A 113768-nucleotide genomic window follows, 5' to 3' on the forward strand; every position below is an offset into this window, starting at 1 on the left:
AGCGGCTTTTTCGCGACAGGAAATTGTTGCTTGCTATCAGCAACTTACCCCGAAGGAGCGAGAACTGGCGAATCTGGTTGCAAAGGGGTTGATAAATCGGGAAATCGCCGATGCCATGAATATTGCCGTTCGCACGGTTGAAGTGCATCGGGCGCGGGTGATGGAAAAAATGCGGGCCGGAAGCCTCGCCGAGCTGGTAAATCGACTTCAGCGGATCCAGTAAAATTTTGACATTTATTTGATTTTCATTGGATTTTGTCTAATTTGCCAGAGTGATATATGCTGTGGGTTTGAGTTAATGACGAGCGGGTGAATATGGGAAATCAAACCAAAGACGACGAGCTGTACCGCGAGATGTGCAGAGTAGTCGGTAAAGTAGTGCTGGAAATGCGCGATCTGGGGCAAGAGCCTAAGCATATCGTCATTGCTGGCGTACTGAGAACAACCCTCGCCAATCAGCGTGTGAAGCGCAGTGAGTTAGAAAAACAGGCCATGGAGACGGTGATTAAAGCGTTGGCCGGTTAATCCATAAAAGAGGGCGGTAGAATTATTCTGCCGTCCTCTTATTTTATTCTTCGTTATCTTCCAATAAATATAATTTAGTTCGGTCACTAAAATTACGCATTGCGCTATATATTTGATTGCATATCGAGTGGTATATAACACAATATTTGTGATTGCACTCCCAAATATTTTCATGCATATGAAATGTTATTTCAATCTCGCTTAATGATAATAAATATCACTCCACATTAATTATTTTCCTTCCGATTTTTAATTGATAACGATCAAGGTTACAGGGGGGGAATAACCACATTATTTATCTGCCTAACCCTAAAGGATTATACCCGAGTTTAGGGTATGGATTGATTCAGTTTAACCACCGTCATCTGTGCGATCAGGTTAGGGCAAAAATTCACGTGTTGTTGGCAACATTTATGGCCGATTTGACCTGATCTGCATTCATTAAAATTAGCCTGGATCTGTTGCTACTACAGCGTTTGCGAAGAGGATGCGAAATAAATGAACCAGGTTGATCGTCCATTTTTAGATTGTGGTTTAACGCGGCTTGAGTTTCTGCGTATATCAGGGAAGGGTCTGGCAGGATTAACGATTGCCCCCGCTCTGCTATCCCTTTTTGGTTGCAAGCAGGAAGATATCGATAGCGGCACCGTCGGACTTATCAATACGCCGAAAGGGGTGCTGGTGACTCAACGAGCCCGCTGTACTGGCTGCCACCGCTGTGAAATTTCCTGTACTAATTATAACGATGGCGCTGTTGGCACCTTCTTTTCCCGCATCAAAATTCATCGTAACTACTTCTTTGGCGATGATGGCGTTGGGTCCGGTGGCGGGTTGTACGGCGATTTAAACTACACCGCAGACACCTGCCGTCAGTGTAAAGATCCCCAGTGCATGAAAGTCTGCCCGATTGGCGCAATTACCTGGAAACAGGAAGACGGTTGCATTGCCGTAGATCATAAACGCTGTATTGGCTGCAGTGCCTGTACCACGGCCTGCCCATGGATGATGGCGACCGTTAATACCGTAACGAAGAAATCCTCAAAATGTGTTTTATGCGGGGAATGCGCTAATGCTTGTCCGACAGGGGCATTAAAAATTATTGAGTGGAAAGATATTACTGTTTGATGGATAGCAGGGCTGCCTGATACGCGTCATTTAATGCCGAAAATTGCAGTTTTTGAATAAAAGAACTGCCTGAAAGGTGGCGAGTATATCTATCGGACCTTCTTGCAAAGGAAAACATGATGGCTAATGGTTGGACAGGTAATATTTTACGGGTCAATCTCACCACGGGTAATATCACCGTTGAAGATTCCAGTAAATTTAAGAAATTTGTCGGTGGGATGGGCTTTGGCTATAAAATTATGTACGACGAAGTCCAGCCAGGCACCAAACCTTTTGATGAAGGAAATAAGCTGGTTTTCGCGACCGGGCCGCTAACCGGTTCGGGCGCGCCCTGCAGTTCTCGCGTTAATATCACCTCATTATCGACATTTACCAAAGGCAATTTAGTGGTCGATGCCCATATGGGCGGTTTCTTTGCCGCACAAATGAAATTCGCGGGTTACGACGCCATTATTATCGAAGGGAAATCACCTTCTCCGGTCTGGATCAATATCAAAGACGATAAGGTCAGCATCGAAAAAGCGGACTTCATATGGGGTAAGGGTACGCGCGCAACCACTGAAGAAATATGCCGTATCACCAGCCCGGAAACGTGCGTTGCAGCCATTGGTCAGGCGGGTGAAAACCTCGTTCCGCTTTCCTGCATGATTAATAGCCGTAACCACAGCGGCGGAGCCGGCACTGGCGCAGTCATGGGGTCGAAAAACCTGAAGGCCATTGCGGTAGAAGGGACCCAGGGGGTCAATATTGCCGATCGCAAAGAGATGAAGCGGCTTAATGACTACATGATGACCGAGCTAATCGGCGCCAACAACAACCATGTTGTGCCGAGCACGCCGCAGGCCTGGGCTGAATACTCTTCACCTAATTCGCGCTGGACGGCTCGCAAAGGGTTGTTCTGGGGCGCTGCGGAAGGAGGGCCAATCGAAACGGGGGAAATTCCACCGGGAAACCAGAATACGGTCGGTTTTCGTACCCATAAATCCGTGTTTGATCTCGGCCCGGCCGCTGAGAAGTATACCGTCAAAATGAGTGGCTGCCATTCATGTCCAATTCGCTGTATGTCGCAACTCAATGTTCCCCGTGTGAAAGATTTTGGTGTGCCAAGTACCGGCGGGAATACCTGCGTGGCGAACTTTGTACATACCACTATTTTCCCGAATGGGCCGAAAGATTTCGACGATAAAGACGATGGGCGCGTCGTAGGAAACCTGGTTGGCCTGAACCTGTTTGACGATTATGGCATCTGGTGTAACTACGGGCAGTTGCACCGTGACTTTACTTACTGCTACTCCAAAGGCGTCTTTAAGCGAGTGTTACCTACGGCAGAGTATGCAGAGATCCGTTGGGATCAACTGGAAGCAGGCGATCCGAACTTTATCAAAGATTTCTACTATCGACTGGCGCATCGCGTGGGTGAACTCAGCCACCTGGCAGATGGTTCCTACGCGATTGCAGAACGCTGGAATCTGGGCGAAGAGTACTGGGGTTACGCGAAGAACAAACTATGGTCGCCGTTTGGTTTCCCTGTTCACCATGCGAACGAAGCCTCGGCGCAGGTGGGGGCGATCACCAACTGTATGTTCAACCGCGACTGTATGACGCATACCCATATCAACTTTATCGGCTCCGGTTTACCGCTGGCGCTACAGCGTGAAGTAGCGGGCGAACTGTTTGGTTCACAGGATGCCTACGATGAAACCAAAAACTATACCCCGATTAATGCCGCCAAAATCAAATACGCCAAATGGACGCTGCTGAAAGTCTGTCTGCACAATGCGGTTACGCTGTGTAACTGGGTCTGGCCAATGACGGTTTCGCCACTGAAGAGTCGAAACTATCGTGGAGACCTCGATCTGGAAGCGAAATTCTTCCAGGCCGTAACGGGGGATGAAACAACTCAGGCGAGTCTGGATTTGGCCGCGGAGCGCATTTTTACCCTGCACCGTGCTTATACAGTCAAGTTGATGCAAACCATGGATATGCGTAATGAGCACGACCTGATCTGCTCCTGGGTGTTTGATAAAGATCCGAAGATCCCAGTCTTTACCGAAGGGACCGACAAGATGGACCGGGAAGATATGCGTCAGTCGCTTACGATGTTCTATCAGGAAATGGGCTGGGACCCGGCGTTGGGCTGCCCAACTCGCGACACCCTTCACCGCCTCGGCCTTGAGGATGTGGCTGCCGACCTGGCTGCACACAATCTGTTGCCGGCGTAAGGAACGCAGATGACGTACGTGAGTAACGACCTGGCCGCTGCAGAGGATGTGCATGGTGATGACGTGGATAGCCAAAAGAGACAGTGGCTGCACGCGTTACACCAGCCTGTCGCACACCAGAGTTCGTCATTAATCCAGGAACCCACCAGTCCGGAGTCGATAGTGGCGGATTTTATCCGCCAGCATTCTGCTTCAGGTCAACTGGTGGCACGCAGCGTGTTTCTGTTGCCACCTTATTCGGTTCCTGAAAGTGACCTGGCTACCCTGCTGGACGCGATGTGTCAGCATGCATCCGACGCAGATATTCTCTGTATCCAGGGGTCAGAGGATACCTACTTCTACTCGACGCAAACCATGACGGCAAACTACGCCGAGATGTGTGTGCAGGTGGTGGAAAATGATATCTGCCGTGCCATTGCAGAAGCGGTACGTTTTGACTGCCAAACGTATCCTCGCCCCTATAAGGTCGCCATGCTGGCGCAACCGCCATACCACTTTGAACCTGAGCAGGTTACGGCGGCGCTCACGGCAATGGAAACGCATCCTGATTATGCAGACATACGTGCTGTGGAATCGTCGAATGCGGAACCTTATCTGTTTAGCGAGCGCTTTATGAGTTACGGCAAAGCGTATGGCCTGTGCGAATGGCTTGAGGTTGAGCAGTATCAGAACCCCTGAATTTTTCAGGTTGATGTCATGGAACGTGTGGACGATCACTGTCACAGCATTAGAGGATAACCCGATGTCCTTCACCCGACGAAAATTTGTCATTGGCATGGGGACGGTGATTTTTTTCACCGGCCCAGGCCAAAACCTGTTAGCGAGTACGAAGAGTACTAAAAACGTTCGTTATGTCATGATCCACGACGAATCATTGTGCAACGGATGTAATATTTGCGCCCGAGCGTGCAGGAAAACGAATCATGTTCCTGTTCAGGGGAGTCGTTTATCAATAGCCCATATCCCGGTAACGGATAACGATAACGAAACGCTGTATCACTATTTTCGTCAGTCCTGTCAGCATTGTGACGATGCCCCCTGCATTGAGGTGTGTCCGACCGGTGCTTCCTGGCGAGATGAAAACGGGATTGTGCGAGTCGATACCTCTCGTTGTATCGGCTGCAGTTACTGCATTGGCGCATGTCCGTATCAGGTACGCTATCTCAACCCACAAACCAAAGTGGCGGATAAATGCGACTTCTGCGCCGAATCACGTCTGGCGAAAGGTTTCCCGCCAATTTGCGTCAATTCTTGTCCAGAGCACGCGTTGATTTTTGGCCGTGAGGACAGCCCGGAAATTCAGACCTGGTTGCGGGAAAACAAGTACTACGAATATCAACTTGCAGGCGCCGGGAAGCCCCATCTGTATCGTCGGTTCGGTCAACATTTGATTAAAAAGGATAATGTATGAACGCGTCGCAGAATGCCGAACAGTTTCACGCACAGCTTGCGCAGTACGTCCCAATGTTTTCGCCGGATTACTGGCCTGTCTGGTTGGTTTTCGCCGGGTTAATGCTGGTGGGGATGTGGCTGGTGCTGGCACTCCACGCAATGTTGCGCTTTCGTTCAGCGAATAAAGCGTCTGCAGGACACGGAGAGAAGGTCTATTTATACTCGAAAGCTGTCCGTTTGTGGCACTGGTCGAATGCGCTATTATTTCTGTTGCTGCTGGCCAGCGGCCTGCTAAATCATTTCACTGCGGTCAGTGCCCCAGTGATGAAAAGCCTGCTGACTGTGCATGAGGTCTGTGGCTTTTTGCTGCTTGCCTGCTGGATTGGTTTTGTCCTGATTAACCTGATTGGGGGGAACGGGCATCACTATATTATTCAGCGTCAGGGCTGGATCGGCCGGGCGCAGAGGCAGACGCGATTTTACCTGTTTGGCATTATGCAGGGCGAAGCGCATCCATTCCCGGCATCAACGCGTTCGAAATTCAATCCGTTACAGCAGGCGGCGTATGTCGGAGTGATGTACGGTTTGCTGCCGCTACTGCTGATCTCCGGGTTGCTATCCCTGTACCCACAGGCTGTGGGCGATCTGTTCCCTGGCGTACGTTACTGGTTGCTGCAGGCGCACTTTGCGCTGGCTGTCGTGAGCGTGTTTTTCATTTTTGGACATCTTTATCTCTGCACCACAGGACGCACACCGGGCGAAACCTTTAAGTGCATGGTGGATGGCTATCACCGGCATTAAGAGATGATGATTACGCGTGGTGACTTACGGGCCTGGCGCGTCGGGCCCGTGATGTATCGCTGGTTTCTGCGTGCGTTTCCTGAAGGAGGCAGCTATGCGGAGGTGCACCGTGCACTCCAGCAGGAAGGGTATAGTGACTGGGCAGATAGCCTCGTGGAATACGGCTGGTCAAGATGGCAGGATGAAGAGAATTTTGTCCAGCAGGATATCTGTGCGATGGGTCGTGTTGTCTGTCCGCAGACGGCAGACGACAACGGTAAACAATTGGCGAGCGCGGCTGATGGCGACAGTCTCGGTAGCGCGGGCGATAACATTAAAATCGTCAGCGCCGGATACGCCGCGCAGATTGCCAGTGCAGGTTACAGCGCACGTATTGGCTGCGTGGGTTATAACGCTCATGTTGCCAGCTCCGGTGAGCGTGGCCGTATTGCCATCGCGGGAAACTCCACACGAGTCAGTAGTGTGGGCGGCGGTACACGAATGGCCAGCACGGGTATGCGGGTGCGCATCAGTTCGCTGGGTGACAGAAGTCGTATCGCCAGCAGCGGTGATTTAACCCAGATAGCCAGTTTTGGCGCAGAGTCGAAAATCGCCAACTGCGCGGACAACGTGCAGATCATGGCCAACGGAGAAAACACTGTTATTGCCAGTACTGGCGTGGTCGATTCAATAATTCTCGGCCCCGGCGGATGCGCGGCTCTTGCCTATCACGACGGTAAGAGAATGCGCTTTGCGGTGGCTATTGAGGGTGAAAATAACATTCGCGCAGGGGTGAAGTATCGGCTCAACGAAGACCATCAATTTGTGGCATGTTGAGCCGTGTTGCTATTTCAACGCGAACCGACGCTGAGTGATCTTCTCCAGGCTAAAGCACAGCAGGTAATAGACCAGTCCGGTAAAGACAAAAATAGCCGCCGGGTAAATTTGTACCCGGTTGTTAACCTGACCCGCAACCGTCGTGAGTTCAGGTACGTTGACGATAAATGCCAGCGACGTGTCCTTGAGTAGCCCGATAAAAATCCCCGTTAGCGAGGGCAGTACGTTGCGCAGAACCTGTGGCAACAGAATTAACCCGAGCGCCTGGAGCGGACGAAACCCCTGAACGATGGCCGCATCATACTGACCGCCTGGCAGCGCAGTGATACCCGCGTACACAGAATGCATCACCGAGGCGGCGGTAAACCAGGCCAATGCCAGCGTAACGGTTATGGCTCCCGGTAAATCACTGCCTGTGAGCATGGGCAACAGATACCACATCCAGAAAATCACGAAGATTAACGGAATACCACGAATAAACTCTGCCCAGATAAACAGCCCCTTACGTATCGCCCCAGGAAAACGCCAGGCACAGCAGGCGAGTGCGATCCCAGCGGGAAGCGCCAGTGCCGCTGCGCCAATCGCCATCAACAGCGTGAGCAGAACGCCCCCCGGTTGCCCCTCTGTGACCCGCCCCCACAGGAGGTAGTCCAGATTGTCGGTAATAACCGAAATATTAGCGATCATGCAGTAGGCTCCTGAAACGGAATATGCGTGTTTTACGCGCCAACGGTTTACCTGCTGCAGACACAGGACCAAGACGGGTTAACAACATCCCCAGTACAATGCCGGTCAGCAGGTAGAGTGCCGTGCCGACGGCAAAGGCTTCCAACGCATGGGCGTTATAGCTTTCAATTTGCCGTACCTGGTATGTCAGTTCTGCAAAGCCAATGCCGCTGGCCAATGAAGACAGCTTCATCAGATTAAGATATTGCCCCACGATCGGCTGCCAGGCATTTGCCAGCCCCTGAGGGAGCAGGATGTGACGAAACGTCGCCCATGACGAAAACCCCTGTGCTATGGCTGCCTCGCGCTGCCCGCCAGACACAGCCTGTAAACCGGAGGCGACCTCTTCGACCAGAAAGGCCGAGGTAAAGACACCCAGCCCCCATGCGGAGCAGAGAAACTCCGGCGTTAACCACCAGACATCCCCCGGCAGAATGGACCAGGAGTGTTCCGCATTAATGAAGGTAATCACGTCGCGAGGAAGGAGATTCCATGCAGCGAAGTACCAGAACATCAGTTGGACGAGTAAAGGAGTATTGCGAAAAACAGAGACCCACACGCTGACCATGGTGGTCGCAAAGCGCTGTCCTGTCAGGCGCAGGCTGAGCAGAAAGATGGCAAACACCGTGGCGAGTACCACGCCGGCTAGCGTGACCCAAAGTGTGGTCAGAAAACCGGAGATTATCCATTGCAGAGGTTGCCCGCTCAGCACCCCCTGCCAGTCCATTGCATGCATTATAACGATGACTCCTGGTGTAACGGGTCGAGCACTTTTTTCAGAAAACGTTGGGTCCTGGGGTGCTGAGGGCGAGTGAAAAACGCCTCAGGAGGTGCGACTTCGAGAATATCGCCGCCATCAATAAACACCACACGATCGGCAATCTCCCTGGCGAAATGCATTTCATGGGTCACGACAATCATGGTAATACCGCTATGAGCCAGACGCTTCATGACCTGCAACACTTCGCCAATCATTTCTGGATCCAGCGCGGAGGTGGGTTCATCAAACAGGATGATTTGCGGCGAGGAGGCCAGCGCGCGGGCGATAGCAACACGTTGTTGCTGCCCGCCGGAAAGTTGGGCGGCATACGCATCGGCTTTCTCAGCTAATCCTACCTGTTCCAGCAGTTCAAGTGCCCGTTGCTCAGCATCCGTTTTTTTCCAACCGTGAACATATTCCAGCGCCAACGTGATGTTCTGCTGTGCCGTCAGGTGGGTGTAGAGATTGAATTGCTGGAACACGAAACCAATCCGGCTGCGAAGCTGACGCAATGTGGGGCCGCGCAGCTGACCGATTGGTTTGTCATCAATAAAGATATCGCCGCCGCTCAGTGACTCCAGTTGGTTTATCAGGCGAATAAGCGTCGACTTTCCTGAGCCAGAAGGCCCGAGAATGGTGACGACTTCGCCCGGTTCAACCGACAGGCTGACGCCGTTAAGCACGGTATGATTGTCATAGTGTTTTATGACATTACGCAGTTCAACACGCGCCTGGCGCAGATGCGTAAAATCCGCAGCCGAAGCTGCGGGACGATGAAAAAGGCCTGAGAGCATATTACTTCGCTTCTATTTTGAAGGCGCGGGGCTGTGGATTTTTGGTTTGCGGACCAAACCAGACATCATAAATTTTGGCTGCCTGCCCGGTTGACTCGAGCTTTAATAGCTCGTCGTTCACGGCCTTCAACAGCGCAGGTTCACCTTTTTTCACACCCACACCAATTTCTTCTTTGCTCAACAGGTCGGGCAAAATTTTGAAATCTGCTTTATCCGGCGCACCGCCTAACAACCCTGCCAGAATGGTGCTGTCCTGGGTGATCGCCTGGACATTACCATTACGCAGGGCGGTTAATGCCAGCGGAATATCGTCATAGGCCAGCACACGTGATTGTGGAAAACGCTGATGCAACGCCTGCTCACCTGTCGTCCCTTTCACCGCACCGATACGGGCCTTACTGTAGTCATCAAGCTTATCCGGCGATTTTGCCGGAACGAGGAATTGCTGTCCGGTAACGAAGTAAGGGGCGGAAAAATCGATAACCTGTGCACGCTCAGGTGTAATCGTGATATCCGCTACGATTAAATCGGCCTTACCGGACTGCAATAACGGTATACGGTTAGCCGGATTGGTGGCGACCAGTTCCAGTTTAACGCCAAGTGATTTAGCCAGCGCTTCAGCGAAATCAACGTCGTAGCCGACAATTTTATGTGTTTTTGCATCAATAGAGCCGAACGGTGGATTGGCGTCAAAGGTGGCGATTTTTACCACGCCTGCGGCTTTGATATCGGCCAGTTGATCGGCCTGAGCGTATGACGCGGCAATGCCTGACGCCAGCAGGACACTGAGTGCCAGCCATGTTTTTTTTGTGCTGTGAATCGTCGTTGCCATCATTTTCTTTGAATCCCTGTTGTTTTGGTTTGTGCTTTTTACGCTCCCATAACTTGCGGCGGTGACCAAATAAGAAAAAATTCTTATCTATATACAAAATGGTATTAGTGAAAAAGGTGTTAATTGCGGGTGAAAATAATGAAAAACTGAAATGCAAAATAGCGCACAACGTTGGCAAAAATTCGCATTTCATTTTTTACGCATTCTGCGCTGGAATAAGTTGAGCCCAACAGACAGCGGAGGCGGAGAAGATGAACGGGGTTAAATATCTTTGGTTGCGTATAAAGAATCGACATCCACAGACTCCACAACATAGTGCGGAACGAAATCTTCAGCGTGTTGTGGAGTCTGTTCTTCCTGTCGCCAGCCTGTATGGGGTGGATATCGCCAACATTGATCCGGAGTGGTTCCGTGATAAAACAACACGCTGAACTTCGCCTGACGCGCGAAATGTACTGGAATGAAGTGTGCAAAATGAGCAGAAATACTACTGAATCTCAATTCTGATCTGTAACATACATCAAAACAGGTCTGGATTGGGAACAAGCATGCTGCGTGATAATTTTAACGATCTCTATTATCTCATTGTCGTTGCCCGTGAACGCAGTTTTACCCGCGCCGCAGCGAAGTTAGGGGTCTCGCAGTCAGCATTAAGCCATGCCATTCGTGGGCTTGAGGAGCGACTGGATGTCAGATTGCTGACCCGTACCACGCGAAGCGTCGCGCCAACTGAAGCCGGAGAACGGCTTATCAACAGTATCAGTCCGCGTTTCGATGACATTGAGTCGGAGCTACTGGCATTAACCGATATTCGCCAGCGCGTGGCGGGGAATATCCGTCTGACGCTCGGGGAACATGCGTTGCAATCGACCGTCTGGCCTGCACTACAGCCGTTTTTGCAGGCGTATCCTGATGTAAATGTGGAAATGACCATCGACAACAGCCTGACGGATATCGTGACGGGACGCTATGATGCCGGTATCAGGCTTGGCGAGCAGGTGGCCAAAGATATGGTTGCTGTCAGGATCGGTCCCGACTGGCGCATGGTTGTGGTGGGATCCCCCGCCTATTTTGCCCGCCATGGCAAACCGCAAACCCCGCATGATTTACAGAATCATAACTGTATCAATATGCGCATGCCGACCCTGGGCGGGCTGTATGCCTGGGAGTTTGCCAAAAATGGGCAGGATCTCCGCGTGCGGGTAGAAGGGCAGCTTATTTTTAACAATCTTCCACCGCGTATCAGTGCGGCGATTTCGGGCATGGGCCTGGCATTTGTACCGGAAGACACCGTCGAGCAGGCGGTAGCAGAGGGAGCGCTGGAAAAAGTGCTGGAAGACTGGTGTGAACCTTTTCCCGGTTATTACCTGTACTATCCCAGCCGTAGACAACATACCGCAGCCTTTGCACAGCTGATTGAGGCGTTGCGTTATACGGCGTGAAGCGCAGGCTGACTATAAAAAAACCGGCATTGAGCCGGTTCAGAAATTAGATTTTGCAGGCATCGCCGCAGTCGTTATCAGCAATCATTTCCTGCGCTTTTTTGTCCGCATCTTCCAGACGTTCAGCATTACGCTCTTGCGCTTCTTCCAGCCCATCAAAGACCAGATTATCGAGATCAATTTCCATCATTCACCTGCCAGGTTCAGCGTTTAACATCATTCCATTATATTGCAAAAATGTTGCTGAACAGCAGCGATTATTGCTACTAAGCACGTTCTTATACCAGGTCAGCGTATTTTTCCGGCAGCGTATCTCACAGATGGCGGTTCGCTTCCAGCAGCAGACGGTGCTGCTCAACGGCGTGCGCGTTTTCCCGTGCCCCGCGCGACATCAGCGTCCAGGCCTCCAACGCTGAAAACCTCTCGTCATTCGCTCGTTATGTTAATTAAATGTTATTAAATCGAATCGAGCCCTTGTTTATTCAGGAACGTGATGTGCGATTTGTTTTAACAAATATGCGACAAAATCACTATACATATAACTTAATATCTTTTATACATTAATTGTTCAACCCTGCGACTATTCCACAAAAGAGAAAGCAATATGGAACAGACTCCTGATAAGAAAAACGATAACTTTCAAAAAGATGGCAAAGAACAGTTCAACCGCTCGATCGGGCTTATTTCAAATTTTGCGTTGGGTTTTACCTACCTGTCACCGCTCACCGCTGTTTATTCGCTGTTCGCGTTGGCAGTGACGCTGGCGGGACCACCCGCGGTGTGGTGGATTTTAATCGTCGCGTGTGGGCAGTTGTTAGTCGCCCTGGTGTTTGGTGAGGTTGCGTCTCAATATCCGATCACCGGGGGGCTGTATCCCTGGGCGAGAAGGTTGTGGGGTAAGAAATATGCGTGGATCGCCGCCTGGATCTACCTGTGGGCGCTGGTGGTGACGATTACCTCGATCGCGGAATATACATCAACATTTGTTGAATCACTCTTTCATTATGGCCAGACACCCGCCACCATGCTGGTGACCTCCGTCTTGCTGCTGCTTTTGATGATGGCCGTCAATATGTCCGGGACCAGGAATCTGGCCAGGGTCGCCAAAATTGGTTTCTGGTGTGAAATCGTCAGCGTGATTGCGCTGGGTATTTACCTGCTGATTTTCCACCGTTCACAGCCTTTCTCCGTCATCTTTGATTCGATGGGGGTACTGGCACATGACGGAAGTTATTCCACCGCCTTTATGTCTGCCGCGCTGATGGGCCTGTTTATGTTCTTTGGCTTCGAGGCGTGCGGTAACGTTGCAGAGGAAGTGCAAAATCCAAGCAAAAAAATTCCGGTAGCCATGATTTTAAGTATCGTGTTTGGCGCGATCTCCGCCATTATCTCCGTCATGGGCTATCTGCTGGCGTCACCGAACCTGGTGAGTATCGTGAATGGCAAAACCGCCGATCCGATCCCGGCAATCCTCAATGAAGCGCTGGGGGAAACCGGTGCGACGGTCTTTATCGTTGTCGCTATTATCGCGATGCTGTCGTGCATTCTGTCTCTGCAAGCGGCGTTAAGTCGTCTTATCTTTTCTTTCTCCCGCGACAGAATGCTGCCGGGCAGCGAGTGGATGGCCAAAATTTCCAAAAATGGTGTCCCGGATAATGCCATGGTCGTCAGCTGCGTGTTGCCGGTTATCATTTGTGTCTGGGTCTATTTCCAGCCAGATAACTTATCGCGTATCACCGCATTTGCTGTGATCGGTATTTATATTTCATTCCAGATGGTGGTACTGGCCGCGCTGCGTCAACGTCTGAAAGGCTGGAAACCCGCCGGAGAGTGGACGATTGGTGGTTGGGGCGTGATTGTAAACGTGCTGGCATTAGCTTACGGCCTGTGTGGGATCTGGTTACTGGCGCAGCCAGCTGACAGCAGTGATTTCATCGACCGTTGGACAGTACTGTTTGGTCTGGCGATTGTGGTAGGTTCAGGATTGATCTACATGTTCCTTACCCGACCTTTTGGCCGCTCGGCTGCACCGGAAAACGATGCTATTGCCTATGCCACGAAGCTCAATATAGGGCAGGATAACTAAAACTAAGGGCCTTCGGGCCCTTAATTTCGAACGCTTTGCGCGCCGGATACAACGCTGGCATCCTTATCCGGTAACGCTCAGCCTTGAATGGACTATTTCTGGTAGTGATAAAGGATAAAGTAGTCGCTTTGATACACCACCGTGCTGTGGGCTGGTGACAATAATTCACCGACGCGAAAGCGCGGCCAACTGGAAAAGATGATCCGGTTTTCCAGATTGGTCAGAATGACATAATCAGGGTGAGGGCAGGAGAGCAGTTCGGCTTCTATCTGACTGACCAGCAGATCGACGGCGGCGACGCCGAGGAACTGATCATGATAGTAAACCGGAACCGCTGAGGTTAGGGTATAGGAGATGTTACAGATATAGTCGACATACGGGCCATGGATGTACGCTTCACCTGCCGGAGGCGAATGCTTAAACCACTCAAAGGTTCTGAAATCCAGTCGCTGTTGCGTCGCCTGATCCAAATCCAGATGTGCCTGACTCAATCCATTATCTTTCTTATACCACCATTCCAGCAGCCAATATTCTTTGGTGGTTTCTGTACTCTCAATATGGCTGGCGAAACCTGCGCCCGAACAGTAGTGATTGTTGTTCAGTGTGCTCTTGATGTGTTGCTGAACCGTTGATCTGACAGCGGGGTCGAGGACAACTTCGGCGGAGCCTTTTTGCACACCGGCAATGGCCTCGTGAATGCTCCTCGCCAGCGCAACGGTAGACTCTACGGTAGAGACGGTAATATCATCAATTTTACGGATTAATGCGCTTAAGGATGTCGAAGAGCTCATGGTCTGTCCTGCCTTCACTGATTGTCAGTTCGAGTTATATTTCAGCTTTTTTTCAATAAGGTAATAGGTAAACGTATCGATGATCTGCGTGGCGTACTGGACTGACCCGGTCTCGTTATGGGCGGCTAGCGCGTCGGCCAGCGCCGAATAAAGCGCGATAATTTCCGCATGAATATTGTCGGCGCGATAGAGTATTGCCACCAGTGATGCCCACTCGGCCTGGACCTGAAGCTCCTGGTTGGCCAGCCGTGCTGAATGAGAGCTGGCCGCAATTGCCAGCAAACAACGCATATCGGCCTGAGTCATCAGTTCCGGTGAGTCGGCTTTCCTCAGCACGTCTACAAACTCGCGAAATTTGGCAATATCCGCCGCGGTCATGCGTCTGGAGGCTAACCTGGCGCTGTGGCTGATAATGGCGCAATGCATTTCGCCTAAATCCGAAAGGTAATCGGTACTGATCGATTTAAACGGATGCAGGGCGCTATTTTTGCCATCAATATTCTCGCAAACGAAGCTCCCGCCATTACGGCCACGAACCGTATGGATAAGATTATTAGCCCGAAGCGTGTTGAGCGCTTCTCTGATAGTAATATGTGAGACACCCATCATCTTTGCCAAATCGGTTTCATTGGGCAGCTGTTCTTTTGGCTCCAGCAACCCGGTAATAATGGCATTTGACAGGCGCTGCACTATCTGGTCTGAACGACTGACCTGCCCGATAGGCGCAAATATGACCGCATGAGTAATCATAATCTTTTCTGCACTTAATTCCCTGAAACAACGACCATTTTTAACACATGCCCGCGGGGCACGAAAGGTCAGAATGGCCGCGTTATTTTACATGCCCACGCGCAACATCGCTGCACAGGCGGATGTGTGTCCCGATAGCGTCAAAGCGCACTGCACGCTGACGATGAAAAACCTTACCCTGAAAATGTAAAATTTAAGTTAAAAGTGCGAGGTTTATCATAGTGTCAATGTTGCGCATTTGAAAAATTTTTACAATATATATATTACATAAGCTTCTTTATGTATTAATTGGCGGGAGACAGGCATGAGAACCCTGAAGCATTTTATAAATGGGCAATATGTAGCGGGTAACACAGAAGACACGTTTGAGCTGGTGAGTCCGGTTGACGGTGAAACGTACGCGTTATCGCCTAATGCCGGTGCGACTGAGGTGGATCTTGCCTACTCGGCGGCCGCGGCGGCATTTAACATGTGGAAAAAATCGACACCAGCCCAGCGGCAAAAAGCACTGCTGCAACTGGCGGATGAGATAGAAAAAAATGTTGAACGACTGGTCAACGCGCAAAGCCAGGAAACCGGTCAATTGCGTCATTTTATCGAAAAAGAAGAGATTGCAGCCTCGTGCGATGCGATCCGTTTTTTTGCCGGCGCAGCGCGTTGTCTGGAAGGGAAGGCCGCCGGAGAATATTCCTCCGGGTTCACCTCAACGATTCGTCGTGAGCCGTTGGGCATTGTGGGACAAGTCACACCGTGGAACTACCCGTTTATGATGGCGGTGTGGAAGATTGCACCGGCGCTGGCCGCAGGCAATACGGTAGTTTTAAAACCGAGCGATACCACCCCGGTGAGTACGCTGCTCCTGGCTGAACTGGCGGCACCCTTATTTCCGCGCGGGGCGTTTAACGTTGTGTTGGGCAAGGCCAGTACTGGCTCACTGGTGGTTTCTAACCCGACGGCTTCATTGGTGTCGATTACCGGTTCGGTACGCGCTGGTCTGCAGGTTGCGGCATCAGCAGCAGCTAACCTGACAAAGGCCCATCTTGAACTGGGTGGCAAAGCACCCGCCGTCGTGTTTGCTGATGCAGATATGGACAAGGCGATTACTGCCATCACTACCGCAGGATTTTTCAATGGCGGACAGGATTGTACTGCCGCCACGCGCATCCTGGTGGAAGATTCTGTCTATGCGACGTTCCTGGAAAAACTGATCCAAAAAACGAAAAGTATCAAGTTTGGTCCTCCGAAGGATCAGGAGGCGTTATATGGCGCGCTGAATAGCAAAAACCAGCTTGAGCAGGTGAAGGGGTTTATTGAGCGTTTACCTGCACATGCGAAAATTGAAACCGGTGGTCATGCGGGGCCTGGGCCGGGTTTCTACTTTGAGCCAACGATAATTTCCGGCCTGCATCAACATGATGAAGCCATCCAACACGAAGTGTTTGGCCCGGTAATGACCATTCAGTCGTTTTCTGGTGATGAAGACGCGTTGCGCAAGGCGAATGATGTGGAATATGGCCTGGCCGCGAGCGTCTGGACCTGCAATCACAGTCGCGCTCAGCGTTTCAGTATTGATCTCGATTTCGGCACAGTATGGATTAACAGTCATATTCCTCTGTGCGCCGAAATGCCGCACGGTGGATTCAAAAAATCCGGCTACGGAAAAGATCTCTCCTCTTATTCGCTCGATGAGTATACCCGGGTGAAACATATCATGTGTGATATTTCCGAATAACAGGTAATACGATGAAAACATTAAAAATAGCCGCACTTTCATTGGTGATGTTCTCAGGATTCAGTCTGGCAGAAAGCTCACCGCTGAACACGGTTAAAGCATATATGGCAGCATGGAATGCGCATAATGCGCCGCTGGCTGCCCAGTACCTGGCGGACGATGCCGTTTATTACGATGCCGCCGCAGGAGAGCCGGTAACCGGCCGGAAAAAAGCTGAAAAAGACGTGATTGGTGCATTTATTAAGGCGGTCCCGGATCTGACCTGGAAAATGGTCGGTAAACCTGTCGCGGATGAAGATACTGTGGCATTTCGTTGGGAATTCTCGGGTAAAAATAGCGGCGAATGGGCGGGAAGTCCGCCGACAAATAATCCGATCAAATTTGAAGGTGTCAGCTATATTCATGTTAAGGCAGGAAAAATCACCTGGCAGGGTGATTATTATGACGCTAAAAAACTGGATGAAGAGCTGAAGCCAGTGAAGTAGTCGGCGGTATCCTCCTTGTATCTGCGAGGGGGAACCTCTCATTTGTAGTGTTTTTTAGGACAATGTGTCAGTGGCAAAAGGACAAAGTTAATGGCAATTACCCGACGTGATTTTCTCAACGGCGTGGCGGTGACTATCGCTGCGGGACTGACCCCTCTGGATCTGGTCAGAGCGGCAGGAAAGGGGCACGAATTTATTGATGGAAGTTATTATCCGCCTGCGTTAACGGGGCTACGCGGTAACCATCCGGGTTCGTTTGAAATGGCCCATGCGTTAGGCCGTGAACATAAGCACTTTGATTTAAGCGCTCTGCCCATCGAGGAAGAGTACGATCTGGTGATTGTGGGCGGCGGTATCAGCGGACTGGCCGCGGGTTGTTTCTGGCATGAACTGGTCGGGAAAAACAGCAAGGTGCTGATCCTCGATAACCATGATGATTTTGGTGGTCACGCCAAACGCAACGAATTCACCTCCGCAGGCAAAAAACTTATCGGATATGGCGGGAGTGAAGCCTTTCAGTCACCCGCGCATAATTTCAGCCCCGAAGTGAATAAGCTGATGGAAACCGTCGGCGTGAGCGTCACGCGGTTGAAAAAGAGTTTTGACGTTAATTTCTACCCCGACTGGCAGCTAAGTCGCGGCGTCTTCTTCGATAAAAAGAATTTTGGTGAGACGAAAATAGTCAGCGGCGATCCGGGGCGTGCGGTATCCGATGATATTCCGCCGGATCGGCTCAATGGCCGTAATATCGAAGACTTTATCAATGACTTCCCCTTGAGTGAGGAAGATCGTAAAGCCCTGATCGATCTGCATGTGCGTCCGGTTGATTATCTTCCTGGGATGACGGTTGATGAGAAAACGGAATGGCTGGATACCCACAGCTATAGTGAGTTTCTTTCCACCAGGGTTGGTTTAAGCAAAATGGCGCTGCTCTATTTCCAGCAGCGTTCCAACGATTTCTTTGCCATCGGTATTGAAGGCATTTCCGGTAGTGATGCTCGTGCGTGCGCATTGCCGGGAATGGAAGCGTTAGGGCTGCCGCCGCTGGACGGTGAATCGCTTGCCGACCTCGAAGAGCCATATGTCTATCATTTCCCGGATGGCAATGCGGGTCTGGCACGGTTGCTGGTCAGACACATGCTGCCGGACGCGCTGCCTGGCAATACCATGGAAGATTCTGTCCTCGCCAGACTGGATTATGAAAAGCTCGACTTGCCGGAAAACACCACGCGTTTACGCCTGAACAGCACGGTGATTAATGCGGCGAACGTGGAGGGTGGCGTTGCCGTCACCTGGCTACGCGATGGCAAAATGCATCGCGTGCGCGGTAAGAATGCCATCATGGCGGGCTATAACATGATGATCCCATATCTGGTACCGGAAACACCAGAGCAGCAGCAGGCCGATCTCAAACTAAACGTGAAGGCGCCGCTGGTGTACACCAATGTGGTGGTCAAAAACTGGCAAGCGTTTAAGCAACTGGGGGTTCATGAGTTTTATTCACCGGCCGCGCCTTACAGCCGAATCAAGCTCGACTATCCGGTCAGTATCGGCGGATATCAACACCCGGCCTCGCCGGACGAGCCAATGGTGATTCATATGGTCTATGTGCCCACGTATCCTGGCAGTAATCTGTCCGCGAGGGAGCAGTTCCGTTTGGGGCGTGCTTATCTGCTGGGGACCACGTTTGCCGCACATGAAGAGATGATCCGTTCTCAGTTGCAGGAAATGTTTGGCTCAACCGGTTTTGACAACCAACGGGATATTGCGGCCATTACCGTAAACCGCTGGGCGCATGGTTATGCGTATTACGCTAATTCACTGTTCGATGATATGGAAAAAATGCCGGAGATTATTGAGCGGGCGCGTAAACCTATCGGACGTATTGCCATCGCTAATTCTGATGCTGACTGGAGCGCTTATGCTCATGCTGCGATCGATCAGGCATGGCGCGCGGTTAATGAACTCAAGGATATGGGGTGATTTATGCGTAATGTAACCGTTCTAATCGCCTGCCTGTTTACCGCTTCTGTCTCTGCCGCTGAATCTAACGGTGAGTACATCGCGAGGATCTCTGACTGCGTGGCATGCCATACCGCGGAAGGCGGCGCGGCGATGGCAGGAGGCAAGAAGTTCCCCACGCCGGTTGGTGATATCTATTCGACGAATATTACCCCGGATAAGACGCACGGTATCGGCAACTATTCTTACGACGATTTTGAGAAGGCCGTGCGCCAGGGGATTGCCAAAGACGGTCATCCGCTGTACCCGGCGATGCCTTATCCTTCTTACTCGAAACTGTCCGACGCAGATGTTCAGGCGCTGTATAGCTACTTCATGCATGATGTTAAGCCGTCAGCAGAACCCAATAAAGAGAATGCTATTCCCTGGCTGATTTCGGCCCGCTGGCCGCTGCATATCTGGAATTGGTTGTTTACCGATGCGCCGACTGCCGCTGTTGAAGGCAACAAAGCGGATGATAAGGCAGCGCGGGTAAAACGGGGGGCTTATCTGGTTGAAGGTCCGGGTCACTGCGGGTCATGCCACACTCCGAGAGGGATGGCGATGAACGAAAAAGCCTATACCAATGCCGATGCTGAGTACCTGAGCGGGGCGATGATCGACGGCTGGTATGCGCCATCGCTGCGGGGAACCGGGATGTCTGAGCAGGCGTTAACGTCATTGCTGCTGACGGGGAAAAGCAAACATGCTGCGGTATCGGGATCGATGTCTGAAGTCGTCAGCCAGAGCACACAGTACCTGACGGACGAAGATGCCACGGCGATTGCGCAGTATCTGTTGAGCCTGAAAAGCACGAAGACGGAACCGACGCGTACGAAAGCCGCTACGGCCTCCTGGTCGAATTCCCCTGAAGCGGGTAAAGTGACCTACAACCGCTACTGCTCGACCTGTCATGGTCTGGAAGGGAAAGGGACCGATGATAATGCACCTTCGCTTATTCACAATCCGTTAGTGATGGTAGACGACCCAACTCCGTTGTTCAGGGTGATTGCCCACGGCGCAGAAACACCGACGACGCGGGGGAATGTCTCCTTTAAGATGCCAGCCTATGGCGGGTTGCTCAGCGACAGCGAAATGCGCGATGTGATCAATTACGTGCGTAAAAGCTGGGGTGAAGGTAATGGTGAGGTAAGTCAGGAAGATCTGTCCGGGATTAAAAAAGCCTCACATTAATCTGTGCAATGATGCCGGATGGCGCTGCGCTTATCCGGCCTACAAAAAGCGTAATTCGTAGGCCGGATAAGGTGCTTACTCGGTGTTTATCCTGATAATATCCGCCAGTCGGGTAAACGCCGCAGCCATCTCATGTTCTTCAATACTGGCAAAGCCCAGCAGCAGACCGCTGCGTTTTTCTTCTTTCACGTAGTACCGCGAAAGTGGGCGAACCAGAAGACCTTGTGCGTTGGCCTGTTGGGCAATTGCGCTATCATCAGTACCCGCAGGTAGCTGTAAAATCAGATGTAGTCCGGCGTTGCTGCTGTAAGGTCCCAGATAATCCTCACCAAGCTGGCTGATGATGAGCTCTACCAACGTATGGCGTCGGCGGCTATATAACTGGCGCATTTTACGGATGTGCGCCGCATAGTAACCCTCACGAATAAACTCAGCCAGCGCCGCCTGAATCAGGAGATGCCCACCACGATAGAGATCGTTATGTACCTTCATCAGTGGGGCGGCAAGCGGTTTGGGTATCACAACGTACCCGAGCCGCAGTGCCGGATAGAGGGTCTTGCTGAAGGTGCCGATATAGATAACCGGAGCATCTTCTTCCAGTCCCTGCAATGACGGGATGGGTTGGCCGGAAAAACGAAACTCGCTGTCGTAGTCATCTTCCACAATCCAGCTGTGCGTTTCACGTGCCTGATAGAGTAGCTGCCGTCGTCGACCAAGGCTCATTACCGGGCCAAGCGGATATTGATGTGACGGTGTCACAAAAATAAGTTTCGGCGCCGGTTCGACGCAAGCAGGCGCAAGCATGCCTTGTTCATCAACCGGGATGGCCGAAAAGTTGACGGCATTGATGCGCAGAATGTTTTTTATTCCCCAGTAACCGGGTTCTTCAATCCACGTATTATCACCAGGATTACACAACGAGCGGGTTACCAGATCCAACGCCTGGTGAATGCCCTCGGTAATCAATATTTGATCTGGCGTACAGCGCACGCCGCGTGCGGTGCGCAGATAGTCCGCCAGCGATTCTTTCAGTTCAATCAAACCACCAGTGGCATCGTAGGTGAGAAACTCCGGGCGTAGCCGCCTTGCCAGCCGATCCTGAATTTTTTTCAGTGTGCGATGCGGGAAAGAATGCACGTCCGGTACACCAGGAATAAAAGCTCCCCACTGGCGAGGGCTGGCGCTGGCATGCCCAAGCAGTTCAAGGCTACGGACGGACAAACTGGTGTGGTCTTCACGTGTCGCAGGTGAAACCGGAGGTTTATTAGGGGCCAGACCGAGATTGTCCAGCACGCTGTCGGTCACAAATGTACCGCTGCTGGTGCGCGCGGAGATATAGCCTTCGGCCTGCAACTGCTCGTAAACCCGCAGGACAGTATTCCGTGATAACGCCAGCTCACTCGCCAGGTCGCGTGAAGGTGGCATGCGGGTAGCGGGTTTCAGGCTCCCCTCAAGGATGCAGCTACAGATGGCGGCATACAGGCGACGATGCAGCTTCTCGTCAGTCTGCTGGCTAAATGCATGCTTGATCACATCTCCGGCAAGTGAACGCATTTGGATCCTTAAAATAAAACGATTTGGCTCTCGATTAAAGTACCAGATGGCGTCTAAATTTAAGGGTAATTCAACCAATTGTGTTTATGGACAAGGTGTAGAGAATGAACAATAAAAACCTGCAACAACGTCGTCTGGATGCCACACCACGTGGCGTGGGTGTGATGTGTGATTTTTATGCCCAGTCGGCTGAAAACAGCACGATTACCGATATTGAAGGCAATCAGTATATTGATTTCGCCGCCGGGATTGCCGTGCTGAACACCGGGCACCGCCATCCGCGTCTGGTGCAGGCCGTTGAGGCGCAACTGCAAGCCTTTACCCATACGGCTTATCAGATTGTTCCCTACGAAAGTTATGTATCGCTGGCGGAGAAAATCAACGCGGTGGCGCCAATTGACGGTAAGCGTAAAACGACATTCTTTACCACCGGGGCTGAGGCCGTGGAAAATGCGGTTAAAATTGCCCGCGCTCACACCGGTCGCCCTGGCGTTATCGCCTTTGGCGGTGGTTTCCATGGGCGGACATACATGACGATGGCGTTAACCGGCAAAGTGGCGCCATACAAAAAAGGCTTCGGTCCGTTCCCGGGGTCCGTTTACCATGCGCCATATCCTTCTGCGCTGCAGGGGGTTTCAACTGCAGACTCGATTAAAGCGATAGAACGTTTGTTTAAAGCGGATATCGATCCGAGCCAGGTCGCTGCGATTATCTTCGAACCCGTCCAGGGGGAAGGCGGCTTTGTTGTCGCTCCGGCGGAGTTTGTCGCGGCAATTCGCCGTATCTGCGATGAGCATGGCATCGTGATGATTGCCGATGAGGTGCAAAGTGGTTTTGCCCGTACCGGGGAGCTGTTTGCGATGGATCACTATGCTGATAAAGCAGACCTGATGACCATGGCAAAAAGCCTTGCGGGTGGGATGCCGTTGTCGGGTGTCGTAGGCAAAGCCGATATTATGGATGCGCCCGCGCCGGGTGGACTGGGGGGGACTTACGCCGGGAACCCGCTATCGATTGCGGCAGCTCATGCGGTACTGGATATTATCCGTGATGAAAAGCTGTGCCAGCGTGCGGCAGCGCTTGGCGAGCAACTGCGTGCTGTGCTGACCGATGCGCGTGCAGTATGTCCTGAACTTGCCGAAGTGCGGGGATTAGGCTCGATGATTGCCGCTGAATTCTGCGATGTGGCCACGGGTGAACCCAGCGCCACCGCCGCGCAGCGCGTGCAGAAAAAAGCGCTTGAGCAGGGGCTGCTGCTGTTAACCTGCGGCCAGTATGGCAACGTGATCCGCTTCCTTTACCCACTGACTATCCCGCAGGATCAGTTTGCAAAAGCGTTAGAGATAATCAAAACGTCGATGAAGTAATCTCGTTCAATTCAGATCGTGTGTAAAGCCGGCAGTAGTCATTACCGTCGGCTTTTTTGTTGTAACCATTTCGCCAATCCTCTCTCGTTATATATTTACATATATATCGATTAAGCCTATTCTATTCATCATACAAATATAATAAACGTGCCCCGCAAGAGAAGGCGCTTGTGTTATCGACCGCCAGTCTTTCTATCTAACGAATTGAATCAACAAATGTTAAATTGCAAAATCACCCCAATTGCCTCCGGGTTGCTGACTTTTTCTTGTCTTGCCGCCTCCCTGTCGGCCCATGCTGATGACACCATTACCGTTACTGCTTCCGCGCCTGCTCAATCTTCGTTTCCCGAGCAGGAGCCCGCGGCCGCTGAAAAAAAGGCGACGATCGGTAGCCTGGGGCAGCGAGAGTTAATTGATGTTCCGTGGTCGGTACAAACACTGTCGAAAAAAGTGATTGATCAGCAACAAATCAAAGATGTTAAGGATGTTTATCGCTACATACCGTCAGTTCAGGGAGAGGGGGTTCGACCACAAACCCGTGGCATGCAAGGGAGCGTGGTGCAAAACCATATGATTGATGGGCTGAATGCCGTTTCCACCACCGAATATCCGACAGAGCAGTTCCAGAATATAGACGTGCTGAGTGGTATCGCGGGTTCACTGTACGGGCCAGCCAACCCGGCGGGGATGTTTAATCTGGTCTCGAAACGCCCTCTGGATACGCTACTGCATCGGGTTACCGTAGGGCAAGGTACAGGGTCAGGAACGCTGGCATCAATGGATTTCAGCGGGCCTGTCGACGCGGGAGACAGAGTGAAGTACCGCCTCAACCTGATGAATGATGAAGGGCACAGTTACACCACCGATAGTCATGTTCGTCGGCAGTACGCGGGATTGGGCCTGGATTTTCAGCTGACCGATAAAACCGTGCTGGAGAGTAATTTCAGCTATTACCATTATTATGAAAAAGGCATGCCAGGCAGCTTTGCGCTGGCAAAAGGCGTGCAGTTTCCTTCGGCATTCGATCCGACGAACAGTAAATATGGTCAGTCATATGCAGGTCATGATGATGAAACGACCACTGCGGACATGCACATCAAGCATGATTTTGACGGTAACTGGATGCTGGATCTGGGGGCCTTACACCAGGTTGCTGACCGTGAATCGACGGCAGTAACCAACACCCTGACGGATAATCGGGGTCACTACACCACCACGACCTCGAATTCAGCGGCCAGTCGCTTTACGATCAACAGCTATTTAGCGAACCTGACCGGCAGCATTGATTCCGGCTGGTTGACGCAGGATATCGCGACCGGAATGCGCGGATTTGTATGGAAAAACTATAACCCGAGAAATGGGGGAACCTTTACGCTGGGGCATTCTTCACTTGATCAACATCCCGACTATCCGCGCCCGCCTTATCCTGACTTTACTAATCGCTATCATTCGGCGACCACTACGCAGCATGCATTTCTGTTAAGCGATACGCTGCATTTCACTCCGCAATGGAGTTTGTTGCTGTCTGGCAGCGAAAACTTGTTTACCGTCAGCAACTATAACAAATCCGGTCATGAAACCAGTCGCCAAAAGGATAACGGCATGAGCGGCTCCGCCAGCCTGATGTATAAACCGGTTGAGAACGTCACGCTGTACACCACCTGGGCTGACAGTTTGCAGCAGGGCGATACCGCACCTGCCGGGGCCAGCAATGCAGGACATGTGCTGGATCCGTACCGCAGCCATCAGGTGGAGGTGGGGGCAAAATATGCGCCCGTCAAAGATCTGCTGCTCACCGCGGCGCTATTTGAAGCAAAACGTCCCTTTGCTTATACCAACGACAACGGCGAATTTGCTCAGGACGGTACGCAGAAAAACCGTGGGCTGGAACTGATGGCTGATGGGCATATCACGGATAATTTACGGGTGTTAGGGGGAGCCGCCTGGTTGGACCCCATGCTGCACAACACTGCCGCCAGTAATGCAGATGGTAAGCAGGTTGTCGGCTTGCCACGCTTTACCTCGAATGTGCTGGCAGTCTATAGCATTGAACAGGTTCAGGGACTGGATGTGGATGCCAACGTGCATTACGTCGGACGTCGGGCTACCGATAACGCGAATGATACCTGGGTAGGCAGTTATACCACGGTGGATATTGGTAGCCGTTATGCCACCAGACTGTGGAACACACCCACGACTTTCCGGTTTGATATCACTAACCTGACCGACCGCCGCTACTGGACCAACATTGTCCCCGGCGCGTTGACGGGTTATACGGGGGCCGGGGCGGCCAGTGCGCAACTGGGCGCCCCACGTCAGGCGCAGATTTCCGTTCAGGTTGATTTTTAAGGATTGCTGATGAAAACGTGCCACACATGGTTGCTCTGTGTGTGGCTGGCGTTTCCCGCCCTGGCCACGCGTCAGGTTGTGGATGATGCCGGTCACACTGTAACCGTCCCCACACAAGTTCAACGTATTGCGGATAGCTGGTTTGCCCATCACTCGGTGTTGATGACGCTGGGGGCGGGACGTCAGATTGTCGCCACCGTCAACCATCCACAGAGCCAGCCGTGGATGTTCAAAATAAACCCATCGCTGAATCAGGCCTTACAAATTCACGGGACGTCATTCAATAGCGAGGCCCTGCTGGCTCTGCATACCGATGTTCTGTTTGTCGCAAAGGGCAAGGGGGATGCGCAGAGTTACAACCAGGCGGGTATCCCGACGCTGGAAATGGCATTTACTGATTATCCTTCGATGGAAAAGTCAGTCACGACCACGGCGGACGTGTTAGGCACGGATCAGGCTCGCGCCAGGGCGGTGGCATATAATCAATTTTTAACCCGCACTATTGCGGATGTTCGCGCGAAAACGGCGACATTAGCGGAAAATCAGCGCCCGCGGGTTCTGCACATTCAGTCGCTGAACCCACTGAAAGTCGACGGTAGAAACACGTTGATTGATACCTGGATTGCGCTCTCTGGTGGGCGGAACGTCGCCGGGGAAGTGGACGGTAACATGAAAGAAGTCTCACCCGAGCGGGTGCTGTATTGGCAGCCGGAGGTGATTATTCTCGGGGCGGGATGTGGCGATATTGCCAGTTCACCTTATGCAGCGTTGTTCAAAGAGCTTAACGCGGTGAAACAGGGCAAAGTCTGGCGCAATCCGGCGGGCGTCTTCCCCTGGGATCGCTATGGAACCGAAAGCGCGTTGCAGTTGCAGTGGGCCGCGTCAAAGCTGCATCCAGCACTGTTTGGCGGCCTGGATATGGTTAACGTAACCCGCGATTTTTACCGCCAGTTTTTTGATTATTCGCTTAGCGAGGCGCAGGCGAAGCGGATTTTAGCCGGGCTACCCCCACAGGGGTAAAGCGGGAAGCGCTGACGGGCAAATGCAGGCCAGTTCAGGGTTACACACTGTATTTGCCGTGACGAACCGCGTGGCGGTATACCGTGTCTGGCGATAATGGGTTGCCAGCTATCACGTTATATAATTTAATGCATATCGAATTTTTCCCAGTCCAGATGGTATCTATGTTAACTCTTCGCTCTTTTGTGCTGGTTTGCGCCAGCATGTTTTTTGCCTTTTCCGCACAGGCGGATCGCACTATCACCGATCAGCTTGGGCGTCAGGTTACAATCCCTGACCATGTCGATAAGGTGGTTGTGCTGCAACACCAGACGCTGAATATTCTGGTGCAACTGGATGCTGCGCAGGATATCGTCGGCGTGATGTCGAGCTGGAAAAAACAGCTTGGGCCTGAGTTTGCCCGGTTTATGCCGACAATAACTACGCTGCCTACGCCTGGCGATCTCACCAGCGTGAATATCGAAAGTTTGCTGGCGATTCATCCGCAGGTAGTGTTTGTCGCCAACTATGCGCCCGCTGAGATGATCCAGCAGATTCAGAATGCCGGTATCCCGGTGGTGGCTATCTCGTTACGTCAGGATATTGCCGGGCAACAGAATAAAATGAACCCGACAATGGCTGATGAAGAGCAGGTCTACAACGAAGGCTTAAAGCAGGGGATCCGCCTGATTGCGGATGTGGTAGGGCGTAAAACGCAGGCGGAAACGTTGATCAATTACGTCTTTACGGCGCGAGCAAAATTCAATGCGCCAGTTGCGGCCATACCGGAAGCGCAAAAGGTTCGCATTTATATGGCTAACCCTGACCTTATGACCTACGGTTCCGGGAAATACACCGGCCTGATGATGCAACATGCGGGTGGGTTAAATGTGGCGGCGGCCAGCGTGAAAGGCGCGCGTCAGGTGGCGCTTGAGCAGGTGCTGGCGTGGAACCCGCAGGTGATTTTTGTTCAGGACCGATATCCGCAGGTGGTCAAAGAGATCCAAAACGATCCTAACTGGCAGGGAATTGACGCGGTGAAAAATCATCGTGTCTGGCTGATGCCTGAATATGCCAAAGCCTGGGGTTATCCGATGCCGGAAGCATTGGCAATAGGTGAGTTGTGGATGGCCAAAAAACTTTACCCGGATGCCTATAAAAATGTCGATGTGGATGCGCAGGCGCAGGATTACTATCAACGTTTTTATCGTGTGAACTGGCAGTCAGATGCTGCTAAGTAAACGGGATTTCCCCTTGCAATCATTACTGATAGCAGGGGTGTTGGTGCTGGGGGTCAGTTCGCTGTGTCTTGGACAATATCCGCTGTCACTTCGTGAAGTGTTTTATCAACTCACCCATTTTGGCGATGCGCAGGGTATTGCCAGTCAGGTGATATGGACAGTCAGACTACCGCGTATTCTGATGGCGTTGCTGGCGGGGGGCGCGCTGGGATTGTGCGGCGCTACCTTGCAAGGGGTGTTTCACAACCCATTGGTCGACCCGCACATCATAGGCGTAACCTCGGGGGCGGCCTTCGGCGGGACGCTGGCGATTCTGCTGGGTCTTGAGCCGTGGCTGATGATGGGGTCAACCTTCTTCTTCGGTCTGGCAGCGCTCATTCTGGTATATGCCATTGCGGCCTTACAAGGGCTGGAAAATACGCTGGTGCTGATCTTATCTGGCATTATTTTAAGTGGTTTTTTTGCCGCGCTGGTGAGCCTGATTCAATACCAGGCCGATACGGAAGAAACCTTGCCGAACATCGTATTCTGGCTGCTGGGCAGTTTTGCCACGGCTAACTGGCATAAAGTCCTGCTGCTGGCGATCCCGGTATCCATTGCGGCGACGATGTTGTACCAGTTGCGCTGGCGGATAAATCTGTTATCGCTCAATGATAAAGATGCTAAAGCGCTGGGCGTGGCGGTGGTTCCGCTGCGGCGTAGCGTGCTGGTGTGCTGCGCGTTTTTAGTTGCCGCTCAGGTGGCGGTCAGTGGCAGCATTGCCTGGGTTGGGCTGGTTATTCCCCATCTTGCGCGGTTGCTGGTGGGGGTTGATCATCGTCGCTTGCTCCCGTGTGCTTTTTGGATGGGAGGTGGTTTTATGATTGCGGTTGATGATATCGCCCGCACTCTGATGCATGCGGAAATACCGCTTGGGATCATCACCGCGTTGCTCGGCGCACCGCTGTTTGCCTTCTTGCTCATTCGTACCAGTCGTCGGGGGAAACAATGACATCTATTGCGCTCAGCGTGAATCAGCTTAGCTATGGCTATCGCTCTCCACTGTTTGACCCCCTCACTTTTCAGTGTCAGAAAGGCCAGATCTGGGCGGTGCTTGGGCGAAACGGTCTGGGTAAGAGCACGCTGCTGGATACGCTCACGGGCACGCGACCCGCGCTGGGCGGGAGTATTGATGTTCATGGGGGGATAGGCATTGTGGCCCAGCATTGCCATCTGCCGTTTCCCTATACGGTGAGCGACGTGGTGTTGATGGGGCGGGCGCAGCACGTAAAATTGTTTGCTCAGCCCAGCCGCCAGGATCAACAACGGGCGGAGCAGGCGCTGGAACAGCTAAACATTGCGCATCTCGCCGCCACATCGTTTAGCTCACTTTCTGGCGGTCAGCAGCAACTGGTGATGATTGCCCGTGCTCTGGTTACAGAATGCCAGACGCTGTTGCTTGATGAGCCATGTTCAGCGCTGGATCTTGCCAATCAGCAGGTCGTGCTGCAGCTCATCAGCGATTTGGCACACCGGCAGGGGTGTAGCGTGCTTTTCTCGACGCACGATCCGTTGCACGCCTTACAGATTGCAACTCATACGCTGCTGTTGCTTCCTGAGGGAAAATGGCTGGCAGGGCCGACGGACGGCGTGGTGACAGAAGATAATCTGTTCCAGGCCTATGGCTTGCCATTGCGAAAATTCAGTGTGGAAAACTATCAGACACCGTTTATTGCGCCGCTGTTTGCTATCCACCGCTAACAGGCAAGAAACCGGCGGCGGTCAGCAACGCCTGACCGTCGTGGGCAAGCATAAATTTAACCAGTCTCATCACCTCTTCAGAAGCATCGAGCACCGCCAGTTGGTATTCACACAAGATGTTCTGTTCCGCAGGAATAGCAACGTAGCGAACATCGGACGGTGAACCGAGTGCTTTTGCATAATGTGCGTAACCAATAAACAGATCGGCCAACCCCTGGCGAAGAAGCCAACTGCTTGCCAATTCTCCTGGCGGGATGCTGAGCGTATCGCGGCCACCAACCAGTGGCAGGGCGCGTGCACGAAGCTGTCGTCCAAGTCCCGGTTCCAGTGCATCCATGTTATCGAAAAATGTCCAGGTATAATCACCGGAAGGGTCGCAGCCCGGTGTGGATGTGCCAATACGCAGCACCGGGTCGCGTAGTAAATCCAGCCATTCACCGCGCCGGTTGGTAACCAGGCCCAGTTGATTCCAGCACAGTGTATGCGTGGAAACGGCCCGGTGTGTGTCCAGTAGTCGTTGCGGATGTGCCCGATTTGCACTGGCGAACAGAGCACACGGTTCCCCGGCTTCAATACGCTCGCGCAGCAAACCTGCCGGGCCATAGCCAACGTTGACCTCAATGCCGCTAAGGCGGGTGAACTGATTGAGTAGTGGGGTAAATGCCAGTCGTAAACTTCCCGCAGCAAGGAGGGTGATTGAAGATGGCATGATATCTGATCTCTGGGCTATGGCAGTTATGCGAAGAAGATGAATGATACGCCCTGCACAAGGGACTTTGAAGGCATCTGATGATGCCATTTCGCTTACATCATTTGATGTTGTAGTCACTTTCAAAGGGTTATTTGATCCAGCGTGCGGTGGGATGCTGACGCTGTCTTTTTTTGTTCTATGCTTTGACCGTAATAAAAGATCCTGAACGGAAGAGAGCATACGTGCAGGGGGAAGACAAATGACAATCTTGTGTAAGACCTGCGGAACGTCCTATGACGATACGCATGGGGCTATAACGCATTGCAAAATCTGCGAAGATGAGCGCCAGTATGTTCCCGTTACCGGACAATCATGGTTCGATCCAGCCGCGCTTCACGCGACGCATACGAATAAATGGCTGCAGCATGAGCGTTCGCTACTGAGTATTCAGACCGTGCCACGGTTTGCCATTAACCAACGGACATTTTTGCTACGCACCCCGCAGGGGAATGTGCTCTGGGATTGTATTGCGAATCTGGACCCGGCCACGCAGACGCTCATCACCGCGCTGGGTGGGTTGAGTGCCATTGCCATTTCGCATCCTCACTACTACTCCACGATGCAGGATTGGGCGGCAGCATTCGATGCACCAATCTATCTGCATGCTGACGATCGCCAGTGGATTATGCGTGACAGTCCCTCTATTCGGCTATGGGAAAGCGATGTGCATAAAGTGCTTCCTACCGTGACGTTGTTACGCCTGGGCGGACATTTTGCGGGGGGGAGTATTATGCATATTGATGATGGGGAGGGGATAATCCTTGTGGGCGATATTTTGCAGGTCACTCCCGGTGCGGATGCTGTGTCGTTTATGTGGAGCTACCCCAATATGCTGCCATTGCCGGCAAGCGCGGTTATCCACATTATGCACGCGTTGCAGGATGTAAGATTCGACCGACTCTATGGCGCGTTTGAAGGTCAGGATATTAAATCCAACGCCAGACAGATTGTGGTGCGATCGGTGCAGAAGTATCTTGCTTGTCTGCGCAAAGAATAGAATGGGTTTCAGGAGAACGTTTGAGAATTTAGCACCAAATCAAAGGGATATGATTTGGTGCGTCCGAGTGGACTCGAACCACCGACCCCCACCATGTCAAGGTGGTGCTCTAACCAACTGAGCTACGGACGCAAATGGTGCGTTCAATTGGACTCGAACCAACGACCCCCACCATGTCAAGGTGGTGCTCTAACCAACTGAGCTATGAACGCAACGTTGTAGGTGACAACGGGGACGAATATTAGCGGCACAGACCGAATGAGGCAAGAGGGAATTAGCATTTTTCTGCATGTTTTCACTCGATTGCAGAGTAATTAAGCAAGTTGACTATATTTTGTTGATTTTGCAGCGTGTTTTTTATTCAGACAGCGAACTGGAGCATACCAGGGTCGGTTTGAATGACAGGGGCGCTCAGACTTTACGCGCTGTAAGGGTAGTAGTTTCTATTTTCTCTGGGGTAGTGAAAGGGGTAAAACGCCTGAGCGGCTTGCTGTCACGCCTATCGGGAAGCCCACACTGTAGTTGATGTGACAGGCTTCGCTGCGTACGCGACAGTGGATTGGACAGAAAACTGATTCAAGAGGCGATGAACTTTTGCGAAGAACAGAAATTCTCTGCGGTTCAGTTATGGACATTCCATAATTTATATTAACCAACCTGACGAGTGTTCCATTCGTCGCGCGTGATTTCCCAAAGTTCAGAATCCAGCAAACCGCTGACATACTCTTTCTTTTCCGTCTTGATAAGCCGCATGCCGCTACTGTCTGAAATACGTTTGGAACGGATATTGAGAGATGCTTTCGGCGCACGCAATACCGTCTTATTTAACGTATTAAACCAGTAATCCGTAGCGATATTACTGGCCTCACGCATAAAACCCTGACCCTGATATTCCGGATCTAACCAAAATCCACGGTTATTATCCTCAACGTCATAAAGGCAAATTAAACCTATGAGAGCGTCAGGGGCCTCACGGAGTCTGATAGTCCAGATCCACGCAATCCCTTTTTCCATATCAGGCAGGGCAACGTTATTGACGTAATTCTCCGCACCGTTATCAGGATAGGGCCAGGGTACTGAGGAAACCATATAGCGAACTATCTCCCAGCGTGGATAAAGCAACTGAATCTGCGAGGCATCTTCGGCTTCTAATGGTTTTAACAGCAAGCGTTCCGTATGGAGTTTTGGTATTTTCATATGCGCTTTTCCTACAAGAGTAAGATAAGAGAATCAATGTGGGGAGGATTTTGAAAAAATATTAATAACCAGAACCCCAGCACAAATAAGAAGCATGCCTGCGATCGCCGGAAAATCAAGTTTTTGCCCACTTACCAACCAGCTCAAAAGGCTGATTAATACGATTCCAGCACCTGACCAAATTGCGTACGCAATACCCGTTGGAATGGTCGACAGAGTCTGGGAGAGAAGATAAAAGGCTGTGCAGTAGCACACAATAGTTGCTACCGATGGCCATAGGCGTGTGAATCCGTCAGAGAACTTCATCAGGGTTGTACCTATGACCTCAGCTACAATAGCTCCTGCAAGGAAAATGTATGAATTCAAGATCTGATCCCATGTGACAATCTAAAGCAAATATCGTATCACAAAGGGTTGGGTGAGTTTGAACGCAGCCCAAACTACTTTTTCGTGTAGTGATTAATAATCACCACGATATTGATTATTTTACGGCGCTGACCGCATGAAGAATTACACTTGCCACGGCATCTGGCTGAGAAATATGTGGGGCATGACTGGTGTTCAGGGTAGTCACCGTCGCGTGAATTTTCTTCGCCATCGCTTTCTGTAAGTCAGTGTCGAGCATATGATCCTGTTCGCTGACAATATACCAGGAAGGTTTATTTTCCCATGCCGCGTCTTTCACTTTTTCGCCAAATACTGCGCCGTTAGTTGGGCCCTGAGTGGCGTAGATAAGTCTCGCTTGTTCCGCAGTAACATCCTGCGCCAGGTGCTGAGAAACGCCTTCAGAAGTGAGCTTCAGATAACCCGCATCATCAGCATCAATATGACTGAAACCTGAAGGTGTAGGATAATCTTTTGTTAAATCACCGACAGACTCTCCGGCCGATGGTGCAAAAGCGGCAACATAAACCAGTGCTTTGACGTTCTCATTTTTTGCACCTGTCTCTGTAATGACTGCACCACCATAGGAATGGCCGACCAGCACAACAGGACCTTTTACTCGTGCCAGTGCGCGACGTGTTGTGGCGGTATCTTCAGCAAAGGAGGTGAGTGGGTTTTGTACGGCAACAACATTAATCCCTTTAGCCTCAAGCAAAGGAATGACCTTATTCCAGGTTGAACCATCTGAAAATGCACCATGCACAAGCACAACCGTGGGTTTAGCAGCTTTAACATCAGCTGCAGATGCCAGCGCTGAACAGCTCATGGAGGCCGCCATCAGTAAGGAAAGAGAGAGATTTTTCATATCAAGAATGCCTTTGTTAGTGATCGGATACTCACGGTTAAGCGAGCTAAGTTGACTGGCAATGTACATTGAAAACGTAATGCGATAAATTTACGTAAATAACCATCACCTGGAACATTTTATTTCAAATGGATCGTTTAACCTGCATGCAGACATTCATTAGGGTGGTCGAGTCAGGCTCCATTTCTGCCGCAGCGGGTGAACTGGATCAGTCCTCTCAGCTGACGGGTAAGCAGTTACGCATGCTTGAGCAAAATCTTGGCATTCAACTGATCAACCGTACGACCCGGAGCCAGAGCCTGACGGACAGCGGCCGTCTCTTTTATGAAAGAGCGAAAAATATTCTGGCTGAAATGGAAGAAGCGGAAGCCGTGATTGCTGAAACCCGTGCGATCCCCCGTGGTAATCTCAGGATCAGCGCTCCCATTACCTTTGGCAGTCAGCTGCTGGCCTCAAAACTGCCGGAATATCTCAAACAAAATCCCGAAGTCTCGCTCGAACTCTGTTTGTCGAATCGCACTGTCGATCTGGTTGAAGAGCGCTTTGATGCCGTTTTTCGTACGGGAGAACTGGCGGACAGCCAGCTACTGGCAAGAGCGCTTGCTCCCTATCAGATGGTTATTTGTGCTGCACCGGCTTATCTTGAAGAGGCTGGAACGCCCTCTGTGCCGCAGGATTTGACGCGGCACCAGTGCCTGATCTTTACCCATACATCAATGCGGACGGAATGGAAATTTGAAGGCCCTGGCGGACAAGTCTCGGTACCTGTAACCGGCAGGTTTAAAACGGACAACAGCGAAGCCCTGCTTGCTGCCGCCCTCTCAGGGCTGGGAATCATTATGCAACCGCTTCCGCTGATGAGCGCGGACATCGCCGCCGGGCGGCTGGTGCGGGTTCTGCCCGATTATGAACTGCCCGGTCGGCCCGTCCATGTGCTTTATGCCCAGGACAGAAGAATGACTCCACGATTACGAAGTTTTATCGATTTCTGCATCACCCATTTTGGCTCTTAGATACCCGTGAAGACGGCTTACTTCGGATCGCCGAGAACCTTTTTCAACTCCTCGATATCCTCTTCAACCGCTGTTTTAAGACCGCGGCGTTCCAGCCAGTTTCTGCCCCATATGCTTAGATCCAGAACCAGTTTGTTCAGCTCCCGTCCTTCGTCACTCAACGAGTATTCAACCTTTGGTGGAACAACGGGATAAACCTGGCGAATAATCAGGCCATCCTCTTCAAGTTCACGCAGTTGCTTCGTCAGTAAACGCTGATTGATGCTGGTTAAAAACCGCTGGAGTTCGCTAAACCGAAGCGTACCGTCCTTAAATAAATGATAGAGGATCACCCCTTTCCATTTCCCACCCATGATATGCAGTGCTGCTTCCATTGAACAACCTGGCGCCGAATCGTAGTTACGTAATTTCTTCATAAAAACATCATGGTTACCTTTTGGTAAGTATGTGCATTTTTTTAGCGTATAAACGAATTATCATCGTATGGTACTTTTAGCGGGCTAAATATCAATCACTTTCTGGAGTAGAAATGTCAGCTTTGCTTTTTGAACCCATCACAATCAACGGCGTTGAATTCCGCAACCGTATTGCCATGTCCCCGATGTGCATGCACTCGGCATCTGACGACGGCAAGATTAATGACTTTCATGTTATCCACTACGGCGCGCGTGCCCTGGGCGGAGCAGGTCTTATCATGCTGGAAACGGCCTCTGTATTACCGAATGGTCCAATCGGTCCTGGAGACATCGGTATCTGGGATGATAGCCATATTGAAGGTTTGTCCCGCGTGACAGATGCCATTCACCGTTTTGGCGCGAAAGCCGGCGCACAGATTGGACATGCTGGTCGCCAACTGGGAATTGACCTGCCCTCTATCGCGCCGTCAGCTATTCCGTTCACACCTGAGTCCCGCGTACCACAGGCGATGAGTATTGAGCAAATTAACGAAGTCGTAGAGGCGTTCCGTCAAGGTGCTCGCCGTGCGCGTGAAGCCGGTTTTGACGTTATTGAAATCCACGGTGCCCACGGCTATCTGTTGAATCAGTTCCTGTCGCCGCTAGCGAACAAACGTACCGATGAATACGGTGGTAGCCACGAGAATCGTTACCGCATTGTGCGTGAAGTCATTGACGTCGTGCGCAGCGAGTGGAAAGGCCCATTGTTCCTGCGTATCTCTTCAACCGATTATGTTGAAGGCGGAAACCGTCCGGAAGACTTCTTGATCTACGGCAACTGGATGAAAGAACAAGGTATTGATCTGATTGACTGTTCAAGCGGCGGAATTGCGATGGTACAGGTAAACACTTACCCAAATTATCAGGTCCCTGCAGCCGAGCTACTACGAAGGGAGTTGGATATTAAAACCGGGGCTGTAGGTCTGATCGAAACAGGTCGTCAGGCAGAAGAAATTTTGCAGAATGGCCGGGCAGATATCATTCTTGTTGGCCGGGATATGCTGAAGGATCCGTTCTGGGCGCGTACTGCAGCAGACGATTTGAACGTTGTACTCCCCGTTCCTGCACAGTACACCCGCTATGGTTCTGGCTGGCAGCGTTCTCAGCCGCGACTGCCGGCAGCTGACCTGGCAAGCACTGTAGAGCAATAATAACAGCTACTTCATCAGCCCTGCACGGTTGTAATGCTGTATCTGTATCAATAGACCCTTTGTTGTAACCCTCATAGTTAAAAAAACGGAAGTGCTTTCCTATTGCCCCCTGCATGCTGACGCAGGGGGTTTTTATTGAGAACATCTGATTTTGTATTGCGGATGGTAAAAACCTTAAAAATCAAAGATAAAATTAATTTCATAAATATACTCATCAAATCATATCAACGTCCGCTCCTGGCTGTGAGTCAAAACACCGAAGCACAGTACTGTGACTCCTCAACGTTACCCCTGTGCTGATTTCTTACTCTGTGTTCGATCGGATGAAATAACAATGGCTATGCCAGCCAGAACGAGCAGTGTGCAAACCAGAATTCTCAAATCAGGCAATTCGCCAAGAAATAGCACTCCACCTACCGCAGCAATACAGGGCACGCTCAACTGCAGCGTGCTGGCGGTTGCTGAAGACATAGTGGCAACAAGTTGGTACCAAAGTACGTAAGCCACACCAGAAGCCAGTCCGCCGGAGAGCAGGGCAAGGATGACGCCGTTGGCGTCAGTATGCACGGGCTCCTGTCGTACCAAACTAAGGATGAAAATAACCGGAAGGCTCAGAATGAAATTTCCTGCAGTCGTCCCGGCAGGAGAAAGGATATTTTTCCCACGCACAGAGTAAGCTCCCCATGCCATGCCTGAAACAACCATCGTCAGGGCGGGTATCAAAGGGGGAGCGGTTGCGCCGGGGAGCAGCAGCATAATGATCCCCCCGATGGCAATAACGATCCCGGTGGCTTTGTATCCGCTAAGTGTTTCACCTTTTATTAATCCCCAGCCAATCATGCAGATCTGCACTGCGCCAAACAGCAGTAATGCGCCTGTTGCGGTATTGAGCTGCACATACGCGATTGAGAAAAATAATACATAGGCACACAGCAACAGGGCATCGATGATTTTCCAGCGTATTTCTTTCAGTTTACCCCGGGCTATATGCCAGAAAAACAGCATTACTGCACCACCGAGTAATCTCAGCATGCTGAACGTTTCAGGATCTGAATACCCATTCTTTAAGGCGATACGGCAGAGGATAGAATTGGCTGCAAATGCAGTTAGCACCAGGAGAACCAGCAACAGCTTTTTCATATCCATCCTTAATGTTGACGATCTGTTGCAGAGTATAGAGTGCGTACATCAGGACAGACATGCTAACGATGCTTTTGTTTATAATCCAACACGATAACGTTGCACAGGGGCTGGCGCTATCCCTAAATGATGCTCAGGAAAGTGAGAATGGAAAGAACTGATACACGGCCACCATAGCGGAGGTACTTAATATCACACTGATGATGAAGTAAGTTTTGAAGGGCTGCTTTTGTGTTTTATGGTGAAAGAGTTGTTGGCCGACAATGGCTCCAGCCCATCCGCCCACAGCGCCAAATACCAGCAACGTGGATTCCGGCACTCTGCGCCAGGCCTTACGCGCTGCCATTTTGTCCACGCCGTAAATCGCCAGCGTCAATATGTTGGCGAGCAGGCCCCATATCAGCAACGGATGTGGGGCAAAAAGGCTACTGACCGCAGCGCAGACCAGTAGCAAATAACAATAGCGATTGAGATTCATCTCATTAACCACAGCCGGAACGGAGAGGCGATTATCTTAACCCAGAACCGACACCGATAAATGGATATGTAGATTCCTGGAAGCCAGGGTTATCCAGATTTTGATACAGAAAATGTCGGGGTCGCATGTCCAGTCTATAAAATAGAACATTATGAAAAGTAATGATATTGTTCTACCAGCCACGCTCATAACGAGGTTTTATGAAAATCAGAAGGTTCAAGAATGGAGATGAGATTTCGTTACTCAGCGTTTTCTTATCTTCTGTACATACCCTCGCATCCCACTATTACACACATGAACAAATAGATGCCTGGGCCCCGTCAGATATCGACCCGGATCACTGGACTAATCGCATGAGGGCACTACGTCCCTTTGTTGTTGAAGTGGATGGTGAAATAGCTGGATATGCGGATGTTCAGCCAAATGGGTACATTGACCATTTCTATGTCTCGGGAGTCTACCCGAGACAGGGCGTAGGGACGCTACTGATGGACCGCATTCATGAAGAAGCCAGACAACGTGGAATGGGTGAACTTACTTCAAATGTCAGTAAGGCTGCGGAAGCGTTCTTTCTACGACACGGCTTTCATGTCGTGGAACGAGGTTTCCCTGTGTGTCGTGGCGTGACACTACAAAATGCACTGATGCGTAAATATTTGGCGAAACAGATGAAAAGAAAAAGAGTCGTGTCTGGATAGTTAAATCAGAGTGTCATCATCATTTCATGCCAGGCCATACCACCGTGGTCTGACTCTGACGGTTTCATATACTGGTAACCAAAATGAGCATACAGATCGACGTGGCGATCTTTACACAACAGGTGGATTGTTTTTTTGTTCATTGCTTTCATATGCGCCACGAATTCACGCATTAGCAACGACGAGTATCCTTTGCCCTGATAATCCGGGTGAACCACGACAGACATAATCACGGCATTAGGTGCATCCGGATCGTGTCCAACCAGTTCTTTAAATTCTTCATCAGACATCACGACTTCCCATGCGCAGCCTGCATTGATGAAACCAATAACGTCGCCGTTCAGCTCCATACACAGGAAACCTTCCGGATAGCGGTTAATACGGGTAGCTATTTTCTCACGCGTTGCGGCTTCATCCCCTTCGTAGGATGTGATTTCAATATCATAGCAACGATCGACATCGGCGGCAGTGGCCTGACGGAATACAGGGGTAGACATAGTTTTGCCTCTTCAGAATCATTTTGTTGGAAATATACTATCTTTTTTCAATCATGCTTTCGCTGCATTTTATGCAAAAATAAAATGTACAATATTCATTAATCACTATTTTCAAATTTCACCCGGAAAAAAGAACCATGGTGTCGACGTTGCGCAAGACCGATCTGAATTTATTGCTTATCTTCGATTCTCTTTATCGGCATGGGAGCGTAACGGAGGCCGCTAATGAAATGGCGCTAAGTCCGTCGGCGCTGAGTCATGCGCTCAATCGCTTACGTGCCTCACTGGATGATCCCTTATTTGTGCGCACTGGCGGACGCATGGTGCCAACGTCAAAAGCAGAGAGCATTGCCGCCAACGTTTCCGCCGCTCTGAACAGTCTCTCGACTTGCCTACATGAGCCTGAACACTTTGAGCCGGAAAAAAGCCGGGAGACGTTTACTTTTGCCGCCACGGACTACACGGCCGCTGTGATCCTGCCAGGCCTGATCGCGAGAGTTAACAGCCTCGCGCCGGGTATTACCATTAAGCTTATCTACTCACGCGATTTTAACGCCGATGAAGATCTGCTTTCGGGCAAAGTTGATTTTGCTCTTGGTTTTGAAGAAGAGCAGAAAAATCCCCGGCGCGGTATTGAGTCCATTACCTGCTTTACGGATGATTACGTGGTTGCGGTGCGACGTGGTCACCCTGAAATTTATGATTCCCTTACCCATGAGCGATATCTTAACGCCGGACACGTGGTGGTACGCCCATGGCTGGAATCCCGGGGGGCTATTGACCGTTATCTGGAAAGTCAGCAGGTACGCCGCCGAATTGTTGTTGAATTACCAAGTCTGATGATTGCCCCGCTCATTGTTTCAAATACTGATCTGGTCATCACGCTGCCCAAGCGGGGCATCTCATCTGTTTTTGATATGAAAAATCTTGTGGTGTTTACTCCTCCATTCCCAACACCCCAGTATATTCTGAAGGCTTATTACAGCCCACAGCTCAGTAACTCCCCTGGACATTTATGGATGAAAGAGCAAATTTTACAGCTTTGCGAGCCGCAAAACCCGATTACGTCAATGAATGCAGCCGATCAAACCCCTGACCCAGATCGGTGATCAGGTCATCCGGATCTTCCAGGCCAATCTGGAGCCGAAGGGGTTCTCCCTTCTTGTGCCAGGTTGTCGCAGTTCGATATTCCCGGCAGCCGAAAGGAATAATCAGGCTTTCAAAACCGCCCCAGGAATACCCCATTCCGAACAGCTGCATGTCATTTAGCATGCGTGTACGGGATCAAGCACCACAGAGAACAGCCCTGACGATCCCGTAGGGTCTCGCTTCCATATTTCATGTCCCGGACAATCCGGCATTGCGGGGTGGAGTACAGTTTTGACTTCAGGTTGTTCTGCAAGCCAGTGAGCAATTGCCAGTGCTTCCGCTTCTTTCAGCGAATATGCAACGTTCTTAAACCATGTAAGGCAAAGAAACAGTCTTCTGCACCCGGTAACATGGCAAGTATGCCCAAAATCATGCCCGTTGATGTTGGGCTTTAGATACTTTTTACATCAACGTAACCCGCTTCCAGATAGCAGATAAAACTGGGTCAGAAAGTTAATTTATCCCGCTTTTTTGCCCGCAACTCGTTAACAATACCTACAAACGCAAGACCGACGGGAACAAGGGCCCCCCACAGGACGGAGTTCCAGCCGTAGAGGCTGAGTAGAGCACCTGAAGAAAATGACCCTACAATCATAACCCCAAATACCACAAAATCGTTCAGGGACTGGATCTGGGTTTTCTCTTCTGGACGATGATATTCAATGATCTTCGCCGATGCGCCAGTGAAGCCAAAATTCCAGCCGAGACCCAGCAAAATCAGCGACAACCAGTAGTGAAAAATATCGGTTCCACCGAGTCCGGCGAGGACAGAGCATGCAGTGATAAGCAAACCCGCAGCAGCGATACGCATGGCTCCAAAGCGGTTAATTAATTTGCCAGTGAAGAAACCCGGACCGTACATGGCAATAACGTGCCACTGGATACCGAGATTGGACGCCTGTTGAGAGATGCCGTGCATGTGCATCGAGAGTGGTGCAGCCGTCATCAGGAAGTTCATCACCATATAGGTTACCGCACCGCTGAATACGGTTCTGGCAAACCCTGGCTGACGGGCAATTTCGCGTAAAGGCCGCCCACCCGTTTTTATCGCGCAGGTAGGTTCTGCGGTTTTTACGCCTTTAAGTATGAATGCCGAAATAACGGCCACGAGCGCCTGCGCGAGGAACGTGACGGCGAAGGTATGAGGCGGCCAGAGGTGCATCGTGCCTGAAACCAGCATCGGGCCAATCACGCCGGCAACCACGCCGCCTCCCATCACCAGCGACAGGGCCCGGGCGCGACGTTCTGGCGTGACGCCGTCGGTTGCCGCAAAACGAAAGCTGAGCGCAACGGCTGCATAGGCTCCGCCCATGAAGGCGGCAATGCAGAACAATATAAATGAGCCAATCACGACGGCCAGGGCGGCGGTCAGTCCAGTCAAGACACCCGCCCCGGTTCCGACCATAAATGCGCTTTTACGGCCATTTTTACGCGCTAATGAGCCTAACGGCAGGATACAGCCTGCCATCCCCAGAACAAACATGGTGATGGGAAGTGTAGCCAGCGAGCTGCCAGGAGCGAGGGCGTTACCCACAATTGCGCCAGTGGCATAAAAGACGACAGAGTTGGCACCCGCGAGGGCCTGCGCGGCCGACAGGCGAATGATATTATTTCTCTGGTCTGCAACGGGCAGGAAATGTTCTGCGGACATGTGATTAATTATCCTGATTCATGGTGAGCACTATCCTGTATCGCGCCAGACCTTGCTTAAGTCTGTTGAGCGCCTCATTTGCCCGTTCAAATGGCAACATCTCTGTGATGGGCAACGTCTGAAAGAGGTGGCTGAACTGCAGTGCGCGCTCGGTTTGCGCCGGTGTGCCGACGAAGGAGCCTGTCAAGGTGCGTTCAGCGCCGATCATCATACCCGGCGAGACCTGCAGCGGCTTTTGTCCTGTACCCAGCAAGATTGTTTTACCCTGGGGGGAGAGGGCGGACAAGAGGGCTGAAACCGTTTCTGAAGCCGGTGCAGTTGCCACGATAAAATCCACACCGCCGTCATTTTTCAGGCGTTCTGATGCATTTTCCTCAAGTGTATTGATGTAGTGATGCGCACCCAGCTTAAAGGCCGCGCGTTCTTTTTCGCTACCCCGTGCAATCACAGTCACCTCAAAACCCATTTTACGGGCGTACTGAACAGCCATGTGGCCAAGTCCACCCACTCCGAGAACAGCCACTCTGTCGCCCGCTCTTGCGCCTGAATTACGCAGTGCGTTGAAGGTAGCGGTACCGGCGCAAAGGATCGGGGCTGCATGCACGGAAGAGAGCGCGGAGGGAATTGCTATCAGCGCGGTATATCGCATGACAACGTACTCTGCGTAGCCGCCATCGCAGCTGAGGCCCGGCGTCAGTTGATTTTCACAGAGATGAAAAAGCCCTCTGCGGCAAGGTTTGCAGTGCTGACAATACCCACCCAGTCGGCCGACGCCTACGCGCTGACCGCATTGCCAGATATCGGGTACCCTGTTCCCCTTGCGGGCAATAAACCCGACGATTTCATGTCCCGGTATACGGCCGGGTTGGCCCTCCTGCGGCGCTCTTTCCGCGTCCCGGAGATCGGCACCGCATACTCCGCATGCTTCAATTTTGATAAGCACCTCATCCGAACCGGGAGCGCGTATCGGCCGCTTTGTCATTTCCAGCACCCCGGGGGCAACGATCTGCATCGCGCGGTATTTTTTATTCATAAATGGCACCGATATAATAGGGATTATCAGATGGCAAGGGCGAGATCTTTAGCCCTGGCTTCCTGAACAAAGACGGCCGTCATACAGGCATTAAACGCAGCGAGCATTAATTCCCGCGGATCAGGAGCCAGTCCCTCGCCACCCAGCGAAACCGGTTCATCGGAATCGATAACATGGTTTTGAAGTGCCAACGGAGCGGAACCACCGGAATACGGCTGGCAGAGCGTCCGGCGCGGTCTTCAGGCGTTACGGCCAGCCATCACACCGCCATCAATATCCCAGATAGCGCCGGTGACCCAGCCAGTTTTTTCAGAAAGCAGGAAAGCCACAGTTTCCGCGATGTCGACTGGCGTACCCACGCGTCCGATCGGATGGAAGCTGTCAAAGCTGTTCATCACATCTTTTACGTCGTCTTTCGGAATGAAGCCTTCGTAAATAGGAGTGTGAACAACGGCCGGAGAAACCGCATTCACGCGGATCCCTTTTTCACCCAGCTCAATGGCCAGGTTTTTAGTCAGCGCGTGCAGACCGGCTTTGGCCATCGAATAGGCTGAAGACGGCGTGGCACCAATCGCCTGCTGCGCCCACATGGAGCCGATATTCACGATGGAGCCTTTAATCCCGGCATCAACCATATTGCGCACCACGTCACGGGTAATAAAGAACGTTGCGCGGTTAATGCTCATATACATGTCATAGTCTGACGCTTCATGTTCGGTGAAGGGTTTTGGGAAAAACACGCCAGCCGCATTGACCAGCAGGCTGATATCTTTGTGTTCGGCATTAATGGTGTCTACCACATGCTGCATCCCTTCTTCTTTCATCAGGTCGGCAACGATGATAGAAACCTGACCATCCGCAGCCAGCGCCTGGCGGGCCTGCCCGGCTTTGTCCTGACGATTGCCAACAAGCACAACGCTGCCGCCGTTTTTCAGAACCAGCTTCGCCGTTTCGAAGCCCATACCGCTTGTACCACCGACCACTAACAGTTTTTTACCGGCAAAAGATGCGTTCATCGCTAACCTCTTTGAATTCATATGGTTGTTATTGATGAAAAGCCGTACTCCTCATCGTGTGAAATCAGAATGCCACCCGGACGCCTGATTGACGACTGAGAAGAAATTGCGACTCAGGAAAGAAAATCTTTCTCGCTGGCGTATACTGAGGAAAATAATGAATCAGGATTTCCACAATGCGATCGCTAAACCGACTTAAATGGCTGCACGCTTTTGAAGCCACCGCCAGGCACGGCAGCTTTACCGGCGCGGCACAGGAGCTTGGCGTTACGCCCGCTGCAGTAGGCCAACTGGTACGCTCGCTGGAAGACTGGGTCGGACACCCGCTTCTTCACCGCACCCGCTCCGGAAAAGAGCGGCTGACGCTGGTTGACGAAGCGCAGGAGGCGCTACAGGACATCACGCAGGGGCTGGACAAACTCGAAACCGGGTTAAACAAGCTTCGCGGCCGCAGCTCGCGTTCGGTGGTGGTGGTGACAGCATCGCAGGTGCTGATGATGAACTGGCTGATGGATCGCCTGAACCGGTTTTCGGAAACGCACGAAAATATCGATCTGCGGCTTAACGTCACGGAAAAACTGATGGATGTGTCACACGGCGAGGCGGACATCGGTATTCGCTGCGGACAGGGCGACTGGCCAGGCGTGCATAAAACCTGGCTGATGGATGAAGAAGCGGTGCTGGTCTGCAGTCCGCGCCTGGTGCCGCCCGGGAAAATGGCCTGCCGTGAATGGCTCGCCACGCAAAAACTCATTCACGATGACACGCCGCATCCTGGGGCGGATTTTCCGTCATGGGATGCTGTCCTGATGGCGGTCGGTGCACCCGAAGCGCTGGATAGCGGGCTGCATATTAACTCCACCTCAGCGGTCATCCTGTCGGCCCTGAGCGGCAGGGGCGTGGCCATCGTTCGTTACGCTTTGGTGAAGCAGCTTATCGAAACCGGTCAGTTGGTTCAACTGCACCCCGATCGCCGTTGGCCGCTCAAATGGTCCTATTATCTGGTCACCCCGCAACAAAAAGTTATGCGTGATGAAGTCAACGTTTTCCATGACTGGCTTCTTCAGGATGTCGTCTCAGACCGTTCATAAACTGCCCCCTCAGGCATTACGCTGCCCCGGCAATCACGTCGGGCGCGTAGTGCTTATACCACGACAATCCACGACATAGAATTTCTTTTCTGCTTCGCAAGATTATCTGATTTGTTGAAGCTGTCTGGCTTTCTGATAATCGCCCTCAACGAAAGGTAATACAGACCGGTTTTTTAAACGGGCGTATTACTTCAACCCTGAACGAAGGAGAGAACGATGGCTTATCTGCAAATCACCCTGAATATCAGTAATGAAAACCGTGCGGCAGCCGCTGAGGTATACCAGAAATACAAAACTCCGTTTCTGACCACCATTGAGGGTGCCACCTCTAAAGAGCTGCTTGTCCGCGACGAAGACGTCCAGGTGCTGCACGGTTTTACGACCGTTGCGCAGGCGCAGGCATACCTTAACAGCCTGCTGTTTACGCAGGATGTCGTTGCCGGATTAAAACCGTATTTAAACAGTGCGCCTGACGTGCGTATTTTCGACGTCATTTAATAACTTTTCTGAGACAAACAACAACCGGAGTTTTGAATGTTCTTAAACTGGAATGAATATCGCAGTGGCCTGCTCGCCACCATCGACAAATTTGCCAAACTGCAGCCTGAGTTTATGAAAGGCTTTCAGCAGATGGATAAAGGTGCGTCAGAAAACAAGCACCTCGATCCCAAAACCCATGAACTGATTGCGCTGGCCGTGGCCGTAACCACCCGCTGCGACGGTTGCCTGGCCGTTCATGTGGATGCTGCTGTTAAGTACGGTGCCACGCGCGAAGAGATCGCCGAAGCGCTGGCGGTTGCCATAAACCTGAATACCGGCGCCGCGCTGACGTATACCGCACGCGCACTGGATGTGTACGATAATCTGCCGAACAAATAGGCCTGCACACGGCTCCGCGTGGGGCCGTCTAATCACTGATTATGATGTTACTGAATTCTGATTTTTCGCAGCGCGTGATCATTACCCCGGATGATTATCAATGGATATTTTAACCCCAGCCCGGGGTTGAGCGCATGATGCTTGACCGGATTGGTCGCAAGCAGGTACGCGCAACCCTTTTCGTCAAGCTGCGCCAGATGTCTGCCGATGCACGCCAGTCGCTCAGGTTATATACGCAGAAGGCGACTAACTGGCATGGTCAGCCGCAAAGACAAGTCTTCGCTTTATTCTCTGGCACCTCAGAAACAGTGCTGCTTCAGAAGCTTGCCCCAGGCGCGCGGATTTTCTGTGTGGCCGCATGTTGGCGGAGCAGAGATCCGCGACGTATCCGAGCCAGATTCGGGTAAAACGGCGATTTTTGGTTTTACTGGCGTACTTGCAAAATCGAGATGAACTGTCAGCGATGCTGTTCTCAAAAGCCTTTGTCGGGAGCCGCTCGTACGCTTATTTGGGCAGGATGCGGTAGAGCCCGAAGCTGAGTATATAAAAGACTGGGCGGCCGATCCGTTTCTGCAACGGAATTTGATCTCCAGCAGGAAGTCAGTCACGTAATACCTGAGCAACTTTCCGCCAGGGGAGAATTGTCCGGTGAGATAACAGGTATTGCCAGTGAATGGTCGCCGCAGTTCCCGGGCTATCTGACAGGCGCAATTGACTCTGCATTAACGGGCGTTCAGCGCTGGCTACAACAGAAATAACCCGCGAAAATGGGGGGCTACCATCCGAGCAGGAGATGGGTTGTTGAAAACAGAGTATCCGGTTCGATAATGCGTCAGCTTTTAAAAAGAGCTGGCTTCTGAAGCGTCCGCTCCTGGCACAATGCGGACAAGCTGACTTAGCTGAAGGTCCGCTGAGAGCGAGAAGCGGACGTTTTGGTTGCAGTACATGTATCTTAATCACCCAAGGAGGGCGAATTGCCACTGGAAATATTTAATTTAGACATGGGGTTACTAGTTAGCTCGCCTGCAATAATAAGATCGCGTACTTCATATAATTTGCTACTGACTTTATGAAGATCAGATATGAATCTATCCAGAAATTCATTGGTCACCTCGAAATATTTATCTTTTTCGTCTACCCTGCGATGCAGAATTTGCTCACCCATTTCGTTTGTTATTGGATATGCATGTACAAAGTCAGATCGCTCAGTATTTAATTTCTCAAATAGTTTAGCTGCATCCAAACCTGTTCGGTAAGCGATACGACTTGATGGCTTTACCTTTCTTACGCTTGCACGGAAGGCATCCAGAATGTCACCGCCCATTTTTCCTTGAAGTGCAGTCCGGTCTAGTGTTTTATCCAAAAGCGAAGCTATTTCGGTCATGAAGCTAGCTATTGAGCCGAAGCCATACACAGCGATACCCAGCCTGTAGAGATAAAGATCGTTATCCGGTAAAGCGAGGAGGGTTTGTCGTTTAATTCTACTAAGTTCTTCCAGATTCATACTGAATCCTCATTTTCACAGGTGATGAAAAAAAGCAACAGCTTGCCAGTCTAACTCATTGGCCAATAATTAATACTTCTTGGTGTATGTCACGTCCGCTTCTGGCACAAAGCGAACATTCTAAAACAAGTTGATGGACGATGAGCATTGCTCATCGCAAGCATTCAGAGCCAGGCAGAAGGACACTGCGGCACAGTTCCCGTTTCGTTTAGCCGAGGTTTACTGCATACGACCTGTACAATCTACCTCACCACACACATTGGTCTGCCAGATATCGGCTCGGGATGGATCTCCGTTTCCACGCTGAATACGTTTCTCAGCAATCCAGGATTCATCACTGCTTTCGGTGTGCCTTGTGCCATCACATGTCCGTTGGCCATGACCACCAGATGATCGCAGTATCGGCTGGCCTGATTAAGGTCGTGCAGCACTGCGACTACCGTTTTCCCCTGGGCTCGGAGTGCGCCCATCAACCGCATCAGTTCCACCTGATGATTGATATCGAGATAGGTCGTTGGCTCATCGAGCAGGACCACGGACGTATCCTGCGCCAGGACCATCGCCAGAAATGCGCGCTGGCGCTGGCCGCCAGAAAGATCGGTTAACCGTCTGTCTGCAAGATGATGGATTTGGGTCTGGCTCATGGCGAGATTGACCCGCGCATTGTCTTGCGCACAAAGACGCCCCCAAAGTGGTAACCACGGGTTGCGGCCGTAGGAAACCAGCTCTCGGACGGTGATCCCCTCTGGCGTTAAATGATGCTGCGGCAGCAGCGCCAGCCGGCGGGCAAGCTGGCGCGATGAGAACGTATTGATGGGATTGTCGTCAAGAAATACGGTGCCGGACTGCGGCATTAACAGCCGTGAAAAACAGTTTAACAGCGTCGATTTCCCACAACCGTTAGGGCCAAGTAGCGCAGTAATCTTGCCCGTAGGCAGTGCGAGTGATACGCCGTCAAGCACCTTGTTTGTCCCGTAACAGACCGTCAGATTTTCAGTTCGTAATGTCATTTATCGCATTCTCACAAGCAGCCAGACAAACCACGGCGCACCGATAATGGCGGTCAGCACGCCAGCCGGAAGCTCCAGCGGGGGATGAATAATTCGCGCCAGCAGGTCGGCCGCCACCAGCAGCAATGCACCCGTCATGGCCGAAACGGGCAGCAGCCAGCGGTGACGCCCACCGGTAATGGTGCGCACCATATGCGGTACCACGAGTCCAATAAAGCTAATCGGGCCGCAGACGGCCACGCCGGTTGACGTCATGGCAACCGCCAGTAGTAAAGCCTGAAACCGTGTACGCGGCACCGACACCCCGAGCGTGGTGGCACGCGCATCGCCCAATGCCAGGAGGTCGAGATCGCGGCAAAAACCCAGGCTCAGCGGCAGAAATAACATCAGCAGCGGGGCGGCAATCTTCACAAAACTCCAGTCACGTCCCCATAAGCTGCCGGTCAGCCACATCAGGGCGCTGTTCACATCCTGCGGGCGCGAAAGCATCAGGTAATCCGTCAGGCTGGCCCAGCAGGCAGAAAGTGCGACACCCGTGAGCGCGAGCTTCATCGGCTGGCTGGTGTTCGCCAGCATTCTCAGCAGGATCAGGCCTGCCATGCCACCGACAAAGGCCAGCAGCGGCAGGGCAATCACCGGTAGTGACGGCAAGAGCAGCAGCGCGCCCACAGAGGCCAGGCTTGCGGCATGATTTACGCCGAGAATATCCGGCGATGCCAGAGGGTTACGCACGATCCCTTGTACCAGAACGCCTGCCACCGCGAGGGCTGCGCCGACCAGCAGCGCCAGCAGCAATCGCGGCAGGCGGTACGCCGTTAACACGTAATGATACTCGCGCCCGGTGTGCCAGTCGGTCAGCAGGGCGTGCCAGGGAACGGCGATCACCCCCATTTGCAGAGACAGAAGCGAAAATCCCGTCAATGCGAGGGCGATGAAAATGACTAACGCAATTTTCATCCACGCCTCCTGACCAGCCAGACAAAGCAGGGCGCACCAATCAGCGCCACTACTGCCCCGGCAGGCAATTCGCCAGGAAAAGCCAGCGCTCGGGCCAGAACATCAGCCAGCAGCAGCAGCGTAGCGCCCAAAAGCATGCTCATCGGTAAAACCTTGCGCTGATCGAATCCCACCCAGAAGCGAGCCAGATGCGGCATCAGCAGGCCGATAAACGCAACCGGGCCAGCCACGCTGACGCAGGCACCGACCAGAAGCAGCACCAGAATATTGATGATCAAACGTAGCTTTGGCAGATTCACCCCCAGCGTGCGGGCAGTGCTGTCACTGACGTTAAGCAGGTTCAGTTGATTAGCCAGCAGCAACACCACCGGCAGGGCAACCGCCACCATCGGGAAAAGCTGCCAGAACTCCTGCCAGCGTGCGTGGGATACGCCGCCCGCGAGCCAGTATAAAATGCCGTAAGCGTGATCTTCCGTCAGCAGCAGGGTGATGCGGGTCAGGGCCATGCAAAACGCCGAGAACGCGATGCCCGCGAGGATCAATTTGTTTCGGTCCTGGCTGTGGCGAAATCCGCCGCCAGCGGTCATCACCAGCAGCCAGCTTACGCCGCCGCCGCAGGCGGCGATAAAGGCGATGGAGTAACCTGCAACGGGCACGGGGCTGAGAGCGCTGGTCAGCGCCATCGCCAGCGCTGCGCCGCTGTTAATACCAAGCAGCGAAGGGGATGCCATTGAATTATGCGTCAGGGTCTGCAGCAGCGTTCCCGCGAGAGCCAGACTCGCGCCGATCAGAATGGCGACCAGGCTTCGCGGCAAACGAAGGTTTTGCACCAGCGCTTGTGCAAGCGTCGGCGTATGGCCCGGCAGCAGAGCGTGAATGGCGTCAACGCCAGAAACAGGAATGGCCGAGTAGCAAAACAGACTCAGCCAGAAGAGAGTGATAAGCGCGGCAAGGGGAAGACCCCACTGCAGCGCTGGATGTCTGAGAACCGTCATTTCACATCGGATAAAGGCTGGTGATGGAAGATTTTTACCGTGTCACTGGCAATGCGTTCGGCCGCGAAAATGCCGCGCATCCGCACCCAGGCGTTACTGTCGACCGACGCCGTCTGCTGTTTTTGTACCGCAGTTAACATCTGCCACAGCGGGTCCTGCTGCCAGCGTTTGACGATGCTCTCTTCGCGGTAGTGGGCGACCAGCAGCCATGCTGGATTGAGCGCCAGCAACTGCTCCAGGCCGATAGACGGCATAGACGCACCGGATATTGCCGCAGGCACCTTCAGCCCCAGAGAGGTCAGGACGCCCCCGGTCCAGGTCTCTTGCGTGTGCAGGTTGAACTGCTGCTCCCGGGACGTACCAAACAACACCAGCGTGCCTTTTGGCAACTGGCTTGCCCACGCTGACATCTGTTGTTGATGTTGCGCCAGACGTGACTGCATCTGCGCCTTTTTGCCCACTACTTTGCCGATGATGGCCGCAGATTGCAGATTTTCAGTGTAGGTTTCATTGCGGGACTTAAGCAGCAGCACCGGTGCGATTTGCTGCAAGGCGCTGTAGATACCCGCATGACGGCTGCTGTCGGCTATGATCAGATCCGGTTTCAGCGCGCTGATGGCTTCTAAGCTCGGCTGCGCGCGCGTACCGACAGACTGCCAGGGTTTAAGATGGGCGCGAACTTCTGGAAGAATACGCGTGGCATCGTTATCGTCGGCAATGCCGACCGGACTAACATCGACGGCTGCCAGTGCGTCCGCGAACGACAGTTCCAGCACCACGATCCGCTGTGGCGTTTTATCAAGCGTAAAGGTGCCATGTTCGTCAAGAACCGTGGCGGCAAAAGCGTTGCCGGTGAGCAGCAGAGCGGCGAATAGCGTGCGTAGTGATGTGAACATGTGAATGGCCTGTGTCGAGTGGCGCGTCGTTTACCCGGCCGACAAAAACAGCATGCAGGCCGGGTAAACGGGATTTAGAACTTCAACGACCCCTGCATATACAGCGTGCGCGGCTGGCCGGCGTAAATGCCTTTATTGTTGTCGTCGTAGGAGCGGGTGAAATATTCTTGGTCGAAGATATTTTTCACACCGAACGCCAGGTTCAGGTCTGCCATCTGCGGACCGAAGTCATAGGCTACGCGTGCGCCCCAGAGCATGAAACCTGGGATACGGCCAGTGCTGCCGTCGGCGCTCTCTTTGACGGTGTTGGCGTTATCCGCAAACTGGCTGGACTGGAAATCGCTGTTCAGGTTGAAGGTCCAGTTGCCCGGCTTATAGTCCACGCCCAACGTGCCTTTGTGTTTCGGGGAGAACGGCACCTGGTTGCCGTAGGTGTCGCCTTTCTCACGAATCTCGGCGTCCACGTACGCATAGCTTGCGTAGACTGAAACGTTGTCGAGCGTTGGCGTCAGCGTGCCGAGGTCATAGCGGGCCTGGGTTTCCAGCCCGGTATGGCGCGTTTTACCGCGTGCTGTAACGGTGTCGTTGGTCTGGTTGGAGTCGTACTGATTATTAAAGTTAATCAGGAACAACCCCATTTCCGCGGTCAGCGCGCCATCGTCGTATCGGGTGCCGAGCTCCCAGGTTCGCGCTTTTTCCGGTTCCACATTGCCGCTTTGCACAGCCTTGCCAATTTGGCTGTACTGTACGGTGCCGAACGAGCCTTCGGTGTTTGCATAAAGATTCCAGCTGTCAGTCAGGTGATAAAGCACGTTTAGCGCCGGAAGCGGGGCGTTATAGCTCACTTCCTCATGTGTGCCTTTGATGGCGTTGTTCTGGTATGACTCGATATGTTCAAAGCGCATACCCGGAGTGATAGTCCAGTTGCCAATATCGATTTTGTCATCCAGATACCAGGCGTGCGCTTCGGTACCGGAACGGGTGTCGCGATCGTAAGGGCTGGCGCTGGTCGGCAGTTGCCCGCTGCTGGTGGCGGTGTAGTAGCGCATTTCATGCGTCGACTCGCTCACATAGCGGTATCCCACCCCCACTTCGTGCGCGGAAGGGCCCAGCATAAAGCTCTGGCTGTATCGTGGCTCAATGCCGCGTACCCAGTAATTGCGCGGTGAAAGCGTGGTGCGTTTGCCCTGTTCCAGGTAGCCGCTGCGCAGGGTTTCGGTGTAGAAGCCCTGAATATTGAATTTATGCTGGCTGTCCGGCTGGAACTGATAGCCGAGGCTTGCCAGCTTGCGACGCCCCCAGAAGCGATCGTTCGGACGCGTAGATTGCCAGCGGTCGGCGTTGTAATCCGCGCGCGACAGGCCCCCGGGCATATCGGCTTCACCGTCGTAGTATTGCAGAAGGCTATTGAAGGTATGCACGTCGTTCGGCGCATATTTGCTTTTCAGCATCAGGTCATCGATGCGCGTCGCGCTGTGCTCGCGCCAGTCACTACCGCGCGTGCCGGAGTAAAGCAGGGCGGTGCCAAAACCGTTATCCGCTGTGCCGCCCACCATCAGGTTGTGCGTCTCTTTTGGATTATTTTGTGAGGACGTTGGGCTGAGCTGGCCTTCCATGCCGGCTTCGATCCCGAAGTCTTGCGGAATGGCGCGGGTAACAAAGTTCACCACGCCGCCCACGCTCTGCGGTCCGTAACGTACGGCGCCGCCGCCGCGCACCACATCGATGGCGTCCATATTTCCGAGCGAAACGGGTGCCAGGGAAAGCTGCGGCTGGCCGTAAGGGGCAAACGGCACCGGAATACCGTCCATCAGCACCGTTGAACGGCTGGCAAGGCGCGGGTTCAGGCCGCGAATACCAAAGTTCATCGCCAGATCGTGGCTACCGGTACCGTTGTTTTCCGGGGCGGTAACGCCAGGAATACGATTCAGCACCTCGCGCATGGTCGTCGCGCCGGTTTTGGCGAAATCCTCACGGCGGATAACGTCACGCGCGCCGGCATGTTCGAATACGTCGTTTTCGCGCGCATCGCCCAGCCAGTCGCCCACAACCGTGAGCGCATCTTCCTGTGGTGCTGGAACGTGTTCGAGCGTCCAGCTGTTATTCCCTAACGGCTTCACCTGCAGGCCACTGCCCAGGAGCAACTGCTGCAAACCACTCTCAACATCGTAATCGCCGTGCAAGCCGTTGCTGTGCTTGCCGCGCGTCAGGCTGGCATCAACAGACAGGGTAATTCCGCTGCGGGCGGCATATTGGTTTAGCGCTTTATCGAGTGAGCCTGGTGCAATATCAACCTGCGCTGCGAAAGCGGATAACGAGAGCCCAGCCAGCGGCAGCAGGCTCAGGCGAATGGCGTTAACCAAAGGTGTTGTTTTGCTAAAAACGCGTAAAGGCGTCATACCTTCTCCATCATCATTTTTGTTGTGTTCAGCTATGAGTCGAATGAGAAGGGGAAAAAGGACAATGAAAATGAGAATTATTTTTCTTACAGTGCCGAAATATTTACCCAGTATCGCGTAACAGTCTGAATTTTAACTGGAAGTGTCTGGGTAATAACATCCAGAATCGCATCGGTATTTTTCAGCGGGAACGTGCCACTCAGGCGTAGCCCGGCCACTGCTGGATCGCAACGCAGCACGCCGTTGCGATAACGGCTCAGTGTGGCAATGACCTCACCCAGCGGTTTATCGCTGAAACTCAGAACACCCTGTGTCCAGGTTGCGCTTTCATCATCCGCTGAGGCGATTGCACCAAATTCAGACGCGCTAAACTGCAGGCTCTCGCCAGCGTTGACGATGCGTTTTTCCTGCGGGCGGTTTGCCAGTAAGACTTCAACCGCATGCTGTTGAACGGTAACACGCGTGACGTTGTCCTGCTGGTAGACGGTAAATTCTGTGCCTAACGCGGTGAGCTGACCCTGGCGGGTCATCACACGGAAAGGCCTCTGCTGCGCATCTTTTGCGGTGGTAATCGCAATTTCGCCATACCAGAGGTGGACAGCGCGCTGATGCGTATCAAAACGAACATCAGCGGCGCTTTGTGTGTTGAGCGTCAGCAGTGAGCCATCATCCAGCCGCTGATGGCTGACCACGCCTTTAGCGGTGCGGTAGTCGGCACGTAGACCTTCTCCGGCCTCAGATTGCCAGAGCTGCCAGCCGCTACCCACGCCAAGCAGTAGCAACAACCCTTTCATGACGTGACGACGAGTTAGGCGCGTATCGTGCAGCGCCCGGCTGGCGACATCGCCCGGAACGCTGCTGAGCTGGCTGCGCAGGTTTTCAACCTGTTGCCAGGCCCACTGATGATCTTTGTCCTCTTCATACCATTGTTGCCAGCGCGCTTCCTGCTGTGGGCTGACACGCTCGCCGCTCAATACGGCATACCAGTGTGATGCTGAGCGCAAAGCCTGACGGCGAGAATCGGTGATAGCAGCGTTCACAGGCCGTGCTCCAGACGAAACAGCAGACAATGTTCGATAGCCTTTGCCACATACTTTTTCACCGAGCTGACGGAGACGCCGAGCTTAAGCGCGATCTCGCTGTATTTGAGCCCCTCCAGTTGCGAAAGCAAAAACGCTTCGCGTGTGTTTCCGTTCAGGCCGTCAAGCATGCTGTCGATGAGTTGCAGGGTTTCGAGCTGGCTCTCACGTTCCTCGGGCGAAGGCGCGAGATTTTCCGGCATCAGCGCCAGCATCTCCAGATAGGCTTTCTCCAGCGCGTTTCGACGAAACAGGTCGACCATCACCCGTTTGGCAATAGTACACAGGAAGGAACGAGGGTCGCGGACAGTCTTGAGCGAGTCACTGCCCATTACCCGTAAAAATGTGTCCTGGGCAATATCATCAGCATCAAAGGCAGACTGGAGCTTGCGCGTCAGCCAGCTTTTCAGCCAGCCGTGATGTGTGCCATAAAGCGACTCGAACGTGAAGCAAGCGGTAGTAGTGGCGCGGTCAGACATGCGGATTGCATCAAAAGTTAATTATCACGCGGCCACATTAACATGAGAATGGTTATCATTACAATTGGAAATGAAATGAGATAAAAATGACATTTTAAAGGGGTTATGATTTTGGCATTAATAGCATTCCTTATTGCCCGCGCTTGCGCTCCCCATCTTTCCTGAGAGTCATAGATCCCATTGGCGATGGTTTAATTGCCTGCACATTCGCAGGCAATAGCACAATAAAATTACGCCAACGGGATGTCTTCAAGGCGGAAATAAACGGTGAGTCCATGCTTATGTGCGACATCGATGTCCATATCAGCACCTTTAGAAGCGCCTTTAATACGGTAAATCGCATCACATTTGGTGATAAGTCGATGGGCAACGGGGTAGATCATAGATTCGCCGATTTCATCGTCAATAGCCGTAGAACCGGCAGCTTTTGCCAGTGGTAGTGCCAGCCATTCGCCAATTACAGGAATGTGTCCTCTTTGATATACCGCTAACGCTGCATCTTCCAGGCGAGCAAGATTTGCATCGATAAGATTTTGTTTTCCATCCGTACCGCTACGGTAGGGGCCAGCAATGAGAATAAGTTGTTTCACAAAGAGAACCTCATAGAATGTTTTTCAGCGCGACGTGGTAAAGCAACATAATGGTTTTGCCATCGACGATAAGACCACTTTCAATTGCGGCAAGTGCGCTTGCAAGCGGCCACTCAAGCACTTCGATATCTTCTCCTTCAGCCGCAATTCCACCACCGGCACCTGTCTTGTCGGCAGCATCATATTCCGCGATGTAAAAATAGAGCTTCTCCGTGACCGAGCCTGGGCTCATGTACGCCTCGAAAACCTTCTGTACGCTGGATACACGAAAACCGGTTTCTTCTTCAACTTCGGCTTTGATCCGTTTTTCAGGAGCCATGTTGTCAAGAAGACCTGCTGCTGTTTCAATGAGATAGCCATCGTGACCATTTATAAATACCGGAAAACGAAACTGACGAGTTAAGATCACTGTTTTCCTGTCACGGTTATAGAGCAGAATCGTGGCTCCGTTGCCGCGATCGTAAACTTCACGACTTTGGCGCTGCCAATCACCGTTTCTTCGTTGAATATCAAAAGTGTATTTTCTTAAACAATACCAGTCATCGGATAATGTTAGGTTATCGACGATGCGTATTTCTGCACGTTTAGGTTGCATGAAGACTCCTTGATCCGTAGAGTTGACATCATAATCAGCATTATCGTGCAAATACAAGTATAAACATGCATAAACAGGAACGGTCACATGCTCGCTCATCAACGTAAACATCTTATTCTTGAACAACTGCAGGTTGAAGGGCAGGTCCAATCGAAAAATCTGAGTGATCGATTTGGCGTTTCAGAAGACACCATTCGACGGGATTTACGTGAGCTTGCCGCAGAAGGGCGATTGCAGCGCGTTCATGGTGGTGCTTTGCCATCGTCTTCAGCTGTTGCGACATTTTCCGAGCGTAAATCATTAAAAACAGATGTGAAAATGAAGATCGCGCGCAAAGGCACTGAACTCATTTCTTCGGGACAAGTTGTTATTGTGGATGGCGGCACGACCACATCAGAGCTGATTGCCTGTCTGCCGGACGATCTGCATATTACCGTGGTGACACACAGTCCCAGCATTGCACTGGGGTTGGTCGATAAACCCGAGATTGACGTTATTTTGATCGGTGGCCGACTGTACAAGCACTCCATTGTCAGTGTAGGGGCGGCCGCTATTGAAGGCATCGGCAATATTCATGCGGATATTTTCTTCATGGGGGTAACGGGTATTCATCCTGAAGCGGGATTAACCACGGGTGATTATGAAGAAGCGTGCATCAAACGTGCATTTTCCGGCAGAGCGGCGGAAACGGTCGTACTGGTGTCGCCGGAGAAGGTCAACGCTGCGTCATCGTTTGTTATCGGTGAGGTAGGGCTAATCAATACTATCGTGGTTGATAGTGAAACCGATGATAATTGGTTAAGGAGTATTGAAGGAAAGGGCATCACCATTATCAAAGCGTGATTCTCTGTTAATCGAGCATGAGAAATCGCATAAAAAACAGATACAGCCACGCCAGTACACTCTGGCCGTTCAGCAACTGTCGCAGATAGCCCAGCACTGTAAAAATCACGCTTTCCATCGTTTGTTCGTGAGATGGCACATATTTGTAAAGTCGGAGGGAAAGGGCAATGAATAGGGGATCTTTGGTAAGGATCTTACTGACTATGGCATTAGTTGGGGATGGGGTAGGACTAGCGACCGCTTTGAGCGAAAAGCGGAAGTTCGAAGTTTTATGAAGGCATTACTTAAATCGTAGCGTGTTAAACAAAGGGGCAGTTCGCCCCCGGATCTTTCCCCAAATTGATGTAAAACACTACTGAAGAGCTTTAAACAACGTCTCAATATGAATATCAACCGTGTCCAGTGCTTTAACAGGTAACGCTGTACCCGCGAACAAAAGGGGAAGCTCTGTGCATCCCAGAATGATGGCCTCAATGCCTTCATTCCGATACATCCGCTCAATGATCGCGGTAAACGTGTCTCGCGTCTGTGACTTAATAATGCCTCTTTCGAGTTCATCGTGTATTTTTTCTGCGATGTAATCAACCTCGTCAGCATGCGGGACGACCACCTGGATGCCTGCTTCAGTGAAAGGCCGTTTGAAGAAGTCAGCCTCCATTGTAAATCGTGTTCCCACGAGACCTACTTTTTTCAGGCCCTGAGTCTGAACTTCTGCACAAGTGGACTCGATAATGCTGACAAGAGGAACTGTTGTACACGACTGGAGTTCGTTGAAGACGATGTGTGGTGTGTTACCGGTCAAGGCGACGACTTCAGCCCCAGCGGCCACCAAATTCCCGACAGCCTTGGCCAGGTACCTCGTCAGCGCTTCATAATCTTTCCGTCCACACATGGTCAGGACGTCATATACATTGATACTTTCAATAGTTAGAGACGGGAAGAATGTATCGCCAATTCTTTTGTTAGCTTCATAAACAAATTTGCGATAGTAGAGCAATGTTGATTCTGGTCCGGTGCCGCCGATTAATCCAAGTTTCTTCATTTTATTACCCTCAATAGCTCCCGTATTAATCAAGCGTGACCATTTTGCGATGATCAACAAGCGCTTGAGACTAGCTGGGAGGCTGGTAGCTGTTTAAATGGAGTAAATAAATTAAAAAACATGTAGATTCATTTCAATTGAATAAAATAGAATCTAATTTTCAATTATGGTGAAAGTATGGATATAGCTGACTTCCGAACCATCATCGCACTGGTAGAAACAGGTACTATTACTGCAGCAGCAAATTTGCTCTGCCGAGTCCCCTCCGCAATAACCACTCGCGTTCAGAACCTGGAGAGCCAGCTCGGAACCACACTGTTTGTAAGGTCTGGCCGTAGGTTTCTTCCGACAAATGAAGGTCAGGTGCTTTATAACAATGCACTGAAGATTATCGAGCTGGTCACCTTAGCAGAACAGCAGATGGTAAAGCCAGTGCCTGGCGGTCGGTTCCGACTTGGGGCGCTCGACAGTATGGCCGCAACAAGGTTGCCTGAGCCGCTGGCGCGTCTCTACCAGCAACATCAATCAGTAAAGGTGGAGCTGGTTACCGGGATAAGCCGCACACTGCTCGATGCAGTGCTTAGTCACGAACTTGATGCAGCCTTCATTGCAGACGCGCCGGCTAATGACAGACTGGAACGCATGGTTGTTTACAAGGAAGAACTGGTTATTATCGCCGCAGCAAATTTCCCGCAGATACGTTCTGCTGCCGATTTAGCTCACACAACGTTGCTGGTATTCAGTGACGGTTGCTCCTATCGCGATCGGCTAACAACCTGGTTCAGAGAGGCTGGGATCAGACCTTTCAGGCTGGCAGAAATGTCCTCCTACCATGCCATTCTGGGGGGAGTCAGTTCTGGAATGGGGGCGGGGGTGATACCAACACCAATCCTCGATACGTTTCCGACACAGGAACTCATCACAGTCCATCCCTTTGATTCAGAAAACAGTCAAATAACAACGGAACTGATATGGCGCAAGGGAGAGCTCACGGCTAATACAGGTGCCCTGATTGATATCTTGTCCTCAACGTCGAAATTGCCTGACAGGCAGGGTGCTGCAATCTAGTTTGAGATTATGACCGCTTGACGGTGTCTGCAATGTCGAAATCCCTACCGGGTGAAATGACACTTCTGGTCTTTTCTGTCCTGCCAGAGGCTAATGCCCGACTTTGAGCCGTTAACAAAAGCTTAAACTGTCACCTTCCGCTTATGGCACCAGGCAGACATTTCAATTGACAATAATACCTAGATTTCAAGTGCAGCAAGGATGATGGTTTCCATTTTCTCCGGGGTAGTGAACGGCGCAAAACGCTTTAGCGTCTTGCCATCGCGTCCGATCAGGAATTTTGTGAAATTCCATTTTATCCGTCCCCCCAGCATGCCGGGCAACTCGTCTTTTAGATAACGGAATACCGGATGCGTAGCGGCACCGTTAACCTCCACTTTTTCGAACATTGGGAAGCTTACACCGTAGTTGATGTGGCAGGTCTGCGCGATTTCGTCGGCTTCGCCGGGTTCCTGCTTACCGAACTGGTTGCAGGGAAAACCAAGCACTACCAGTCCGCGAGCTGCATACTTTTTGTACAGCACTTCCAGACCTGCATATTGTGGCGTGAAGCCACAATGGCTGGCGGTATTTACCACCAGAACCAGCTTGCCAGCATAGTCAGCCATAGGGATACGCTGGCCGTCCAGGCTGGTGGCTGTTAGTTGATAAAAGGTGGTCATAGCGAACTCCTCAGAGCAGGACCTGTCAGACATCGGCATAGCCATACAGCATGGTGCTGCTGGGGCAAGTGAGGAGCGGAGGTGAGTCCGCTCGGTTTAGTGCTGCCAGATTCAGTCCCTAATGCTCCAAATCTTCGCGAGTGGGTCCTTGAAAGTAAAGGGTACTAATATGGCAACTACGCGGTTGAGTCAGCACAAAATGAATTGTTTCCCAGACAGAACGCCCATTCATTAGATGTTCTCCCATTCTGGATTGAGTGTCGACAAGAGGATCTAACCCGGTCAATTCAAAATCCGGTGGGTATAACCCGGTTACCCGTATATTTTCTTTGGATAACTGTTCCGACAGTTTAGTTGTAAAACCACTCATCCCGTGTTTACTGGCAAAAAAAGCGGGATGGGCAATTGAATCCGTAAAATTCGGAATGCCGCATACAGATATAATCGAAACAATGTCAGCACTGTCTGAGCGCCTTAATCCTGGAAGCAATGCCTGTGTTAGTAGAATTGAACCTGTCAGGCCTGAGCTGACGGTATTGTAGATTTCTGAGTCCGGTTGTTCGTCTATAGTCCCTGATAACCACTGAGCAGCATTGAGGATTAGAATGTCGATGGACCTGTCTATATCTAAGAGTTGTGAAGCAAACTGAGAAATAGATTCAGGCTGGGTTAAATCACACAGATACCCTTTTGCAACACCACCTTCAGCGGCGATGATGCTGCAGGTTTTGTGAATATCCTCAACCCGCCGGGCAGAAAAATCCACGTTGACGCCTTCTCGAGCCAACCAAACGCACAACGCCTGACCAAATCCTCCTCCGCCGCCGGTGATAACGGCTCTTTTACCTTTCAACATAACGATGCTTCCCTTTCGTGATGAGTTTGTGTCGCTGGATATATAGCATGGTGATACGGGGTCACATCTTCCCGTTAGTGCCATTTACGGCGGGATATAAATAGCGGTTTGCATGCGTTATATCGTTCTCAAAATGGGCTCAGCTCAGATTTAAGCAAAATGCACACCGACGGGGGGAGGCATGATGGGACGTCAATCCAGATTAAAATACCGACAATCCCAATCCTTGTTTTACTTCTCTTAGCGTTTGCTGTGTGATGTCGTAGGCCTGCGCGCTGCCTTTTTTAAGCATCGCCATCAGCATACCTTTATCCTGAATATAGGTTGCCCGACGCTCACGCATGGGCGCGATGAGTTCTTGCAGGCACATCTCCAGCTCATTTTTGCATGCCCGATCACCCAATCCTCCTTGCTGATAATTCACTTTCATTTCTGCGACTTTGGCCTTATCCGGGTGAAAAGCATCCAGATAGGTGAACACGACATTACCCTCAATTTGCCCCGGATCGGACACTTTTAGGTGGTTAGGATCAGTGTACATTGCGCTGACGGCGCGATGGATAGTCTCTTCACTTGCCGACAGGAGCAGCGTATTACCGAGTGATTTCGACATCTTGGCGTTGCCGTCAATACCAGGAAGACGGCTGGTTTCACTTAACATAGCTTTACAGTGATGCAGAACGGGGGTCGGTAACAGGCTATTCATCTTATGCACGATTTCATTAGTCTGTTCGATCATCGGCAACTGATCGTCGCCGACGGGCACCAGGCTGGCTTTGAACGCCGTAATATCTGCTGCCTGGCTGATGGGGTAAACCAGGAAACCGACCGGAAGCGAACGGGCGAAACCTTTTTGTGCAATTTCATTTTTGACCGTTGGGTTACGCTCGACGCGAGCCACGGTAACGAGATTCATATACAGCGCGGTGAGTTCGGCAAGGGCAGGTAGTGCTGATTGTAAACAAAGGGTGGTGAGTGAGGGATCAATACCTGCTGCGAGATAATCGGCCAACACTTCGGGTATGTTATTTTGGATCTTTTGTGGATCGCTGCCGTTATCGGTCAGACCTTGCAGGTCTGCGACCAGAACAAACTGCTGATAGTCGTGTTGCAGTATCGCGCGTTGGCGCAGGGAACCGACATAGTGGCCAAGATGCAGTGGCCCAGTAGGGCGGTCGCCGGTAAGGATGATGGATTTGTTGTTCATAGAAGACTCCTTAAGCATAAAACCGAAAGGGGTCTCAAAATGCAAATAACCGCCTTTCGGCGGTTATTTAAAAATGGATAAACACATTCTGACCGCCTTTAAGAAGGCAGCCACCAACGCTTGTGGTTAAAACCGTTGCAATCGTGTTTTATATTCATCGGGTCAACATATCACTACCAGGGGTAGAGGTAAAGTAATGCTCTGCCCGCTCAGGGGGATATTTTAGGAAGTACCCGTCTGGGCTTACGCCCCGCTTTTTAGCTCGCTTCCAGCATCCCAAAGCTCACTATGCGCGAACGCCCCAGCTCTTTTGCGCGATACAGCGCGACATCCGCGGCACGTAACAGGTTATCGCTCTGGGCGTGCTGCGGGTAGCTGGCGACACCAATAGACACATCAACATGACCGATGTCAGAGACGCCAAAGCTGAGCGTCAACTCGCGTACCCCGTTGTAAATGTCCGTCGCAAAGCGATTGGCCGCTTCTTCATCCATACCGGCAAGCAGAACCAGAAACTCTTCACCACCGTAGCGGAAGGCCATTCCGTGGTCGTGAACAACGCGCTGAATAATTGCTGCGATACTTTTTATCACCCCATCACCAGCCTCATGACCAAATCGGTCGTTGATGTTTTTGAAGTGATCGATATCGATCATCAGGCAACTGATCGGTTCCTGGTTGTGGACAGCCTGACTCATTTGGGTGCGCAGAGTGTCTTCAAGGTGATGGCGATTACGCAGGCCGGTCAGTGGGTCGTAAAGCGCTTTTTCCAGTAGTGCATCGCGCAGACGTTGGTTGGCTAATGCCAGTCCAAGTGCCTCGGCCATCAGCTCCAGATAAGCACGGGAAGGGGCGGAATTGTCACTGAGATTCTGGAATGAGAGCAGGCCGATGGCTTCCCCCTGGGCGATCAACGGTACGCACAGGGTATGATCCTGACACGACTCAGGCAGGTGGTAACAGGCGATATCAGGCTCACCTTGCACGGGAGGATGACTTTGCCCACGGCGCACTGCCCAGCAGTCATCCAGATGGAAAGGGTCTGTTTTGCCTTGCGGCGAAAGCCACTCGGCGGCACAGCGCATGTGCCAGGCTTGCCGATCAAGAATGTAGAGCCGTCCGGCAACGCCAGGGGCAATGTTCGGGGCAAAAAGCTGCGCAACATTGATAACATCGGCAAAGTTTTCGCAGCCCTGTAAACGCTGGGTCATACGAGCCAACAGTTCACGGATCGCCCAGTCGGCGTCCCGCTCTTTCTCCAGCCGCTGCCGCACCAGGCCGTTCTCACGAAAAATACGAATGGCTTGCGCCATATCGCCAATCTCATCAATCTGATTAAAGTTAGGCGTTTCTACGGCATAATCCTGCGATGCGAGACGGTGAACCACGTCGCTCAGACGCACAACCGGACGCAGTACGCGGCGTTTCAAAATAAAGCCGAGGACAAACAAAAACAGCAGCGCGGTTAAACCGACCATAACTTCGGAGAGCGTACGCAGTATGCGGGAAGTCCTGGTGGCATCGTCAATGCTGTTACGTACACGGTTATCGAGCAACTGCCGGAAATGATCTATCCGCACCTGCGCCCGTTCCAGTTCCTGTTCATAGGCTTTGCCGTAGAGCAGGGCGATTGCCTGTGACGTTTCTCCGCGGGCCATACTGGCGAGCGCGGCTGCTTGCTCTTCCTGCAGCGCATCGACAATTTGTAATCCTTCATGCAGCAGCGCCAGCTCTTCACCTGTCGCGCCGAAGTCTTTTAATTTTGTTAACCGCAGCTCAATCGCTTTTAGTGATGACGCCTTTTGGCGATAGGCATTCAGTGCTTCTGGATCTTTGGCGATCACGTACTCGCGAGCTAAATCTGACAATGACCAGGCATCGAGCTCCACCTCTTCGGTTAGCTGATCAAATTTATACCGCTGCTCTACCACCTGACGTTCAGTATTGTCTGCTCCGGATGCCATCAGCATAACAACGCCGGAGGCAATGGTCAGGCATACCGTCGCACTGTAGGCCCAGTTGGTGATTGTGGCTATTCGCACTTTTTCGTTCCTTCTGCGACGATTAATGAATAAGCATGATTGAAATTATAGGAAACGTATGATTTTGCGTGAAAACAAAAGGCGACCCGCGGTCGCCCCTTGTTATCGTCATGCCATCATAAATCTGGAGGGTTTTTTCCTTCTTCCATGAAGGCTTCATCGATACCTTCTACGTTGCCCTCATGGTCACGTCCGGAGAACAGATTCCAGCTGGCCAAAAACAGTGCAGCGATTAGCGGGCCAATCACAAAGCCATTGATACCGTAAATCTCCATCCCACCGAGGGTGGTAATCAATATCAGGTAGTCCGGCATTTTGGTGTCTTTTCCTACCAGTAGCGGGCGCAGGATATTGTCCACCAGTCCGACAATAATGACGAAGAATCCGACAATAAACAGCCCTTGCCACAGTTGGTGGGTGGCAAAGAGGAAAATAGCCGCCGGGACCCAGACTATCGCCGAGCCAACCGCAGGCACCAGCGAGAGGAATGCCATTAGTGCGCCCCACAAAACGCTGCCGTCTATGTCAACAATGGCGAAAGCAATGCCGCCCAGCGTGCCCTGTACGACAGCGACAACCGCCGTGCCTTTGACTGTCGCCCGCGTGACACCCACGAATTTGGCAAACAAGTGCTGCTTGGCAAAATCAGACAGCGGTAAGGAATCCAGAATCTGACGCACCAGATACGGTCCATCCTTCAACAGGAAAAATAGCAGGTACAGCATGATGCCAAAGCTGATGGCGAAGCCGAAGGTCCCTTTACCAATCAGGAAAGCACTGCCTGCGAGGTACTGTCCGCCCTGCAGCGCAATGTCGGAGAGTTTTTTCTGGATCTGCGCGACATTATCCAGATTGTGTTCTGCGAGGAATCCTCTGGCCCAGTCAGGAAGATAAGAAAGAATAGAACTGACCACTTCCGGAAACTGCGTATCGTTTTGCTGCAACTTGGTGTAAACCACATTCAGTTCGATTGCCAGCGACGACAGGATCACCATCAGAGGAATAAAGACAATTAAGCAAATAATACCAATAGTGATTAACGATGCCAGACCGTTACGTTCGCCAAGCGCACTGCGCAGTTTGTTTTTTACCGGATTAAAGATAGTCGTCAGAATTGCGGCCCACAAGATTGCGGAGAAGTAGGGGGACAATACGTCGAAAAACGCCCAGGTCACGAGGGCAAGAATGAAAATGAAGAAACCTTTGGTCAGTCCGTTAAATCGCATTAGTGAATCCTGTAACTGAGAAGCAGTCTCGACTATAGAACTGTTCAGCAGAATTACCAACTGTGGATGTTGATTCCGGCTTAACGCCGCCTTGATGAGCAAACAGTGAACTCAGAGCAAAAAATTGCCGCGTGTTCCTGTCTCCGTAAGGGGTGAGCGAATGATCTATCTACTCGCCGAGAAAGGGGGCAACGTGTCTGGAAAGCCAAAAATTCTCCGTTGTTTACTGTCCACCATGAAGCGAGTTGATTCGCCAGCCGGTTGAAAATTCGTTATGATCTATCCCCACTTTTTAGTCTGGTTGTCTGATGTCTACGATTCTCGATACCTTTGTTGCTCCGCCGTGCCATGACGAAATAGAAATCCTTTACCAGGATGAACATCTGCTGCTTATCAATAAACCCAGTGGGTTGCTGAGTCTGTCGGGGAAAAATCCGCAAAATCTTGATTCGGTTCACTATCGTCTGGTACAGATATACCCGGGCTGCACGCTGGTACATCGGCTTGATTTTGGTACTTCGGGTCTGATGGTCGTTGCACGCAATAAAGCGATCAATGCAGCGCTCTGTCAGCAGTTCAGCCAGCGCGCGGTGACTAAGGTGTACAGCGCATTGTTATGTGGACACCTGAAACAGGATGACGGTGTGATTGATGCCGCCATTGTCAAAGATCCAGCACTGTTTCCGTTGATGTCGATTAGTGCTATTAGCGGTAAACCTGCGCGTTCCCGTTTTCGGGTGATTGAGCGCTTCAATCAGCTACTGAAGGATGGACGGTCACTGCCCCTGACACGGGTGCAACTGATGCCGGAGACCGGACGAACCCATCAGCTACGTCTTCACTGTCAGCATTTGGGTCATCCGATCTGGGGCTGCGATCTTTATGGTGGACGCGAGTGGCCTGGCACGGAGCAGACGTCGCGGCTGATGTTACACGCCAGCGAACTGCGCCTGGTACATCCCATCAGCCATGAACAAATCAACGTCTGCCATGCCAGCCCATTTTAATCCGGCGGCTATTACGGTGTTATCGTGCTGCACGCTGCAGAATGACGGCTGACGGCTGGCGTTGCAGAAAACGCATCCGCAGCATCATCAGCACCGCGGCAGAGGTCAGGCCAATAATAAAGCCCATCCAGAAGCCCGCTGGCCCCATGCGGTCGACGACCAGATCGGTGAGCGCAAGAATATATCCACTTGGCAAACCCAGCACCCAATACGCCGTGAAGGTGATAAAGAAAATGGAACGCGTATCTTTATAACCACGCAGGATCCCGCTGCCAATAACCTGAATGGAGTCCGAAATCTGGTACACGGCAGCCAGCAGCATCAGCTGTGCAGCCAGTGTGACAACTTCAGGATTATTGTTGTAGAGCAGGGCGATGTGCTCGCGCAAAGTGACGGTGAAAATGGCGGTCATCATCGCCATACATACGCCGACACCTAAGCCAGTTCTGGCAGCGGTCTGTGCATCCAACGTTGATCCCTGACCCAGGCGGTATCCCACACGAATGGTGACGGCAGCCGCCAAAGACATCGGCAGGACAAACATTAATGAGCTGAAGTTCAGCGCGATCTGGTGTCCGGCCACGTCGACAATCCCCAGCGGGGAGACCAACAGCGCCACCACGGCAAACAGCGTGACTTCAAAAAATAATGCCAGCGCAATTGGCAAACCCAGCTGTACCAGGCGTTTCATCACCGCGGTGTCAGGTTTCTGGAAGCCACGCTCATTACGGATATCACGCATTGATCGGGCGTGTTTTACGTAAGAAAGCATGGCGGCAAACATCACCCAATACACCGCCGCCGTTGCCACACCGCAGCCTACGCCACCCAGTTCTGGCATACCCAAATGGCCATAGATGAAAACATAGTTAACCGGAATGTTCACCAGCAGGCCGAGAAAACCCATTACCATTGCCGGTTTGGTCTTGGCCAGGCCTTCGCACTGATTACGGGCAACCTGGAAGAACAAATATCCGGGCGCACCCCATAGCAGCGCGCGCAGATATCCCACGGCTTTGTCGGCCAGTGCAGGGTCAATGTTATGCATAGAGCGGATAATGTATCCCGCATTCCAAAGCACAATCATAATCAGAACGGATACGATCCCCGCCAGCCAGAAACCCTGACGTATTTGATGAGCAATACGATCGCGGCGCCCGGAACCGTTAAGTTGCGCAATCACTGGCGTCAGAGCCAGCAACAGCCCGTGACCAAACAGAATTGCGGGTAGCCAGATGGACGTACCGATAGCAACGGCTGCCATGTCCGTCGCGCTATATCCGCCGGCCATCACGGTATCGACGAATCCCATTGCGGTTTGAGCGATTTGCGCAAGAATCACCGGAATTGCCAGAGCTAATAACTGACGCGCTTCACTTACATACTTTTGCACGTGTACACCACTATATTGTTGTTATTTGAGAGACTAAAAAAGCCGCCTTATATGGCAGCAAGGAGAAAATGCAGGGGGAATTTCAGTCTATTGTAGCGAGGAATCTGTATTTCTCCAGTGAAAAAATAGGCGGGAGCGGCGCATTGCTGGCAACCTGATTTTCCACCTGCTATTGTGCACAGCAGAGATGTCTTAATTGAGTTCAGGAGTTACAGGTATGTTTACGGGTATTGTGCAGGGCACCGCGAAACTGGTGTCGATTGATGAAAAACCGAATTTTCGCACACATGTAGTGGAGTTACCTGAATACATGTTGGATGGGCTGGAGACCGGCGCATCGGTAGCACACAACGGCTGTTGTCTGACAGTGACCGAAATTAACGGTAACCAGATAAGCTTCGATCTGATGAAAGAGACGCTGCGAATCACCAATCTGGGTGACCTGAAGGTCGGCGATTTGGTCAACGTTGAGCGCGCAGCAAAATTCAGCGATGAAATTGGCGGACATTTAATGTCAGGCCATATTATGACTACCGCCGAGGTATCGAAAATTCTGACCTCAGAAAACAACCGCCAGGTGTGGTTTAAAGTTCAGGATCCGTTGCTGATGAAATATATCCTGTACAAAGGATTTATCGGTATTGACGGTATTAGCCTGACGGTTGGCGAAGTCACACCGACACGCTTTTGCGTGCATTTGATTCCGGAAACCCTGGAACGTACGACGCTGGGCAAGAAAAAACTGGGTGCGCGAGTCAATATCGAAATCGACCCGCAAACACAGGCTGTTGTTGATACGGTTGAACGTGTATTGGCCGCGCGTGAAAGCGCTATGAGCAACGTTACTGGCGAAGCGGGCGTTTAAGTCGGAATAAAAAGCCCCCGGTAGTTCGGGGGCGATGCTGTCTAACGGGGAACGCGGAGCCCGTGTTCAACGCCACGAGAGAACACAACCTGCCACAGCTGGATGTCGCGCGCGCGAAATGCGCCAGCACACGCATTCAGGTAATAACTGAACATCCGTTTAAAGCGTTCACTATAGTTGGCGGCAATTTCTGGCCAGGCGGTTATGAAACGCTCGTGCCAGGCCATCAGGGTAGTATCGTAATCCGCACCAAAGTTATGCCAGTCTTCCATCACGAAATGTGGCTCGCTGGCGTTGGCTATCTGGCGAACTGACGGTAAACAGCCGTTCGGGAAGATGTATTTATTGATCCACGGATCAACATTATTGTCGGTTTTTTTAGAGCCGATGGTATGCAGCAAAAAAAGACCGTCTTGCTTTAAATTACGGTCAACAACGTCAAAATAGGTGTTGTAGTTTTTCGGCCCCACATGCTCAAACATACCGACGGAAACGATACGGTCAAACCGGTCATTCAGGTCACGGTAGTCCTGCAGCAAAATAGTGACATCCAGCCCTTCACAGCGCGTCTGCGCCATTTTTTGCTGTTCTGCTGAAATAGTCACGCCAGTCACGCTCACCCCGTATTGTGACGCCATGAACTGGGACAAGCCTCCCCAGCCGCAGCCAATATCGAGAACGCGCATACCTGGTTTCAATTGCAATTTATCGGCAATCATTTTTAGCTTCGCCTGCTGGGCAGATTCCAGGGTATCGGCATCTTTCCAGTAGGCGCAGGAATATTGCATGTAGGGATCAAGCATGCGGCTAAAGAGATCGTTGCCAAGATCGTAGTGTTCTTTGCCAACGACCCACGCACGTTTTTTGGTTTGTAAATTAAACAGACGGGCCGTTGCGATACGTAGCGTATCTCTGAAGTGGCGGGGAAGTTGGCTTTCAAGACCTGCACGCAGGATTTTGCTAAAAAACATATCCAGCCGATCGCATTCCCACCAGCCGTCCATATAACTTTCACCTAAACCTAACGACCCTTCCTGCAACACGCGTTTGAAAAAGTCGGGGTTTTTAACGCGAATATCTGCCGGTGCCGGGCCATTAATAGTAATGCCTGCACGGCTCAATAGCTCATTGGTGATTCGGTACCAGTCATCATCCGGTACGCTGACGTCTTCTATACATGATGAACTCATAGCTTCTCCATCACTGGTCGGTGATCAGAACCTTAAAACAGCGTAGACGCTTTTTTGGGCTTTGTGAGAAATCTCACGGAATTAATCCGCGAATCTATAATCCGACGTAGAACAGAGGAAGGGAGGAACCCTTGCCGAAAAGGCCATCCATGGAAGAACGGGAACCTGCTTGTTCCCGTTACTCTATAAATCTTATCGTTTTATTAACAACCGAAAATCAGTATAGGCCTGAATTTTTGGCTATTCAACCGAAAATTGTTAGCGGGCTAACTAAATGCCCACAACAATGATTAATGTGACTCACCGTGTGCAACTTGCGCGCTCTCATCCGGCAAGGATGTGTTCTCAGCCTGTGACTGCATTTTGTAACCTAACGCGGCCAGCAACACTGTCGTCAGCATAACGCTGGTGGTCGTGAGCAGCGGCGTGCTGATTAACCACGAAACGACCAGGCTTGCCAGGAAGCATAACCCCAGTTGCAGCGTATTCTGCAACGCAGCGGCGCGCCCTGTTGCCTGAGGGAATGGACGCAGCGCCTGAGCGACAACGATAGGGTAGATTGCCCCGTTCGCAATGGCCATCACGCAGAATGGGATCAGGATTTCAGCCAACGCAACGTGGTGAATAAAGCCTGTAGCCCAGGTGGCGATAACGCTAATGGCGTACAGGATAAGCAACCATGGCAGAAGCTGGCGACCCTGCCATTTTTGCAGTGCCGCGCGGCAGCCGTAACCCCCGATCAAAAATGCAATAGTTTGCGGGACATAGCTCAGACCAATCACAGCCGGGCTATAGCCCATTTCGCTAAGGATAAATGGTGAACCCGTCAGCCATGCGAAGAAACTTGCAGAACATGCTGCGTAAATCAGTACATTTCCACGGTATGCTTTGGAGCGCAGCAGCGTAGCGAACGTCAGTTTATCCTGGCTGTCGTCGCGCGCTTTTGCCGTTGGTTTTAAGCGCAGGGCCGGCAGCATCAGGATCAGGGTAATCGCAAAAAGGGTAGCAAAAATGGCCTGCCAGGAAAAATGTACCAGGATCCAACTGCCTAATAACGGTGCAAGTGCAGGGGATAATCCAACCAGCGGCATAATGGTGGCAAAAATGCGGTTTACTTTTTGTGAAGGATAATAATCGGTAACCAGCGCCTGCCAGATAACCGAAGCCGCACAGACACCAACGGCCTGAATAAAGCGTAGCACCAGTAAGCCGGTGGCGTTTTCTACCCACAACATGCCCAGGCTGCCCAGCGCGAAGATGGATAAGCCCAGCAGCAAAATAGGTTTGCGACCATAGTGGTCAGAGAGTGGCCCCCACAAAAGTTGTGCGACGGCAAATCCCGCTAAGAACAAGCTAAGGCTGGCACTCACGGCAGAGGCGGGCGTCTGTAAATCGGACTGAATAGCCGCAAAGGCGGGCAAATACATATCCGTTGCCAGAAAACCCAGCACGCTAAGACCTGCCAGCCAGACTAAAAACCCTTTTCCCGGTTGCATTATCGTTTCTCTTTTTAGCAATAGAACATTGCCGCTGAGTGTAGTGAGTGTAATTCTCGCTGTGAAACGCTAATATTTGCTTACTGATTTCAAATTTTTTGCAGGCAGAATATGTGGTCTGAATATTCACTTGAGGTGGTTGATGCGGTGGCGCGTAACGGTAGCTTTAGTTCGGCCGCGCAGGAGTTGCACCGCGTACCTTCGGCGGTAAGCTACACAGTGCGCCAACTGGAAGAGTGGCTGGCTGTGCCACTTTTTGAACGTCGTCATCGGGACGTGGAATTAACGCCTGCAGGTGCGTGGTTTTTAAAAGAAGGCCGATCTGTTATCAAAAAAATGCAGATCACCCGTCAGCAATGTCAGCAAATTGCCAACGGCTGGCGCGGGCAGTTGGCGATTGCAGTCGATAACATTGTCCGCCCGGATCGTACCCGCCAGATGATCGTGGATTTCTACCGCCATTTCGATGATGTGGAACTTCTGGTCTTTCAGGAGGTGTTTAACGGCGTCTGGGACGCGCTTTCAGATGGTCGGGTGGAGTTAGCTATCGGAGCAACGCAGGCCATTCCGGTAGGGGGGCGCTATACGTTCCGGGATATGGGAATGCTGAGCTGGAGTTGCGTGGTGGCCAGTCATCATCCGTTGGCGGCAATGCCGGGACCGCTCAGTGACGATACGTTGCGCAACTGGCCATCGCTGGTACGCGAAGACACGTCCCGTACGCTGCCAAAGCGTATTACCTGGCTACTGGACAACCAAAAACGCGTCGTGGTGCCTGACTGGGAATCATCGGCCACCTGCTTGTCAGCCGGACTCTGTGTCGGGATGGTACCGACGCATTTTGCCAAACCGTGGATCGATAGCGGAAAATGGGTGGCGTTACAGCTGGAAAATCCGTTCCCGGATGCCGCATGCTGTCTGACATGGCAACAGAACGATACGTCGCCGGCATTGAGCTGGCTGCTGGACTATTTAGGGGATAGCGAAACGCTGAACAAAGAGTGGCTGCGGGAGCCGGATGAGGCTCCCGCACAACAGTCTTAACGACGGTAATCGCGGAACGGGCCGTCGGCCACGGAGCGACGTTCTACCAGGCGTGGGTGTACCTCAATGGACTGCGATTCTTCACGTTTATTCACGATTCGGTCTAACAGCATGTTGAAGGCCGTTTCACCAAGTGAATCTTTTGGCTGATGGATGGTTGTCAGCGCAGGGGTGAAGTAACGGGCGTTGCGCACGTTGTCGTAACCGATAACTGAGATATCCTGCGGCACGCGCAGCCCCATCTCATCTGCGGCACACAGCGCACCCATCGCCATAATATCGCCACCACAGAATACGGCGGTTGGGCGATGTGACTGGGAGATGATTTGCTGCATAGCGCGGTAGCCGGATTCAGGCTCAAAATCACCCTGGACAATCCAGTTGTCAGGCACTTTAATCAGCGCTTCTTCCATCGCTTTCATGAAGCCAGCCAGGCGGCCTGCGCCGGTATTACGCTCCATAGGTCCTGGGATCACGCCGATCTCACGATGACCGCGTTCAATCAGATACCGGCCTGCCATGTAACCGCCTTCGAAAGCGTTATCAATGACGGTATCGGTAAAGTCGGCTTTTGCTTCGCCCCAGTCCATAACCACCATTGGAATATGGCGATACTCTTCGAGCATGGAAAGCAGTGATTCCGGATATTCTGAACACATTACCAGCAAGCCATCTACGCGCTTTTGCGCCATCATAGACAGATAAGCCTGCTGTTTTTCGAGACTGTTCCAGGCGTTGCCCAAAATCAGGGTGTAGCCTTTCTGGAAACAATTTTTCTCAACGGCCTCGATAATTTCGGCGAAATATGCCGCTTCGCTGCTGGTTGCCAACAAACCGATCGATTTGGTGTGATTCACCTTCAGGCTACGTGCAACTGCGCTAGGGGAGTAGTGCAGCTCTTTGATCGCTGCCCAGACAGCGTTGCGCGTTTCTTCAGCGACAAAGCGCGTTTTGTTAATTACGTGTGATACGGTTGTAGTGGAAACGTTTGCTCGCTTCGCTACATCTTTAATAGTTGCCATTACATCTCACTCCAGACCATATCCTAAGCTCCTGAGAATACTCCAGGTAAACGTTTGCCTTCACACACCCTCAACGCAACGTCAGGGTTGCGGCACGCCGGGAAAACGACACGGAACGTCAGGAAGGGGTCAATGGCCGGTACGCTAATCAAGTAAGCGTGGAATTTTGTCTGATCTTAACGAAAAGGGGAAGAGTTAAAAGCAGTTATCAATATAAATCGTGAGAGATTTTTGCTTTCAAGTGTGTAAAAATGCGCAATATCACTTTTTGTGTGGGAATAAAAAGGAGAAAACTTGATGAGCACCGATCTGAAATTTTCGTTAGTAACGACCATAATTGTTCTGGGCCTGATTGTCGCGGGTGGCCTGACTGCAGCACTGCACTGATTTCCCCCCGAGGGAGTTCGCTCTCCCTCATCCTTTCTGCTTGCCTTTTCCGTCCTATTTTTTGCAAATAAGCAAAAGTCTTTTGCAGTTTTGTTAACTTTATTAATTTTGCGATCAATGTCATGCTTTTGACTCTTATGATGTGTCGTGCCAAGGCTCGACGTTACGGAGTCGATAGATGAAACTCAATTATCCTTTACTGGCGCTGGCGATAGGTGCGTTTGGCATTGGAACGACCGAATTTTCTCCTATGGGGTTGCTACCCGTCATTGCCAAAGGCGTGGATGTATCCATTCCGGCCGCAGGGATGTTAATCAGCGCGTATGCGGTAGGCGTGATGGTTGGCGCCCCGCTGATGACATTACTGCTGTCCCATCGTGCGCGTCGCAATGCGCTTATCTTCCTGATGGCCATTTTTACGTTGGGTAATGTACTTTCGGCGATATCTCCGGATTACACGACGCTGATGCTGTCGCGCATTTTGACCAGTCTTAACCACGGGGCATTTTTCGGCCTTGGCTCTGTGGTTGCCGCAAGCGTGGTGCCCAAACACAAACAGGCCAGTGCCGTAGCAACCATGTTTATGGGGTTAACAATTGCCAATATTGGCGGTGTTCCCGCAGCAACCTGGCTTGGGGAAACCATCGGCTGGCGTATGTCCTTTATGGCGACGGCGGGACTGGGTGTTATCGCCATGGTCAGCCTGTTCTTCTCATTACCCAAAGGTGGGGCAGGAGAGCGCCCGGATGTCCGCAGCGAACTGGCGGTACTCATGCGTCCGCAGGTGTTGTCGGCTCTGCTGACGACCGTTCTGGGGGCCGGGGCGATGTTTACGCTTTATACCTACATCTCACCCGTGCTGCATAGCATTACTCATGCTACACCGGCGTTTGTCACCGCTATGCTGGTGCTGATTGGCGTTGGGTTCTCTATCGGTAACTATCTGGGGGGTAAACTGGCTGACCGTTCGGTTAACGGTACGCTAAAAGGCTTTTTACTGCTGCTGATGATTATTATGCTGGCGATACCTTTCCTTGCGCGTAATGAGCTGGGTGCGGCCGTGAGTATGGTGGTGTGGGGTGCAGCAACGTTTGCGGTGGTTCCGCCGCTGCAGATGCGTGTGATGCGCGTTGCCAGCGAGGCGCCTGGATTGTCATCGTCAGTTAATATTGGCGCGTTTAATCTGGGGAATGCCCTGGGAGCGGCGGCTGGTGGGGCGGTAATTTCCGGAGGGTTGGGCTACAGTTTCGTACCGGTAATGGGGGCGATTGTGGCGGGACTTGCGCTACTGCTGGTCTTTGTCTCGGCAAGGAAACAAGCGGAAGAAGTCTGCAACGCAACGAATTAAAAACAAAAACGCAGAAGGGAAACCCTTCTGCGTTGTCATCTTATGCTGCGAAGTTTTTCGCAACAAATTCCCAGTTCACCAGTGCCCAGAAGTGTTCCAGGTAGCCAGGACGGGCATTACGATAATCGATGTAGTAAGCATGTTCCCACACGTCAACGGTCATCAGCGGCGTCGCGTCAGTCGTCAGCGGTGTACCTGCGTTGGAGGTGGACACGATAGCCAGTTTGCCATCCGTTCCTTTGACCAGCCAGGTCCAGCCAGAACCGAAATTCTTGATAGCGGCATCGGTGAATTGTGCTTTGAAGTCTGCAAAGCTGCCAAAGGAGGCGGCAATCGCTTCGGCCAGTTTACCGGTCGGCTCGCCACCTGCGTTCGGGGCCAGGCAGTTCCAGTAGAACGTGTGGTTCCAGACCTGGGCTGCGTTATTGAATACACCACCTTCAGAGCTACGTACGATCTCTTCCAGTGATTTACCTTCAAACGCCGTGCCTTTAATCAGGTTATTCAGGTTAGTAACGTAAGTCTGGTGATGTTTGCCATAGTGGTATTCCAGCGTTTCGGCAGAAATGTGCGGTGCCAGAGCATCTTTGGCATACGGTAATGCAGGTAATTCGAACGACATTGCTTCTCTCCTTATTATTTATATTGAGTACACACAATAGCCTCATTGTGAGTAAGGATAGGGTAGCAAATTGAAAGGTTATGCAAAAGAAGAACTTACCCTACAGCATATTCTGTAGGGTAAGTTTTTAGCGAATTGTTTTCGGCGTCATTACACGGCGAGCGCCCACGTAGTGGCGTTGCCAGTAATCTTCGCTCAGAGAGGTTATTTGAATTTCCTGACCGCTGCGTGGAGACTGGATAAATTTACCATTGCCGACATAGACGCCAACGTGGTCGGCGGTACCGCGACCTTGCGTGCGGAAGAAGACCAAATCACCGTTTTTCAGTTCGCCACGTTCAATCGGCGCAGCGTCGCGCAGGTGATACATTTCATTGGCGGTACGTGGAATGCGGAACTTGACCAGATCTTTGTATGCGTAATAAACCAGCCCGCTGCAATCAAAACCGGTTCTGGGTGAGGTGCCCCCCCAACGGTAAGGTTTGCCGATTTGGTTCATCAGGGTAGACATGGCGGTTTTGGTTGCTTTCTGTACTTTCACTTTATGTACATCAGCAACGGCTGTTGGCGCAGTCGTCTTCACTTTTACACAACGTGGCTTATGACCTTTGCGCGGGGTACATTTTTCAGTCCAGGTGACGGCGGGGGATTGTATTGCCGCTGTTTTACTACGACGGTTTGCTGTTTTCGTCGATTTTGCCGGAGTCGCTGTGCGTTTTTTGGAGGAGGAAGCCGTTTTCGTACTGGTTTTACTGGTGTTTTTTGTCGCCGTTTTCTTGTTGGTTTTTGTTGCTTTTTGGCTGGCTGTTGCGCTTTTCTTTTTATCTACCGTCTTGACGGTGTGGGAAGCGGTAGGTGTCGTCCTGGCCTGCTTGGAAGCATGAGCCATAGGCGTAAAAGGCAGTGTGGTAAAAAGTAAAGCACAGAGCGTGATCGAGATTCGGTTTATCCGCGCCACTGAGCAGTCCTCTGGTAAGGCAGGTCTATCGTGCCTGCGTGTGATTTTCAAAACTTGACGATTCTAATCTATAGAAAGAGGGAAAGTTAATAGCTTTTTTCGTTTAAAACTACGTTTCGTAACCGACCGCAAAAAAAAACAGCAATTCAGGGCGTAATTGGTGAACAGATAATCAAATCCACAGGCTCCATGCGGATAAATGAGATTGTGAATGCAACTTTTAACGACAGGCGATAAAATAATATCGCGTAATGAAAATGTTATTTTCCGTTACCTGCCTGACCCGCTACAATGTCAGACTACTGCCGTAAAAGAAGTTTAAGGAAGCAAGATAATGAGCACCACTATCGAAAAAATCCAGCGCCAGATCGCTGAAAACCCGATTCTCCTGTACATGAAAGGTTCCCCAAAACTGCCAAGCTGCGGTTTCTCTGCTCAGGCTGTGCAGGCGCTGTCAGCCTGTGGTGAACGCTTTGCTTACGTTGATATTCTGCAGAACCCGGATATTCGCGCCGAACTGCCGAAATACGCAAACTGGCCGACCTTCCCGCAACTGTGGGTTGATGGTGAGCTGGTTGGCGGTTGTGACATTTTGATCGAAATGTACCAGCGCGGTGAGTTGCAGCAGCTGATTAAAGAAACAGCTGCGAAATACAAAACCGAAGAGCCGGACGCTGAGTAATATCAGCAGAAGTAAAAAAGCGACCTGAAATGGTCGCTTTTTTTATGTCGCCGTTACGCTTCTTCAGGCAAGGGAAGAGGCCAACCGCCGAGACGTTTCCAGCGGTTAACGATTTCGCAAAACAGCACGGCCGTACGTTCGGTGTCATACAGTGCCGAGTGTGCCTGATTCCCGTCAAACTCCATTCCCGCCGCCAGGCACGCTTTTGACAACACCGTTTGCCCCAATGACAGACCGCTTAATGCCGCTGTATCAAAGGTGACAAACGGATGGAACGGATTACGTTTCAGCGAGGCGCGTTCTGCTGCTGCCATCATGAAACTGTGGTCGAACGTAGCGTTATGCGCCACCATGATTGCCCGATTGCAGCCGCTGTCTTTAATGCCTTTACGCACCATTTTGAAGATGGCATGCAGAGCGTCATATTCGCTGACCGCGCCACGCAGCGGGTTGCTCGGGTCGATACCGTTAAATGCCAGCGCTTCGGGTTGTAAATTCGCCCCTTCAAACGGTTCAACGTGGAAATGTAACGTCATGTCCGGCATCAGCCAGCCTTGTTCATCCATTTTCAGAGTGATGGCGGCAATTTCAAGCAGCGCATCGGTTTTGGCGTTAAATCCTGCTGTTTCGACATCAATGACGACAGGATAAAAACCACGAAAACGGTCACACAGACCGGAAAGTTGAGCGTTATCGGACATCTGGGTCTCTTAATACGGGAAAATTGCAGCGCGTATTATGGCAAAATGATGAGTATAAAACTACGGGCACAGACGATCTGCGCCCGAGGGGGGGTTAGTCGCCCAGACCGCGGCCGGCGTCTTTTTCTTCGATCAGCTCAATTTTATAGCCGTCCGGATCTTCAACAAACGCGATCACAGTTGTGCCGCCTTTTACCGGACCCGCTTCACGCGTTACGTTACCGCCGTTTTGACGAATACGTTCACAGGCCTCTGCCGCGTTATCTACGCTCAGGGCGATATGACCGTAGGCTGTGCCCAGCTCATACTTATCGACACCCCAGTTATAAGTCAGTTCGATCACCGCTTCGCTGGTTTCCGGGCCGTAGCCGACAAAGGCCAGAGAGTACTTGTATTCAGGGTTTTCGCTGGTACGCAGCAGCTTCATGCCCAACACGTTAGTATAAAACTCGATGGAACGCTGCAGGTCACCCACGCGCAGCATGGTATGAAGTAAACGCATCTTTTTCCCCTTCGAAAATGGCTAATACATTCAAAATGTTGTTTTAGTATAGCGGCGTTGTTACGCCGCTATCAATGGCAGAACTGAGTTTGTGAGGTTACAGGGTAGGATAATCGGTATAGCCTTCAGCACCGCCGCCGTAGAAACTTTCCGCACGCTGTGGATTGAGCTCGGCTTTACGCTGCAGACGTGCAACCAGATCCGGGTTAGCAATGTAAGCACGACCAAAGGCAACAGCATCGATCAGACCTTTCTCGATCAGTGATTCGGCTTTCTCTGGCGTATAGGCGCCCGCACCAATAATCGGACTGTGGAAACGGGCGCGAACTTTCTCGCGAAACGCGTCTGAATACGGTTCGCCACCAGCCCAGTCTGGCTCGGACATGTGCAGATAAGCAATGCCGCGCTTGCCCAGTTGTTCAATCAGGTACAGAGCATCAGCCTCTTCATTCGGACCGTTGTCGACGTTCTGGAACGAGCCGATAGGGGAAACACGGATACCAATGCGATCGGCACCCCATTCTTTAATACCTGCATCGACGACTTCCAGTACCAGACGAGCACGGTTTTCAACACTACCGCCGTATTGATCGGTACGCTGGTTAGACGTTGGTGACAGGAATTGATGCAGCAGGTAGCCGTGAGCGGAATGCAGTTCAACCATGTCGAAACCCGCTTCGCGTGCGTTGGCAATCGCCTGACGGAAGTCATTTACTATGCCAGGGATTTCTTCGGTTTCCAGCGCACGCGGCATTGAGGTATCGACACGTGTTGCCTGGCCATTTTCATCGCGCAGTGAGGTGCGGGTACCGGCGCTAATCGCAGAAGGCGCAACCGGTGCCTGACCATTTGGCTGCAGACTGGCGTGAGAAATGCGCCCGGTGTGCCACAACTGAACAGCAATATGACCTTGCTCAGCATGTACGGCCGCAGTGATTTTTTTCCATGCGGCAATCTGTGCTTCGCTGTGTAGCCCCGGCGCCCCTGCATAGCCTTTCGCCTGGGCGGAGATCTGCGTCGCTTCGCTGATAATAAGACCTGCGCTGGCGCGTTGACGGTAATACTCGGCCATCAGCGGAGTAGGGATGTCGCCCGGCTCGATGCTGCGCAGACGCGTCAGTGGCGCCATGAATATGCGGTTCGCTGCCGTAATGGCGCCCACTTTCAGTGGGGAAAACAGTTTTTCAGATGACATGTGGCACTCCTGAATAGACCGGTCGTCTAGTAATAAAAGAAATAAAAACGCCTGTTAAACGGCAGGCGTTGTAATGATGGTTTTAACGTGCGCCAGCGCATTTTCCAACGGAGTGGCGCTACGAGAAATCTTGGCCTGGAGGTTGGCGCCCAGCCACAATGCATACAGCACCTGTGCCTGCTGTAACGGCTCGCCAACAAAGGACAGACAGTGATTGCCCCGGCCTTTCTCCAGCGCCTGCGCTAACAGCGCAATAATGTGCCGTGCACCTTTATCCATCGCTGTGCGCATATCCTCTGACAGATCGCACACTTCGGCAGACAGCTTAACGGTTAAACAGCCGCTGATAATCCCGTGCTGGCTAAACTGGTTCAGGGTTTCCTGATAGTAGGCCAGGATACGGTCGCGGTAATTCCCCGCCCCTGTAGCAAAATGCGTAGCCAGTCGCTGATGATAGGCCGCATAGTGGCGTTCCAGCATCGCGACGCCGAACGCTTCTTTAGAGCGAAAATAGTGATAAAACGAACCTTTAGGAACTTCAGCGGTTTTCAGTAGTTCGCTTAAGCCCATGCCGGTGAAGCCGCGCTGCATACACAGCAGTTCGCCGGTCGCCAGCAGATGTTCGCGTGTATCGTGTTCAGTGACTTTGTTCATGGGAAGAAGTGTAATAGACCAGTCGGTCTAATGCAATAGCCCTTGCGAGAAATTCAGTTAACGTCTTCAATAGGTATATCAATCTCACTAAAGGAGGGGATGTGGCCGAACAGCTGGAGTTTTTCCCTGTCCAGAGCCCATGCCGCGGTATATGTCAGTCTGACGAACGCGGATTTTGCCGTGGCTGTTTTCGCAGTCGGGATGAGCGTTTTAACTGGCAGAAAATGAGCGATGCCCAAAAGCAGGAGGTACTGCGGCTTTGTCGCCAGCGCCTGATGCGTAAATTACGCGCAAACAAATCCAACCCGCCGGAAGAACCGCAACAACCTTCACTCTTTTAAAAGCGTAATTGCGTATACTCGATGCACATTCACTTATAAGGAAGCTGCTATGGTTCAGCGTATTACTATTGCGCCGCAAGGCCCGGAATTTTCGCGCTTTGTGATGGGGTACTGGCGCCTGATGGACTGGAATATGTCCGCACGTCAGCTAGTCAGCTTTATTGAGGAACATCTCGATCTGGGTGTCACGACTGTCGATCACGCGGATATTTATGGCGGATACCAGTGTGAGGCGGCGTTTGGCGAGGCGATGAAACTGGCACCGCACCTGCGTGAAAAAATGCAGATTGTGACCAAATGCGGTATTGCCACGACGGCGAAAGAGGAAAACGCGCTGGGTCATTACATCACTGACCGCGCCCATATTATTGCCAGTGCCGAACAGTCGCTGAAGCTGCTGGCAACCGATCATCTTGATCTGCTGTTGATCCACCGTCCCGATCCGTTAATGGATGCAGACGATGTGGCGGAAGCTTTCAAGACATTACATCATAGCGGTAAGGTGCGCCATTTTGGTGTCTCTAACTTCACCCCGGCACAGTTCTCATTGCTGCAATCGCGTCTGCCGTTTACGCTGGCGACCAACCAGGTAGAAATTTCACCGGTACATCAGCCGCTCCTGCTGGATGGCACTTTAGATCAACTACAGCAGTTGCGTATTCGTCCAATGGCCTGGTCCTGCCTCGGCGGCGGTCGCTTGTTTAATGACGATGCGTTCCAGCCATTACGAAATGAACTTGCCGTGATAGCAGAAGAACTGAATGCACAGTCCATAGAACAAGTGGTGTATGCGTGGATCCTGCGTCTGCCGTCGCAGCCACTGCCGATTATTGGCTCGGGTAAAATCGAACGTGTGCGTGCTGCAATTGAATCAGAGTCATTGAACATGTCTCGCCAGCAGTGGTTCCGTATTCGTAAAGCGGCGCTCGGTTACGACGTGCCTTAATCACGTATTCAGCGTTCCGTCGTTCAAATTTGTGTCACTGGATTACACTTATCAGTCAGACACCTGGATGACGGAGGTTGTATGAAACGTTTGAGTTTAGCCATCATCACGTTATTGGGCTGTGCAGGTGCACAGGCTGCCAGTGAGAAGGTGGTGATGAATCTGGTGACGTCGCAGGGCGTTGGCCAGGAGATTGGTACGGTCACTATTGCCGAATCCGCAAAAGGGCTGGAGTTTACGCCTGATCTTAAAGCACTGCCACCGGGTGAACATGGTTTTCATGTGCATGCTAACGGCAGTTGCCAACCCGCTATCAAAGAGGGTAAAGCCTCAGCAGCAGAATCGGCTGGCGGTCATTATGATCCGCATAAAACTGGCAAGCATGAAGGTCCGGAAGGCGCAGGTCACATGGGTGACCTGCCATTGCTGGTGGTAAATAACGAAGGGAATGCGACAACGCCGGTTGTTGCGCCGCGGCTCAAAACGCTCGACGAGGTAAAAGGTAAGGCGCTGATGATCCATGTGGGCGGCGATAATATGTCCGATCAACCGAAACCGCTTGGCGGTGGCGGAGCGCGCTACGCCTGTGGTGTTATCAAATAATCAACTACTGAGAGTGCCCGGCGGTGGCGCCTGTTCGAGTTGTGAAAGCGAGCAGTGTAGCCGCCAGACCAATGCCGATAACTCCTGCGCAGCAGGTTGATGATGGTGGGCAAGCGTATCGCAGATGCGTTGTAGCTCACTCAGCGTGGCATTCAGTGATCGTTGCTGGACGCCACGTTCGCTCATTACATCGCGCAGCAGAGAGATACACACGTCCCTGACCCGAGCCAGCGGATCCGAACGCGCCTCCCAGGTGCGCAGTTGCCACACTACGTGCGAGCAGTTCAGCAATACGACCCCCCAACGTAATAACCAGCGTCGCGCCAGCGCATCCTGACTGTTGCTGAGCTGGCTGACGTGATGATAGGTCAGCGATTCAAATTCGTTTTCATTGAGTGACGGATGGCGGCTAAGTTGATCGACAAAGTTACGCCGTAACGCACGAATATGACGGCGGCTCTTTCTCGCATCAGAACCTGGCCGCAGAATGGCAAAAGCCAGCCACGACAGCGCGACGCCCGTGATCTTCGCCGTATTGTCATTCAAAAAAACTGCAAAATCATAGACGGGAGGATTGGTCACCGCGATGAACGATCCCATAAAGACGATCAGCTGTCCCCAAAGCCCTGCCAGTTTCGGCATCTGTAATTTTAACAACTGCATGGTGGCAAGCAGTGGGAAGAGAAACAGAATAAACTGCCAGAGATCGGTAATTTGTACCATCAGACCGAATTTCACCACAAAACTGAACAGCGACAGCAGGACCAGCGTGCGCATCAGCAAAGAGAGTGATTTGAAGGGGGCTGCTACGGCGGAATACAACACGCAACTGATGGCGGCAAGTGTCAGAGCCCCGGAGCCTGATTCCCATTGTGCGCCAATGCTCCACGCGCCGATTGCCATCAGCGTAATGAAGGTACGCAATCCGCTCCAGAGAGCCTCCGCGTTATCGGTATGACGGGCAAGACCCGGCGTGCGCTCAATATTGATATTATCGACCGTAACCCCCTTTTCCAGTAAGCGCAGATAATGGCTGCTTTTCAGATAGATACGGCAAAAATAGCGCAGACGCTGCCAGAAGGCGACGTGCCGATAGTCATGCTGATCGACGGGGCACAGCGGGGCGATAATCCGCGCTACGGCGTAGCTGTCGGTATCGGGTTTTACCAATGCGTTCAGCAACTGCTCAATGACATTCCGGGTATTTGCCGGGGGGTTGGGCCAGTTCAGTAGCATCCGCCGCAGGCTGGAAATTACGCTGGTCAACCGCAACTGCTGGTGTAACAACGCATTGAGCAAGGTATTTTGACGGCGAAAACGGTAGTGGCTCCAGAACGCCTGAATACGTAGCAGATTCATGGTCAGGATTTGGCCAATCACCCCTTCATGGGCGGTGCGGATAGCATCTGTGGTTTCTGGCTGCCAGAGTAAACTGGCATGCTCCAGCAAACGTGCATGCATATTTTTCAATGCGGTCAGCAGCGTGGTGCCATCGGATGTACTGGGCAGGATCATCATCATCAAGCCGCCACAGAGGATCCCGACAATGACTTCGCACACACGTGCCTGGGCGATATCCCACAGTTGCGTAACCTCTGTAATATGCACCATTGGAAACGCAATAATCGCCGCGGTATAGCCTGCCAGTTGAAAAGCGTAGGCCACGTTGTTGGTGAAATGCGCGCACGCCCAGGTACAAAAACCGATCCAGACTGACATGCTCAACAGAAACAGCCACGGTTCATTGAGTGTATGACCGGCTATAATCAATGCGGCCGTTGCACCAAGTAAACTGCCCGCGATACGCCCCAGACTTTTGCTGATCACGCCACCAACGGTTGGAAAACTGACTACCGCTGCTGATGTCATCGCCCAGTAGGGTTCGTCCAGATTGAGGTAATAGGCGAAGGTTAGCGCCAGACACATCGCAATAGTATTACGCAGCGCGTAACGCCATTGTCCGCTCGTGGCTTTAAACCACGGCAGAATGGCTGGTGTCAGGCGGGGCAGTTTCATTTTTGCTGACCGATGGACACGCTACAGGTTGTCCCCGAAACCAGCGTAACATCGTGCGGAAGGGTATCAAATTCGATACGAACAGGAACCCGCTGCGCCAGACGGACCCACGGAACGTTTGGTTTGATGTCAGGAACCAGACCGGAATTGCTTTCCACGCTCTGATCATAAATAGCGCGACCAATGCTGGAAACGTGACCCTGTAACTTAATGTTGCCGCTGTAGAGAGTGATTAGAGCAGGTGCCCCGTCTTGAATATGGCGTAGCTTGGTTTCTTCGAAATAGCCCATGACATAAAAAGAGTGACTGTCGACCAGAGCAAACAGCGGTTTACCCGTTGAGGCGTAGTCTCCGGTACGGGTTGATAGATTGGTGACCCAGCCTGTGACCGGGGCTTTGACTACCGTTTGCGCCAGTTGCCACTGAGCATGGCGCAAGCTGGCCTGGGCTGCGGCAACAGTCGCCTGCATGGCTTTTACATTGAGCAGTGCACTGTCCAAATCTTCTGCCGAGATGAAATTTTGCGACAAATTGCGGCGACGTCTGGCTTCATTATCGGCTTTGGTCAGATCGGACTGCGCTTTGGCCAACTGAGCCTGTGCATTCAGCTCAGCTATTTGGAAAGGGGTCTTGTCGATAACAAAAAGAATATCGCCTTTGTTAACCAGTTGATTATCTTTAATGTTGAGTTCACTAATGCTGCCAGAGATTTGCGGTGTGATGCTGACCTGTTCAGCGCGGACTTTTCCGTCACGCGTCCATGGAGATTGCATATAGTAATTCCACATCCACCACCCGGCGAGGACGGCGATGACAGCGACTATAATAGTGGAGAAGTATTTAATGGTTTTAAGCGACATAATCACCACGCAATCAACATGACAAAGGCCAGACACACGCAAAGCGTAAAGAGGGACAGATCCATTAACAGGGGATGCCAGATTTCGCCAGAATAGATCCAGTCGCGTAGCAGGCGATGAACAACTAGCCAGAGGATAAATCCTGCAACAAACGCCTTGAAAATAGGGGGGAAGTAGACAGATGCTCCGATCATTAAATCTTGTAGGGGCAATCCTGTTGCATTAAACATAAACTTCACGGGCAAAATCCTTGGCGAAAAGAGCGTTGCTATAGGTTTAGCAAAAAAAGGGACAATGTGTCTCTGTAACGCATAATGTCTGAAAAAATGTCATCCGGTAAGCAAATTTGGCAATACATTTGTTTTGGGAATACAAATGCTGCACACTATTCTAAAATCAGCACAATAACTTAGCAAGCTAATTATAAGGAGATGAAATTGGAATCGCCATTAGGTTCTGATCTGGCACGGTTGGTGCGCATTTGGCGTGCTCTGATTGACCATCGCCTGAAACCTCTGGAGTTGACGCAGACGCATTGGGTTACGCTGCACAACATTCATCAGTTGCCACCGGGTCAATCACAGATTCAACTGGCTAAAGCGATTGGTATTGAGCAGCCTTCATTGGTGCGTACACTCGACCAGTTAGAAGAAAAGGGACTCATTTCACGACAGACTTGCGCCAGCGATCGTCGGGCAAAGAGAATTAAATTAACGGAGAAGGCCGAACCGCTGATTGCTGATATGGAAGCGGTTATCAATAAAACGCGCGGCGAAATTCTGGAAGGGATTTCCGCTGAGGAAATTGATCTGCTGATAAAACTGGTCGCCAGACTGGAACACAATATCATTGAACTGCAGTCGCAGGGCTAAAGCGATCAAAACGACGTGTGGCCAGAGGCTGACCACACGTGAATTCGATTAACGTGGAGACACGGTAACCTGGCTACCATTGTTAGCCATAACAACGCGCTGACCCGCAGAGAATTTGGTCGCACCCTGCTTCTGAACCACCATAATGGTATTACCGTCATCCTTACGAATTTCCAGTTCTACGCCCTGGGTTTTATTCATCGCGCCTTGTACGCCCTGGCCTGCTACGCCACCAGCAACCGCACCTGCAGCTGTCGCTAATGAACGACCGGTACCGCCGCCTACGGTGTTACCGAGGAACCCACCCAGCACAGCACCACCAATAGCGCCAATCACGTTTGCGTCGTCACCACCCTGGATTTGCACCGGACGAACATGAACAATCGTACCGTAGGTAACGTTCTGAACTTGTTTCGCTTCGGATGCGGTATACACGTCACCGGAAAGGCTATCATTGTTAACGCAGCCCGCTAAAGATACGCCCATTAATGAAACAATCAGCACACGTTTAATCATTTACAAATCTCCTTTGTCACCACGAAACGCTAATAAAGCACTCCTCATGGCTAAATTATATGGCATTTGTGAGTCTAAGGTCACATGTTCTACTGGAACAATATGAAAATCTTAACCGAAATCGGGTTAACCGAGTATAAACGAATCATTCATCACGGTGATGGAATTTAGCGGTTACTGGAAAGATTAACCTGCAAAAATCATCAAGGAAGCATGGAATTAGTCGACACTTTATGGTGGAGTGTCAAGGCTAATTTGCTTAAAAGGATGACGTATGAAATCGGGCCGTTTTATCGGAGTGATGTCTGGAACCAGCCTTGATGGTGTGGATGTTGTGCTGGCGGCGATAGATGAAACGATGGTTGCGCAGCAGGCAAGTCTGACATGGCCCATCCCCGTTCATGTAAAACAGGCCATTCTGGATATTTGTCAGGGGCAGCAACTGACGCTTTCCCAATACGGTCAACTGGACACGCAGTTGGGGCGTTTGTTCGCTGATGCGGTGAACGCGTTGCTGCAGCAGGAAAAATTAAAACCGCAGGATATTGTCGCGATCGGCTGTCATGGGCAAACCGTGTGGCATGAACCGACAGGAATTGCGCCACACACGCTACAAATTGGTGATAACAACCAGATTGTAGCGCGTACCGGGGTAACGGTGGTCGGTGATTTTCGTCGGCGCGATATCGCGTTAGGTGGACAGGGGGCACCGCTGGTTCCAGCTTTTCATCAGGCGTTGCTGGCGCATCCAACGGAACGCCGGATGGTGTTAAATATTGGTGGTATTGCCAATCTGTCACTGCTCATTCCAAAACAACCGGTTCGGGGGTATGACACCGGCCCGGGCAATATGCTGATGGATGCGTGGATTTGGCGGCAATGTGGCCAACCTTATGATAAAGATGCACAGTGGGCCTGCTCGGGTACAGTGATCCTGCCACTGTTGCAAACGATGCTTAACGATCCGTATTTCTCTGCACCAGCGCCAAAGAGTACGGGGCGCGAATATTTCAATTATGGCTGGATTGAACGCCATCTGGCGCAGTTTCCGGGAATTCGCCCACGAGACGTACAGGCGACTTTGGCTGAACTGACGGCCGTGACGATTTCCGAGCAGGTCCTATTGAGCGGTGGGTGTGAACGGTTGATGGTATGTGGCGGCGGTAGTCGCAATCCACTTCTTATGATGCGTCTGGCGGCGCTGCTGCCAGGGACGGAAGTGACCTCCACCGATGAAGCCGGGATCAGTGGTGATGATATGGAAGCGTTGGCCTTTGCCTGGCTGGCGTGGCGTACACTCGCGGGACTGCCGGGCAACCTGCCTTCGGTGACCGGCGCATCTGAGCCCAGCGTTTTAGGGGCTATTTTCCCCGCCAATCCACGAACTCAGAGTTAACTGAAATTATTTCAGGCGCTATACCGATAAACTAGGGATGTTAGGGAGGGTGTTTTTGCCCTCCGGGACCAGGAAAGTCTTCAGGAAATGGCTATGAAAAAATTGTTATTAGTGTGTCTGCCCGTATTGCTTACCGGTTGTAGTGTGTACAACCAATTTGTCGAGCGCATGCAAACGGATACGCTCGAATACCGCTGTGATGAAAAACCGCTTACCGTAAAATTGAACAATACCCGACAGGTGGCGAGCTTTGTTTATGATAATCAACTATTGAATCTCAAACAGGGTGTGTCGGCATCAGGTGCACGCTATACCGATGGTATCTACGTCTTCTGGTCTAAAGGCGACGAGGCAACGGTCTATAAACGAGACAGAATTGTGCTAAATAACTGTCAGTTACAGAACCCGAAGCGTTGAGATTTTCACCTGGGCGGCGCACAATAGCGTCACCCACTGACAATCCGTAGCCAACATCATGTCTGATAACGACGAATTGCAGCAAATCGCGCATCTGCGCCGTGAATACACGAAAGGTGGTCTTCGCCGCCGCGACCTTCCCGCCGAACCCCTTGCGCTGTTTGAGCGCTGGCTGGGGCAAGCCTGTGATGCCAAACTGGCAGACCCTACCGCTATGGTCGTCGCAACAGTCGATGAACACGGTCAGCCGTATCAGCGAATCGTGTTGCTCAAACATTATGATGACAAAGGGTTGGTGTTTTATACCAACATGGGCAGCCGTAAGGCGCACCAGATCGAGAACAACCCACGCATTAGCCTCTTGTTCCCCTGGCATACGCTGGAACGGCAGGTGATGGTCATCGGCAAGGCCGAACGCTTGTCCACGCTTGAGGTGGTAAAATATTTCCACAGTCGCCCGCGCGATAGCCAGATTGGCGCCTGGGTTTCTAAGCAGTCCAGTCGGATCTCCGCACGCGGAATTCTGGAAAGTAAATTTCTTGAGCTGAAGCAGAAGTTTCAGCAAGGGGAAGTTCCGTTGCCGAGTTTCTGGGGCGGCTTTCGCGTGAGCATTGAACAAATGGAGTTCTGGCAGGGTGGTGAAAACCGTCTGCACGACCGTTTTTTATACCAACGTGAAGATGACGCGTGGAAAATTGACCGTCTGGCCCCCTAAAGATGCAAAATTCTTGTTTTAAGCGCTGGTGCTGATGAATCCGGCGCTTTATTCTATGTCTCTTTCGCATCAGGCGAAAAGTCGTGTACCGGCAAAGGTGCAGTCGTTTTATACATGGAGATTTTGATGGCAAGCAGTAACTTGATTAAACAATTGCAAGAGCGGGGGCTGGTGGCCCAGGTGACGGACGAGGAAGCGTTAGCAGAGCGACTGGCGCAAGGCCCGATCGCGCTCTATTGCGGCTTCGATCCTACCGCTGACAGCTTGCATTTGGGGCATCTGGTTCCATTGTTATGCCTGAAACGCTTCCAGCAGGCAGGCCATAAGCCTGTTGCGTTGGTGGGTGGTGCAACGGGTCTGATTGGCGATCCGAGCTTTAAAGCCGCCGAGCGTAAACTGAATACTGAAGATACCGTGCAGGAGTGGGTGGATAAAATCCGCAAACAGGTGGCACCGTTCCTCGATTTCGACTGTGGCGACAACTCGGCGATTGCTGCGAACAACTACGACTGGTTTGGCGGTATGAACGTACTGACTTTCCTGCGTGATATCGGCAAACACTTCTCCGTAAACCAGATGATCAACAAAGAAGCGGTTAAGCAGCGTCTGAACCGTGACGATCAGGGGATCTCCTTTACCGAGTTTTCTTACAACCTGCTGCAAGGTTATGATTTTGCCTGCCTGAATAAACTGCATGGCGTGGCATTGCAAATTGGCGGTTCTGACCAGTGGGGTAACATTACCTCGGGTATCGATCTGACCCGCCGTCTGCATCAGAATCAGGTATTTGGCCTGACGGTTCCGCTGATCACTAAAGCTGACGGTACCAAATTCGGTAAAACGGAAGGTGGCGCAGTTTGGCTGGATCCGAAGAAAACCAGCCCATACAAGTTCTACCAGTTCTGGATCAACACAGCTGACGCGGACGTATATCGCTTCCTGAAATTCTTCACTTTCATGGACATTGAAGAGATCAATGCGCTGGAAGAAGAAGATAAGAACAGCGGTAAAGCGCCGCGTGCCCAGTATGTTCTGGCTGAGCAGGTAACGCGTCTGGTTCACGGCGAAGAAGGTTTAGTGGCGGCGAAACGCATTACCGAAAGCCTGTTCAATGGTAACCTGAGCGACCTGAGCGAAGCGGACTTCGAACAGCTGGCGCAGGATGGTGTACCGATGATTGAAATGGACAAGGGTGCCGACCTGATGCAGGCGCTGGTGGATTCTGAACTGCAGCCTTCTCGCGGTCAGGCGCGTAAGACCATTGCGTCTAATGCGGTCACCATTAATGGTGAGAAACAATCTGACCCGGAATATTTCTTCCAGGACAGTGATATTTTGTTCGGCCGCTACACCTTACTGCGCCGTGGCAAAAAGAACTACTGTCTGATTTGCTGGAAGTAAGTCAAAGTCAGCAGGGGCGTGGGAAACTACGCCCCTTTATTTTTTAGGGTTGTGGTAAGTAAAATGAAGAATATCCTCGCCATCCAGTCCCACGTTGTTTTTGGCCATGCCGGCAACAGTGCTGCCGAATTTCCGATGCGTCGTCTTGGCGCGAATGTCTGGCCGCTCAACACCGTTCAGTTTTCTAACCACACGCAGTACGGTAAATGGACCGGCTGTGTTATGCCACCCAGTCACCTGACTGAGATTGTTCAGGGCATTGCTGATATCGATAAACTTCAGACCTGCGATGCGGTGCTGAGTGGTTATCTGGGATCCGCTGAGCAGGGCGAGCATATTCTGGGTATTGTGCGCAAAGTGAAAGCGGCAAATCCCCAGGCGAAATTCTTTTGCGATCCAGTGATGGGTCATCCTGAAAAAGGGTGCATCGTGGCACCTGGCGTTGCGGAATTTCATGTTCGTCACGCACTTCCGGCCAGCGACATTATCGCGCCAAATCTGATTGAACTCGAAATTCTGAGCGAGCATGCGGTTAACAATGTTGATGAGGCGGTGCTGGCTGCCCGTGAACTGATTGCGCAGGGGCCGGAAATTGTGCTGGTTAAGCATCTTGCCCGTGCAGGCATGAGCGCAGATCGCTTTGAGATGCTGTTGGTCACCGCTGATCAGGCGTGGCATATCAGCCGTCCGCTTGTTGATTTTGGCTCACGCCAACCGGTTGGCGTTGGTGACGTCACCAGTGGCTTGCTGTTGGTTAAACTGTTGCAGGGGGCTTCATTGCAGCAGGCGCTGGAACATGTGACTGCGGCGGTGTACGAAATTATGATCGCCACCAAAGAGATGCAGGAGTATGAGCTGCAGGTGGTTGCCGCTCAGGATCGTATCGCGAAACCGGAACACTACTTTAGCGCTACTCAGCTGTAATCAATGTGCAATGGCGCTCACGCTTATCGGGCCTGAGTTTGGCTGTAGGCCGGGTAAGCGCAAGCGCTACCCGGCAACAACAATTAATTTAATCCTTCCGCTTTAAGCGCTGCGGCAACCGCCGGGCGTTCAGCCATCCGCGCCATATACGCCTCGATATGGCTTAATCCTGCCATATTCAACTTAACCGCATACGCCCAACGCAGTACGGTAAACAGATAGGCATCAGCAATGCTGAAGCGTGCGCCGCAAATCCACGGGTTGTCTTTCAGCGATTCGTTCACATACTGCATTTTTTTCTCAAGCAATGCGCGTACGGTTGGTTTGTACTCCTCTGGCGTGTCCGGGCGGAACAGTGGGGTAAAACCTTTATGTAGCTCTGTAGCGATATAGTTAAGCCATTCGATAGTTTTGTAGCGGGAGAGACTGCTGGTAGGGGCCAGGAGATGACGGTCTGGAACGGTATCTGCGAGATATTGCATGATGGCGACGCCTTCGGTCAGTAGTGTACCATCATCCAGCAACAGTGCGGGAACTTGTCCTTTCGGGTTTACCGCGAAAAAATCGTCGCCGTTTTCCAGGCGTTTCTTCATCAGATCAACACCATCCAGAGTGAAATCTTTACCGCTCTCACGAAGTGTGATGTGGGAAGCGAGAGAACAAGCGCCCGGTTTGTAGAACAGTTTCATCGGTAACTCCTTTTGGCTGAGGTATACCGTATGGTAGTGCTACCTGGAGCAAAAAAAAAGCCGCTAACAACAGTTAGCGGCCTGAAATTAAGTTTCCCTGAGAATTACGCTGTTGCGGCCTTAGCGGCTTTCTCATCGGCTTCGTCGTCCTGAGTCATACGATTCAGTTTCGGTGCCGTCAGCAGCATCAGAACAGCGATAACCGCCGTTGCAACACCAATCTGCAGGAACACGCGACCGTAGACTTCCAAAGACATCAGCGGATCGGTCACATTCTCCGGAACCGCCATCATGTTAGCCACGTAACCACCGATGATGTTTGCACCGGCAGTGGTCAGGAACCAGCTACCCATAATGAAGCCCATCAGACGCTGTGGAACCAACTGTGCCACCATCGCCAGGCCCAGACCAGAAATCATCAGTTCACCGATACTTTGCAGACCGTAGCAGATGATCAGCCAGTTAACAGAAACGATGCCCGCATCGGTCGCGAATTTAGCGCCCAGCGGCAGGATCAGGAACGCACCGGAACACAGCACCATACCAATCGCAAATTTGGTTGGCATCGGCAGCGTATCGCCCATCTTGTTATAGATAGCGGCGAGGATTGGGCTACCAATGATGATCCAGAACGGGTTCAATGCCTGGTACTGTTCAGGTTCAAAAGCAATACCCAGAATAGAGTGCTCAACGTTACGAATCGCGAAGAAGTTCAGAGACGTCGGCATCTGGCTGTACAGCACGAAGAAGATAATCGCTTCCAGCATCAGAATGAAGGCAACGATCATTTTACGACGGGCAGCACCGTGCATGGTGAAGGCTTCTTTACCGAAGATAAATACGATACCGATGGCAATCACACCCAGAACCATACGTGCGATCTGCTGGTTGTGCAGCAGCCAGGTTGCAATCGCGATCAGCACCACAACGCCAACGATGGTCAGCAGCAGGTTACGGAAGTTGATTGGTTCAAAGTCAGGCTTGGAACCGTACTGTTTAACCCAGCGCTGGCAGAAGGCGAAGTTAACAACGGTGATCAGCATACCCACAACGCTCAGGGCGAACGCGGTGCTCCAACCGTAACGCGCTGCCAGCCACGGTGTTGCCAGCATAGAGAAGAATGAGCCGATGTTGACGGACATGTAGTACATGGTGAATGCACCATCAAGACGCGGGTCATCTTTGGCATAGCAGGTAGAAAGCAGGGAAGATGGGTTCGCTTTAAACAGGCCGTTACCGACCGCGATGGCTGCCATACCCATATAAACGATACCCGCATCGTGACCAGACCATGCAACCAGCGCATAACCAATGGCCAGGACAACGGCACCCAGCATAATGACGCGTTTTGTACCCAGAACTTTATCACCTAACCAGCCACCAATGGCAACAAGGCCATACACCAGGGCGCTAAAGGAGGAGAAAAGGGTGATGGAATCCGCTTCTGACATACCCAGTTGCTTCACCAGGTAGACGGCCATAATCCCTTGCAGGCCGTAATAACCAAAACGTTCCCATAGCTCAATTGAGAAAATGAGATAGAACGCTTTTGGTTGTTTGAAGGCGTTTAAACTGACGCTTTCTGTTGGTTTATTGTTTGCAGTAGACACTTTTACCTCTTTTTTTACATCCCATATCAACGGGGGTGTTCTGGTACGTGATGAGTCAAGTTCATCCGTCCGATTGTTATAGTGGGAGGGGAAACGGCAAGTAATGTTCACTATCTTGACCATTCAGACAAGGGGTTTGTAATAATCTGTTACATATAACTCAGATGGTGAAATCGTCGGGGCTGAGAAATGTTATCCAGCGTTAAATTTCTTCATATGGAGAATGGCAGATTTTTACACTGTCAGGATGGGGTTAAAATGGGAATGAGGCGATATGTTCTGCTATTTTGGCTTGAAGGTAGTGATATGGTCCATTATCTGAAAAATAGCCAGTGTAATGTTTTGTATCGAAACGAACCTGTCAGGTCATCTGATTGTAATTTTAACTACAAAATAATAAATATTTTACATAATGTTATCAGGGTGATCTTGATCACGGATGGATAGAAATTTCTACTATTAAAAAAACGATTAACCTACTCAGGTGTTAGTTCACAAGAATATTACATTAGATATGCAGGAAGGTACGGCATCATTGTCGGGAAATTAACGGTTGAGAAGTGCATAACTAATCGTTATGAAATAGGGGCCAGCGTTATGGCCCCATGTTGTCAGATATCGACTTTTTCTTTGAATTCGCAAAGATCTTCGATAATGCAGGAACCGCAACGTGGTTTTCTGGCTATGCAGGTGTAGCGACCATGAAGAATTAACCAGTGGTGGCAATCGACTTTAAATTCACTGGGGACGACTTTCAGCAGTTTCTCTTCGACCTGTTCGACGTTTTTACCTGGGGCAAATTGTGTCCGGTTACATACCCGGAAAATGTGGGTATCTACGGCAATCGTTGGCCAGCCGAAGGCGGTATTTAACACTACATTCGCCGTCTTGCGCCCAACGCCAGGCAGGGCTTCTAATGCGGCTCTGTCTTCCGGAACCTCGCCATTGTGCTTTTCCAGTAAAATGCGGCAGGTTTTAATCACGTTCTCCGCTTTGCTGTTAAACAAACCGATTGTCTTGATGTAGGACTTAACACCTTCAACGCCGAGTTCCAGCATCGCGGCAGGCGTATTAGCGACGGGGTAAAGCTTAGCTGTTGCTTTATTGACGCTGACATCGGTGGCCTGCGCGGAGAGCAAGACCGAAATCAGCAGTTCAAACGGTGATGTAAAATTAAGCTCGGTTGTCGGATGCGGATTGTTATCACGCAGGCGCGTCAGTATTTCCAGCCGTTTTGCTTTGTTCATTACACATTCCCTGTTTCACCCGCCGGGTCTGCTGCCATAGCGGCCTCGGCACGACGCTTCTTCATCTTTTCATCAATCAGATACTTAACAGCCAGCATCAGCCCCAGGCCAATGAATGCACCCGGCGGTAGCATGGCCAGCAGAAATGGTGTGTCAGTATGGAAGATCTCCACGCGCAGGACTTTGGCCCAATTGCCCAGCAGTCCGTCTGCGCCGTCGAACAATGTACCGTTACCTATGATTTCACGCAGCGATCCGAGAACAAACATGGCGCCGGTCGCCCCCATGCCAATAGAAAAACCATCGAGTGCGGATAATGCAGGGCCTTTTTTGGCGGCGAAGGCTTCTGCGCGGCCAACAACAATACAGTTGGTCACAATCAGCGGGATAAAGATACCCAGAGACTGATACAGGCCAAAGGCGTAGGCATTGATAAGCATTTGTACCGCACTCACTACGGAGGCGATGATCATGACATAAATGGGAATACGGATTTCGGGCGGTGTCCAGCGGCGTAGCGCTGAAATTGTCAGGTTTGTCAGGGTCAACACCAGCGTAGTCGCAAGCCCCAGACCTAACGCATTGGTTGCAGTAGAGGTAACGGCCAGCAACGGGCACATCCCGAGTAACTGTACAAGGGCGGAGTTATTTTTCCAAAGCCCCTGAACAATGACGTCTTTAATTTCGCTCATGGTTATTCTCCACAGGCGCTAAGTTGAGGAAGTTGCGCAGGCAGCGTCTGCGCATATAAACCGGCGCGTTTTACTGCATTCACTACCGCACGCGGCGTGATGGTTGCGCCCGTAAACTGGTCAAAGTCGCCGCCGTCTTTTTTCACCGTCCAGTGAGGGTCGTTCTCTGCACTAATCGTTTTGCCGCTAAAATGGGTTATCCAGTCTGACAGACGTAACTCGATTTTATCACCGAGGCCTGGTGTTTCATGATGTTCTGTCACCCGCGTACCCAGCACAGTACCGTTGAAATCTACACCAACCAGCAGTTGAATTGCGCCGGAATAACCATCGGGGGCCGTGGCCTCCAGAATTGCCGCAACCGGACGATCGTCCTGGCGGGCAATATACACTCGGTGGCTGCCTTTGCCTAACGCTGGCGCATCGACCAGATAACAACTCTCAGGCAAGTTATTATTGTAGCGTTCGCCAGGCAGAACCTGATCGAACAGTGCTTTTTGCTGCAGCGCGGCCTGTTCATCAATAGTGGACTTGGTTAATTGATTGATTGCCGCGGTTAACCCCGTCGAGCCCGCAGCAAACAGCGCCAGTGTAATACCGTGTTTACGAATCGTTTTCAGCATAGGGAGTCCTTAGCGATGTCCGTACACGCGAGGGCGAGTGTAATAATCAATCAGCGGAACCGTGATATTTGCCAGCAATACGGCAAAGGCTACACCGTCAGGATAACCGCCAAAACTGCGAATCAACCATACTAACAACCCCGCAAGTGCGCCAAAAATCAGGCGACCACGGTTGGTAGTTGATGCCGTAACGGGATCGGTAAGAATAAAGAATGCACCCAGCATGGTGGCGCCGGAAAGCAGGTGCAACTGCGGTGATGCCAGAGAGTCTGGCGAGAAAATCCAGCCTAACGTGGCGCAAACAGCGAGCGATAGCAGGAAGCTCACCGGGATGTGCCAACGAATCGCTTTCTGCCATAACAACACGATGCCGCCCGCCAGCCAGGCAAGGTTAACCCACTGCCAACCCGCGCCCGCGAGCATGCCGCTGTAAATCGGATACTGCATCACCTGTTCAACGGTACGCCCTGCATGTAGTGACGTCTTAAAGGTATCGAGAGGCGTTGCCTGACTGATGCCGTCGATCCCTATACGGAGCGTGTTCATATCGCTGCCGCCAGCGGTATGTCCGGTAAAGATAACGTTTAAAGCATCAAAAAAGCCGGGCACCGTAGCGGCAATTTCATGTGGTGGCAGCCAGCTTGTCATCTGCACCGGGAATGAGATCAACAGCACGACATAACCAATCATTGCCGGATTAAATGGATTCTGCCCAAGACCGCCATACAGCTGCTTGGCAATGATAACGGCGAAGACGGTACCCAGGATCACCATCCACCACGGAGCCAGGGGAGGAATACTGACGGCAAGCAGCAACCCTGTAAGCAGGGCGGAGTTGTCTTTCAGGATTGCGGCAACGGGCTGTTTACGTAGTTTAAGCACGCCCGCTTCGGCGGCGATGGCACTGACCGATGCCAGCACTATCTGGAACAATGTACCCCAGCCGAAGAACCACCATTGAGCGGCAATTCCTGGTAATGCAGCAATCAGAACCAGCATCATGATACGCGATGTCTGACGCTGGTTATGGGTATAAGGGGAGCTAGCTATTCTGAATACCATTTATTCCTCGTTTACAACCTGCTGCTGTGCGGCTTTCTTTGCCTGAGCGCGAGCAATAGCGGCCGCAACGGCGGCTTTACGTGGATCAACCGGCTCGGCCGTTTCCGTTACTGCCTGCTGCTCAAGCTTGCGGGCTTTGGCACGGGCAATTGCGGCTTCGACGGCAGCTTTGCGCGGGTCAATCGGTTCGGTTGTTTCCGTAGCTGATTGCTGCTCAAGCTTGCGGGCTTTAGCTCGGGCGATTGCGGCTTCGACGGCGGCTTTGCGCGGGTCAACCGGTTCGGTTGTTTCCGTAGCTGCCTGCTGCTCAAGCTTGCGGGCTTTGGCTCGGGCAATTGCGGCTTCGACGGCAGCTTTGCGTGGATCCGCACCCGCTCTGCTGTCCTCATCTTTTGATGGATTATCAGTGCGTGCGGCGCGAGCCTGCGCTTTTCGCGCTTCACGTGCGGCAATCACTGCGCTGTTATCAGGTTTTTCACCCGCCTGAATGACAACCGGCTGCATAGCCTGGGCCTGTTTCTCTTTCACGCGAGCCAGTGCAGCAGCGATGGCATCATGATCTTTCGCTGCAGGTTGTACAGCTGCGTTTTTATGCCGCTCAAGACGCGCTGCTTTTTCACGTTCAAGGCGCGCCTGTCGGGCTTCAAATCGCGCTTTTGCTTCAGCCGCTCGTTTTTCTTCCTGACTAATGGCGTAAATCTCGGCTTTTTCCTGACGGAAATACTGCACCAGGGGAATGTTGCTTGGACATACCCAGGCGCAGGCACCGCATTCAATGCAGTCAGCAATGTTGTGGGCTGTCGCTTTATCATGCTGCTGGCCTTTACTGAACCAGTAAAGTTGCTGCGGCAGAAGATCGGCAGGGCAGGCATCGGCGCAGGCGCTACAGCGAATACAGCCTTTTTCTTCCTGCGGTTCACCCACTTCACTGGCAGAAGGCGCAAGCAGGCAGTTGCTGATCTTCACGATGGGAACATCCAGCCAGGGCAGGGTAAAGCCCATCAGCGGACCGCCCATGATCACCATCTGGTCAGCAGAAGGACAGAAACCTGCATCATTGAGCAGGTGACGAACAGGCGTACCCAATCGCGCCCAAACGTTGCCCGGGCGGCTGACTGCTTCGCCCGTTAGCGTGACCACACGCTCGGTGATTGGCTCGCCGTCAATAACGGCCCGCTTGACAGCATAGGCAGTCCCCACGTTTTGCATCAGCACCCCGATATCGGAGGAACGTCCACCGTGAGGAACCTGTTTCCCGGTCAGGATTTGCGTCAATTGTTTGGCACCGCCTGACGGGTATTTAGTGGGAATGACTCGTAAACTGATATCGTGAGAATCAGCCAACACTGCGCGCAGCATGGAGATAGCCTGCGGTTTGTTATCTTCAATACCCAGCAGGACTTCGCGCGGTTGAAGAATATGAGCAAGTATGCGGATACCTTCGACCACCTGGGCCGCGCAATCTTGCATTAAGCGGTCATCGGCGGTGATGTAGGGTTCACATTCAGCGGCGTTGATGATCAGTGTTTCAATTTTATCACCGCCACCCTGCAATTTGACGCCGGTTGGAAAACCTGCGCCGCCGAGTCCGGCAACACCGAATTGGTGAATACGGGCTATGAGCTCCTCGCGGCTGCGGGCACGATAATTTGCCCAGCCGTCACGCTCAATCCAGCGATCTTCGCCGTCCGCATCAATGATGACGCTAAGTTCAGCTAAAGCCGAAGGATGCGCGGTAGAGTGCGGGGCAATGGCAACAACGGTGCCGGAGGTCGGGGCGTGTACGGGCAACATTCTGCCGCGCCCACGGGTTAGCGCCTGACCACGCAGCACGGTGTCGCCCACATTGACACACAGTTCACCTTCAGCGCCAATATGCTGCTTCAACGGAATAATAAAGCGCGGAGCCAGCGGAACCTGCCGCAGCGGTGTCCCGTTAGACTGGGTTTTCATTTCAGGTGGGTGAATGCCGCCATCAAAGTCCCAGATTTTATTTTTTCTGAATGCGGAGAATAACTTAAGCATGTTGTTCCACAGGAATGATGCGCACAGGAATAGTGTTTAAATCCCACTTCCAGCTGTCAGGCGTCTCGGCGACCGGGCGTAATTCGATACATTGGGTCGGGCACGGATCAACGCACAAATTGCATCCGGTGCACAGATCGCTCATCACCGTGTGCATGGCACGCGTAGCGCCCACGATGGCATCGACCGGGCAGGCCTGAATGCATTTTGTGCAGCCGATACAGTTATTTTCATCAATCACCGCCAGCATACGAACGGGGGTAGCATCCTGCTCATCACCATCAATAGGTTGCGGATCGACGTTCAACAGGGTCGCAATTTTTAGCATCACCGCTTCGCCACCAGGGGCGCATCGGTTGATTTTTTCGCCCTGACAGCCAATAGCTTCAGCATAAGGACGGCAGCCCGGATAACCGCACTGCCCACACTGGCTTTGCGGGAGAATTTCATCAATTTTCTCCACGACTGGATCATCCTCGACGGCAAATCGACGAGAGGCATAACCCAAAATAGCGCCGAACGCCAGACCCAGCAGACTCACTGCGGCAACGGCAATCCAGATAGCATTCATTACAACTTCACCAAACCACTAAAGCCCATAAAGGCCAAAGACATTAAACCAGCGGTAATCAGCGCAATCGCATTACCGCGGAAGGGGGCAGGAACGTCTGCCACGGCGAGGCGTTCGCGAATTGCGGCGAACAGAACCATCACCAGTGAGAAGCCGACGGCGGCGGAAAAACCGTACAGCGCCGACTGTAAAAAATTATGCCCGAGGTTGATGTTCAGCAACGCTACACCTAATACCGCGCAGTTAGTGGTGATCAGCGGTAAGAAGATCCCCAGCAGGCGATACAGCGCAGGGCTGGTTTTGCGTACAACCATCTCGGTAAATTGTACCACCACGGCGATGACCAGAATGAAGGCCAGCGTGCGCAGGTAGATGAGATCGAGCGGGATGAGGATCCAGGTGTCAATCAGCCATGCGCAAATGGATGCCAGCGTCATTACAAAGGTCGTGGCGAGGCCCATACCCATTGCGGTTTCCAGTTTTTTGGAAACGCCCATAAAGGGGCATAAGCCCAGAAACTTGACCAGTACAAAGTTATTGACCAGTACAGTTCCGACAAACAGCAGCAGGTAATCAGTCATTTTTCGGCCTGAAATAAAAAAGCCGCCTATTATCTGACAATCTACAACAGGCGACAACAGGTTAACTGTAGGGTTATTACGGGTTCACAAACGTCGTCTTAACGCGTTGCGAGCGTTTGAAATAGGGTACCAGCAGCGCAGCCGCTAACAAAGGGAACAGCAGCTGACGCACGGCAAACGCATCCGGAACAGGTGAGAATGCAAACGCTTTAATTGCCAGTAACACCGAGATCAGCAGCCATATAATATAGTGTTTTGGCACACAGACTCTGCGTTTGAAAAACGCGATGGTCAGCCACAGCGTGTAGTACCACATGGCGATAGCGGTAATAAAGGAGACGCCCCATAGCAGCAAATTCGTCGTACTTTGCTCGCTCAGCGTGTGGAATGTCTGCGGTGTGGACAACGCAGTGACATACAGCAGTAACGCCAGCGAAGCACTTAACAACGCGACTAACAGCCAGGCCAATGGCCCAAGTAGCCAGCCTCCGATACGTTGTGCCGGTGTTGTAGTCATTTCATCTCCAGGTTTACGCGCGCGAACAGACATGCCGTTCATTTTGGGGCAATTATTATAAAGCTTTTAACGCCAGGCGCTACTGTCTTGTTTATTGCACGTAATGCCAGACGGATTTGGGTACCTGGCCAACATCGAACAGGCGGCCTCCCGAAATGAGCTCGGCACGGCGGTGGTCTGCAGCGCGATACATATTGATAATGTCGCTATCGTCAGTAAGTGTGTAGTTAAGATGATCGAACAATTTTTCCAGACTTTCTAGCGAACTGATTTTGCGGAATTTTAATAAGTAATCCTGAACAGTCATAAAAGGCAATCCATATTAATAAAATAATACTAACGGAGTAGTAAATATTAAAAAACAACCAACGTTGTACAGGTAAACGCGAATTTGCGCGCAAATGTAAGAAGAGTTTTCAACCCTGTGGGAATCCAGGCGCTATTTACGCCTGCGGAAAGGGTAACGCGCTTCACGATCGCAGGCAATACGCGCTGGAGCGGGATGCGGCATAATTCGCTTTTTTTTGACAAAAAATGATCTTTTACAGCCCTACCCAGCAACCATCGCGGAGTTAACTGCCAGGCTATAACGGGCTGCGTATATTTATTTTTTCTGTACTGCAGCGACGGGTTCCGGTGGTTGGTAGTTGTCAATATGATTGGCAACACCCAACAGGATCACGGAGACCACGAGAACAATCCAACCTGTTAACTCAATAAGACGATTCATTACTGACGACATTTGCTTTGATTTATCCATAAACACAGGTAGCAAATGTTACTTATCAATAAATGATACAGCAAGAGCATTGGGAACGATTTCGATGACTTTTTCGCGGCAAGTTAACTCTAAGTGGCATATGTTTGACTTAAGTTAAGCAACAACCTTTGTAGCGCAAAGGTTATTAAACTATTGTGGCGCTACTATCTATGGTGTGAAATAGGCCAGATCTGAATTGAGAGGCAAAAACATGAGTGACAACATCCGCGTTGGGCTAATCGGTTACGGTTATGCCAGTAAAACTTTCCATGCCCCCCTGATTGTGGGCACTCCGGGTCTGGAACTGGTTGCGGTGTCCAGTAGTGATGAAACAAAAGTGAAGGCGGACTGGCCTTCGGTGGCGGTTGTTACTGAGCCTAAACACCTGTTTAACGATCCGAGTATCGACCTGATTGTGATCCCTACACCCAATGATACACACTTCCCGCTGGCGAAAGCGGCGCTGGAAGCAGGTAAGCATGTGGTTGTTGATAAGCCTTTCACTGTGACACTGTCGCAAGCACGCGAGCTGGATGCGCTGGCCAGAAGCGTAGGGCGCCTGCTTTCTGTCTTCCATAACCGTCGCTGGGACAGCGATTTTCTGACGCTGAAAGCCTTGCTGGCTGATGGCGCGTTGGGTGAGGTGGCTTATTTTGAATCTCATTTCGATCGCTTCCGCCCGCAGGTCCGTGACCGCTGGCGTGAACAGGGTGGCCCGGGGAGTGGTATCTGGTATGACTTAGCGCCGCATCTTTTAGATCAGGCAATTAACCTGTTTGGCTTGCCGGTGAGTCTGACGGTCGATCTGGCACAGCTCCGTCCGGGGGCGCAGTCGACAGATTACTTCCATGCCATCCTGACGTATCCGCAGCGTCGGGTGATTCTGCACGGAACGATGCTGGCAGCGGCTGAGTCTGCTCGTTATATCGTTCACGGATCGCGTGGCAGCTATGTGAAGTATGGTCTGGACCCACAAGAGGAACGTCTTAAAAATGGTGAGCGGCTGCCACAGGAAGACTGGGGTTATGACATGCGTGATGGTGTACTGACACGCATGGAAGGTGATGAGCAGGTGGAAGAAACCTGGTTAACCGTGCCAGGTAATTATCCGGCTTACTATGCGGGAATCCGTGATGCGCTGAATGGTAACGGCGAGAACCCGGTTCCAGCCAGACAAGCCATTCAAATCATGGAACTGATTGAGTTGGGCATTGAATCGGCGAAACACCGATCGACGCTGTGCCTTGCCTGATAATGCCAATGTCGGATGTCGAGGCATCTTATCTGGCCTACAATGCAATGTAGGCCAGATAAGCGTTAGCGCCATCCGGCAATAAAGCCATTACGCTGCGGCGACTTTCTCACGCAGTGCTTGTTTCTCTTCATTGCTCAGGAACGCCATTTCCAGGCCATTGATTTGCGCCTGGCGAATCTGTTCACGCGTCAATCCTGCAGCCGGAGCGGCTACGGTGTATTCGTGAATAATATCCACACCCTGAACCGCCGGGTCGTCCGTATTCAGACTGGCCAGTACACCGTGTTCAAGGAATGTTTTCAGCGGATGCGTCGTCAGTGAGGCGACGGTACTGGTTTGAATATTCGATGTAAGACAGGATTCAATGCCGATGCGCTGCTCGGCGAGAAAATCCATCAGGGCGAGATCTTCGACGGCTTTTACGCCGTGGCCAATACGTTCTGCTCCCAGTTCTCTGATAGCTTGCCAGATGCTTTCCGGGCCTGCCGCTTCACCTGCATGAACCGTGATATGCCAGCCAGCGTCGCGTGCACGGTTGAAATGGGACAGGAACAAACTGCCCGGGAAACCGAGTTCATCGCCGGCCAAATCCAGTGCGGTGATGTGATCACGATGCGCTAACAGTGCATCCAGTTCCTGCAGACAGGCAGCTTCGCCGAAAGTACGGCTCATAATTCCAATTAAGCGAGCTTCAACGCCGAACGTTTTACAGCCTTCGCGTACGCCTGCAATAACGGTTTCAACCACACCTGCAACGGGGAGTTGATGGGCCATCGCCATATAGCCTGGGGAAAAACGTAGTTCAACGTAATGCAGACCATTACGTGCGGCATCCTCAATATTCTCAAATGCGACGCGGCGACAGGCATCCAGCGAGGCCAGCACTTTGACACCCCAGTCAAGCTTTGACAAAAAACTGACCAAATCAGGCTCAGTTGACGTTACCTGCACGTGAGGGATCAGCATTTCAAGTGTTTGAGCAGGAAGCGTTAAATTAAACTGACGACCAAGATCCAGGATCGTTTGGGCACGGATGTTCCCATCAAGGTGGCGATGGACGTCGGTTAAAGGAAGGGAAGTATCAATCATGGTCGCACTCATGTTTTTAGGTAAAGTGCGCAGTATTATAAGAATAAATCGGGATAAAAATCTATGTTGCGCAATGATTAATTTCATTGCGCAACTTTAGTTAGCGCAGAGAGCGCAGGGCGTTAATTAATCCCTGAACACCTTTCTCAAGTTTTGAGCGGGGACATCCGGTATTCAGGCGTACAAAACCGCACCCTTCCTCTCCGTAGGTCGAACCTGGCATGATCGCCACTTTTTGCTGGTGGATAAGCGCATTTTGTAACGCCTGGTCATCAACCCTGAGCGGACGTAAATCTATCCAGGCCAGATAGGTGGATTGCGGGATCTGCCAGTTAAGTTCAGGGAACGCGGTATTAAGTTCATCAGCAACATAATGCAGGTTGCCGACAAGATAATCCCGTAAGGCATCCAACCAGCGCTCACCTTGCTGATAGGCGGCAATATGTGCGGTGAGTGCCAGCACCGCAGGGGAAGACAATCCATCGCGTCCCTTTAGCGCACTGAGATAATCGTTGCGACTATTGGCGTCTTCGATGATCCCATACGCTCCGGTTAATGCCGGGATATTGAAGCTCTTGGAGCCGGAGGTGAGTAGCGCCCAGTCGCCGCGTGCGACATTGATCCACGGGATATGCGGTTGCTCTCCCCAAACCATATCCATATGGATTTCATCGGAAATGACGTTGACACCATGTCGCTGGCATAAGTCAGCCATGGTTTCCAGTTCCTCGTGCGTCCACACTTTGCCCGTTGGATTTTGTGGGCTACACAGCAGAAGAATTTTACTCTCTGGCCGTGAGAGAGCTGCTTCCAGCTTTGCCATGTCGCAATACCAACCGTCGCTCCGCTTTTCCAGACCGACGGGGAGCACTGTGCGCTGGTTGCCCTCGATGGCCTTGTAGAATGCATCGTAAGCTGGCGTATGGACAACTACCGCGTCGCCAGCAGACGACCACTGGCGGATGAGTTCTGAGACCATATAGATAACTGAGGGGCCATATACCAGCGATTGAGGATCGATCCGGGTATTGTGACGAGTTAGAAACCAGTGGCTAATGGCCGCCAAAAACTCGTCATTTTTCCAGCGGCTGTATCCTAATACACCGTGTGACAGGCGCTGTGTCAGCGCCTCCAGAATGCAAGGGGCCGTAGCAAAATCCATATCAGAGATGGTGAACGGCAGCAGATCGGCAGTGCCAAAACGGTCGGCAACGTAATCCCACTGAGTACACCAGGTACCATGCCTGTCCACAACCTTTGAAAAATCAAACATGTCGTTGTCCTCACGCCTGTACGGTGTTCATCAGAACTGCGATTTCGTCTTTCACTGACTGGACCTGCGGGCCAATAACGACCTGAAGGTTATGCTGATTGAGCTGTACCACGCCAATGGCCCGGTTGTCTTTCAGTGCCTGGACATTTACGCGTGACATATCTTTGACCGACAAGCGCAAACGCGTAATGCAGTTATCCAGACTAACGATATTCTCCGTGCCACCCAATGCCGCCAGAATTGCCGGAACATTGTAGCCAGATTTACCGGGTGTGCCTGCCATCACTTTCTCGATATTGCTGGCAATTTCGACATCACGGCCCGGTGTCTTCAGATTAAAGCGGGTGATCGCGAAGCGGAAGATAACGTAGTACACCGCAAACCAGATGGCTGCGACAACAGGGACCAGATACCACTTGGTGGACAACCCGTGCAGGATGCCGAACACCACAAAGTCAATCAGGTTACCGTCGGTGTTACCGATGGTGACGCCAAGCACTGCCATCACAGTGAAGCCAAGACCGGTCAGCAGGGCGTGGATCACATACAGAACTGGGGCAACGAACAGGAATAAGAACTCAAGGGGCTCGGTGGTACCGCCGATCACACAGGCAATAAGACCAGAAATTAATAACCCTTTAATTTTATGACGATTTTCAGGGCGAGCACAGTGGTACATAGCGAGCGCAGCCCCCGGTAAACCACCGAGGAACGCCGGCATTTTACCCTGGGACAGGAAGCGGGTTGCGCTTTCAGAGAAGCCTTGCGTGGTTGGGCAACTCAGCTGCGCCTGGAAAATAGTCAATGCGCCACTGACGCTATGACCACACACTTCCTGGGTACCGCCCGCTTCAGTAAAACGAATGAGGGCCACCAGAATATGGTGCAGGCCAAAAGGCAGCAGCAGACGTTCACCGGTACCAAACAGCATCGGACCAAATTCACCTGCGCTGTTGATGATATTGCCGAGCCCGGTAATACCCATCGCAAATACAGGCCAGATCAGAGGGATAACTAATCCAACCAGTCCCATGACCAGTGAAGAGATGATGGGGACAAAACGGGTGCCGCCGAAGAAAGCCAATGCGTCCGGCAGACGGATATTGTGGAAGCGTTCATGCAGCATCCAGACAATGATCCCAGCGATGACGGCACCGAGGATCCCGGTGTCGATCGACTGGATCCCCAGGATGTTTTGGATGTTATTGGCCTTCAGGATTGCTGCATCAGTGGTAGGTAAAATCCCTTTCGCCGTCAACCAGAAGTTAACGGCAAGGTTCATGACTGCATAACCAACAAACCCGCCAAATGCCGCCACACCTTTGTTCTCGCGCGCCAGACCGAGAGGAATAGCAATACAAAACATCACGGGTAAGAAACTAAAGGCGAAAGAGCCGACTTTACTCATCCAGGTAAAAAGAGCCTGAAGCACCGGGTTACCCAATGCGGGGATCAGCGTTAAGACATCATGACTGCTTAATGAACTGCCGATCCCCAACATGATCCCGCAGAAGGAGAGCAGAGCCACGGGCAACATAAAGGTTTTGCCCAACTGCTGGAAAAATTCCCATAACGTTATTTTTGGTGTGGTTCTCGTCGTCATCTAACGACTCCTCGTGAAAGCTCGGTGACTAATGATGGCGAGAAGATAAAACGTTTTACCTAATTTTAGTGCGGTATAAATCACATTATCGAATGATAATACGGCGTATAACTATAACCGATTGATAAAACGTTTTATCCGTCACGTTATCAGGGAGTTTTCTGTTTTTATGGCTATAGCCAAAAAAATAACCATTCATGATGTTGCGCTGGCTGCCGGGGTTTCGGTCAGTACAGTCTCATTGGTGCTTAGTGGAAAAGGGCGTATCTCATCCGCAACCGGGGAGCGGGTAAACGCAGCCATTGAGCAGTTGGGGTTCGTACGTAATCGTCAGGCATCGGTGCTGCGTGGCGGTCAGAGTGGTGTGGTCGGGCTGATTGTGCGCGATCTGTCTGCGCCATTTTATGCTGAACTGACGGCAGGCCTGACGGAAGCATTAGAAGCACAGGGTCGGATGGTCTTTCTTTTACACGGCGGCAAAGACGGTGAGCAATTGGCTCAGCGTTTTGCGATGCTACTTAATCAGGGCGTGGATGGCGTAGTCATTGCAGGTGCAGCTGACAGCAGTGATGCGCTGCGACAACTGGCTGAAGAAAAAGGGATTCCGGTCGTATTTGCCTCACGAGCCAGTTACCTGGATGACGTCGACACGGTACGACCCGACAACATGCAGGCAGCGCAATTGTTGGTTGAGCATCTCATTCGGCACGGTCACCAGCGAATCGCGTGGCTGGGGGGGCAGAGTTCTTCTTTAACCCGCGCAGAGCGTGTCGGCGGCTATTGTGCGACGCTGCTAAAATATGGTTTACCGTTTCATAGTGATTGGGTTCTTGAGTGTTCATCCAGTCAAAAGCAGGCTGCCGAAGCCGTTGCTGCACTGTTACGCCGCAACCCGACGATCAGCGCCGTAGTGTGTTACAACGAAACCATCGCTGTTGGTGCCTGGTTTGGTCTGATGAGAGCGGGGCGTCAGAGCGGCGAAATTGGCGTCGATCGCTATTTTGAACAGCAAGTTTCACTGGCTGGATTTGCGGATGTGGCGGAAAACGCGCTGGATGACATTCCCATTATCTGGGCCAGTACCCCGGCACGCGAAATGGGTTATACCCTGGCTGAACGTATACTGCAGCGCATTGGTAATGATGACAGCCATTCCCGCAATCTGACGCTTTCCGCCCGACTGGTCACGCAGAAGTAGCTTGGCGAAGATCAAAAGCCCGGTAAGCGGTATTATCGGGCCTGGTTCAGAGAAGAATTACTGTTGTGGAACTGCCGGAGCATCCGGTTCGCCAAGGGTCGGCATACCGAACATACCAACAAACTCATCCAGCGGCATCTTCTGCCCGTTGAGCGTTACCTGGCCATTGGTGTACTGCAGGCTGGAGCCGATAGTGTTGTCCTGCATCGTGGTAATGCGGAACATCTGCCCCATCGCAGCCATGCCATTGACCTGCTGTTTAGCCAGCTCCGCGGCTTGCTCCTGCTGATAGCCCTCAATTTTGGCTATCTGTGTCATGAACTCAGTCGCCATATCCACAGGAATAGTCAGCTTCGCGTCCAGTGATTTGACTGAACGATCCACTTCCTGAGCCAGCGTTTGTGGCTCTTCTTTGGTCGCGGTTGGATCTTTGAGCAGCAGCGACAGATTAAACGTCGTTTCGCCTTTCGCATTTTTCCAGCTTAACGGCGCAATGGTGATTACTGGTTCACCTTTCATCAGAATGGGCAGCGCATTAAAGAACGCTTCCGTGACTTTCTGCTGATACAGCTCTGGGTTTTGGACGACATCAATCTGCGACATCAGCGCCTTGGTTTGGGCGCTGTACTGCTGGCTGAACTGATGCAGGGCTTCACCGTCAATCTGACCCACTTTCAGCGTTAGCTTACCGCTACCCAAATCCTGGCCCTGTAATTTAAGGCTGTTCAGGGTGTAATCCAACTGACTGTTCACGGTTTTTCCGTCGTTAATCAGATCGGATTTACCATCAATTCCCATTCCTTCGAGCACGGCCAGTTCTTTGCCTACGACCGATATCGACAGCTTATCGAGAGACAGCTTCTGGTCGCCGATGCGTTCACCAAAACTGGCGACACTGCTGGACCCTTCGGTTGTCAGGTTATTAAAGGTAATTTGCACCTTCTGATCGTATTCGTTGACTGCATTAACCTGACCGCTTTGCGCAGTGCCCGTCAGGGAAACCGCGTTACCGTCTTTATCTGCGGTGAACTGGAATTCCCCACCGCTGAAGGCCACTTTTTCGTCGCCTTTCTCGTAGTTCAACGGTTTAAGGGAAAGATCGGAACGGGTGTCGCCACTATAGCTAATACGGGAGTTGATGACGAAAGGAGACTCGCCTTTGGCTATATCAAACAATGACTTAGTGACATCGTTATTCACCAGTGTTGTTCTCACCGAAGCCATAGCAGGAATGAGGTTCAATGACTTAAGCTGGGTTAACGGGAAGGGGCCGTGATCCACCGTTTCATCCAGAACGATAGTTTGGCCTGCTTTCAGCCATGCGTTTTCCTGTCCGGCGATGGGCTTCACTACCAGTTGCAGTTGGCTATTGAACACGCCGCGCTGGTAGTTTTGATAACTCAGTTCAATTCCTGCCTCAGGTGAGTAGCGTTTGATCTGATCATTTGCCTGCGTCACCATCTCAGCGAGATGCGTTTCCAGTTTCTTTCCGGTGTACCAGGCGCCGCCCGTCCAGACGATACCCAGCGCAACCACCACACCCGCAGCTACCAGCGATTTTTTCATTTCGATATCCATAAAATAAAACCAGGCGTTTGAAGACGCCTGGAGGAGTGACATGTTTTTAACTCTCTACTAGCTTAGCAAGAGTTGTCAAAAATATCAGTATCTTGCTAGAGCTTGTTGTAAACACGCGCTAAACGGCCGACGCCGCTGACACTTATTGGCGATTCATTCGCACTAATAAATGCGGATTCACCCGGTTTTAGTACCAGACGTTGATCGCCTTTACTCAGTAGCGCTTCACCTTCGATGCAGAACAAAATTGCCGCGCTGTGCTGGCTAATTACGGCTTCTCCGGCAGACAGTTCATGCAGGGAGAAGGCGAAATCATCAACCGGGATCGGGAAGTCGAGTTCACCACCGGTTTTGACCGGCGTGGTCAACAGTTGGTTCGCCGGTTTTGCGACAAATTTAACGTTGGCCACCAGCTCCGGAATATCGATATATTTCGGTGTCAGCCCTGCACGCAGCACGTTATCAGAGTTTGCCATGACCTCAAGTGCCACACCTTGCAGATAGGCGTGCGGCGTTTCGGCGAACAGGAACATCGCTTCGCCAGGATTTAGCTTCACCACATTCAGCAGCAGTGGGGAGAAAAGACCGCTGTCGTTCGGGTAGACATCGGCGATAAGGCGAATAGTCTGCCACGGTTCGCCTTGCTGGCTGTTAAGGGCTGATTTCAGTATTGCCAGTGCATGCGATTTTTCCTGGTCCTGCATATTTAACAGGCTGGCGAAAAGGTAGCTCAGGCGCTCGGCACCGGGTTCCTGCAAAAAGTGAGCAATGGCAGGATGTGCGCCCGCAACCGGTTGTAACAACGCAACGATGTCAGAGAACTCGCGAAACGCATTCATCGCCAGGAATGGCGTCAGGGCAAAAACCAGTTCTGGCTTGTGGTTCGGATCTTTGTAGTTACGCTCAGCGGCATCCATCGGGATCCCGGCAGCGTTTTCTTTGGCGAAACCTATCTCAGAGTTGTGTTTGTTTGGATGGACCTGAATAGAAAGGGGTTGAGCGGCGCAGAGCACTTTAAACAGGAAGGGCAGTTCGCCAAAGCGTTTTGCTACCGCATCGCCCAACAGTGCGGATTTGTCGTGCTCGATAACATCGCGCAGAGCAACGGGTTGGCCATCGGCCCCTTGAACCTGAGAGCTGCTTTTCGGATGAGCACCCATCCACAGCTCGGCCATTGGCTGCTGGGTTGGGTTGGCAATGCCATAAAGTTCCGTTAACGCAGTTTTACTTCCCCAGGCGTAGTGTTGCACTGAGTTGATCAGTTTTTGCATTATCAATGCCCTGTTTCAATGTTGAAAAATCTCTGGCTATTAAACCAAGAAACCCCGGTCGAAGTAACCTGCACGTGCAAAAAGTCGTACTAGTCTCAGTTTTTGTTAAAAAATTGTGTAGGATATGGTGACTCGCTTTTAATACCCTGAGTAATTCTGGTTGCAGAAAGCCATATCTTCTACAACCCGATCTGCGGCAGGGAAGCAGGGCAATGGAACATCTGCCCAGAGAATAACCAGACCGAGCAGTAAGTGAGAGCACAATGTCAAACAAACCCTTTCATTATCAGCATCCTTTTCCCCTCAAAAAGGATGATACCGAATACTATCTGCTGACCAGCGACTATGTTTCCGTTGCCGAATTTGAAGGGCAGGAGATTGTCAAAGTTGCGCCTGAGGCTTTAACTTTGCTGGCTCGCCAGGCGTTTCATGACGCATCGTTTATGCTGCGTCCTGCTCATCAGCAGCAGGTTGCAGACATTCTGCGTGATCCGGATGCCAGCGAAAACGATAAATATGTCGCCCTGCAATTCCTGCGTAACTCTGATATCGCGGCAAAGGGCATTCTGCCGACATGTCAGGACACCGGCACGGCGATTATCGTGGGTAAAAAAGGACAGCGTGTCTGGACTGGCGGCGGTGACGAAGCGGCGCTGGCGCGTGGGGTTTATAACACCTACATCGAAGATAACCTGCGCTATTCACAAAACGCCGCGCTGGATATGTACAAAGAGGTGAACACCGGTACCAATCTGCCAGCACAGATTGACTTGTATACCGTCGACGGCGATGAATATAAATTCCTGTGTATTGCCAAAGGCGGCGGTTCGGCGAACAAAACCTATCTGTACCAGGAAACCAAAGCGCTGCTCACGCCAGGCAAATTAAAAAATTACCTGGTGGAGAAGATGCGTACGCTGGGAACAGCAGCTTGCCCGCCGTACCACATCGCGTTTGTGATCGGTGGAACATCCGCAGAAGCCACGCTGAAAACGGTGAAACTGGCGTCGGCGAAATACTATGATGAGCTGCCGACCGAAGGTAACGAACATGGCCAGGCATTCCGTGATGTGGTGCTGGAAAAAGAGCTGCTGATTGAGGCACAGAATTTAGGGCTGGGCGCGCAGTTTGGCGGAAAGTACTTTGCTCATGATATCCGTGTAATCCGCCTGCCGCGTCACGGCGCGTCGTGTCCGGTCGGTATGGGGGTCTCTTGCTCTGCTGACCGTAATATCAAAGCCAAAATCAACCGTGAAGGGATCTGGATTGAGAAGCTCGAACACAATCCTGGCAAATATATCCCGGAAGAACTGCGTCAGGCAGGCGAAGGCGAAGCCGTGCGTGTCGACCTGAACCGTCCGATGAAGGATATCCTGGCACAGTTGTCGCAATATCCGGTTTCTACCCGCTTGTCGCTGAATGGTACGATCATCGTTGGACGTGACATAGCGCATGCGAAACTGAAAGAACGTCTGGATAACGGCGAAAGTTTGCCGCAGTATGTTAAAGATCACCCAATCTATTACGCCGGACCGGCAAAAACGCCGGAAGGTTATGCATCTGGCTCGCTTGGTCCAACCACTGCCGGACGTATGGACTCGTATGTTGACCAGCTTCAGGCCGCGGGCGGGAGTATGATCATGCTGGCAAAAGGAAACCGCAGCCAGCAGGTTACTGACGCTTGCCATAAACATGGCGGTTTCTACTTAGGCAGCATTGGTGGGCCAGCGGCCGTGCTGGCTCAGGGCAGTATCAAGAGTCTGGAGTGCGTGGAATATCCCGAACTGGGGATGGAAGCCATCTGGAAAATTGAAGTGGAGGATTTCCCGGCGTTTATCCTGGTGGATGACAAAGGAAACGATTTCTTCCAGCAAATTCAGACGTCGCAGTGCGCACGCTGCGTTAAGTAACGTCAGCCGCCCTACGGGGCGGTTTTTTTTACCGCACGAACCACCAAACGACAGTTTTTTCCTCGTTAATACTCATAAGACCAATGCAAGTGGGCAATGTCGAAACATAACCTAATCAATCGTTAATATAAGGAGCAGGTAATGGTAACGGTACGCCGCGAGAATGATTCAATGGGTGCGATCGATGTCCCGGCCGATAAACTCTGGGGCGCGCAAACGCAACGATCGCTGGAGCATTTTCGCATTTCAACAGAGAAAATGCCGGTTTCGCTGATCCACGCGTTGGCGCTGACTAAACGGGCCGCTGCGAAGGTTAACCAGGATTTGGGGTTGCTGGCTGCGGAAAAAGCCTCCGCCATCATGCAGGCTGCAGACGAGGTTCTGGCAGACAAACATCGTGATGAGTTTCCGCTGGCTATCTGGCAGACCGGCTCCGGCACGCAAAGCAATATGAATATGAATGAGGTGCTGGCAAACCGGGCCAGCGAATTGTTGGGCGGCGTGCGGGGGATGGAGCGAAAA

116 protein-coding genes, 2 tRNA genes and 3 pseudogenes (2 of these 121 cut by a window edge) are annotated in these 113768 nt (G+C 51.7%); 50 read left to right on the forward strand and 71 right to left on the reverse strand.

The window, feature by feature from the left end:
- From ttrR to ydhT, 8 genes are all read left to right on the forward strand, one after another.
- Positions 1-223, forward strand: the 3' portion of a protein-coding gene (gene ttrR, locus EHN13_RS16010) for a tetrathionate respiration response regulator TtrR (protein WP_061067811.1). 362 nt of this gene lie to the left of the window's left edge; the window shows 223 of its 585 coding nt (coding positions 363-585); its start codon lies off the left edge, out of view; the stop codon is at positions 221-223.
- Between the two features lie 92 nt (positions 224-315).
- Positions 316-525, forward strand: a complete 210-nt coding sequence (fumD, locus tag EHN13_RS16015; RefSeq protein ID WP_040233753.1) for a fumarate hydratase FumD — start codon at positions 316-318, stop codon at positions 523-525.
- 498 nt (positions 526-1023) lie between these two features.
- Entirely contained in the window at positions 1024-1650 is a 627-nt protein-coding gene (locus tag EHN13_RS16020; protein ID WP_048211828.1) for a ferredoxin-like protein, read from the forward strand.
- A 119-nt stretch (positions 1651-1769) separates the two neighbouring features.
- The gene (locus tag EHN13_RS16025) at positions 1770-3872 is read left to right on the forward strand and encodes an aldehyde ferredoxin oxidoreductase (RefSeq protein WP_124021771.1); all 2103 of its coding nucleotides are present in this window, start codon (positions 1770-1772) and stop codon (positions 3870-3872) included.
- A gap of 9 nt (positions 3873-3881) precedes the next feature.
- The gene (locus EHN13_RS16030; RefSeq protein WP_121584566.1) at positions 3882-4550 is read left to right on the forward strand and encodes a YdhW family putative oxidoreductase system protein; all 669 of its coding nucleotides are present in this window, start codon (positions 3882-3884) and stop codon (positions 4548-4550) included.
- Positions 4551-4614: 64 nt separating this feature from the next.
- Positions 4615-5283, forward strand: a complete 669-nt coding sequence (locus tag EHN13_RS16035; RefSeq protein ID WP_048211825.1) for a 4Fe-4S dicluster domain-containing protein — start codon at positions 4615-4617, stop codon at positions 5281-5283.
- Positions 5280-6065, forward strand: coding sequence for a thiosulfate reductase cytochrome B subunit (phsC, locus tag EHN13_RS16040; protein ID WP_061067813.1), 786 nt, complete (start codon positions 5280-5282; stop codon positions 6063-6065). The genes EHN13_RS16035 and phsC overlap by 4 nt, the downstream gene beginning before the upstream one ends.
- A gap of 3 nt (positions 6066-6068) precedes the next feature.
- Positions 6069-6881: a protein YdhT gene (ydhT, locus tag EHN13_RS16045; protein WP_061067814.1), complete on the forward strand. Its 813-nt coding sequence runs from the start codon at positions 6069-6071 to the stop codon at positions 6879-6881.
- A 9-nt stretch (positions 6882-6890) separates the two neighbouring features.
- Here the strand turns inward: ydhT and EHN13_RS16050 are convergent, their stop codons facing one another.
- From EHN13_RS16050 to EHN13_RS16065, 4 genes are read right to left on the reverse strand one after another with little or no spacing between them, the layout of a single operon-like run.
- Entirely contained in the window at positions 6891-7568 is a 678-nt protein-coding gene (locus EHN13_RS16050; protein WP_101741682.1) for an ABC transporter permease subunit, read from the reverse strand.
- A complete protein-coding gene (locus EHN13_RS16055) occupies positions 7558-8343 on the reverse strand; it encodes an amino acid ABC transporter permease (RefSeq protein WP_040233756.1) in 786 nt (261 codons plus the stop codon). The genes EHN13_RS16050 and EHN13_RS16055 overlap by 11 nt, the downstream gene beginning before the upstream one ends.
- Positions 8343-9161 carry an amino acid ABC transporter ATP-binding protein gene (locus EHN13_RS16060; protein WP_061067815.1) on the reverse strand — a complete coding sequence of 273 codons (819 nt, stop codon included), beginning with the start codon at positions 9159-9161 and terminating at the stop codon, positions 8343-8345. Before EHN13_RS16060 ends, EHN13_RS16055 begins: the two co-directional genes overlap by 1 nt.
- A 1-nt stretch (position 9162) precedes the next feature.
- Entirely contained in the window at positions 9163-9996 is an 834-nt protein-coding gene (locus tag EHN13_RS16065) for an ABC transporter substrate-binding protein (RefSeq protein WP_048211819.1), read from the reverse strand.
- Positions 9997-10244: 248 nt separating this feature from the next.
- Here EHN13_RS16065 and EHN13_RS16070 point away from each other — a divergent pair, with 248 nt between their 5' ends.
- Together EHN13_RS16070 and EHN13_RS16075 are read left to right on the forward strand one after the other, a co-directional pair.
- The gene (locus EHN13_RS16070; protein ID WP_005122845.1) at positions 10245-10424 is read left to right on the forward strand and encodes a hypothetical protein; all 180 of its coding nucleotides are present in this window, start codon (positions 10245-10247) and stop codon (positions 10422-10424) included.
- 117 nt (positions 10425-10541) lie between these two features.
- Positions 10542-11435 (forward strand): LysR family transcriptional regulator, encoded by an 894-nt coding sequence (locus EHN13_RS16075; protein ID WP_048211818.1) that lies wholly within the window; start codon positions 10542-10544, stop codon positions 11433-11435.
- A gap of 46 nt (positions 11436-11481) precedes the next feature.
- On the opposite strand, the gene EHN13_RS16080 is transcribed toward EHN13_RS16075, so the two are convergent.
- Entirely contained in the window at positions 11482-11622 is a 141-nt protein-coding gene (locus tag EHN13_RS16080) for a hypothetical protein (RefSeq protein ID WP_086523654.1), read from the reverse strand.
- 417 nt (positions 11623-12039) lie between these two features.
- Here EHN13_RS16080 and EHN13_RS16085 point away from each other — a divergent pair, with 417 nt between their 5' ends.
- The gene (locus EHN13_RS16085; RefSeq protein WP_048211817.1) at positions 12040-13521 is read left to right on the forward strand and encodes an APC family permease; all 1482 of its coding nucleotides are present in this window, start codon (positions 12040-12042) and stop codon (positions 13519-13521) included.
- Positions 13522-13613: 92 nt separating this feature from the next.
- On the opposite strand, the gene EHN13_RS16090 is transcribed toward EHN13_RS16085, so the two are convergent.
- Positions 13614-14312 (reverse strand): cache domain-containing protein, encoded by a 699-nt coding sequence (locus tag EHN13_RS16090; RefSeq protein WP_116360133.1) that lies wholly within the window; start codon positions 14310-14312, stop codon positions 13614-13616.
- Between the two features lie 24 nt (positions 14313-14336).
- Complete coding sequence (locus tag EHN13_RS16095; RefSeq protein ID WP_040233767.1) at positions 14337-15062, reverse strand: FadR/GntR family transcriptional regulator; 726 nt, start codon at positions 15060-15062, stop codon at positions 14337-14339.
- Between the two features lie 304 nt (positions 15063-15366).
- Between EHN13_RS16095 and EHN13_RS16100 the strand changes: the two genes are divergently transcribed.
- From EHN13_RS16100 to EHN13_RS16115, 4 genes are all read left to right on the forward strand, one after another.
- The gene (locus tag EHN13_RS16100) at positions 15367-16794 is read left to right on the forward strand and encodes a gamma-aminobutyraldehyde dehydrogenase (protein WP_124021729.1); all 1428 of its coding nucleotides are present in this window, start codon (positions 15367-15369) and stop codon (positions 16792-16794) included.
- Positions 16795-16805: 11 nt separating this feature from the next.
- Complete coding sequence (locus EHN13_RS16105; protein WP_053065222.1) at positions 16806-17279, forward strand: ester cyclase; 474 nt, start codon at positions 16806-16808, stop codon at positions 17277-17279.
- A 90-nt stretch (positions 17280-17369) separates the two neighbouring features.
- Entirely contained in the window at positions 17370-19262 is a 1893-nt protein-coding gene (locus EHN13_RS16110; RefSeq protein ID WP_048211814.1) for an NAD(P)-binding protein, read from the forward strand.
- Positions 19263-19265: 3 nt separating this feature from the next.
- Positions 19266-20474, forward strand: a complete 1209-nt coding sequence (locus tag EHN13_RS16115; protein ID WP_124021730.1) for a cytochrome c — start codon at positions 19266-19268, stop codon at positions 20472-20474.
- Between the two features lie 75 nt (positions 20475-20549).
- On the opposite strand, the gene pdxR is transcribed toward EHN13_RS16115, so the two are convergent.
- Positions 20550-22028 carry a MocR-like pyridoxine biosynthesis transcription factor PdxR gene (pdxR, locus tag EHN13_RS16120; protein ID WP_124021731.1) on the reverse strand — a complete coding sequence of 493 codons (1479 nt, stop codon included), beginning with the start codon at positions 22026-22028 and terminating at the stop codon, positions 20550-20552.
- A 104-nt stretch (positions 22029-22132) separates the two neighbouring features.
- On the opposite strand from pdxR, the gene puuE reads away from it, so the two are divergent.
- From puuE to EHN13_RS16150, 6 genes are all read left to right on the forward strand, one after another.
- The gene (puuE, locus tag EHN13_RS16125; protein ID WP_124021732.1) at positions 22133-23395 is read left to right on the forward strand and encodes a 4-aminobutyrate transaminase; all 1263 of its coding nucleotides are present in this window, start codon (positions 22133-22135) and stop codon (positions 23393-23395) included.
- A 216-nt stretch (positions 23396-23611) separates the two neighbouring features.
- The gene (locus EHN13_RS16130) at positions 23612-25744 is read left to right on the forward strand and encodes a TonB-dependent receptor (protein ID WP_124021733.1); all 2133 of its coding nucleotides are present in this window, start codon (positions 23612-23614) and stop codon (positions 25742-25744) included.
- Positions 25745-25753: 9 nt separating this feature from the next.
- On the forward strand, positions 25754-26764 hold the full coding sequence (locus tag EHN13_RS16135) for an ABC transporter substrate-binding protein (protein WP_115643462.1): 1011 nt from the start codon (positions 25754-25756) through the stop codon (positions 26762-26764).
- A gap of 164 nt (positions 26765-26928) precedes the next feature.
- Positions 26929-27984 (forward strand): ABC transporter substrate-binding protein, encoded by a 1056-nt coding sequence (locus EHN13_RS16140; RefSeq protein ID WP_048211808.1) that lies wholly within the window; start codon positions 26929-26931, stop codon positions 27982-27984.
- Positions 27971-28975: a FecCD family ABC transporter permease gene (locus tag EHN13_RS16145; protein ID WP_048211807.1), complete on the forward strand. Its 1005-nt coding sequence runs from the start codon at positions 27971-27973 to the stop codon at positions 28973-28975. Before EHN13_RS16140 ends, EHN13_RS16145 begins: the two co-directional genes overlap by 14 nt.
- Entirely contained in the window at positions 28972-29724 is a 753-nt protein-coding gene (locus tag EHN13_RS16150; protein ID WP_048211806.1) for an ABC transporter ATP-binding protein, read from the forward strand. Before EHN13_RS16145 ends, EHN13_RS16150 begins: the two co-directional genes overlap by 4 nt.
- On the opposite strand, the gene EHN13_RS16155 is transcribed toward EHN13_RS16150, so the two are convergent.
- Complete coding sequence (locus EHN13_RS16155; RefSeq protein WP_061067822.1) at positions 29711-30433, reverse strand: substrate-binding domain-containing protein; 723 nt, start codon at positions 30431-30433, stop codon at positions 29711-29713. The genes EHN13_RS16150 and EHN13_RS16155 overlap by 14 nt on opposite strands.
- 241 nt (positions 30434-30674) lie before the next feature.
- Here EHN13_RS16155 and EHN13_RS16160 point away from each other — a divergent pair, with 241 nt between their 5' ends.
- Complete coding sequence (locus tag EHN13_RS16160; RefSeq protein WP_124021734.1) at positions 30675-31472, forward strand: MBL fold metallo-hydrolase; 798 nt, start codon at positions 30675-30677, stop codon at positions 31470-31472.
- 55 nt (positions 31473-31527) lie between these two features.
- Here the strand turns inward: EHN13_RS16160 and EHN13_RS16165 are convergent.
- The 6 genes and pseudogenes from EHN13_RS16165 to EHN13_RS16195 form a co-directional block, all read right to left on the reverse strand.
- A tRNA-Val gene (locus EHN13_RS16165) sits at positions 31528-31604 on the reverse strand.
- A 3-nt stretch (positions 31605-31607) separates the two neighbouring features.
- Positions 31608-31684, reverse strand: a tRNA-Val gene (locus tag EHN13_RS16170).
- A gap of 199 nt (positions 31685-31883) precedes the next feature.
- Positions 31884-31970 (reverse strand): annotated as a pseudogene (locus EHN13_RS24495) (glutathione peroxidase); the annotation flags it as partial.
- Between the two features lie 150 nt (positions 31971-32120).
- A complete protein-coding gene (locus tag EHN13_RS16185; RefSeq protein WP_048211803.1) occupies positions 32121-32669 on the reverse strand; it encodes a GNAT family N-acetyltransferase in 549 nt (182 codons plus the stop codon).
- Between the two features lie 33 nt (positions 32670-32702).
- Positions 32703-33035 carry an EmrE family multidrug efflux SMR transporter gene (locus EHN13_RS16190; RefSeq protein ID WP_071887338.1) on the reverse strand — a complete coding sequence of 111 codons (333 nt, stop codon included), beginning with the start codon at positions 33033-33035 and terminating at the stop codon, positions 32703-32705.
- A 115-nt stretch (positions 33036-33150) separates the two neighbouring features.
- Positions 33151-33918 (reverse strand): alpha/beta fold hydrolase, encoded by a 768-nt coding sequence (locus EHN13_RS16195; protein WP_124021735.1) that lies wholly within the window; start codon positions 33916-33918, stop codon positions 33151-33153.
- A gap of 128 nt (positions 33919-34046) precedes the next feature.
- Between EHN13_RS16195 and EHN13_RS16200 the strand changes: the two genes are divergently transcribed.
- Positions 34047-34931, forward strand: a complete 885-nt coding sequence (locus tag EHN13_RS16200) for a LysR substrate-binding domain-containing protein (RefSeq protein ID WP_121584578.1) — start codon at positions 34047-34049, stop codon at positions 34929-34931.
- A gap of 17 nt (positions 34932-34948) precedes the next feature.
- Here the strand turns inward: EHN13_RS16200 and EHN13_RS16205 are convergent, their stop codons facing one another.
- Entirely contained in the window at positions 34949-35347 is a 399-nt protein-coding gene (locus EHN13_RS16205) for a winged helix-turn-helix transcriptional regulator (RefSeq protein WP_048211800.1), read from the reverse strand.
- Positions 35348-35460: 113 nt separating this feature from the next.
- Between EHN13_RS16205 and namA the strand changes: the two genes are divergently transcribed.
- Positions 35461-36537: an NADPH dehydrogenase NamA gene (gene namA, locus EHN13_RS16210; RefSeq protein ID WP_048211799.1), complete on the forward strand. Its 1077-nt coding sequence runs from the start codon at positions 35461-35463 to the stop codon at positions 36535-36537.
- A 285-nt stretch (positions 36538-36822) separates the two neighbouring features.
- Here namA and EHN13_RS16215 read toward each other — a convergent pair whose 3' ends face one another.
- Together EHN13_RS16215 and EHN13_RS16220 are read right to left on the reverse strand one after the other, a co-directional pair.
- On the reverse strand, positions 36823-37677 hold the full coding sequence (locus EHN13_RS16215; RefSeq protein ID WP_124021736.1) for a DMT family transporter: 855 nt from the start codon (positions 37675-37677) through the stop codon (positions 36823-36825).
- Positions 37678-37810: 133 nt separating this feature from the next.
- Entirely contained in the window at positions 37811-38155 is a 345-nt protein-coding gene (locus EHN13_RS16220; protein ID WP_048211797.1) for a DUF1294 domain-containing protein, read from the reverse strand.
- 200 nt (positions 38156-38355) lie between these two features.
- Between EHN13_RS16220 and EHN13_RS16225 the strand changes: the two genes are divergently transcribed.
- The gene (locus tag EHN13_RS16225) at positions 38356-38853 is read left to right on the forward strand and encodes a GNAT family N-acetyltransferase (protein ID WP_048211796.1); all 498 of its coding nucleotides are present in this window, start codon (positions 38356-38358) and stop codon (positions 38851-38853) included.
- A gap of 5 nt (positions 38854-38858) precedes the next feature.
- On the opposite strand, the gene EHN13_RS16230 is transcribed toward EHN13_RS16225, so the two are convergent.
- Positions 38859-39350: a GNAT family N-acetyltransferase gene (locus EHN13_RS16230; RefSeq protein ID WP_115602095.1), complete on the reverse strand. Its 492-nt coding sequence runs from the start codon at positions 39348-39350 to the stop codon at positions 38859-38861.
- A 137-nt stretch (positions 39351-39487) separates the two neighbouring features.
- Here EHN13_RS16230 and EHN13_RS16235 point away from each other — a divergent pair, with 137 nt between their 5' ends.
- A complete protein-coding gene (locus tag EHN13_RS16235) occupies positions 39488-40459 on the forward strand; it encodes a LysR family transcriptional regulator (protein ID WP_101742568.1) in 972 nt (323 codons plus the stop codon).
- On the opposite strand, the pseudogene EHN13_RS16240 reads toward EHN13_RS16235, so the two are convergent.
- The 5 genes and pseudogenes from EHN13_RS16240 to EHN13_RS16260 form a co-directional block, all read right to left on the reverse strand.
- A pseudogene (locus EHN13_RS16240) lies at positions 40413-40857 on the reverse strand (PLP-dependent transferase); the annotation flags it as partial. The gene EHN13_RS16235 and the pseudogene EHN13_RS16240 sit on opposite strands and share 47 nt — an antisense overlap.
- Before the next feature lie 87 nt (positions 40858-40944).
- Positions 40945-42150 carry an MFS transporter gene (locus EHN13_RS16245; protein ID WP_101742567.1) on the reverse strand — a complete coding sequence of 402 codons (1206 nt, stop codon included), beginning with the start codon at positions 42148-42150 and terminating at the stop codon, positions 40945-40947.
- Positions 42151-42154: 4 nt separating this feature from the next.
- Entirely contained in the window at positions 42155-43183 is a 1029-nt protein-coding gene (locus EHN13_RS16250; protein ID WP_101742566.1) for a zinc-binding dehydrogenase, read from the reverse strand.
- Between the two features lie 26 nt (positions 43184-43209).
- A complete protein-coding gene (locus EHN13_RS16255; RefSeq protein WP_226813999.1) occupies positions 43210-43374 on the reverse strand; it encodes an OsmC family protein in 165 nt (54 codons plus the stop codon).
- 48 nt (positions 43375-43422) lie between these two features.
- Complete coding sequence (locus tag EHN13_RS16260; protein WP_061067834.1) at positions 43423-44199, reverse strand: SDR family NAD(P)-dependent oxidoreductase; 777 nt, start codon at positions 44197-44199, stop codon at positions 43423-43425.
- Positions 44200-44375: 176 nt separating this feature from the next.
- Between EHN13_RS16260 and EHN13_RS16265 the strand changes: the two genes are divergently transcribed.
- From EHN13_RS16265 to EHN13_RS16275, 3 genes are all read left to right on the forward strand, one after another.
- A complete protein-coding gene (locus EHN13_RS16265; RefSeq protein ID WP_124021737.1) occupies positions 44376-45290 on the forward strand; it encodes a LysR substrate-binding domain-containing protein in 915 nt (304 codons plus the stop codon).
- Positions 45291-45506: 216 nt separating this feature from the next.
- On the forward strand, positions 45507-45788 hold the full coding sequence (locus EHN13_RS16270) for a hypothetical protein (RefSeq protein ID WP_048211789.1): 282 nt from the start codon (positions 45507-45509) through the stop codon (positions 45786-45788).
- 36 nt (positions 45789-45824) lie between these two features.
- A complete protein-coding gene (locus EHN13_RS16275) occupies positions 45825-46169 on the forward strand; it encodes a carboxymuconolactone decarboxylase family protein (RefSeq protein ID WP_124021738.1) in 345 nt (114 codons plus the stop codon).
- A gap of 952 nt (positions 46170-47121) precedes the next feature.
- On the opposite strand, the gene EHN13_RS16290 is transcribed toward EHN13_RS16275, so the two are convergent.
- The 10 genes from EHN13_RS16290 to EHN13_RS16335 all read right to left on the reverse strand — a co-directional run bounded on the left by EHN13_RS16290 (position 47122) and on the right by EHN13_RS16335 (position 56673).
- Entirely contained in the window at positions 47122-47673 is a 552-nt protein-coding gene (locus EHN13_RS16290) for a hypothetical protein (RefSeq protein ID WP_101742564.1), read from the reverse strand.
- Positions 47674-47915: 242 nt separating this feature from the next.
- A complete protein-coding gene (gene fecE, locus EHN13_RS16295; protein WP_124021739.1) occupies positions 47916-48683 on the reverse strand; it encodes a Fe(3+) dicitrate ABC transporter ATP-binding protein FecE in 768 nt (255 codons plus the stop codon).
- Complete coding sequence (gene fecD, locus EHN13_RS16300) at positions 48684-49640, reverse strand: Fe(3+) dicitrate ABC transporter permease subunit FecD (RefSeq protein WP_124021740.1); 957 nt, start codon at positions 49638-49640, stop codon at positions 48684-48686.
- Positions 49637-50635: an iron-dicitrate ABC transporter permease FecC gene (fecC, locus tag EHN13_RS16305; protein ID WP_124021741.1), complete on the reverse strand. Its 999-nt coding sequence runs from the start codon at positions 50633-50635 to the stop codon at positions 49637-49639. Before fecC ends, fecD begins: the two co-directional genes overlap by 4 nt.
- Positions 50632-51531 (reverse strand): Fe(3+) dicitrate ABC transporter substrate-binding protein FecB, encoded by a 900-nt coding sequence (locus EHN13_RS16310; protein ID WP_124021742.1) that lies wholly within the window; start codon positions 51529-51531, stop codon positions 50632-50634. The genes fecC and EHN13_RS16310 overlap by 4 nt, the downstream gene beginning before the upstream one ends.
- Positions 51532-51605: 74 nt before the next feature.
- Positions 51606-53930 carry a TonB-dependent Fe(3+) dicitrate receptor FecA gene (gene fecA / locus EHN13_RS16315; protein ID WP_124021743.1) on the reverse strand — a complete coding sequence of 775 codons (2325 nt, stop codon included), beginning with the start codon at positions 53928-53930 and terminating at the stop codon, positions 51606-51608.
- A gap of 86 nt (positions 53931-54016) precedes the next feature.
- The gene (fecR, locus tag EHN13_RS16320; protein ID WP_124021744.1) at positions 54017-54970 is read right to left on the reverse strand and encodes a ferric citrate uptake sigma factor regulator FecR; all 954 of its coding nucleotides are present in this window, start codon (positions 54968-54970) and stop codon (positions 54017-54019) included.
- On the reverse strand, positions 54967-55488 hold the full coding sequence (gene fecI, locus EHN13_RS16325) for a ferric citrate uptake sigma factor FecI (protein ID WP_048211780.1): 522 nt from the start codon (positions 55486-55488) through the stop codon (positions 54967-54969). The genes fecR and fecI overlap by 4 nt, the downstream gene beginning before the upstream one ends.
- Positions 55489-55718: 230 nt before the next feature.
- Positions 55719-56078, reverse strand: a complete 360-nt coding sequence (locus EHN13_RS16330; RefSeq protein WP_061067842.1) for a TIR domain-containing protein — start codon at positions 56076-56078, stop codon at positions 55719-55721.
- 10 nt (positions 56079-56088) lie between these two features.
- Positions 56089-56673, reverse strand: a complete 585-nt coding sequence (locus EHN13_RS16335) for an NUDIX hydrolase (protein ID WP_061067843.1) — start codon at positions 56671-56673, stop codon at positions 56089-56091.
- Between the two features lie 87 nt (positions 56674-56760).
- On the opposite strand from EHN13_RS16335, the gene EHN13_RS16340 reads away from it, so the two are divergent.
- The gene (locus EHN13_RS16340; protein ID WP_048211778.1) at positions 56761-57516 is read left to right on the forward strand and encodes a DeoR/GlpR family DNA-binding transcription regulator; all 756 of its coding nucleotides are present in this window, start codon (positions 56761-56763) and stop codon (positions 57514-57516) included.
- A gap of 352 nt (positions 57517-57868) precedes the next feature.
- Here EHN13_RS16340 and EHN13_RS16345 read toward each other — a convergent pair whose 3' ends face one another.
- The gene (locus EHN13_RS16345; RefSeq protein ID WP_101742554.1) at positions 57869-58558 is read right to left on the reverse strand and encodes an aspartate/glutamate racemase family protein; all 690 of its coding nucleotides are present in this window, start codon (positions 58556-58558) and stop codon (positions 57869-57871) included.
- A gap of 177 nt (positions 58559-58735) precedes the next feature.
- Here EHN13_RS16345 and EHN13_RS16350 point away from each other — a divergent pair, with 177 nt between their 5' ends.
- The gene (locus tag EHN13_RS16350; protein WP_101742553.1) at positions 58736-59626 is read left to right on the forward strand and encodes a LysR family transcriptional regulator; all 891 of its coding nucleotides are present in this window, start codon (positions 58736-58738) and stop codon (positions 59624-59626) included.
- 179 nt (positions 59627-59805) lie between these two features.
- Here EHN13_RS16350 and EHN13_RS16355 read toward each other — a convergent pair whose 3' ends face one another.
- From EHN13_RS16355 to EHN13_RS16375, 5 genes are all read right to left on the reverse strand, one after another.
- Entirely contained in the window at positions 59806-60288 is a 483-nt protein-coding gene (locus EHN13_RS16355) for a glutathione peroxidase (protein WP_124021745.1), read from the reverse strand.
- A gap of 118 nt (positions 60289-60406) precedes the next feature.
- Positions 60407-61144, reverse strand: a complete 738-nt coding sequence (locus tag EHN13_RS16360) for an SDR family oxidoreductase (RefSeq protein ID WP_115602090.1) — start codon at positions 61142-61144, stop codon at positions 60407-60409.
- A gap of 202 nt (positions 61145-61346) precedes the next feature.
- Positions 61347-62351 (reverse strand): tryptophan--tRNA ligase, encoded by a 1005-nt coding sequence (gene trpS / locus EHN13_RS16365; RefSeq protein WP_124021746.1) that lies wholly within the window; start codon positions 62349-62351, stop codon positions 61347-61349.
- Positions 62352-62608: 257 nt separating this feature from the next.
- Positions 62609-64393 carry a diguanylate cyclase gene (locus tag EHN13_RS16370; RefSeq protein ID WP_061067850.1) on the reverse strand — a complete coding sequence of 595 codons (1785 nt, stop codon included), beginning with the start codon at positions 64391-64393 and terminating at the stop codon, positions 62609-62611.
- Positions 64394-64509: 116 nt separating this feature from the next.
- Positions 64510-65619, reverse strand: coding sequence for an AI-2E family transporter (locus tag EHN13_RS16375; RefSeq protein ID WP_061067851.1), 1110 nt, complete (start codon positions 65617-65619; stop codon positions 64510-64512).
- 308 nt (positions 65620-65927) lie between these two features.
- Between EHN13_RS16375 and EHN13_RS16380 the strand changes: the two genes are divergently transcribed.
- The gene (locus tag EHN13_RS16380; RefSeq protein ID WP_048211772.1) at positions 65928-66626 is read left to right on the forward strand and encodes an RluA family pseudouridine synthase; all 699 of its coding nucleotides are present in this window, start codon (positions 65928-65930) and stop codon (positions 66624-66626) included.
- 19 nt (positions 66627-66645) lie between these two features.
- Here EHN13_RS16380 and mdtK read toward each other — a convergent pair whose 3' ends face one another.
- Positions 66646-68019, reverse strand: a complete 1374-nt coding sequence (gene mdtK / locus EHN13_RS16385) for a multidrug efflux MATE transporter MdtK (RefSeq protein WP_048211771.1) — start codon at positions 68017-68019, stop codon at positions 66646-66648.
- Between the two features lie 217 nt (positions 68020-68236).
- On the opposite strand from mdtK, the gene EHN13_RS16390 reads away from it, so the two are divergent.
- On the forward strand, positions 68237-68884 hold the full coding sequence (locus EHN13_RS16390) for a riboflavin synthase (RefSeq protein ID WP_061067853.1): 648 nt from the start codon (positions 68237-68239) through the stop codon (positions 68882-68884).
- A 41-nt stretch (positions 68885-68925) separates the two neighbouring features.
- Here the strand turns inward: EHN13_RS16390 and cfa are convergent, their stop codons facing one another.
- Together cfa and punC are read right to left on the reverse strand one after the other, a co-directional pair.
- The gene (gene cfa, locus EHN13_RS16395; protein WP_124021747.1) at positions 68926-70074 is read right to left on the reverse strand and encodes a cyclopropane fatty acyl phospholipid synthase; all 1149 of its coding nucleotides are present in this window, start codon (positions 70072-70074) and stop codon (positions 68926-68928) included.
- A 290-nt stretch (positions 70075-70364) separates the two neighbouring features.
- Positions 70365-71570 carry a purine nucleoside transporter PunC gene (gene punC, locus EHN13_RS16400; protein ID WP_101742549.1) on the reverse strand — a complete coding sequence of 402 codons (1206 nt, stop codon included), beginning with the start codon at positions 71568-71570 and terminating at the stop codon, positions 70365-70367.
- Between the two features lie 111 nt (positions 71571-71681).
- On the opposite strand from punC, the gene punR reads away from it, so the two are divergent.
- On the forward strand, positions 71682-72614 hold the full coding sequence (gene punR, locus EHN13_RS16405) for a DNA-binding transcriptional activator PunR (RefSeq protein WP_048211767.1): 933 nt from the start codon (positions 71682-71684) through the stop codon (positions 72612-72614).
- On the opposite strand, the gene purR is transcribed toward punR, so the two are convergent.
- A complete protein-coding gene (gene purR, locus EHN13_RS16410) occupies positions 72611-73636 on the reverse strand; it encodes an HTH-type transcriptional repressor PurR (RefSeq protein WP_048211766.1) in 1026 nt (341 codons plus the stop codon). The genes punR and purR overlap by 4 nt on opposite strands.
- Positions 73637-73933: 297 nt before the next feature.
- Between purR and cydH the strand changes: the two genes are divergently transcribed.
- Positions 73934-74023 (forward strand): cytochrome bd-I accessory subunit CydH, encoded by a 90-nt coding sequence (gene cydH / locus EHN13_RS16415; RefSeq protein ID WP_003029209.1) that lies wholly within the window; start codon positions 73934-73936, stop codon positions 74021-74023.
- 178 nt (positions 74024-74201) lie between these two features.
- Positions 74202-75371: an MFS transporter gene (locus tag EHN13_RS16420; RefSeq protein ID WP_048211765.1), complete on the forward strand. Its 1170-nt coding sequence runs from the start codon at positions 74202-74204 to the stop codon at positions 75369-75371.
- Positions 75372-75411: 40 nt separating this feature from the next.
- On the opposite strand, the gene sodB is transcribed toward EHN13_RS16420, so the two are convergent.
- Entirely contained in the window at positions 75412-75993 is a 582-nt protein-coding gene (gene sodB / locus EHN13_RS16425) for a superoxide dismutase [Fe] (RefSeq protein ID WP_048211764.1), read from the reverse strand.
- Between the two features lie 127 nt (positions 75994-76120).
- Positions 76121-76951 (reverse strand): C40 family peptidase, encoded by an 831-nt coding sequence (locus EHN13_RS16430; protein WP_048211763.1) that lies wholly within the window; start codon positions 76949-76951, stop codon positions 76121-76123.
- Positions 76952-77285: 334 nt separating this feature from the next.
- On the opposite strand from EHN13_RS16430, the gene grxD reads away from it, so the two are divergent.
- Positions 77286-77633: a monothiol glutaredoxin 4 gene (gene grxD, locus EHN13_RS16435; protein ID WP_003832760.1), complete on the forward strand. Its 348-nt coding sequence runs from the start codon at positions 77286-77288 to the stop codon at positions 77631-77633.
- A gap of 53 nt (positions 77634-77686) precedes the next feature.
- On the opposite strand, the gene rnt is transcribed toward grxD, so the two are convergent.
- The 4 genes from rnt to EHN13_RS16455 form a co-directional block, all read right to left on the reverse strand.
- On the reverse strand, positions 77687-78334 hold the full coding sequence (gene rnt, locus EHN13_RS16440) for a ribonuclease T (protein ID WP_101742547.1): 648 nt from the start codon (positions 78332-78334) through the stop codon (positions 77687-77689).
- Between the two features lie 94 nt (positions 78335-78428).
- Positions 78429-78836 (reverse strand): lactoylglutathione lyase, encoded by a 408-nt coding sequence (gene gloA, locus EHN13_RS16445; RefSeq protein WP_003029198.1) that lies wholly within the window; start codon positions 78834-78836, stop codon positions 78429-78431.
- Positions 78837-78933: 97 nt separating this feature from the next.
- Positions 78934-80031 carry an alkene reductase gene (gene nemA, locus EHN13_RS16450; protein WP_061067855.1) on the reverse strand — a complete coding sequence of 366 codons (1098 nt, stop codon included), beginning with the start codon at positions 80029-80031 and terminating at the stop codon, positions 78934-78936.
- A 54-nt stretch (positions 80032-80085) separates the two neighbouring features.
- Complete coding sequence (locus tag EHN13_RS16455) at positions 80086-80685, reverse strand: TetR/AcrR family transcriptional regulator (RefSeq protein WP_048211760.1); 600 nt, start codon at positions 80683-80685, stop codon at positions 80086-80088.
- Between the two features lie 101 nt (positions 80686-80786).
- Here EHN13_RS16455 and EHN13_RS16460 point away from each other — a divergent pair, with 101 nt between their 5' ends.
- From EHN13_RS16460 to sodC, 3 genes are all read left to right on the forward strand, one after another.
- On the forward strand, positions 80787-81026 hold the full coding sequence (locus EHN13_RS16460; protein WP_048211759.1) for a DUF1289 domain-containing protein: 240 nt from the start codon (positions 80787-80789) through the stop codon (positions 81024-81026).
- 49 nt (positions 81027-81075) lie between these two features.
- Positions 81076-81972: an aldo/keto reductase gene (locus tag EHN13_RS16465; protein WP_061067856.1), complete on the forward strand. Its 897-nt coding sequence runs from the start codon at positions 81076-81078 to the stop codon at positions 81970-81972.
- Positions 81973-82053: 81 nt separating this feature from the next.
- Entirely contained in the window at positions 82054-82575 is a 522-nt protein-coding gene (gene sodC, locus EHN13_RS16470; protein ID WP_101742545.1) for a superoxide dismutase [Cu-Zn] SodC, read from the forward strand.
- Here the strand turns inward: sodC and EHN13_RS16475 are convergent.
- The 3 genes and pseudogenes from EHN13_RS16475 to EHN13_RS16485 form a co-directional block, all read right to left on the reverse strand.
- Positions 82551-84591, reverse strand: a pseudogene (locus tag EHN13_RS16475) (FUSC family protein). The gene sodC and the pseudogene EHN13_RS16475 sit on opposite strands and share 25 nt — an antisense overlap.
- The gene (locus EHN13_RS16480; protein WP_048211756.1) at positions 84588-85451 is read right to left on the reverse strand and encodes an efflux RND transporter periplasmic adaptor subunit; all 864 of its coding nucleotides are present in this window, start codon (positions 85449-85451) and stop codon (positions 84588-84590) included. The pseudogene EHN13_RS16475 and the gene EHN13_RS16480 overlap by 4 nt, the downstream one beginning before the upstream one ends.
- A gap of 2 nt (positions 85452-85453) precedes the next feature.
- Positions 85454-85690, reverse strand: coding sequence for a DUF1656 domain-containing protein (locus tag EHN13_RS16485; RefSeq protein ID WP_005127177.1), 237 nt, complete (start codon positions 85688-85690; stop codon positions 85454-85456).
- A gap of 192 nt (positions 85691-85882) precedes the next feature.
- Between EHN13_RS16485 and slyA the strand changes: the two genes are divergently transcribed.
- Positions 85883-86323, forward strand: coding sequence for a transcriptional regulator SlyA (gene slyA, locus EHN13_RS16490; RefSeq protein WP_124021749.1), 441 nt, complete (start codon positions 85883-85885; stop codon positions 86321-86323).
- 48 nt (positions 86324-86371) lie between these two features.
- On the opposite strand, the gene slyB is transcribed toward slyA, so the two are convergent.
- A complete protein-coding gene (gene slyB, locus EHN13_RS16495; protein ID WP_003029175.1) occupies positions 86372-86839 on the reverse strand; it encodes an outer membrane lipoprotein SlyB in 468 nt (155 codons plus the stop codon).
- 274 nt (positions 86840-87113) lie between these two features.
- Here slyB and anmK point away from each other — a divergent pair, with 274 nt between their 5' ends.
- The 5 genes from anmK to pdxY all read left to right on the forward strand — a co-directional run bounded on the left by anmK (position 87114) and on the right by pdxY (position 91692).
- On the forward strand, positions 87114-88235 hold the full coding sequence (anmK, locus tag EHN13_RS16500; protein WP_048211755.1) for an anhydro-N-acetylmuramic acid kinase: 1122 nt from the start codon (positions 87114-87116) through the stop codon (positions 88233-88235).
- Positions 88236-88322: 87 nt separating this feature from the next.
- Complete coding sequence (gene mliC / locus EHN13_RS16505; RefSeq protein WP_086523662.1) at positions 88323-88652, forward strand: C-type lysozyme inhibitor; 330 nt, start codon at positions 88323-88325, stop codon at positions 88650-88652.
- 58 nt (positions 88653-88710) lie between these two features.
- Positions 88711-89367 carry a pyridoxamine 5'-phosphate oxidase gene (gene pdxH / locus EHN13_RS16510; protein ID WP_048211753.1) on the forward strand — a complete coding sequence of 219 codons (657 nt, stop codon included), beginning with the start codon at positions 88711-88713 and terminating at the stop codon, positions 89365-89367.
- Positions 89368-89493: 126 nt separating this feature from the next.
- A complete protein-coding gene (gene tyrS / locus EHN13_RS16515; RefSeq protein WP_020996426.1) occupies positions 89494-90768 on the forward strand; it encodes a tyrosine--tRNA ligase in 1275 nt (424 codons plus the stop codon).
- A gap of 63 nt (positions 90769-90831) precedes the next feature.
- The gene (pdxY, locus tag EHN13_RS16520; RefSeq protein ID WP_124021750.1) at positions 90832-91692 is read left to right on the forward strand and encodes a pyridoxal kinase PdxY; all 861 of its coding nucleotides are present in this window, start codon (positions 90832-90834) and stop codon (positions 91690-91692) included.
- A gap of 83 nt (positions 91693-91775) precedes the next feature.
- Here the strand turns inward: pdxY and gstA are convergent, their stop codons facing one another.
- The 12 genes from gstA to blr form a co-directional block, all read right to left on the reverse strand.
- Positions 91776-92381, reverse strand: coding sequence for a glutathione transferase GstA (gstA, locus tag EHN13_RS16525; protein ID WP_048211751.1), 606 nt, complete (start codon positions 92379-92381; stop codon positions 91776-91778).
- A gap of 104 nt (positions 92382-92485) precedes the next feature.
- The gene (gene dtpA, locus EHN13_RS16530; RefSeq protein ID WP_048211750.1) at positions 92486-93991 is read right to left on the reverse strand and encodes a dipeptide/tripeptide permease DtpA; all 1506 of its coding nucleotides are present in this window, start codon (positions 93989-93991) and stop codon (positions 92486-92488) included.
- 611 nt (positions 93992-94602) lie between these two features.
- The gene (nth, locus tag EHN13_RS16540; protein ID WP_048211749.1) at positions 94603-95238 is read right to left on the reverse strand and encodes an endonuclease III; all 636 of its coding nucleotides are present in this window, start codon (positions 95236-95238) and stop codon (positions 94603-94605) included.
- On the reverse strand, positions 95238-95930 hold the full coding sequence (locus tag EHN13_RS16545; RefSeq protein ID WP_048211748.1) for an electron transport complex subunit E: 693 nt from the start codon (positions 95928-95930) through the stop codon (positions 95238-95240). Before EHN13_RS16545 ends, nth begins: the two co-directional genes overlap by 1 nt.
- Positions 95931-95932: 2 nt before the next feature.
- Positions 95933-96553 carry an electron transport complex subunit RsxG gene (gene rsxG, locus EHN13_RS16550; RefSeq protein ID WP_124021752.1) on the reverse strand — a complete coding sequence of 207 codons (621 nt, stop codon included), beginning with the start codon at positions 96551-96553 and terminating at the stop codon, positions 95933-95935.
- 9 nt (positions 96554-96562) lie between these two features.
- The gene (gene rsxD, locus EHN13_RS16555; protein ID WP_101742540.1) at positions 96563-97615 is read right to left on the reverse strand and encodes an electron transport complex subunit RsxD; all 1053 of its coding nucleotides are present in this window, start codon (positions 97613-97615) and stop codon (positions 96563-96565) included.
- Entirely contained in the window at positions 97616-99640 is a 2025-nt protein-coding gene (gene rsxC, locus EHN13_RS16560; protein WP_124021753.1) for an electron transport complex subunit RsxC, read from the reverse strand.
- Positions 99633-100211, reverse strand: a complete 579-nt coding sequence (gene rsxB, locus EHN13_RS16565; protein WP_005121200.1) for an electron transport complex subunit RsxB — start codon at positions 100209-100211, stop codon at positions 99633-99635. Before rsxB ends, rsxC begins: the two co-directional genes overlap by 8 nt.
- Positions 100211-100792: an electron transport complex subunit RsxA gene (gene rsxA, locus EHN13_RS16570; RefSeq protein WP_005121199.1), complete on the reverse strand. Its 582-nt coding sequence runs from the start codon at positions 100790-100792 to the stop codon at positions 100211-100213. The genes rsxB and rsxA overlap by 1 nt, the downstream gene beginning before the upstream one ends.
- A gap of 76 nt (positions 100793-100868) precedes the next feature.
- On the reverse strand, positions 100869-101309 hold the full coding sequence (locus EHN13_RS16575; RefSeq protein ID WP_101742575.1) for a DUF2569 domain-containing protein: 441 nt from the start codon (positions 101307-101309) through the stop codon (positions 100869-100871).
- 91 nt (positions 101310-101400) lie between these two features.
- Positions 101401-101616 carry a transcription modulator YdgT gene (ydgT, locus tag EHN13_RS16580; protein WP_003832804.1) on the reverse strand — a complete coding sequence of 72 codons (216 nt, stop codon included), beginning with the start codon at positions 101614-101616 and terminating at the stop codon, positions 101401-101403.
- A gap of 297 nt (positions 101617-101913) precedes the next feature.
- Complete coding sequence (gene blr, locus EHN13_RS16585) at positions 101914-102039, reverse strand: division septum protein Blr (RefSeq protein WP_040233850.1); 126 nt, start codon at positions 102037-102039, stop codon at positions 101914-101916.
- Between the two features lie 241 nt (positions 102040-102280).
- Here blr and EHN13_RS16590 point away from each other — a divergent pair, with 241 nt between their 5' ends.
- Positions 102281-103321, forward strand: a complete 1041-nt coding sequence (locus tag EHN13_RS16590) for an oxidoreductase (protein WP_048211743.1) — start codon at positions 102281-102283, stop codon at positions 103319-103321.
- Between the two features lie 90 nt (positions 103322-103411).
- Here the strand turns inward: EHN13_RS16590 and add are convergent, their stop codons facing one another.
- The 3 genes from add to malX form a co-directional block, all read right to left on the reverse strand.
- On the reverse strand, positions 103412-104413 hold the full coding sequence (gene add, locus EHN13_RS16595) for an adenosine deaminase (RefSeq protein ID WP_124021754.1): 1002 nt from the start codon (positions 104411-104413) through the stop codon (positions 103412-103414).
- A gap of 100 nt (positions 104414-104513) precedes the next feature.
- On the reverse strand, positions 104514-105686 hold the full coding sequence (locus EHN13_RS16600; RefSeq protein ID WP_101742536.1) for a MalY/PatB family protein: 1173 nt from the start codon (positions 105684-105686) through the stop codon (positions 104514-104516).
- Positions 105687-105696: 10 nt separating this feature from the next.
- Positions 105697-107289, reverse strand: a complete 1593-nt coding sequence (malX, locus tag EHN13_RS16605) for a maltose/glucose-specific PTS transporter subunit IIBC (RefSeq protein ID WP_124021755.1) — start codon at positions 107287-107289, stop codon at positions 105697-105699.
- Positions 107290-107458: 169 nt separating this feature from the next.
- Between malX and EHN13_RS16610 the strand changes: the two genes are divergently transcribed.
- On the forward strand, positions 107459-108487 hold the full coding sequence (locus EHN13_RS16610) for a Mal regulon transcriptional regulator MalI (RefSeq protein ID WP_048211739.1): 1029 nt from the start codon (positions 107459-107461) through the stop codon (positions 108485-108487).
- 57 nt (positions 108488-108544) lie between these two features.
- Here the strand turns inward: EHN13_RS16610 and EHN13_RS16615 are convergent, their stop codons facing one another.
- Positions 108545-110053 (reverse strand): YdgA family protein, encoded by a 1509-nt coding sequence (locus EHN13_RS16615; RefSeq protein ID WP_124021756.1) that lies wholly within the window; start codon positions 110051-110053, stop codon positions 108545-108547.
- 107 nt (positions 110054-110160) lie between these two features.
- Positions 110161-111336: a mannose-6-phosphate isomerase gene (manA, locus tag EHN13_RS16620; RefSeq protein WP_005121190.1), complete on the reverse strand. Its 1176-nt coding sequence runs from the start codon at positions 111334-111336 to the stop codon at positions 110161-110163.
- A 263-nt stretch (positions 111337-111599) separates the two neighbouring features.
- Here manA and fumB point away from each other — a divergent pair, with 263 nt between their 5' ends.
- Both fumB and fumC read left to right on the forward strand, forming a co-directional pair.
- Positions 111600-113246, forward strand: a complete 1647-nt coding sequence (gene fumB / locus EHN13_RS16625) for a class I fumarate hydratase (RefSeq protein ID WP_124021757.1) — start codon at positions 111600-111602, stop codon at positions 113244-113246.
- 141 nt (positions 113247-113387) lie between these two features.
- Positions 113388-113768, forward strand: partial view of a class II fumarate hydratase gene (fumC, locus tag EHN13_RS16630; protein ID WP_124021758.1) — the 5' portion only. The gene runs 1023 nt beyond the window's last position; 381 of the gene's 1404 nt are visible here — the first part of the coding sequence; it begins with the start codon at positions 113388-113390; its stop codon lies beyond the right edge, outside the window.

Source organism: Citrobacter youngae, from assembly GCF_003818115.1.
Lineage (GTDB): Bacteria > Pseudomonadota > Gammaproteobacteria > Enterobacterales > Enterobacteriaceae > Citrobacter > Citrobacter youngae.

Coding starts and splice junctions, on each gene's coding strand:
- fumD (WP_040233753.1), top strand. CDS start 316: ATGGGAAATCAAACCAAAGACGACGAGCTGTACCGCGAGATGTGCAGA.
- EHN13_RS16020 (WP_048211828.1), top strand. CDS start 1,024: ATGAACCAGGTTGATCGTCCATTTTTAGATTGTGGTTTAACGCGGCTT.
- EHN13_RS16025 (WP_124021771.1), top strand. CDS start 1,770: ATGGCTAATGGTTGGACAGGTAATATTTTACGGGTCAATCTCACCACG.
- EHN13_RS16030 (WP_121584566.1), top strand. CDS start 3,882: ATGACGTACGTGAGTAACGACCTGGCCGCTGCAGAGGATGTGCATGGT.
- EHN13_RS16035 (WP_048211825.1), top strand. CDS start 4,615: ATGTCCTTCACCCGACGAAAATTTGTCATTGGCATGGGGACGGTGATT.
- phsC (WP_061067813.1), top strand. CDS start 5,280: ATGAACGCGTCGCAGAATGCCGAACAGTTTCACGCACAGCTTGCGCAG.
- ydhT (WP_061067814.1), top strand. CDS start 6,069: ATGATGATTACGCGTGGTGACTTACGGGCCTGGCGCGTCGGGCCCGTG.
- EHN13_RS16050 (WP_101741682.1), bottom strand. CDS start 7,568: ATGATCGCTAATATTTCGGTTATTACCGACAATCTGGACTACCTCCTG.
- EHN13_RS16055 (WP_040233756.1), bottom strand. CDS start 8,343: ATGCATGCAATGGACTGGCAGGGGGTGCTGAGCGGGCAACCTCTGCAA.
- EHN13_RS16060 (WP_061067815.1), bottom strand. CDS start 9,161: ATGCTCTCAGGCCTTTTTCATCGTCCCGCAGCTTCGGCTGCGGATTTT.
- EHN13_RS16065 (WP_048211819.1), bottom strand. CDS start 9,996: ATGATGGCAACGACGATTCACAGCACAAAAAAAACATGGCTGGCACTC.
- EHN13_RS16070 (WP_005122845.1), top strand. CDS start 10,245: ATGAACGGGGTTAAATATCTTTGGTTGCGTATAAAGAATCGACATCCA.
- EHN13_RS16075 (WP_048211818.1), top strand. CDS start 10,542: ATGCTGCGTGATAATTTTAACGATCTCTATTATCTCATTGTCGTTGCC.
- EHN13_RS16080 (WP_086523654.1), bottom strand. CDS start 11,622: ATGGAAATTGATCTCGATAATCTGGTCTTTGATGGGCTGGAAGAAGCG.
- EHN13_RS16085 (WP_048211817.1), top strand. CDS start 12,040: ATGGAACAGACTCCTGATAAGAAAAACGATAACTTTCAAAAAGATGGC.
- EHN13_RS16090 (WP_116360133.1), bottom strand. CDS start 14,312: ATGAGCTCTTCGACATCCTTAAGCGCATTAATCCGTAAAATTGATGAT.
- EHN13_RS16095 (WP_040233767.1), bottom strand. CDS start 15,062: ATGATTACTCATGCGGTCATATTTGCGCCTATCGGGCAGGTCAGTCGT.
- EHN13_RS16100 (WP_124021729.1), top strand. CDS start 15,367: ATGAGAACCCTGAAGCATTTTATAAATGGGCAATATGTAGCGGGTAAC.
- EHN13_RS16105 (WP_053065222.1), top strand. CDS start 16,806: ATGAAAACATTAAAAATAGCCGCACTTTCATTGGTGATGTTCTCAGGA.
- EHN13_RS16110 (WP_048211814.1), top strand. CDS start 17,370: ATGGCAATTACCCGACGTGATTTTCTCAACGGCGTGGCGGTGACTATC.
- EHN13_RS16115 (WP_124021730.1), top strand. CDS start 19,266: ATGCGTAATGTAACCGTTCTAATCGCCTGCCTGTTTACCGCTTCTGTC.
- pdxR (WP_124021731.1), bottom strand. CDS start 22,028: ATGCGTTCACTTGCCGGAGATGTGATCAAGCATGCATTTAGCCAGCAG.
- puuE (WP_124021732.1), top strand. CDS start 22,133: ATGAACAATAAAAACCTGCAACAACGTCGTCTGGATGCCACACCACGT.
- EHN13_RS16130 (WP_124021733.1), top strand. CDS start 23,612: ATGTTAAATTGCAAAATCACCCCAATTGCCTCCGGGTTGCTGACTTTT.
- EHN13_RS16135 (WP_115643462.1), top strand. CDS start 25,754: ATGAAAACGTGCCACACATGGTTGCTCTGTGTGTGGCTGGCGTTTCCC.
- EHN13_RS16140 (WP_048211808.1), top strand. CDS start 26,929: ATGTTAACTCTTCGCTCTTTTGTGCTGGTTTGCGCCAGCATGTTTTTT.
- EHN13_RS16145 (WP_048211807.1), top strand. CDS start 27,971: ATGCTGCTAAGTAAACGGGATTTCCCCTTGCAATCATTACTGATAGCA.
- EHN13_RS16150 (WP_048211806.1), top strand. CDS start 28,972: ATGACATCTATTGCGCTCAGCGTGAATCAGCTTAGCTATGGCTATCGC.
- EHN13_RS16155 (WP_061067822.1), bottom strand. CDS start 30,433: ATGCCATCTTCAATCACCCTCCTTGCTGCGGGAAGTTTACGACTGGCA.
- EHN13_RS16160 (WP_124021734.1), top strand. CDS start 30,675: ATGACAATCTTGTGTAAGACCTGCGGAACGTCCTATGACGATACGCAT.
- EHN13_RS16185 (WP_048211803.1), bottom strand. CDS start 32,669: ATGAAAATACCAAAACTCCATACGGAACGCTTGCTGTTAAAACCATTA.
- EHN13_RS16195 (WP_124021735.1), bottom strand. CDS start 33,918: ATGAAAAATCTCTCTCTTTCCTTACTGATGGCGGCCTCCATGAGCTGT.
- EHN13_RS16200 (WP_121584578.1), top strand. CDS start 34,047: ATGGATCGTTTAACCTGCATGCAGACATTCATTAGGGTGGTCGAGTCA.
- EHN13_RS16205 (WP_048211800.1), bottom strand. CDS start 35,347: ATGAAGAAATTACGTAACTACGATTCGGCGCCAGGTTGTTCAATGGAA.
- namA (WP_048211799.1), top strand. CDS start 35,461: ATGTCAGCTTTGCTTTTTGAACCCATCACAATCAACGGCGTTGAATTC.
- EHN13_RS16215 (WP_124021736.1), bottom strand. CDS start 37,677: ATGAAAAAGCTGTTGCTGGTTCTCCTGGTGCTAACTGCATTTGCAGCC.
- EHN13_RS16220 (WP_048211797.1), bottom strand. CDS start 38,155: ATGAATCTCAATCGCTATTGTTATTTGCTACTGGTCTGCGCTGCGGTC.
- EHN13_RS16225 (WP_048211796.1), top strand. CDS start 38,356: ATGAAAATCAGAAGGTTCAAGAATGGAGATGAGATTTCGTTACTCAGC.
- EHN13_RS16230 (WP_115602095.1), bottom strand. CDS start 39,350: ATGTCTACCCCTGTATTCCGTCAGGCCACTGCCGCCGATGTCGATCGT.
- EHN13_RS16235 (WP_101742568.1), top strand. CDS start 39,488: ATGGTGTCGACGTTGCGCAAGACCGATCTGAATTTATTGCTTATCTTC.
- EHN13_RS16245 (WP_101742567.1), bottom strand. CDS start 42,150: ATGTCCGCAGAACATTTCCTGCCCGTTGCAGACCAGAGAAATAATATC.
- EHN13_RS16250 (WP_101742566.1), bottom strand. CDS start 43,183: ATGAATAAAAAATACCGCGCGATGCAGATCGTTGCCCCCGGGGTGCTG.
- EHN13_RS16260 (WP_061067834.1), bottom strand. CDS start 44,199: ATGAACGCATCTTTTGCCGGTAAAAAACTGTTAGTGGTCGGTGGTACA.
- EHN13_RS16265 (WP_124021737.1), top strand. CDS start 44,376: ATGCGATCGCTAAACCGACTTAAATGGCTGCACGCTTTTGAAGCCACC.
- EHN13_RS16270 (WP_048211789.1), top strand. CDS start 45,507: ATGGCTTATCTGCAAATCACCCTGAATATCAGTAATGAAAACCGTGCG.
- EHN13_RS16275 (WP_124021738.1), top strand. CDS start 45,825: ATGTTCTTAAACTGGAATGAATATCGCAGTGGCCTGCTCGCCACCATC.
- EHN13_RS16290 (WP_101742564.1), bottom strand. CDS start 47,673: ATGAATCTGGAAGAACTTAGTAGAATTAAACGACAAACCCTCCTCGCT.
- fecE (WP_124021739.1), bottom strand. CDS start 48,683: ATGACATTACGAACTGAAAATCTGACGGTCTGTTACGGGACAAACAAG.
- fecD (WP_124021740.1), bottom strand. CDS start 49,640: ATGAAAATTGCGTTAGTCATTTTCATCGCCCTCGCATTGACGGGATTT.
- fecC (WP_124021741.1), bottom strand. CDS start 50,635: ATGACGGTTCTCAGACATCCAGCGCTGCAGTGGGGTCTTCCCCTTGCC.
- EHN13_RS16310 (WP_124021742.1), bottom strand. CDS start 51,531: ATGTTCACATCACTACGCACGCTATTCGCCGCTCTGCTGCTCACCGGC.
- fecA (WP_124021743.1), bottom strand. CDS start 53,930: ATGACGCCTTTACGCGTTTTTAGCAAAACAACACCTTTGGTTAACGCC.
- fecI (WP_048211780.1), bottom strand. CDS start 55,488: ATGTCTGACCGCGCCACTACTACCGCTTGCTTCACGTTCGAGTCGCTT.
- EHN13_RS16335 (WP_061067843.1), bottom strand. CDS start 56,673: ATGCAACCTAAACGTGCAGAAATACGCATCGTCGATAACCTAACATTA.
- EHN13_RS16340 (WP_048211778.1), top strand. CDS start 56,761: ATGCTCGCTCATCAACGTAAACATCTTATTCTTGAACAACTGCAGGTT.
- EHN13_RS16345 (WP_101742554.1), bottom strand. CDS start 58,558: ATGAAGAAACTTGGATTAATCGGCGGCACCGGACCAGAATCAACATTG.
- EHN13_RS16350 (WP_101742553.1), top strand. CDS start 58,736: ATGGATATAGCTGACTTCCGAACCATCATCGCACTGGTAGAAACAGGT.
- EHN13_RS16355 (WP_124021745.1), bottom strand. CDS start 60,288: ATGACCACCTTTTATCAACTAACAGCCACCAGCCTGGACGGCCAGCGT.
- EHN13_RS16360 (WP_115602090.1), bottom strand. CDS start 61,144: ATGTTGAAAGGTAAAAGAGCCGTTATCACCGGCGGCGGAGGAGGATTT.
- trpS (WP_124021746.1), bottom strand. CDS start 62,351: ATGAACAACAAATCCATCATCCTTACCGGCGACCGCCCTACTGGGCCA.
- EHN13_RS16375 (WP_061067851.1), bottom strand. CDS start 65,619: ATGCGATTTAACGGACTGACCAAAGGTTTCTTCATTTTCATTCTTGCC.
- EHN13_RS16380 (WP_048211772.1), top strand. CDS start 65,928: ATGTCTACGATTCTCGATACCTTTGTTGCTCCGCCGTGCCATGACGAA.
- EHN13_RS16390 (WP_061067853.1), top strand. CDS start 68,237: ATGTTTACGGGTATTGTGCAGGGCACCGCGAAACTGGTGTCGATTGAT.
- cfa (WP_124021747.1), bottom strand. CDS start 70,074: ATGAGTTCATCATGTATAGAAGACGTCAGCGTACCGGATGATGACTGG.
- punC (WP_101742549.1), bottom strand. CDS start 71,570: ATGCAACCGGGAAAAGGGTTTTTAGTCTGGCTGGCAGGTCTTAGCGTG.
- punR (WP_048211767.1), top strand. CDS start 71,682: ATGTGGTCTGAATATTCACTTGAGGTGGTTGATGCGGTGGCGCGTAAC.
- purR (WP_048211766.1), bottom strand. CDS start 73,636: ATGGCAACTATTAAAGATGTAGCGAAGCGAGCAAACGTTTCCACTACA.
- cydH (WP_003029209.1), top strand. CDS start 73,934: ATGAGCACCGATCTGAAATTTTCGTTAGTAACGACCATAATTGTTCTG.
- EHN13_RS16420 (WP_048211765.1), top strand. CDS start 74,202: ATGAAACTCAATTATCCTTTACTGGCGCTGGCGATAGGTGCGTTTGGC.
- sodB (WP_048211764.1), bottom strand. CDS start 75,993: ATGTCGTTCGAATTACCTGCATTACCGTATGCCAAAGATGCTCTGGCA.
- grxD (WP_003832760.1), top strand. CDS start 77,286: ATGAGCACCACTATCGAAAAAATCCAGCGCCAGATCGCTGAAAACCCG.
- rnt (WP_101742547.1), bottom strand. CDS start 78,334: ATGTCCGATAACGCTCAACTTTCCGGTCTGTGTGACCGTTTTCGTGGT.
- gloA (WP_003029198.1), bottom strand. CDS start 78,836: ATGCGTTTACTTCATACCATGCTGCGCGTGGGTGACCTGCAGCGTTCC.
- nemA (WP_061067855.1), bottom strand. CDS start 80,031: ATGTCATCTGAAAAACTGTTTTCCCCACTGAAAGTGGGCGCCATTACG.
- EHN13_RS16455 (WP_048211760.1), bottom strand. CDS start 80,685: ATGAACAAAGTCACTGAACACGATACACGCGAACATCTGCTGGCGACC.
- EHN13_RS16465 (WP_061067856.1), top strand. CDS start 81,076: ATGGTTCAGCGTATTACTATTGCGCCGCAAGGCCCGGAATTTTCGCGC.
- sodC (WP_101742545.1), top strand. CDS start 82,054: ATGAAACGTTTGAGTTTAGCCATCATCACGTTATTGGGCTGTGCAGGT.
- EHN13_RS16480 (WP_048211756.1), bottom strand. CDS start 85,451: ATGTCGCTTAAAACCATTAAATACTTCTCCACTATTATAGTCGCTGTC.
- slyA (WP_124021749.1), top strand. CDS start 85,883: ATGAAATTGGAATCGCCATTAGGTTCTGATCTGGCACGGTTGGTGCGC.
- slyB (WP_003029175.1), bottom strand. CDS start 86,839: ATGATTAAACGTGTGCTGATTGTTTCATTAATGGGCGTATCTTTAGCG.
- anmK (WP_048211755.1), top strand. CDS start 87,114: ATGAAATCGGGCCGTTTTATCGGAGTGATGTCTGGAACCAGCCTTGAT.
- mliC (WP_086523662.1), top strand. CDS start 88,323: ATGGCTATGAAAAAATTGTTATTAGTGTGTCTGCCCGTATTGCTTACC.
- pdxH (WP_048211753.1), top strand. CDS start 88,711: ATGTCTGATAACGACGAATTGCAGCAAATCGCGCATCTGCGCCGTGAA.
- tyrS (WP_020996426.1), top strand. CDS start 89,494: ATGGCAAGCAGTAACTTGATTAAACAATTGCAAGAGCGGGGGCTGGTG.
- pdxY (WP_124021750.1), top strand. CDS start 90,832: ATGAAGAATATCCTCGCCATCCAGTCCCACGTTGTTTTTGGCCATGCC.
- gstA (WP_048211751.1), bottom strand. CDS start 92,381: ATGAAACTGTTCTACAAACCGGGCGCTTGTTCTCTCGCTTCCCACATC.
- nth (WP_048211749.1), bottom strand. CDS start 95,238: ATGAACAAAGCAAAACGGCTGGAAATACTGACGCGCCTGCGTGATAAC.
- EHN13_RS16545 (WP_048211748.1), bottom strand. CDS start 95,930: ATGAGCGAAATTAAAGACGTCATTGTTCAGGGGCTTTGGAAAAATAAC.
- rsxG (WP_124021752.1), bottom strand. CDS start 96,553: ATGCTGAAAACGATTCGTAAACACGGTATTACACTGGCGCTGTTTGCT.
- rsxD (WP_101742540.1), bottom strand. CDS start 97,615: ATGGTATTCAGAATAGCTAGCTCCCCTTATACCCATAACCAGCGTCAG.
- rsxC (WP_124021753.1), bottom strand. CDS start 99,640: ATGCTTAAGTTATTCTCCGCATTCAGAAAAAATAAAATCTGGGACTTT.
- rsxB (WP_005121200.1), bottom strand. CDS start 100,211: ATGAATGCTATCTGGATTGCCGTTGCCGCAGTGAGTCTGCTGGGTCTG.
- rsxA (WP_005121199.1), bottom strand. CDS start 100,792: ATGACTGATTACCTGCTGCTGTTTGTCGGAACTGTACTGGTCAATAAC.
- EHN13_RS16575 (WP_101742575.1), bottom strand. CDS start 101,309: ATGACTACAACACCGGCACAACGTATCGGAGGCTGGCTACTTGGGCCA.
- ydgT (WP_003832804.1), bottom strand. CDS start 101,616: ATGACTGTTCAGGATTACTTATTAAAATTCCGCAAAATCAGTTCGCTA.
- blr (WP_040233850.1), bottom strand. CDS start 102,039: ATGAATCGTCTTATTGAGTTAACAGGTTGGATTGTTCTCGTGGTCTCC.
- EHN13_RS16590 (WP_048211743.1), top strand. CDS start 102,281: ATGAGTGACAACATCCGCGTTGGGCTAATCGGTTACGGTTATGCCAGT.
- add (WP_124021754.1), bottom strand. CDS start 104,413: ATGATTGATACTTCCCTTCCTTTAACCGACGTCCATCGCCACCTTGAT.
- EHN13_RS16600 (WP_101742536.1), bottom strand. CDS start 105,686: ATGTTTGATTTTTCAAAGGTTGTGGACAGGCATGGTACCTGGTGTACT.
- malX (WP_124021755.1), bottom strand. CDS start 107,289: ATGACGACGAGAACCACACCAAAAATAACGTTATGGGAATTTTTCCAG.
- EHN13_RS16610 (WP_048211739.1), top strand. CDS start 107,459: ATGGCTATAGCCAAAAAAATAACCATTCATGATGTTGCGCTGGCTGCC.
- EHN13_RS16615 (WP_124021756.1), bottom strand. CDS start 110,053: ATGAAAAAATCGCTGGTAGCTGCGGGTGTGGTGGTTGCGCTGGGTATC.
- manA (WP_005121190.1), bottom strand. CDS start 111,336: ATGCAAAAACTGATCAACTCAGTGCAACACTACGCCTGGGGAAGTAAA.
- fumB (WP_124021757.1), top strand. CDS start 111,600: ATGTCAAACAAACCCTTTCATTATCAGCATCCTTTTCCCCTCAAAAAG.